The sequence below is a fragment of the Thalassobaculum litoreum DSM 18839 genome, from assembly GCF_900102465.1.
Taxonomy (GTDB): Bacteria; Pseudomonadota; Alphaproteobacteria; order Thalassobaculales; family Thalassobaculaceae; genus Thalassobaculum; species Thalassobaculum litoreum.
This window is the reverse complement of record NZ_FNBW01000014.1, coordinates 57,672-148,818: the sequence shown is the minus strand read 5'-3', so window position 1 is coordinate 148,818 and position 91,147 is coordinate 57,672. Positions and strand designations below refer to the sequence as shown.

75 protein-coding genes and 2 pseudogenes are annotated in these 91,147 nt (G+C 68.0%); 40 read left to right on the top strand and 37 right to left on the bottom strand.

Annotated elements, in window-relative coordinates; translation table 11 throughout:
- The 7 genes from BLS34_RS20190 to BLS34_RS20160 form a co-directional block, all read right to left on the bottom strand.
- The coding region (locus tag BLS34_RS20190) for a helix-turn-helix domain-containing protein (RefSeq protein ID WP_175474317.1) at nucleotides 1-216 on the bottom strand (216 nt) is incomplete at its 3' end.
- 88 nt (nucleotides 217-304) lie between these two features.
- Nucleotides 305-880, bottom strand: a complete 576-nt coding sequence (locus BLS34_RS20185; protein WP_093153261.1) for a gamma-glutamyltransferase — start codon at nucleotides 878-880, stop codon at nucleotides 305-307.
- Between the two features lie 345 nt (nucleotides 881-1,225).
- Nucleotides 1,226-2,332 (bottom strand): mandelate racemase/muconate lactonizing enzyme family protein, encoded by a 1,107-nt coding sequence (locus BLS34_RS20180; protein ID WP_175474316.1) that lies wholly within the window; start codon nucleotides 2,330-2,332, stop codon nucleotides 1,226-1,228.
- A gap of 13 nt (nucleotides 2,333-2,345) precedes the next feature.
- Complete coding sequence (locus BLS34_RS20175) at nucleotides 2,346-3,836, bottom strand: tripartite tricarboxylate transporter permease (RefSeq protein ID WP_093153256.1); 1,491 nt, start codon at nucleotides 3,834-3,836, stop codon at nucleotides 2,346-2,348.
- A 10-nt stretch (nucleotides 3,837-3,846) separates the two neighbouring features.
- Nucleotides 3,847-4,302: a tripartite tricarboxylate transporter TctB family protein gene (locus BLS34_RS20170; RefSeq protein WP_093153282.1), complete on the bottom strand. Its 456-nt coding sequence runs from the start codon at nucleotides 4,300-4,302 to the stop codon at nucleotides 3,847-3,849.
- Between the two features lie 67 nt (nucleotides 4,303-4,369).
- Complete coding sequence (locus BLS34_RS20165; RefSeq protein WP_093153254.1) at nucleotides 4,370-5,347, bottom strand: Bug family tripartite tricarboxylate transporter substrate binding protein; 978 nt, start codon at nucleotides 5,345-5,347, stop codon at nucleotides 4,370-4,372.
- A 129-nt stretch (nucleotides 5,348-5,476) separates the two neighbouring features.
- Nucleotides 5,477-6,199: a GntR family transcriptional regulator gene (locus tag BLS34_RS20160; protein WP_093153251.1), complete on the bottom strand. Its 723-nt coding sequence runs from the start codon at nucleotides 6,197-6,199 to the stop codon at nucleotides 5,477-5,479.
- Between the two features lie 195 nt (nucleotides 6,200-6,394).
- Between BLS34_RS20160 and BLS34_RS20155 the strand changes: the two genes are divergently transcribed.
- The 3 genes and pseudogenes from BLS34_RS20155 to BLS34_RS25585 form a co-directional block, all read left to right on the top strand.
- Nucleotides 6,395-7,573: a CaiB/BaiF CoA transferase family protein gene (locus tag BLS34_RS20155; protein ID WP_093153249.1), complete on the top strand. Its 1,179-nt coding sequence runs from the start codon at nucleotides 6,395-6,397 to the stop codon at nucleotides 7,571-7,573.
- Between the two features lie 15 nt (nucleotides 7,574-7,588).
- Nucleotides 7,589-8,386, top strand: coding sequence for an enoyl-CoA hydratase (locus BLS34_RS20150; protein ID WP_093153246.1), 798 nt, complete (start codon nucleotides 7,589-7,591; stop codon nucleotides 8,384-8,386).
- A gap of 27 nt (nucleotides 8,387-8,413) precedes the next feature.
- Nucleotides 8,414-8,602 (top strand): annotated as a pseudogene (locus tag BLS34_RS25585) (IS66 family transposase); the annotation flags it as partial.
- 350 nt (nucleotides 8,603-8,952) lie between these two features.
- On the opposite strand, the gene BLS34_RS20145 reads toward BLS34_RS25585, so the two are convergent.
- Nucleotides 8,953-11,067 (bottom strand): acetate--CoA ligase family protein, encoded by a 2,115-nt coding sequence (locus BLS34_RS20145; protein ID WP_093153244.1) that lies wholly within the window; start codon nucleotides 11,065-11,067, stop codon nucleotides 8,953-8,955.
- A 50-nt stretch (nucleotides 11,068-11,117) separates the two neighbouring features.
- Nucleotides 11,118-12,032 (bottom strand): amidohydrolase family protein, encoded by a 915-nt coding sequence (locus BLS34_RS20140; RefSeq protein WP_093153241.1) that lies wholly within the window; start codon nucleotides 12,030-12,032, stop codon nucleotides 11,118-11,120.
- Nucleotides 12,033-12,299: 267 nt separating this feature from the next.
- Here BLS34_RS20140 and BLS34_RS20135 point away from each other — a divergent pair, with 267 nt between their 5' ends.
- Nucleotides 12,300-13,670 carry a transposase gene (locus tag BLS34_RS20135; protein ID WP_093153239.1) on the top strand — a complete coding sequence of 457 codons (1,371 nt, stop codon included), beginning with the start codon at nucleotides 12,300-12,302 and terminating at the stop codon, nucleotides 13,668-13,670.
- Nucleotides 13,671-13,813: 143 nt separating this feature from the next.
- Here the strand turns inward: BLS34_RS20135 and BLS34_RS20130 are convergent, their stop codons facing one another.
- Complete coding sequence (locus BLS34_RS20130) at nucleotides 13,814-14,713, bottom strand: SMP-30/gluconolactonase/LRE family protein (protein WP_093153237.1); 900 nt, start codon at nucleotides 14,711-14,713, stop codon at nucleotides 13,814-13,816.
- A gap of 112 nt (nucleotides 14,714-14,825) precedes the next feature.
- On the opposite strand from BLS34_RS20130, the gene BLS34_RS20125 reads away from it, so the two are divergent.
- Nucleotides 14,826-15,608: an SDR family NAD(P)-dependent oxidoreductase gene (locus BLS34_RS20125; protein ID WP_093153234.1), complete on the top strand. Its 783-nt coding sequence runs from the start codon at nucleotides 14,826-14,828 to the stop codon at nucleotides 15,606-15,608.
- 71 nt (nucleotides 15,609-15,679) lie between these two features.
- On the opposite strand, the gene BLS34_RS20120 is transcribed toward BLS34_RS20125, so the two are convergent.
- Nucleotides 15,680-16,585, bottom strand: a complete 906-nt coding sequence (locus BLS34_RS20120) for a LysR family transcriptional regulator (RefSeq protein ID WP_028795834.1) — start codon at nucleotides 16,583-16,585, stop codon at nucleotides 15,680-15,682.
- 236 nt (nucleotides 16,586-16,821) lie between these two features.
- On the opposite strand from BLS34_RS20120, the gene atzF reads away from it, so the two are divergent.
- From atzF to BLS34_RS26540, 7 genes and pseudogenes are all read left to right on the top strand, one after another.
- Entirely contained in the window at nucleotides 16,822-18,654 is a 1,833-nt protein-coding gene (gene atzF / locus BLS34_RS20115; protein WP_245702078.1) for an allophanate hydrolase, read from the top strand.
- A 41-nt stretch (nucleotides 18,655-18,695) separates the two neighbouring features.
- Entirely contained in the window at nucleotides 18,696-20,300 is a 1,605-nt protein-coding gene (locus tag BLS34_RS20110) for an ABC transporter substrate-binding protein (protein WP_093153229.1), read from the top strand.
- 5 nt (nucleotides 20,301-20,305) lie between these two features.
- Nucleotides 20,306-21,325 carry an ABC transporter permease gene (locus BLS34_RS20105; RefSeq protein ID WP_093153226.1) on the top strand — a complete coding sequence of 340 codons (1,020 nt, stop codon included), beginning with the start codon at nucleotides 20,306-20,308 and terminating at the stop codon, nucleotides 21,323-21,325.
- A 3-nt stretch (nucleotides 21,326-21,328) separates the two neighbouring features.
- Nucleotides 21,329-22,201, top strand: a complete 873-nt coding sequence (locus BLS34_RS20100; RefSeq protein WP_093153224.1) for an ABC transporter permease — start codon at nucleotides 21,329-21,331, stop codon at nucleotides 22,199-22,201.
- 3 nt (nucleotides 22,202-22,204) lie between these two features.
- Complete coding sequence (locus tag BLS34_RS20095; protein WP_093153221.1) at nucleotides 22,205-23,848, top strand: dipeptide ABC transporter ATP-binding protein; 1,644 nt, start codon at nucleotides 22,205-22,207, stop codon at nucleotides 23,846-23,848.
- A gap of 10 nt (nucleotides 23,849-23,858) precedes the next feature.
- Nucleotides 23,859-24,464, top strand: coding sequence for an oxalurate catabolism protein HpxZ (gene hpxZ / locus BLS34_RS20090; RefSeq protein WP_093153219.1), 606 nt, complete (start codon nucleotides 23,859-23,861; stop codon nucleotides 24,462-24,464).
- A pseudogene (locus BLS34_RS26540) lies at nucleotides 24,461-25,183 on the top strand (amidase family protein); the annotation flags it as partial. The gene hpxZ and the pseudogene BLS34_RS26540, both read left to right, overlap by 4 nt.
- Nucleotides 25,184-25,385: 202 nt before the next feature.
- Here BLS34_RS26540 and BLS34_RS20080 read toward each other — a convergent pair.
- Entirely contained in the window at nucleotides 25,386-25,991 is a 606-nt protein-coding gene (locus tag BLS34_RS20080) for a TetR/AcrR family transcriptional regulator (protein ID WP_175474315.1), read from the bottom strand.
- A gap of 185 nt (nucleotides 25,992-26,176) precedes the next feature.
- Between BLS34_RS20080 and BLS34_RS20075 the strand changes: the two genes are divergently transcribed.
- The 3 genes from BLS34_RS20075 (at nucleotide 26,177) to BLS34_RS20065 (ending at nucleotide 29,964) form a co-directional block, all read left to right on the top strand.
- Nucleotides 26,177-27,382 (top strand): HlyD family secretion protein, encoded by a 1,206-nt coding sequence (locus BLS34_RS20075; RefSeq protein ID WP_093153213.1) that lies wholly within the window; start codon nucleotides 26,177-26,179, stop codon nucleotides 27,380-27,382.
- Nucleotides 27,379-28,962, top strand: coding sequence for a DHA2 family efflux MFS transporter permease subunit (locus BLS34_RS20070; RefSeq protein WP_028795841.1), 1,584 nt, complete (start codon nucleotides 27,379-27,381; stop codon nucleotides 28,960-28,962). The genes BLS34_RS20075 and BLS34_RS20070 overlap by 4 nt, the downstream gene beginning before the upstream one ends.
- A 102-nt stretch (nucleotides 28,963-29,064) precedes the next feature.
- Nucleotides 29,065-29,964, top strand: a complete 900-nt coding sequence (locus BLS34_RS20065) for a dihydrodipicolinate synthase family protein (RefSeq protein WP_028795842.1) — start codon at nucleotides 29,065-29,067, stop codon at nucleotides 29,962-29,964.
- 35 nt (nucleotides 29,965-29,999) lie between these two features.
- On the opposite strand, the gene BLS34_RS20060 is transcribed toward BLS34_RS20065, so the two are convergent.
- The 5 genes from BLS34_RS20060 to cysE all read right to left on the bottom strand — a co-directional run bounded on the left by BLS34_RS20060 (nucleotide 30,000) and on the right by cysE (nucleotide 34,949).
- Nucleotides 30,000-30,215, bottom strand: a complete 216-nt coding sequence (locus BLS34_RS20060; protein WP_028795843.1) for a DUF2061 domain-containing protein — start codon at nucleotides 30,213-30,215, stop codon at nucleotides 30,000-30,002.
- Entirely contained in the window at nucleotides 30,212-31,009 is a 798-nt protein-coding gene (locus BLS34_RS20055; RefSeq protein WP_093153211.1) for a phosphoadenylyl-sulfate reductase, read from the bottom strand. The genes BLS34_RS20060 and BLS34_RS20055 overlap by 4 nt, the downstream gene beginning before the upstream one ends.
- Before the next feature lie 129 nt (nucleotides 31,010-31,138).
- Entirely contained in the window at nucleotides 31,139-31,912 is a 774-nt protein-coding gene (locus BLS34_RS20050) for a ferredoxin--NADP reductase (RefSeq protein ID WP_028795844.1), read from the bottom strand.
- A gap of 241 nt (nucleotides 31,913-32,153) precedes the next feature.
- Nucleotides 32,154-33,818: a flavin-containing monooxygenase gene (locus BLS34_RS20045; protein ID WP_084619083.1), complete on the bottom strand. Its 1,665-nt coding sequence runs from the start codon at nucleotides 33,816-33,818 to the stop codon at nucleotides 32,154-32,156.
- A gap of 315 nt (nucleotides 33,819-34,133) precedes the next feature.
- Complete coding sequence (gene cysE, locus BLS34_RS20040; protein ID WP_093153208.1) at nucleotides 34,134-34,949, bottom strand: serine O-acetyltransferase; 816 nt, start codon at nucleotides 34,947-34,949, stop codon at nucleotides 34,134-34,136.
- 233 nt (nucleotides 34,950-35,182) lie between these two features.
- Between cysE and BLS34_RS20035 the strand changes: the two genes are divergently transcribed.
- The 6 genes from BLS34_RS20035 (at nucleotide 35,183) to rplT (ending at nucleotide 40,008) form a co-directional block, all read left to right on the top strand.
- Nucleotides 35,183-35,662 carry a MarR family winged helix-turn-helix transcriptional regulator gene (locus BLS34_RS20035; protein ID WP_038015587.1) on the top strand — a complete coding sequence of 160 codons (480 nt, stop codon included), beginning with the start codon at nucleotides 35,183-35,185 and terminating at the stop codon, nucleotides 35,660-35,662.
- Complete coding sequence (locus BLS34_RS20030; protein ID WP_093153206.1) at nucleotides 35,655-36,848, top strand: HlyD family secretion protein; 1,194 nt, start codon at nucleotides 35,655-35,657, stop codon at nucleotides 36,846-36,848. The genes BLS34_RS20035 and BLS34_RS20030 overlap by 8 nt, the downstream gene beginning before the upstream one ends.
- Nucleotides 36,849-36,936: 88 nt before the next feature.
- Nucleotides 36,937-38,397, top strand: a complete 1,461-nt coding sequence (locus tag BLS34_RS20025; RefSeq protein WP_175474314.1) for an alkaline phosphatase family protein — start codon at nucleotides 36,937-36,939, stop codon at nucleotides 38,395-38,397.
- Nucleotides 38,398-38,415: 18 nt separating this feature from the next.
- Nucleotides 38,416-39,291 (top strand): ChaN family lipoprotein, encoded by an 876-nt coding sequence (locus BLS34_RS20020; RefSeq protein WP_093153201.1) that lies wholly within the window; start codon nucleotides 38,416-38,418, stop codon nucleotides 39,289-39,291.
- A 148-nt stretch (nucleotides 39,292-39,439) separates the two neighbouring features.
- On the top strand, nucleotides 39,440-39,637 hold the full coding sequence (gene rpmI, locus BLS34_RS20015; RefSeq protein WP_028795848.1) for a 50S ribosomal protein L35: 198 nt from the start codon (nucleotides 39,440-39,442) through the stop codon (nucleotides 39,635-39,637).
- An 11-nt stretch (nucleotides 39,638-39,648) separates the two neighbouring features.
- Nucleotides 39,649-40,008, top strand: a complete 360-nt coding sequence (gene rplT, locus BLS34_RS20010) for a 50S ribosomal protein L20 (protein ID WP_028795849.1) — start codon at nucleotides 39,649-39,651, stop codon at nucleotides 40,006-40,008.
- Between the two features lie 72 nt (nucleotides 40,009-40,080).
- Here rplT and BLS34_RS20005 read toward each other — a convergent pair whose 3' ends face one another.
- On the bottom strand, nucleotides 40,081-40,710 hold the full coding sequence (locus tag BLS34_RS20005) for an SOUL family heme-binding protein (RefSeq protein ID WP_215906171.1): 630 nt from the start codon (nucleotides 40,708-40,710) through the stop codon (nucleotides 40,081-40,083).
- 180 nt (nucleotides 40,711-40,890) lie between these two features.
- On the opposite strand from BLS34_RS20005, the gene pheS reads away from it, so the two are divergent.
- Complete coding sequence (gene pheS / locus BLS34_RS20000) at nucleotides 40,891-41,961, top strand: phenylalanine--tRNA ligase subunit alpha (protein ID WP_093153197.1); 1,071 nt, start codon at nucleotides 40,891-40,893, stop codon at nucleotides 41,959-41,961.
- A gap of 3 nt (nucleotides 41,962-41,964) precedes the next feature.
- Nucleotides 41,965-44,364: a phenylalanine--tRNA ligase subunit beta gene (pheT, locus tag BLS34_RS19995; RefSeq protein WP_093153194.1), complete on the top strand. Its 2,400-nt coding sequence runs from the start codon at nucleotides 41,965-41,967 to the stop codon at nucleotides 44,362-44,364.
- Between the two features lie 12 nt (nucleotides 44,365-44,376).
- On the opposite strand, the gene BLS34_RS19990 is transcribed toward pheT, so the two are convergent.
- Nucleotides 44,377-45,909 carry a DHA2 family efflux MFS transporter permease subunit gene (locus tag BLS34_RS19990; protein ID WP_051245114.1) on the bottom strand — a complete coding sequence of 511 codons (1,533 nt, stop codon included), beginning with the start codon at nucleotides 45,907-45,909 and terminating at the stop codon, nucleotides 44,377-44,379.
- 192 nt (nucleotides 45,910-46,101) lie between these two features.
- Between BLS34_RS19990 and BLS34_RS19985 the strand changes: the two genes are divergently transcribed.
- The 3 genes from BLS34_RS19985 to BLS34_RS19975 all read left to right on the top strand — a co-directional run bounded on the left by BLS34_RS19985 (nucleotide 46,102) and on the right by BLS34_RS19975 (nucleotide 48,714).
- Nucleotides 46,102-46,638 carry a peptidylprolyl isomerase gene (locus BLS34_RS19985; RefSeq protein WP_028795854.1) on the top strand — a complete coding sequence of 179 codons (537 nt, stop codon included), beginning with the start codon at nucleotides 46,102-46,104 and terminating at the stop codon, nucleotides 46,636-46,638.
- A gap of 179 nt (nucleotides 46,639-46,817) precedes the next feature.
- Nucleotides 46,818-47,828 (top strand): NAD-dependent epimerase/dehydratase family protein, encoded by a 1,011-nt coding sequence (locus BLS34_RS19980; RefSeq protein ID WP_093153192.1) that lies wholly within the window; start codon nucleotides 46,818-46,820, stop codon nucleotides 47,826-47,828.
- Nucleotides 47,803-48,714, top strand: a complete 912-nt coding sequence (locus tag BLS34_RS19975) for a DMT family transporter (protein ID WP_093153189.1) — start codon at nucleotides 47,803-47,805, stop codon at nucleotides 48,712-48,714. The genes BLS34_RS19980 and BLS34_RS19975 overlap by 26 nt, the downstream gene beginning before the upstream one ends.
- 26 nt (nucleotides 48,715-48,740) lie before the next feature.
- On the opposite strand, the gene BLS34_RS19970 is transcribed toward BLS34_RS19975, so the two are convergent.
- Entirely contained in the window at nucleotides 48,741-49,079 is a 339-nt protein-coding gene (locus BLS34_RS19970) for a DUF1491 family protein (RefSeq protein WP_028795857.1), read from the bottom strand.
- Nucleotides 49,080-49,216: 137 nt separating this feature from the next.
- Here BLS34_RS19970 and BLS34_RS19965 point away from each other — a divergent pair, with 137 nt between their 5' ends.
- Genes BLS34_RS19965 through deoC form a run of 8 tightly spaced genes read left to right on the top strand, consistent with a single transcriptional unit; the run spans nucleotide 49,217 to nucleotide 57,394 of the window.
- On the top strand, nucleotides 49,217-50,230 hold the full coding sequence (locus BLS34_RS19965) for a BMP family lipoprotein (protein WP_093153184.1): 1,014 nt from the start codon (nucleotides 49,217-49,219) through the stop codon (nucleotides 50,228-50,230).
- A gap of 34 nt (nucleotides 50,231-50,264) precedes the next feature.
- Nucleotides 50,265-51,869, top strand: coding sequence for an ABC transporter ATP-binding protein (locus tag BLS34_RS19960; RefSeq protein ID WP_245702076.1), 1,605 nt, complete (start codon nucleotides 50,265-50,267; stop codon nucleotides 51,867-51,869).
- The gene (locus tag BLS34_RS19955; protein WP_093153182.1) at nucleotides 51,866-53,170 is read left to right on the top strand and encodes an anti-phage deoxyguanosine triphosphatase; all 1,305 of its coding nucleotides are present in this window, start codon (nucleotides 51,866-51,868) and stop codon (nucleotides 53,168-53,170) included. The genes BLS34_RS19960 and BLS34_RS19955 overlap by 4 nt, the downstream gene beginning before the upstream one ends.
- A gap of 8 nt (nucleotides 53,171-53,178) precedes the next feature.
- Entirely contained in the window at nucleotides 53,179-54,288 is a 1,110-nt protein-coding gene (locus BLS34_RS19950) for an ABC transporter permease (protein WP_028795860.1), read from the top strand.
- Complete coding sequence (locus BLS34_RS19945; RefSeq protein WP_093153179.1) at nucleotides 54,285-55,268, top strand: ABC transporter permease; 984 nt, start codon at nucleotides 54,285-54,287, stop codon at nucleotides 55,266-55,268. Before BLS34_RS19950 ends, BLS34_RS19945 begins: the two co-directional genes overlap by 4 nt.
- A gap of 8 nt (nucleotides 55,269-55,276) precedes the next feature.
- Nucleotides 55,277-55,801 (top strand): GNAT family N-acetyltransferase, encoded by a 525-nt coding sequence (locus BLS34_RS19940; RefSeq protein ID WP_093153177.1) that lies wholly within the window; start codon nucleotides 55,277-55,279, stop codon nucleotides 55,799-55,801.
- On the top strand, nucleotides 55,798-56,634 hold the full coding sequence (locus tag BLS34_RS19935) for a purine-nucleoside phosphorylase (protein WP_093153174.1): 837 nt from the start codon (nucleotides 55,798-55,800) through the stop codon (nucleotides 56,632-56,634). The genes BLS34_RS19940 and BLS34_RS19935 overlap by 4 nt, the downstream gene beginning before the upstream one ends.
- Nucleotides 56,624-57,394 (top strand): deoxyribose-phosphate aldolase, encoded by a 771-nt coding sequence (gene deoC, locus BLS34_RS19930; RefSeq protein WP_093153172.1) that lies wholly within the window; start codon nucleotides 56,624-56,626, stop codon nucleotides 57,392-57,394. The genes BLS34_RS19935 and deoC overlap by 11 nt, the downstream gene beginning before the upstream one ends.
- Nucleotides 57,395-57,431: 37 nt before the next feature.
- Here the strand turns inward: deoC and BLS34_RS19925 are convergent, their stop codons facing one another.
- From BLS34_RS19925 to BLS34_RS19915, 3 genes are all read right to left on the bottom strand, one after another.
- The gene (locus tag BLS34_RS19925; RefSeq protein ID WP_175474313.1) at nucleotides 57,432-59,450 is read right to left on the bottom strand and encodes a methyl-accepting chemotaxis protein; all 2,019 of its coding nucleotides are present in this window, start codon (nucleotides 59,448-59,450) and stop codon (nucleotides 57,432-57,434) included.
- A gap of 212 nt (nucleotides 59,451-59,662) precedes the next feature.
- Nucleotides 59,663-60,604 carry a 2-hydroxyacid dehydrogenase gene (locus BLS34_RS19920; RefSeq protein ID WP_028795866.1) on the bottom strand — a complete coding sequence of 314 codons (942 nt, stop codon included), beginning with the start codon at nucleotides 60,602-60,604 and terminating at the stop codon, nucleotides 59,663-59,665.
- Between the two features lie 47 nt (nucleotides 60,605-60,651).
- Nucleotides 60,652-61,212, bottom strand: coding sequence for a DUF924 family protein (locus tag BLS34_RS19915; protein ID WP_245702075.1), 561 nt, complete (start codon nucleotides 61,210-61,212; stop codon nucleotides 60,652-60,654).
- 140 nt (nucleotides 61,213-61,352) lie between these two features.
- Between BLS34_RS19915 and BLS34_RS19910 the strand changes: the two genes are divergently transcribed.
- Nucleotides 61,353-61,994, top strand: a complete 642-nt coding sequence (locus BLS34_RS19910; RefSeq protein ID WP_093153167.1) for a hypothetical protein — start codon at nucleotides 61,353-61,355, stop codon at nucleotides 61,992-61,994.
- Between the two features lie 91 nt (nucleotides 61,995-62,085).
- Here BLS34_RS19910 and BLS34_RS19905 read toward each other — a convergent pair whose 3' ends face one another.
- The 3 genes from BLS34_RS19905 to BLS34_RS19895 form a co-directional block, all read right to left on the bottom strand.
- Entirely contained in the window at nucleotides 62,086-63,888 is a 1,803-nt protein-coding gene (locus tag BLS34_RS19905) for an acyl-CoA dehydrogenase (protein WP_093153164.1), read from the bottom strand.
- A gap of 170 nt (nucleotides 63,889-64,058) precedes the next feature.
- The gene (locus BLS34_RS19900; protein WP_093153162.1) at nucleotides 64,059-65,501 is read right to left on the bottom strand and encodes an FAD-binding oxidoreductase; all 1,443 of its coding nucleotides are present in this window, start codon (nucleotides 65,499-65,501) and stop codon (nucleotides 64,059-64,061) included.
- Nucleotides 65,502-65,804: 303 nt separating this feature from the next.
- Nucleotides 65,805-66,752 (bottom strand): L-threonylcarbamoyladenylate synthase, encoded by a 948-nt coding sequence (locus BLS34_RS19895; protein WP_093153159.1) that lies wholly within the window; start codon nucleotides 66,750-66,752, stop codon nucleotides 65,805-65,807.
- Between the two features lie 117 nt (nucleotides 66,753-66,869).
- On the opposite strand from BLS34_RS19895, the gene parA reads away from it, so the two are divergent.
- On the top strand, nucleotides 66,870-67,517 hold the full coding sequence (gene parA, locus BLS34_RS19890; protein WP_093153157.1) for a ParA family partition ATPase: 648 nt from the start codon (nucleotides 66,870-66,872) through the stop codon (nucleotides 67,515-67,517).
- A 50-nt stretch (nucleotides 67,518-67,567) separates the two neighbouring features.
- Here parA and BLS34_RS19885 read toward each other — a convergent pair whose 3' ends face one another.
- Together BLS34_RS19885 and BLS34_RS19880 are read right to left on the bottom strand one after the other, a co-directional pair.
- Nucleotides 67,568-69,235: an acyl-CoA synthetase gene (locus BLS34_RS19885; RefSeq protein ID WP_093153270.1), complete on the bottom strand. Its 1,668-nt coding sequence runs from the start codon at nucleotides 69,233-69,235 to the stop codon at nucleotides 67,568-67,570.
- 47 nt (nucleotides 69,236-69,282) lie between these two features.
- Nucleotides 69,283-69,837, bottom strand: coding sequence for a manganese efflux pump MntP (locus BLS34_RS19880; protein ID WP_028795874.1), 555 nt, complete (start codon nucleotides 69,835-69,837; stop codon nucleotides 69,283-69,285).
- 330 nt (nucleotides 69,838-70,167) lie between these two features.
- On the opposite strand from BLS34_RS19880, the gene BLS34_RS19875 reads away from it, so the two are divergent.
- Both BLS34_RS19875 and BLS34_RS19870 read left to right on the top strand, forming a co-directional pair.
- Complete coding sequence (locus tag BLS34_RS19875; protein ID WP_093153154.1) at nucleotides 70,168-72,066, top strand: propionyl-CoA synthetase; 1,899 nt, start codon at nucleotides 70,168-70,170, stop codon at nucleotides 72,064-72,066.
- A 17-nt stretch (nucleotides 72,067-72,083) separates the two neighbouring features.
- Nucleotides 72,084-72,863, top strand: a complete 780-nt coding sequence (locus BLS34_RS19870) for an SDR family NAD(P)-dependent oxidoreductase (protein WP_028795876.1) — start codon at nucleotides 72,084-72,086, stop codon at nucleotides 72,861-72,863.
- Nucleotides 72,864-73,172: 309 nt separating this feature from the next.
- Here the strand turns inward: BLS34_RS19870 and BLS34_RS19865 are convergent, their stop codons facing one another.
- From BLS34_RS19865 to BLS34_RS19840, 6 genes are all read right to left on the bottom strand, one after another.
- Nucleotides 73,173-73,631: an Hsp20/alpha crystallin family protein gene (locus BLS34_RS19865; protein ID WP_093153152.1), complete on the bottom strand. Its 459-nt coding sequence runs from the start codon at nucleotides 73,629-73,631 to the stop codon at nucleotides 73,173-73,175.
- 170 nt (nucleotides 73,632-73,801) lie between these two features.
- Nucleotides 73,802-75,934, bottom strand: coding sequence for a methyl-accepting chemotaxis protein (locus BLS34_RS19860; protein WP_028795877.1), 2,133 nt, complete (start codon nucleotides 75,932-75,934; stop codon nucleotides 73,802-73,804).
- Nucleotides 75,935-75,992: 58 nt separating this feature from the next.
- Nucleotides 75,993-76,853, bottom strand: coding sequence for a UPF0280 family protein (locus BLS34_RS19855; protein ID WP_093153149.1), 861 nt, complete (start codon nucleotides 76,851-76,853; stop codon nucleotides 75,993-75,995).
- A gap of 8 nt (nucleotides 76,854-76,861) precedes the next feature.
- The gene (locus BLS34_RS19850; protein WP_093153147.1) at nucleotides 76,862-78,346 is read right to left on the bottom strand and encodes a 6-hydroxynicotinate reductase; all 1,485 of its coding nucleotides are present in this window, start codon (nucleotides 78,344-78,346) and stop codon (nucleotides 76,862-76,864) included.
- Nucleotides 78,343-81,099, bottom strand: coding sequence for a molybdopterin-dependent oxidoreductase (locus BLS34_RS19845; protein ID WP_093153145.1), 2,757 nt, complete (start codon nucleotides 81,097-81,099; stop codon nucleotides 78,343-78,345). The genes BLS34_RS19850 and BLS34_RS19845 overlap by 4 nt, the downstream gene beginning before the upstream one ends.
- On the bottom strand, nucleotides 81,096-81,935 hold the full coding sequence (locus BLS34_RS19840) for an FAD binding domain-containing protein (RefSeq protein WP_215906170.1): 840 nt from the start codon (nucleotides 81,933-81,935) through the stop codon (nucleotides 81,096-81,098). Before BLS34_RS19840 ends, BLS34_RS19845 begins: the two co-directional genes overlap by 4 nt.
- A gap of 232 nt (nucleotides 81,936-82,167) precedes the next feature.
- Here BLS34_RS19840 and BLS34_RS19835 point away from each other — a divergent pair, with 232 nt between their 5' ends.
- Entirely contained in the window at nucleotides 82,168-82,917 is a 750-nt protein-coding gene (locus BLS34_RS19835; RefSeq protein WP_175474312.1) for a DUF1194 domain-containing protein, read from the top strand.
- Between the two features lie 5 nt (nucleotides 82,918-82,922).
- Nucleotides 82,923-83,633: a DUF1194 domain-containing protein gene (locus tag BLS34_RS19830; protein ID WP_093153138.1), complete on the top strand. Its 711-nt coding sequence runs from the start codon at nucleotides 82,923-82,925 to the stop codon at nucleotides 83,631-83,633.
- A gap of 162 nt (nucleotides 83,634-83,795) precedes the next feature.
- Here BLS34_RS19830 and BLS34_RS19825 read toward each other — a convergent pair whose 3' ends face one another.
- From BLS34_RS19825 to BLS34_RS19815, 3 genes are all read right to left on the bottom strand, one after another.
- On the bottom strand, nucleotides 83,796-84,827 hold the full coding sequence (locus BLS34_RS19825) for a histone deacetylase family protein (RefSeq protein ID WP_093153136.1): 1,032 nt from the start codon (nucleotides 84,825-84,827) through the stop codon (nucleotides 83,796-83,798).
- Between the two features lie 274 nt (nucleotides 84,828-85,101).
- Nucleotides 85,102-89,661, bottom strand: a complete 4,560-nt coding sequence (gltB, locus tag BLS34_RS19820) for a glutamate synthase large subunit (protein WP_093153132.1) — start codon at nucleotides 89,659-89,661, stop codon at nucleotides 85,102-85,104.
- A 42-nt stretch (nucleotides 89,662-89,703) separates the two neighbouring features.
- Nucleotides 89,704-91,140: an NAD(P)-dependent oxidoreductase gene (locus BLS34_RS19815; protein ID WP_093153129.1), complete on the bottom strand. Its 1,437-nt coding sequence runs from the start codon at nucleotides 91,138-91,140 to the stop codon at nucleotides 89,704-89,706.
- Between the last annotated feature and the right edge of the window lie 7 nt (nucleotides 91,141-91,147).

Sequence of the window (91,147 nt, the reverse complement as noted above, 5' to 3'; positions counted from 1 at the left end):
AATCTCGTCGCCAACGGCCTCGATCCGACCAGATCGCCGATCACCGCCCATCGGACGTGCTGACCAGGTCCCCGTCGATCGCCATTTCTGCACCCATTTGATCGCGGTCGACACACCGACGCCAAAGCGCTCTGCCGCCGCACGGCGGGACATCCCGCCCTCGACCGCCTGGATCACACGTTCTCGAAGGTCATCGGAAAAGGCTCGCGTCATCATGGCTGGCCTCCAATCCCCAGCCATGATGGTGAATCAGATTCGTGCCAAAAACGGAATCCCCTACGATTCCCTCAGGTGCGAAAATGCTCTAGGCGGCGACCGCCGATCCGTCGCGCCTTGGATCGGCCGCCCCCACCATCGCACCGGTCTCCCGCGTGAAGGACACCGCCTGCATCCCGCCGCAGTTCATGGTGAGCGGTGGCGCCATTTCGACCGCGTGGCCGCGGCGCTTCAGCTCCTCCACGGTGGATTCCGGCACCCGGCTCTCCAACTCGACCCGGGCGCCGTCCCACAGCCGCGCCCGCGGCGCCTCCATGGCGGCCTGCAGCTCGAGGCCGTAGTTCAGATAATGCACATAGGCCTGGGTCTGCATGATGCCGTAGCTGCCCGGGGTGCCGAGTGCGAGGACACCGGTGCCGTCGACCGTCCCGATGCTGGGTGCCACCACCGAGGCCCATGCCTTGCCCGGCGCCAGGTAGTTCGGCGAGGCCGGCTCCAGGTCGCCCCAGTTCAGGTAGTTGGACATGCACACACCGGTGCCCGGGATCACAACGCCGGAGCCGAAGATGCCGCCCAGGGTCTGGGTGACGCAGATCAGGTTGCCCTCGGCGTCGGCGGCGGAGAACGAGGTGGTGTGCTGCCTGGTCCAGTCGGTCTCGCTCATCGGGCCCGCCCCCCCACTGCTCGGTGCGGCCGATCACCGGCTTGCCGTCGGTCAGGCGCGAACGCAACCGGTCCATGGCATTGGCCTCGAACAGGCCCTCCATCTCGGCGCGCGACCGCTTGTTGTAATGCAGGGGTCACCTCAAGGTTTGTTTTCGCTAAACCTCGCGAACTCGGACAAACCATGAACAGGCCAAGTCAGATCACTCTGGCGCAGATGACCCTGCCTCCTCGATCTGAGCAGCAACTAAGCGAGTTGCAATGACACTGCGTGACCCCCACGTTTGGAACAGTCCCCGGTACTTTGGGAGTGTTCCAAACGTGGGGGAATCCGGTACGAAAGCCTCTAGTCAGTGACGAGCGACCGTTCGGCTACTTCTGCGTCCAACGCCAGTCCCAGACCAGGCGCCGTAGGCGCGACCAGTTGAATGCCGATCTCGTCAACTTCCTCCTTGAACGGCGCACCAGCGAATAGTCGGGTCTGGAATTCCAGGAGCGCGTTGTCGGCCATGAAGTACTCGATCCACCTGACATTTGGCAGTCCCGCGGCCAGATGGATATGGACGTTCTGCAGATCCCAAGGCGAGACCGGAACGTTCATCGAGGTCGCGTAGGCGTGAATGCGCAACCAGTCGGTGATGCCGCCGGTGATCATGACGTTCGGCTGGACCATGTCCACGCCGCCCTGCTCGACCAGGGCGCGGAATTCGGAGAGGCCGACATTCTGCTCGCCGCCGACGATATACGTGCGTCCAGCTCGCGCGCGGACGCGCGCATAGCCGGGGATATCGTGCGGCGGTACGGGTTCCTCGAGCCAGTAGACGTCGTATGGCTCCCAAGCCTTAAGCTGCTGGATCGCTGTGTCGACGTCCCAGCTGCCGTTCACATCGACCATCAGTTTGACGTCAGGCCCGACGGCCTCGCGTACCGCGCGGACCCGCTCGGTGGCCTCGCGCGGGGTGACGTAGCCTCGGGTGCCTCGGATCTTCAGCGCCCTGTGGCCCATGGCGACGTAGGATGCGGCGCGCTCGGCCAGGGCATCGGGTGCCATGTGGTGGGCGCAGTTCGCATATGTCGGCACAAGCCGGCGCTGTCCACCCAGCAGCGCGCTGACCGGCAGGCCCGTGGCTTTGCCGCGAATGTCCCAGCATGCCATGTCGAGAGCGGCGAGCGCATAGCGGGCGATGCCGTCGCCGCCGCGTCGGGGCACCGTCTCGCCCTGCAGGCGCTGCCAGAGGTCGGTGGTGAGCCGCGGGTCAGCGTCGAGCGCGGCGGGCCCGAAAACATGCTCAATGAACTGGGCGATGATCGGACCCATGCGCGGCGGCGCGTTGGCGAAGCCCATCCCGGTCACCCCCGCATCGGTGGCGACCTCGACCACGACCATCTCGGCGGAATAGGGGTTGCCGCCTTCGCCCCGATAGCGCCGTGCCGTCACCTCGGTGATCTTCATCATTCTCTCCAGATTAGTCGCTGGACCACAGGCGGGCGCGCAGCCAGGCGAAGATCGCCGAGCCGAACAACCCGAGGAAGGCGAAGAAGAGGAACATCGCCGCCAACGGCTGAGTGAAGATCAGCCACCAGTCGCCATCGAACATCTTCAACGAGTTCTGCAGGTTGGTCTCGACCATCTCGCCGAGAATCAGGCCGACAGCGATCGGCGCGACGGCGAATCCGTGCCGCCGCGCGAGGAACCCGATCACGCCGAAGACCAGCGCCACCCAGACGTCGAGTAGCGAGGAGTGCAGCGCATAGGCGCCGATCACCGAAAGGGCGAAGACCATCGGCCATAGGATCTTCGACGGTACCAGCGAGATCCGCGCGAACAGCTTGGCGGCGTAAAGCCCCATTGCTAGGAACATCAGGTTGGCGATCAGCATCGCCCCGAAGATCTGATAGACCGTGTCCACCTGCTCGGTGAACAGGTAGGGGCCAGGGCGCAGCCCGTGCACCAGCAGGCCGACGAGGATGACCGCCGTCGTACCGCTGCCAGGAATGCCAAGCACCATCGTCGGAACCATGGCCCCGCCGGTCGCCGCGTTATTGGCGGCTTCGGCGCCGGCGATGCCCTCGACGGAGCCGTTGCCGAACTCTTCCTTGTTCTTCGACCAGCGGCGAGCCTCGGCATAGCCGATCATCGAGGCGACGGTGGCCCCTTCCGCCGGCAGGACGCCGATGAAGGTGCCAATCCCGCAGGACCGCAGCACGGTCTTCCAAATTCGGCGGTAGTCTTCACGACTGGGCAGCATCACCGCCTTGAGGCGGACCGCGACGATGGCCCGGTTCAGGTGTTTGGATTGAACGAGCAGCTCGGAAATGGCGAACAGGCCGATGAAGACCGGGACGAACGACAGGCCCTCGTAGAGTTCGTAGTTACCGAACATGAACCGCTCGATTCCCGTGGTCGGTTCCGCCCCGATAGTCGCCAGCCAAACGCCGAACACGCCGCCGATCACATTCCGCACTGCGCCGCCGGCGCTGATCGAGGCCAGCATGGACAGGCCAAAGAGCGCCAGTGCGAAGTATTCCGGCGGGCGGAATTCATATGCGACGCGTGCGAGCAGAGGGGCGCATATGCAGAGCACGATGATGGAAAACACGCCGCCCACCGTGCTCGAAACCACGGCGATCCCGAGCGCCCGCCCGGCTTCGCCCCGTTTGGCTAGCGGATAGCCGTCGAAGGTCGTGGCGGCTGCGGCCGCCGTTCCCGGCGTATTGATCAGGATCGCGGTGATCGACCCGGCGAAGGTCGCTGAGACGTAGAGGGTCGCCAGCACCGCAATCGCATGGACCGGCGCCATGGTCAGGGTGAACGGAAGCAGCAGCGCCGCGCCCGTGGTCGCCCCGAGACCGGGGAGTACGCCGATGATCACGCCGACGATGGTGGTCAGAAAAATCAGCAGGAGCAGGTAAGGGTCGAAAACGACCGATCCCATGGCCAGCAGGGCATCCAACATCGCGCGCCGCCTATCCGTAGTACCAGTTGGTGAACAGTCCCCGCGGGAACCGGATCTGCAGGACCTTGTCGAACAGGAGAAACACCGTGGTCGGAGTGAGCACCGAGACGGCCAGCGCGACCGGAAGCCGACGCTCGCCCCACAGGAGGCACATCAGAAACACGGTCGCCGCGATGGCGATGATCATGTCGACATAGACCGTCAGCACGAAGAACACGCCGAACAGGGCGATCGTGCCCCAGGTGGACCTCCCCTCGAGACGGATCTGTTTCGGTGGCGCGATGCGGTACTGCAGCGCCAGGGCCACCGCGAGTCCCATATTGATGATCATCAGCACGATCGGGAACACGCGCGGCTGCATGCTTTCGCCGACGATCATGGGCGGCGACAGATCGAGCTGGAGCGAAGCCCAGATGACGACGACGGAAAAGCCGATGATGAGGGCGGGGAGGACGAGAGTACGCATGGCCGGACGGACGGCGCGCCCGCCAGGGCGCACCGTCTTCTCCTAGGTCAGAGCAAGGGGAGGCTTCTTATTGGACCAGGCCCATTTCCTTCAGGGCTGGGCCGAACTCAGCCACCATTGCCTTAATCTGCTTACCCCAGGGTTCGGAAGATTGCGGCGAAGTCGTATCCAAGCCGGAGTTCATCAGATAGGCTTGGTAGAGCGAGTGATCCATTGCCTTGGACAACGCGGTCTCAAGCTCGGCCCGTCGCGCTTCATCGACGCCCGAGTGGGTGACAAAGCCGCGGGTCGTCGACAGGACGAGGTCGATGCCCAGTTCCTTGGAGGACTTGGCCGCCGGGATGGGCTCCATGCCTTCTTCCGCCAGGATCACGAGCGGGCAGATATCGCCCGCTTCAATCGGAGCGCTGGCTTCCGAAAGATTCAGAACGCCTACGTCCACCGCGCCGGCGACAAGCTGGGTAGCGAGCTCCCCGCCGCCCTTGAACGGAATGTAGGTCGGCATCGGCTGGCCGAGCCGCTTAGCCCAGAGATAGACCGTGATGTGGTCGATGGTGCCGGTATGGGTCCCGCCGAACTTGATGTCATCGCCATTATTCATGCCGGCGACGAAATCGTCCGGCGTCTTGTATGGCGAGGTCTTGCAGTTAACCATCAGGATCTGCGGGTCGTTGGTCCCGCGTGCGATCGGCGCCATGTCGTCGACCGTCAGCTTGGTCTTGCCCATCGCCATGGTGATGGCGTGACCGACGGTAAAAGTCAGGATGGTGTTGCCGTCGGCCGGGCGGGTGAGGAAGTAGTTCATCGACGCCGCGCCGCCGCCGCCGCGCTTGTTGACGATCACCATATCCTGCCCGAGTTCGCGCCGGGCCCGGATCATCATCATCCGAGAGTTGACGTCGGTACCGCCGCCGGCGCCGGCATGGGTCACCACCTCGATGGCGGGCTTGTCCTGCGCCATGGCGGGCAGGCCGACCGTCGCCAGACCGAGGCCGGCGGCCATTGCCGCAACGAGGCAACTGCGCGTTCCGATAGAGCGCACCATTTTCGCTTCCTCCCTTTTAGTTCTTTTCTGCGTCGGCTGTCAGATCGCCGCGCACATTCGTTGGTTGTTCAGGAATAGTGGTCGAGCGGCAGGTGGAGCGTCAACGAATTTTGGCATACCAAATGACAATCAAGCTTCGACGGAATTCACCTTTACCCAGGTATGGCCGATGTGATCGCGCATGAGGGTGGTCAAACGTGCCGCGTCGCGCGCCTTGAGGGCGTCGGCGATCTGCTCGTGTTGCGCCACCGCCTCGTGCCAGCGGTCGTCGCGCTGGTTCGAGATGTAGCGGATGCGATAGAGCCTGGCGTTCAGTTGCGCGTGCGTGTCGACCAGGACCCCGTTGCCGCCGGCCGCGACGATGCTCTTGTGGATTGCCTGGTTGAGCTTGAAATAAGCCAGCTTGTCCTTGCGGTAGAAGGCCGAGAGCATCTCATGATGCAGGGCCAGGATCTCCTCGATCCTCTCGTTTGAGGCGAACTCGGCCGCAAGCTGGCCGCCGAGCGCCTCCAGGGTGCCGAGAACCTCAAGGAGTTGCCGGACTTCCTGCATGTTCGGGCTCGCCACGACGGCGCCGCGGTTTGGCAGGCTGTGCACCAGGCGTTCGCTGACCAGGATACGAATCGCCTCGCGCAGAGGCGTGCGCGACACGTTGAGGAGCTCCGAGAGCTGGCGTTCACGGATCCGCGTGCCCGGCTTCAGGTGATCCTGGATGATCATATCCCTCAGCTTCGAGGCCACCTGACTGACCAGCAGCCGGCTGGCCAGATCATTGTCATTGGGCGGCTCCGGTAGATGGCCGCGGATTTCGTTGTCGGCTTGAACCAGTGGCTCCGATCCCGAGTTCGCCATGCATGTCTCTTCCAAAATGCGGCGGCCCGATCCAGGACCCGCCCCTGCGGATCGTCATAGGACGTACAACCCCGGCAGTATAGCGAAGGTGAGTTGACGTCGTTAAAAATTGTATGCCAAACGAGTCGAGGCACGGAGATGTGGTGAAGGCCGCCGGCCGCGAACGGCCCCGACGCCCAGGGAGGAAATTCAACGATGACAACCGAACCCCTCATCGATCTGTTCGTGCTTGATCTGACGCGCGCCAGGGCTGGGCCGACCGCGGTCCGCCAGTTGGCGGACTGGGGGGCCGACGTGGTGAAGATCGAGCTCCCGCCGTCGGTCGGAACGGATTCCCTCGGCGGAGAGCGGGGCGGGTTCGATTTTCAGAATCTGCACCGCAACAAGCGCAGTCTGACCCTGAACCTGAAATCCGATCAGGGCAGAGCAGTGTTTTTTCGGCTGGTCGAGAAGGCCGATGTCGTCGTCGAGAACTTTCGCCCGGACGTGAAACACCGCCTCGGCATCGACTACGACGCGTTGTCAGCGGTCAATCCCCGCCTAGTCTACGGCAGCATTTCGGGCTTCGGCCAGGAGGGTCCCTATAGTGGTCGCCCCGGCCTCGACCAGATCGCCCAGGGAATGGGCGGGCTGATGTCAGTGACCGGGTTGCCGGGACAGGGGCCGGTACGGGTCGGCATCCCGATCGCCGATCTGTCGGCCGGCTTCAATCTTGCCATGGGCATCATGATCGCCCTCTACGAACGCGAACGGTCGGGCAAGGGGCAGTGGGTCCGAACGTCGCTCCTTGAGGCGCAGATCGCCATGATGGATCTCCAGGCCGCGCGCTACCTGATGAAGGGCGAGGTGCCGCAGCAGGCCGGGAATAATCACCCCGTGCATATCCCGACCGGGGTATTCCGGACCGAGGACGGGGCGATCATCATCCAGGCCTCCGCGCAGAACCTGTACCGGCGGATGTGCGACGCGATCGGCGCGCCCGCGCTGTTCGATCATCCCGACTTCGCCGACCCGAAGGACCGATTGGAGAACCGTGACCGTCTGAATGCCGAGATCGAGGCGCGCACCCGAACACGGAGCACGCAGCATTGGATCGACGTGTTGGCCGAGGCGGGGGTGCCGGCGGGGCCGATCTATTCCATCGACCAGACCTTTGCCGATCCGCAGGTCAAGAGCCTGGCCATGGATCCCGAGGTGACCGCGGCCGACGGAAGGACTCTCCGCGTGGTGGGTCAGGCCGTGAAGATGTCCCGCACGCCGAGCCGGATGCGAAGCGGAACGCCAGCGATCGGCGCCCATACGGACGAGATCTTGCGTCAGGCGGGTTATTCCAAAGATGAGATCCAGGCACTACGCGCCTCCGGCACGGTTTAGAGAGAGGAAGACGCCATGGTTGACACCGGTACCGATAAGATTCTGGCCGAGATCCGGGACGCGACCGGCTGGCTGACCATCAACCAGCCGGAGCGCCGCAACGCGATCTCCCTGGAGATGTGGGAGGGCATCGCACGGTCGTTCAGGGTTTTCGCCGACAGCCCCGAGGTGCGCTCGGTGGTGATGACCGGCGCCGGTGACAAGGCATTCACCGCCGGCGCGGACATTTCCCAGTTCGACAAGAACCGCGCCGATGCCGACGCCGCCGACCGTTACGCGAGGATCTCGCGCGACGCCCGTCAGCTTATCCTCGACCTGCGTAAGCCGGTGATCGCGATGATCCAGGGCTTCTGCATGGGCGGCGGGCTGGGAATCGCTATGACCGCAGACATCCGTATCGCCGCCGAGGGCTCGACCTTTGGCATCCCTGCCGCCCGGCTGGGAATCGCCTACGACACCGGCAACCTGCTGCGGCTGGTCGGTCTTGTTGGCCCATCCAAGGCGAAAGAAATCCTGTTCACTGCGCGTCGCTATTCCGCCGGACAGGCGCTGGCGATGGGACTGATCAACGACGTTGTCGCCCCCGAGGCGCTGGAGGACACGGTCCGGGCGATGTGCGCCGAGATCTCCCAGAACGCGCCGTTGTCGATGGAGGCGTCCAAGTTGACCATCGACGAGTTGGTAAAGGTGCCGTCGGATATCGACGCGGCCGCGATCCAGGAGATGGTGGACCGTTGCTTCAACAGCGCCGACTACAAGGAAGGCCGGGCTGCCTTCATGGAGAAGCGCAGGCCGACATTCGCAGGGCACTGAGCAGGCGCTGGTACGGGAATCCCGAGCTTCGCCCGAGAGGGTGTGGCGCTCGACGTCTCCACGCTGGCCAACTGGATCGGCGCGGTCGCGGCGGCACTGAGGCCCCTGGCCGAGGCCATCGAATCCCACGTTCGCGACGCCGAGCGGATCCAGGGGTTTCCGTACCATTTTCCCCGAAAGTATCGGTTAGAGACCTTTGAAATTCCAATGTGTTAGCGGTGGGTGCCGAAATAGATGTTGCGACATTTCAAGACCTTACGGGAGCCGCCTGACAATGTCGCCTCTTGCCCCATCGATATGCGGTCAAGGGCAACGTCGTCTGGAAACTGAGGCAATCGAAGATGCCTCTCGACCGTGAGAGTACCATGCCGCCAGGTTTTGCCCCTGCGGACGATCCGCGCCGGGGCGATGTGGTTTGACGAGGCCGCGAAAACAGGATTCATCTCTAACTCATTAAAAATAATCAAGGTGGGCTCCTGATGCTTCCGCTAACCAGCTGAAATACTTTGGAACCCCTACCGATACTTTCGGGGAAAATGGTACGGAAACCCCAACCTCCACTTGCCTCATTTCAACGTCATGAGCACATCGACAATGGCGACTTCGCCTGAGCCAGCGTGAATCATGACCGGGTTTAGGTCGCAGGAGGTGATCAGGTCACCAAGGTCACGTGCTAAGAGCGACAGGTTGGAGACCAGCTCGGCGAGCGGTCGCGTATCGGTTTGGGCGATGAGGTTCCGATAGCCGTTCATGCGCTTACCGAGTTTTGTCGAGGCGATGAGCGCCTGCGCGTCCGCCACTGTCAGCGGCGCAAGTCCCATGGCCAGATCGTCAATCAGCTCGACAAGCGTCCCGCCGGTCCCGACCATGACCTTGACGCCGAAGGGTGGCGAGGCGACGAAACCCGCCACGGCCTCGAGATCGCCGCGAACTTCCCGCTGCAGCTCGTAGCCGTCGATTTTGGCATTGGGGGCGGCGGCCGCGACGTTCTCCGCAATCCGGGAAAGTGCCGTCGACAGCTCGTCCATGTCACGCACGCCAAGCATGACGCCACCGAGCTCCGAGCGATGAGCGATGTGCCTGGATGCGACCTTAACGGCCAGCGGGAACTCTATATCGGCGATCCGTTCGGCCGCCTCGGCGGCGTTCGCGACCACAAGGGACGAAGACGTCGGAATGCCGTAGGCGGCCAGGATTTCCAGACAGCTCTCCGATGTCAATTGGGACCTGCCGTTCTTCAGTTCCCCGTGGATCAGGCTCAGGATACGGGTCTTCCGCTCCAGCATTTCAGGCGTTTCCGCGGTCTCGGCCCTGGCCCGCGGGCGAGGGCGTGAGATGGTTCCTGCCCCAACGATGCCCTCGCGCAGTCCGCTGACAATGGGAATGCCGTGGCTTTCGAATTTCAGCCGGATGTCGGGGTGGATTTCTTCCGAGGTGGCTGAGATCGCGATGATCGGTTTCGACGCATCGCGGGCGCTCCGGCAATAAGCATCGATAGGTGTGCTGTAGGACTCGAGCGACTTTTCGTGCAGTCCGGCCTGACAATCCTGGATCACGGCCAGCATATCGATGCCGTCGTCATTGAGAATGGCCTTGATTGAACCGGCTATGTCGCGGGCGGCCTCGTCCGTCACAGAGCCGAAATCGATCGGGTTCTGAGCCAGAGTGCCGGGAGAAACCTCACCGATGTGGCGGACCACGGCATCGCTGAAATGTGCGAGTTCGACACCAGCCGTCACAGCGACATCGCAGGCGAGTGCCGTCTGCCCGCCTGAAATACCGACGATCGCGAGCCTGCCCCTGTTTTCTCTTTGGCCATGGCGAGACAGGATCTCGAGGGCTGCGTTCAACTCGTCGTAATCGGCAACGGTGGCGATGCCGTTGGCCTCGAAGAATAGCCGGTACGTGTCCGCGTCGCTGGTCATGGACCCGGTGTGGGCGAGAGTGGCGGCCGATCCGATCGCGGAGTTTCCGACCTTCAGGACGACGAGGGACTTGCCGGTCTCGAATACCCGGCGGGCGGCGCGGGCAAAGGCGTCCGCGTCCTTGATCGCTTCCAGTACGATGCCGATTGCCGCCGTGTCGTCGTCCGTTGCCAGCCAGTTCATGTAGTCGGCGGCGGTAAGCTGGAACTCGCTGCCGACGGTGATGATCTTCGAGATGCCGAACTCAGCGGAATTCATCAGCGTGATAGCGGCCGATCCGGACTGCGCGATGAAGGCAACCCTGCCTGCCCTGATCTTGCTCGACGTCGTCGCCGGATAGAGGAACAGCCCGTCGTTGAGGTTGATCAGGCCCATGCAGTTCGGCCCCTGGATATTCATGGTGCTTTCGGTGGCGAGGGATCGGAACGTGTCCGCGTCTTCTTGCGAGAAACCGGAGGCGAAGAAGATCGCCGATTTCACACCGCGTGACTCAAGCGCCAGCGCCGTTTCAAAGGCGGCAGCGGCAGGGACCGACGCGATGGCCAGGTCAACATTGTCGGGCAGGTCTTCGATGGCCGGGACGGTCACCAGGCCCTGGATGGTTTCGGCGCTGCGATGGACCGGGATGATCCGGCTTTCGCACTCCCGGCTCAGCAGATTGTCGATAACGGCGTTACCCTGAGCTCGCTTCTTGGCAGACGCACCAATAACGGCGATCGTCGCCGGCTTGATGAGTGACGAGACATCCCTGCTCATCGTGACTTTTTCTATGCGGTTATGGCAAGTGGACGGAGGGGACGCCGGGTTCAGTCGCCGTCGAAGAACTGTTTGGCGTTGTGATAGAACCACTTCTCCAGCACCGTCTCCTTCAGTGGAAGCTGGCGGTATTCCTCGACCAGTTCCTCATAGGGACAGTCGAAGAGATAGCGTGACAGTCCGATCATGATCTTGTTCTGCAGGCGGCTGTTTCCGAACTGCATGAACATTTCCCAGCCTGCCCCCGGCTTGGCGAAATAGCGCGGCCGGTGAGCCGAGGTGTCGCAGTAGAGGTTCGGGTGACGGGCTAACAGGCCAACCATGTCCGGGATCCATGGCCATCCCCCCAAACCGGCGAGGATTTTCAGCTCTGGAAAGTCAATGGCGACCTGGTCGAGATGGCGCGGGTGGCCGAGATCGTAGGGCCGGTCGTTGGCGTAGTTCATGCTGCTGTAGATCTTCGCCGGCACGTTCAGCTCGACGCACTTGGCATAGAGCGGATAGTAGCGCCGGTCGCTGGCTGGCAGGCAGTTGGTGAGCGCGGTTACGCGAAAGCCGTTTGCTCCGTCTTCTCTCACCAGCCGCTCGAGTTCTCTTACCCCGCGCATGCCGTCCATTGGGTCGATCAGGGCGAACATCTTGAAGCGGCCAGGGTATTTGCGATGGATGTCGCCGATCTCGCTGTTCAGCATATTGCACATGAAGCCGTATTCGACGTTCGCCTGATCCATGTCGTCGATGATCGAGGTAAACTTCTGGTCGCGTTCCTCCTGTGTGTAGGAGCGAGTCGCCGATCCTTTCGAGCCACCGCCGAACACGGTGCTGTAATTACCGAAGCCGTATCCGTCAGGCCGGTCAAGTGGCTCTCCCATCGGGGTGCCTGGACGGCCCCTGCCAATTTCCTGGGCCTGCAGTGCAGCCTCGGAAAGTGGGGCCTCGATTTCCATGTCGATGATCGGGTGCATGTTCTCTCCCTTCTGAAGTTTCTTGAAGAGGCTGTCCCAGTTAATCTGCATTGGAGGTTAGAGCGGCTTTCTTAGTCAGTGAATCAGAAAGGAAAGAGATGGACCCCATTGTTCGGAAAGTTTGGCGGCTTGATTAAGCTATTCCATGGTGTGGTTCATGCCGCCAGTCTGCTGATCGCCGTAGCAGGGTTGATACTGTTGAAAAAGGCCGTCTTGCCTCGGATCTGAGGTGCTGATTCAGTTCTCCTGTAGTGGGAGGGCGGGCCGATGATGGGCGAGCGGACAGTGATGCATGAGGAGCTGTTCTACGGCTTCAACCTGGAGCGACATGTGCCCGGGGATCACCTGCTACGGGCCATCGACCGGTTCGTCGATCTGTCGGAGGTTCGCCGGCATCTGGCACCGTACTACAGCCCGATCGGCCGCCCCTCGATCGATCCGGAACTTCTGATCCGCATGCTGATCGTGGGCTATTGCTTCGGCATCCGCTCGGAACGGCGGCTGTGCGAGGAGGTCCACCTGAACCTGGCCTACCGGTGGTTCTGCCGGCTTGGCCTGGAGGGTGACGTGCCGGACCACTCGACCTTCTCCAAGACCCGCCACGGCCGGTTCCGGGAGTCCGATCTGCTGCGCGAGTTGTTCGAGACGGTCCTGCGGCGCTGCATGGCAGAAGGCCTTGTCGGCGGCGAGGGCTTCGCCGTGGATGCCAGTCTGATCGTGGCCGATGCCCATCGTCAGCGCGGCGTGGCCAGGACCGAAGACCTGCCGCAAGCCGGGCGTGCGGTCGAGGAGTATCTGGCCGTTCTCGACGATGCGGCGTTCGGCGGGGCGACGCCGGTCCCGCCCAAGTACCTCTCGCCGGCCGATCCGGCCGCGCGTTGGACCGCGTCCTGGGGCGGGCCGGCGGTCTTTGCCTACTGCACCAACTATCTCATCGATGTGGAGAACGCGGTCATCGTCGACGTCGAGGCAACGACCGCGGTACGGCAGGCCGAGGTGGGTGCCGCCCGGACCATGATCGATCGCACGCAGGAGCGCTTCGGTCTCTGGCCGGAGCGCCTGATCGGGGATACCGGTTACGGCTCGGCAGAGATGCTGAACTGGCTGGTCCACGCGCGCGGGATCGAGCCGCATATCCCGGTCTTCGACAAGTCAAAGCGCACCGACGGCACCTTCTCGCGCGAGGACTTCAGCTACGACCACGACAGCGACACCTATCGCTGCCTCGGCGGAAAGCTTCTGCAGAACAGCCGGCGTGCGTTCACCGAGCCGCGCAGCGGCGTGACCAAAGACGACACTCGGATCTATCGGGCCAGCAAGTCCGACTGCGATGCCTGTTCCCTCAAGCAGAACTGCTGTCCCGGCCAGCCGGCGCGCAAGATCCCCCGATCGATCCATGAAGGGGCGCGGGACATGGCCCGCGACATCGCCAAGACCGAGACCTATGCGACCTCCCGCCGACAGCGCAAGAAAGTCGAGATGCTGTTCGCCCATCTCAAACGCATCCTGAAGCTCGGCCGGTTGCGACTGCGCGGCCCCTGCGGCGCCCGCGACGAGTTCCTCCTCGCAGCCACCGCCCAGAACCTCCGAAAGCTCGCAAAGATCTGCGCCCCGCGGGCGCCAGCACCGGCCACATAAGCGCAAAGGGGCCATTGCACCCATGCCAGCCGATCGACGAACCGCTTCGAAGCCGAGCCGACAGCCGACTTCTTCAACAGTATCGGTCGATACTGTTCAGAACAGACTCGATGGGCGCGCGAGCCGGAAACCCCGGGGCGCCGCTAATCGGCGATCGATCCCGTGTATTTCTCCTCCGGCAGCCCTGTCACCCCGAAAGCCGCCCCCACCTCGGCGACGAAGATGCCGCCCGCGGTCGGTTCGGCAGCCGCCTGGGCGTCCGTGAAATTCTCCCGCGCGGTGGTGATGTACAACCGGTCGAGCGCCGGCCCGCCGAAGCAGGCGCAGGTGACCTGGCTGACCGGCAGGTCGACCCGGATGTCGCGGCTGCCGTCGGGCAGGAAGCGCTGGATCCGGGCGCCACCGAACTGGGCGTTCCACAACGCGCCCTCGGCATCGACACAGGAGCCGTCCGGCCCGCCCTCGTCGGCGGCCAGCTTGGCGAAGGTCCACCGGGCGCCCAGCACCCCGTCGGTCTCGTAGGAGATCCGCTCGATCGTCTTGCCGGCGGTGTCGGCGAAGTACATCCGCGCCCCGTCCGGCGAGAACGCGATACTGTTGGCGCAGCCGACCCCGTCGAACAGCCGCAGGGCCCGGACCCCGTTGAACTGATAGACGGCGGAATACGGCTTCAGCCCGTGCTCGTCGACGCCGCCGAACACGAAGCGGCCGGCGCGGTCGACCCGTCCGTCGTTCATGCGGGTTCGCGGTTCGTCGGCCTCGACCGGCGCCAGGGTCTTCAGGGATCCGGTCTCCGGATCGAACAGCGCCAGCTCGTCCTCCAGCGCGAGCAGGATCCGGTCGTCACTGCAGAAGGCGAAGCTGCCGATGCGCTTGTCGAAGCCGCGGGTCTCCACCGACCCGCCCTCGGCGTCGCAGCTCCACAGAGTGCGGCCCAGGATATCCGTCCAGTAGAGCCGACCATGACCCGGATGCCACTGGATGCCCTCGGCCAGCGTGTTGCGGCAGTCGAGCAGCAGGACCGCCTCGATGCGCCGGTTCATCACCCGCCTCTCCCCACGTTCGTCTATTTAATTCATTTCTTTAATTTATCTTGTCGGAGCGAAAACCGACGATCAATACTCAAACGCTCCAGATACCGTTGAGCAGGCTTCCATGCACCGATCCTACGCCGCCTCGCCGGCCCTCTATCGCGACCTGCAGGACCGCGCCGTCTTCGTCTCCGGCGGCGCCACCGGCATCGGCGCGGCCATCGTCGCGTTGTTCGCCCGCCAGGGCGCCCGGGTCAGCTTCGTCGATATCGATCCGCAGGCCGGCACGGCCCTGGCCCAGGCGGTGGAGGCGGAGTGCGGCAACCGGCCGAACTTCGCGACCTGCGACGTGACCGAGACGGCGTCCTTCACCATGGCCATCGAGGCGGCGGCACAGCCGGCCGGCGGGCTGTCGGTGCTGGTGAACAACGCCGCCCGCGACCAGCGGGTGAAGGCCGAGGCCGTCACGCCGGAGGTCTGGGACGACCTGGTGGCGGTCAACCTGAAGCACCAGTTCTTCGCCGCCCAGGCCGCCCGGCCGCTGATGGTGAAGGCGGGGGGCGGATCGATCACCAATTTCGGCTCCATCGCCCCCTGGCTCGCGGTGCCGGACCTGGCGGTCTACAACGCCTGCAAGGCTGCGGCCTTCGGCCTGACCCGGTCGCTGGCGCGGGATTTCGGCGGCGACGGCATCCGGGTCAACTCCATCCTGCCCGGCGCGATCCTGACCGAACGGCAGCGCCGCGACTGGATCAGCGAGGCGGACCGGCAGGCGATCCACGCGCGCCAATGCCTGAAGCGGGACATGGTGGAGGAGGACGTGGCCGAGATGGTGCTGTTCCTGGCCTCCGACGCCTCGCGCGGCTGCACCGGCCAGGAATTCCGGGTGGACGGCGGCAACGTCTAAAGCAGATCGTGCGGTGACGGGATCACTTCGTGATCGCGCCAGCGTGCGTGCATCTGCTCCAACCCCCGCCGCTAATTGCAGTCGTACTGCGCCTCCAGGTCCTTCTGCACCATCTCCGCGAACTTGGCGGCGGCAACGGGCAGGATGCGGCCCCGGAGCTGGCCCATGTAGATCAGGCCGCTGGGCACGTCGCGCGGGTCGAGCTGGCGCGAGACCATGTCCGGCAGCATCCCGCCCGGCGGCAGGCCGATGGGGATCTGGAACGACACGATCCCCTCGGCGATCGCCTGGTGGCCCAGGAACTCGAAACTGTCGGATTCCACCACCGGGTTGAGCGAGATCGCCGAGTCCGCCAGGGCAACCTCCATCAGGTGGCGCACCCCATAGGCCCGGGTCGGCAGGGCGATCGGATAGTCCAGGCACTCCCGCAGCCGCACGGTCTCCCGGGCCGCCAGCGGATGATGGCGCGAGAACATCGCATGCACGTGCTGGCGCACGGTCAGCAGGGTCTGGAACTCGGCCAGCCGTATCGGCTCGAACACCAGCGCGAGGTCGGCGGTGTGGTCGACCAGCGCCTGTTCCGCCGCCTCCCGGTCGCGGCGGAACACCGCGAAGGTCACCCCCGGATGCTCGCGGCGATAGGCGGCGATCTGCCGGGGCAGGTACGGCAGCAGCGCCTGGCTGCAGGCGATGGTGATATGGCCGCGCCGCTCCCCCGCCAGATCGGCGATCTGCGAACGCACCCTGTCCATGTCGGAGATCTGGTTGCGGATATGGTGGATCAGCAGTTCGCCGGCACTGTTCAGCCGCACGCCCCGGGGCAGCCGCTCGAAGATCGGCACGCCCAGATCCTCCTCGATCGCCAGCAGCCGCCGGTTCAGCGCCGTGGAGGTGATCGACAGGGTCTCCGCCGCCTTGCGGATCGAGCCGGCCCGGGCCACCGCGTCGATATAGAGCAGCGTCGTCATGTGGCGCATCGGTCCCTCCCCTGACCGCTGCATTTCCTGCAGCGGCTCGCTGCAATCATAGCAGAAGACAACAGCAGTCATAGCCAGCACGCTTTCTCCTATCGCAGATGCGAGACCGGTGTGGGAGCGCCGGCATCTGCGGAATTCATGGGATTGGACAAGCCAAACCGGCGGCTTGGGCGGGGCGTGTTCGCAGCCGCGAAATGCCGGAGAAGCCTTCAGGAAACAGAGTCACGGAGACCCGAGTGGGACCGAGCGCCGCCATGCAGGATCTGCCCTTCGACATCGCCTCGCTCCACGCGGCCTACGAGTCCGGCACCAAGCCGGGCGACGTGGTGGCCGAGTGCTATCGGCGGATCGCGGCGTCGGGCGATCCCGGGATCTTCATCACCCTGATCGACGCGGAGAAGGCCCATGCCGAGGCGGCCCGGCTCGGCCCGTTCGATCGGGTGGCGAAACCGCTTTGGGGCGTGCCCTTCGCCATCAAGGACAACATCGACGCCGTCGACGAACAGACCACGGCAGGCTGCCCCGCCTTCGCCTATGAGGCCGCGGCCGACGCCTTCACGGTCGCAAAACTGCGGGCGGCGGGCGCGATCCTGATCGGCAAGACCAATCTCGACCAGTTCGCCACCGGCCTGGTGGGCGTGCGCTCGCCCTATCCGATCCCGAAGAACGCCCTGGACCCGGAGATCGTACCGGGCGGCTCCAGCTCCGGCTCGGCCGTCGCCGTGGCGCGCGGCCTGGTCAGCTTCGCGCTCGGCACCGACACGGCGGGCTCTGGCCGGGTGCCGGCGGCGCTGAACAACATCGTCGGGCTGAAGCCGACCGTCGGCGCTCTCTCGGCCAGCGGCCTGGTCCCGGCCTGCCGCACGGTCGACACCATCTCGGTCTTCGCCCTGACCGTGGAGGACGCCTACCGCGCCTTCCAGTCCGCCGCCGGGCATGACCCGGCCGACGCCTTCTCGAAGGCCGTGACGACGCCGGATCTCGGCACCGCCCCGCCGCATCCGACGATCGGCGTGCCGGACACCGCGTCGCTCGAATTCTTCGGCGACGCCGTCCAGGCGGCGTCCTATGCGGCGGCGCTGGACACGCTGAGGTCCGAGGGCGGCGAGATCGTCGAGTTCGACTTCACGCCGTTCTACCGGGTCGCCGAGATGCTCTACGGCGGCGTCTGGGTCGCCGAGCGCCACGCTGTGGTCGGCCCGCTGATGGACACGGCCCCCGAGGCCGTTCACCCGGTGATCCGCCGGATCGTCGGCGCGGCGACCAAGTTCTCCGCGACCGACACCTTCAACAGCCTGTACCGGATGGAGGCCCTGCGCCGGACCTGCGAGGCGGCGATGGCGGGCATCGACCTGCTCTGCGTGCCGACCATCCCGACCTTCTTCACGGTCGCCGACCTCGAGGCCGACCCGATCGGCCCCAATACCAAGCTCGGCACCTATACGAACTTCGTGAACCTGCTCGGCCTCTGCGGCATCGCCGTGCCGACCGGCACCCGCAGCGACGGACGGCCCGCCAGCGTCACCCTGCTGGCCCGCGCGGGGCAGGACAGCCTGACAGCGGCGCTCGCCTCGCGGCTGCACCGGAAGGCCCGCGTGACCCTGGGTGCCACCGGCTGGGCGCTTCCCGAGATCCCGGAACCGGCGCCGACACTCGGCCCGGACGAGATCGTCGTCGCCGCCGTCGGCGCCCACATGTCCGGCCTTCCGCTGAACGGCGAGCTGATCCGGCTGGGCGGCCGTTTCATCGCCACCGCCTCGAGCGCGCCCGGCTACCGGCTCTACCGGCTCACCGGCGGCCCGCCGTTCCGCCCCGGACTGATGCGCGACGCCACCGGCGGCGCCATCGACCTGGAACTCTGGGCGCTTCCGCTCGCCAGCTTCGGCGCCTTCATGGCCGGCATCCCGGCCCCGCTCGGCATCGGCACGGTCACCCTGGCCGACGGCGGCACCGTCAACGGTTTCATCTGCGAGTCCGCCGGGCTGGAGGGCGCCACCGACATCACCGAGTTCGGCGGCTGGCGGGCCTATCTCGCCGCCGCCACAGACCGGCAGGGGGCGGTTCCCTGACCCACCACACGATACGGACGACTGAACAGGAGGAGAGACACATGCGCAGGCGCGATTTTCTGAAGGGTGCGGCCGTTCTCGGCGCCGGCTCCCTTCCCTTCATCCGCTCGCTGCCGGCCGCGGCGGCATCGAACGGCACCGTTGTCGTGGCCATGGGCCAGACCATCAACAGCCTCGACATCCACCGCTCCGGCACCAACCGGCCGAGCTATCAGGTAGCGGTGAACGCCTATGACCGGCTGGTCAGCTTCGGCACCAAGACCCTGCCCGACGGCAGCCTGTCCTACGACTACTCCGTCATCGAGCCGGAGATCGCCGAGAGCTGGGAGACCACCGAGGACGGCAGCGCCATCATCTTCAAGCTGCGCCGGGACGGAAAGTTCTGGGACGGCTCGCCGATCACGGCGGAGGACGTGAAGTGGTCGTTCGACCGCGCCGTCACCCTGGGCGGCTTCCCCACGGTGCAGATGAAGGCCGGCTCCCTGGAGAAGCCGGAGCAGTTCGAGGCGGTCGACGAGTTCACCTTCAAGATCCACACGATCCGTCCGTCCAAGCTGACCGTCCCCGACCTGGCGGTGCCGGTGGCGATCGTCATCAACTCCAAACTCGCCAAGGCGAACGCCACCACCGACGACCCCTGGGCGACCGAATACCTGCACAAGACCCCGGCCGGATCGGGTGCGTTCAAGGTGGCGCGCTGGGAGCCGGGCCAGCAGCTCGTCTACGAGCGCAACGACGCCTGGACCTCGGGTCCGGTGCCGGAGGTGAAGCGGGTGATCGTGCGCGAGGTGCCGAGCCAGGCGACCCGCCGGGCCCTGTTCGAGCGCGGCGACATCCAGGTCTCCTTCGACATCCCGAACAAGGACGCCAAGGAGCTGTCCGGCACCGACGGCATGACGATCCATTCGACACCGATCGAGAACGCGATCTACTGCCTGTGCCCGAACCTCACCTTCGAGCCGTTCAAGGACAAGAAGGTGCGCCAGGCCATCGCCTGGTCGGTGCCCTATGCCGACATCTTCCAGACCGCCGCCTATGAGCGCGGCGTGCCCATGTGGGGCGGGTCGTCCGCAACGCCGGCCGACATCGCCTGGCCGCAGCCGTTCCCCTACAGCACCGACCTCGACAAGGCGAAGGCCCTGCTGGAGGAGGCCGGCTACAAGGACGGGTTCGAGGTGCCGCTGTCGATCGCGCTCGACCAGTCCGACTGGATGGAGCCGACGGCCCTGCTGGTGCAGGAGAACCTGGCCAAGATCAATATCAAGGCGACCATCGAGAAGATCCCCGGCGCCAACTGGCGCACCGCCTCGCTGGTGGAGAAGCGGCTGCCGCTGCATCTGGAGACCTTCGGCGGCTGGCTGAACTACCCCTGCTACTACTTCTTCTGGGCCTATCTGGAAGGGCACCTGTTCAACTCCTCGAACTACCGTAACGAGGAGATCGAGACGCTCACCAACGAGACCCTGCACATCCCGGTCGATCACCCGGACTACGCGCCGAAGATCAAGCGCATGATCGAGATCGTCTGGGACGAGGTGCCGCGGATCGCCCTGTTCCAGCCGGCCCTCAACGTCGGCACCCGCGACATGTCGGGCTACGAGTACTGGTTCCACCGCCAGCTCGACGCCCGCGGCTTCGAGGCGTAACCGCCATGGGCCCGCGAACCAAACTGGTGCTGTACCGCACCCTGCAGGCCCTCCCGGCTCTGGTCGGGGTGGTCATCGTCAGCTTCATCCTGACGCGGATGCTGCCGGGCGACCCGGCAGCCTATTTCGCGGGCCCCGCCGCCACCGAAGCCTCAATCGCCGAGATCCGGGCCACCATGGGTCTGGATCGCTCGCTGCCGGTGCAGTTCCTGCACTATGTCCAGGATCTGGTCGTCGGCGATCTCGGCAACAGCCTGTCGACCGGCCAGCCGGTGGTGGAGGAACTGACCCGCCGGCTGCCCGCCTCCCTGGAACTGACCCTGACGGCGCTGCTGCTGTCCTGCGCCATCGCCCTGCCGCTCGGCATCGCCGCCGCCGTGCATCAGGGAAGCTGGATCGACCACGCCTGCCGCGGCCTGGTCACCGCCGGGGTGTCGCTGCCGACCTTCTTCACCGGCATCGTGCTGGTCTATGTCTTCTACTACCTGCTGGGCTGGGCGCCGTCGCCGCTGGGCCGGCTCGACTTCGTCTACCTGTCGCCGCCGGAGGTGACCGGGTTCTACGTGATCGACGCGCTGCTGGACGGCGACGTCGAGACGGCACGCGGCGCGCTGAGCCAGCTCGTCCTCCCGGCCACCACGCTGGCGCTGTTCACCCTGGCGCCGCTCGCCCGCATGGCGCGGGCCGCCATGCTTCAGGCCCTGTCCTCGGACTATGTCCGCACCGCCCGCGCCGCCGGGCTCGGCGAGGGGCAGGTGGTGCTCGGCTATGCCTTCCAGAACGCCATGCTCCCGGTGGTGACCACGCTCGGCATGGTCTTCTCCTTCATGCTCGGCGCCAACGTGCTGGTGGAGAAGGTGTTCTCCTGGCCCGGCATCGGCTCCTACGCGGTCGAGGCCCTGGTGGTCTCCGACTACGCCGCCGTGCAGGGCTTCGTGCTGGCCATGGCGATCCTGTTCGTCCTGCTGAACCTGGCGATCGACATCATCTACACGCTCGTCGATCCCCGCACCCGGGAGGGCTAGACCGTGAGCGCCACCACGCCGGAAACACGCGAACGCGGCTTTCTCGACCACGTGATCTACGTGCTGAGCGAGAACCCGATCACGGCCATCGCCTTCGCCCTGTTCGCGACGATCGTGCTGGTGGCGGTCTTCGGCCCGATACTGGCGCCCTACGACCCGATGGAATCCAACGCCGCCCGCGCGCTGCAGCCGCCCTCGGCCGATCACTGGTTCGGCACCGACAATCTCGGCCGCGACGTGTTCTCCCGCGTGCTGATCGCAACCCGCCTCGACCTGATGATCTCGGTTGCCGCCGTCGCCCTGTCCTTCGTCGTGGGCGCCGCGATCGGATCGGCCGCCGGCTATTGGGGCGGCTGGATCGACGCGGTGACCGGCCGGTTCGTCGACACGATCATGGCCTTCCCGCTGTTCGTGCTGGCCATGGGCATCGTCGCGGCGATGGGCAACACGGTGGAGAACATCATCTACGCCACCGCCATCATCAACCTGCCGTTCTACGCCCGGGTCGCCCGCGCCGAGGTGCGGATCCGCCGCAACGCCGGCTTCGCCCAGGCCGCCCGGCTGTCCGGCAACACCGACATCCAGGTGCTGGCCTTCCACATCTTCCCCAACGCCCTGCCGCCGATGATGGTGCAGATCTCGCTCAACATGGGCTGGGCGATCCTCAATGCCGCCGGCCTGTCCTTCATCGGCCTGGGCGTGCGACCGCCGACCGCCGAGTGGGGGATCATGGTGGCGGAGGGCGCCAACTTCGTCGTCTCCGGCGAGTGGTGGCTCGCCTTCTTCCCCGGCCTCGCCCTGATGACGGCGGTCTTCGCCTTCAACCTGCTGGGCGACGGTCTGCGCGATATTTTCGATCCCCGGCAAAGGACGTAAGCCATGTTCCTCGATGTCCAGGATCTCAGCGTCAGCTTCTCCACCCGGCGCGGCACCGTGGACGCGGTGCGCGGCGTCAGCTTCTCGCTCGCCAAGGGCGAGACCCTGGGCATCGTCGGCGAGAGCGGGTCGGGCAAGTCGGTCAGCTCCTACGCCGTCATGCGCATCCTGGAGCGCAGCGGCCGGATCGCCGGCGGCCGGATCACCTTCGACGGGATCGACCTCACCGCCATGTCGGACCGCGAGATGCGGGAGCTGCGCGGCCGCGAGATCTCCATGGTGTTCCAGAACCCGCGCGCCGCGCTGAACCCGATCCGCAAGGTCGGCCACCAGATCGAAGACGTGCTGCGCCGTCACAACCGGGCGACCCGTTCCACCGCGAAAGCCAAGGCGATCGAGGCGTTGCGGGCGGTCCGGATCGCCGATCCGGAGGCGCGTTACGACGCCTATCCGTTCGAGCTGTCGGGCGGCATGTGCCAGCGGGTGGTGATCGCCATCGCGCTGGCCTGCGATCCGCGCCTGCTGATCGCCGACGAGCCGACCACCGGCCTGGACGTGACCACCCAGAAGGTGGTGATGGACCTGCTGGCCGAGCTGACCAAGAGCCGGGGAATGAGCTCCATCCTGATCACCCACGACCTCGGGCTGGCGGCGGAGTACTGCGACAAGATTGTCGTCATGAAGGACGGTGCGGTGGTCGAGGCGGGCGACCCCAAGGCGCTGTTCGCCGATCCGCGGCACGCCTATACGCGCCGCCTGATCCGGGCCACGCCGAGACCGGGCGCGGAGGTCGGCGACCTGCTGGAGCCGCCGGCACCCTCTCCCGTCCGACCGGTGCCGGGCGCGCCGCTGCTGCAGGTCCGCAACCTGCGCAAGGTGTTCGGCCGGGGCGCGTCGGAATCCGTCGCGGTGGACGGCATCTCCTTCGTGATCCGCGAGGGCGAGACCCTGGGTCTGGTCGGCGAGAGCGGCTGCGGCAAGTCCACCACCTCCGCCATGATCATGCGCCTGCTCGACCCGACCGGCGGCGAGATCCTGCTGGACGGCAGGCCGCTGACCGACACCCCGGCCGCCAAATTCTCCCGCGATCCGCGGCGCGGCAGCCTGCAGATGGTGTTCCAGGACGCCACCGACAGCATCAACCCGCGCTTCACCGCCCGCCAGGCGATCGCCGATCCGATCCGCCGGTTGACCGACGAGAGGCCGGCCGGGCGGGTGGAGGAACTGGCGGCCCAGGTCGGCCTGCCCCTGACCCTGCTCGACCGGTTCCCGCACCAGCTCTCCGGCGGTCAGAAGGCGCGGGTCGGCATCGCCCGGGCGCTGGCCTCGCGGCCGCGGCTGCTGATCCTGGACGAGCCGACCGCCGCCCTGGACGTTTCGATCCAGGCGATCGTGCTGAACCTGCTGGCGGAGCTGCGCGCCAAGCTGGGCGTCAGCTACCTGTTCGTCAGCCACGACCTGCATGTGGTCCGCCTGCTCTGCGACCGGGTGATCGTGATGCGCGAGGGCAGGGTGGTGGAGGAAGGCACGGCGGAGGCGGTGATGCGCGCGCCGTCCGATCCCTATACCCGCAGCCTGCTCGACGCCACGCCGATGCCGCCGGCCGCGATCGCCGCGACCCCCGCTCTCGCCAAGGCGGCCGAGTAGGAGCCCGCCCGTGGAGATCAACATCCCCGAGGTTCTGGCCGAGGTGACGGAAGCCTTCCGACGCTACGAGGCGGCGCTGATGGCGAACGACGTCGCCGTGCTGAACGAGCTGTTCTGGGAGGCGGACGAGACCATCCGCTACGGGCCGCAGGAGGCCCTGTACGGCTACGCGGAGATCGCCGGCTACCGCAGCGGCCGCGACGTCAGCGACAACGCCCGCGACCTGACCCGCACGGTCGTCACCACCTACGGCCGCGACCACGCCACCGCCTTCACCGAATACCGCCGCGTGTCCAGCGGCCGCAGGGGCCGCCAGAGCCAGACCTGGGTGCGCATGCCCGACGGCTGGCGCGTCGTCGCCGCCCACGTCAGCCTTCTGCCCGTATCCGACCCGCGCCCCAGCGAGGACGCCATGGCCGCATCAGCCTTCGATCCGGACGCCTTTATCCGTGCGGCGGCCCCGGCGCTGGGTCTCGATCTGGACGAGGAGCGGATCGCCGCGGTGGCCCCGTACCTCGCCATCGCCCGGGAGATGGCGGAGCTGCTGGAGGCCGCGCCGGTACCGGAGGGAACCCTCGCCCTGGCGCCGGTCTACGCGCCGGAGGAGACGCGGTGAGCGACCTCGGCGCGTTCTCCCCCGCCTGGAAGATCGCCCGGGCGGTCGCCGCCGGCACCGTCACCGCCGAGGACGTGGCGCGGTCGGCCCTCGGCCGGGTCGCCGACGTGAACCCGGCGGTCAACGCCGTCACCGACGTCACCGCCGAGCGCGCCCTGGCCCAGGCCCGATCGATCGACGCCGACCGGACGGCGGGCAGGCCGCTGCCGCCGCTGGCCGGCGTGCCCTACGCGGTGAAGAACCTGTTCGACATTACGGGACTGCCGACGCGCGCGGGGTCGAAGATCAACCGCGACCTGCCGCCCGCCTCACGCGACGGTGTGTTGATCGAGCGGTTGTCGGCGGCCGGTGCGGTGCTGATCGGCGGGCTGAACATGGGCGAATACGCTTATGACTTCACCGGCGAGAACGCCCATGACGGGGCCTGCCGCAATCCGCACGACCCGAGCCGGATGGCCGGTGGTTCGTCCTCGGGCAGCGGCTCGGCCATGGCCGCCGGCCTCGCCGCGCTGACCCTGGGCTCAGACACCAACGGTTCCATTCGCGTGCCGGCCTCGTTCTGCGGCACCTTCGGGCTGAAGCCGACCTACGGCCGGCTGACCCGCGCGGGCAGCTTTCCGTTCTGCGACAGCCTCGACCATCTCGGTCCCTTCGCCCGTTCGGTGCGCGACCTCGCCCTGGCCTACGATGCGATGCAGGGCCCGGCCGACGGTGACGCCGCCTGCGCCGGCCGGCCGGTGGAGCCGGTGCTCGGATCGCTCGATGCCGGTGCGGGGCAAGGGCTTGCCTATTGGCGTGCAGGTGATCGCCGCCCCCTGGCGGGAGGACCTGTGCCTGCGGGTCGCCGCCTGGCTGGAGCAGGAGGGGATCGCGGGCTTCACCGCCCCTGCGCTCTAGGACCGGCGCTCGTAGTCCGGCGTTCTAGGCCCGGTACGCCTTCAGGAACAGTCGGACCGCGTGGTCGGCGATGGCGTGGATGCGGTTGGCATCGGGCTGGTGCTCCACATCGAGCAGCACGCGAAGCTGGAGATCGCCGCGCAGCAGCCCGATGAAATCTGCGGCCGCCTGCATCGGGTCGTCGATCGCCAGACCCGCCGCGGCGCCATGCTCGACGAGCTGACGGGCCAGCCGTTCCCGCGAGGCTTGCGGCGCGGAGCGGTAGAACGCCCGGCCCAACTCGGGAAAGCGCGGGCTCTCCGCCACCACCATGCGGTAGACCTTGGCCGTCACCGGACTGGTGAAGACCTCCACCATGCCTTCCGCCCAGGCGCGCAGGCGGGCCTCGAAATCCGGGTGGCTGCCGGTCAGGACGTCGTCCAGATGCCGACGCTGGCGCTCGCGCTCCACCACCGCCTCGAACATCGCCTCCTTGGAGGCGAAGCGGGTGTAGACCGTGGCCTTCGACACGCCGGCATTGCGGGCGATCAGGTCCACCGAGGCGGGCCCGAACCCGTGCTCCATGAAGGCGGCCGCGGCGGCGTTCAGAATCTGCCGGGTCTTCGGATCCTGACCGCCGTCCTCCGCCATGCAGGGGCTCTGCAGGGGCTTTCGAGAAGGGGTGCGTGGACCGTCAGCGCGTCTTGTCATGGCCGTCCCTGCGGATGGAGCTTGACGTGGCCTACGTGATCTTCCATGTGTGCGCAATACAAAACTGAACGGTTCAGTTCAGTAGCATCCATCTCGAATTCGCGCGTCAGCTATGGAGTCGCCCGGTGGACGCCCAGTCACCGAAAGAGGCCCGCGGGGACGCGGCCGAGCAGCCCGCCGGCACCAGCTCGAAGAAGCGCCGCCGGGTGATGTTCCTCGCCACCGTCCTGACCGTCGCCGGTGCGGCCGGAACCTTCTGGTGGCTGCACGGGCTGGGCAAGGAGGAGACCGACAACGCCTTCGTCGAGGGCGACACCCAGATGGTCGCCAGCGAGGTCACCGGACGGGTGATCGCGGTGCATTTCGCCGAGGGATCGGCGGTGATGCAGAACGCGGTGCTGGTCGAGATCGAATCCGCCGACGCGGAGGCCCGCGTGGCCGAGGCGGAGGCCGCGCTGGTGCGCGCCCACGCCGATGCCGCCCGGGCCGAAGCCGACCTGTCCTACAGCGAGGCCGATACCGAGGCCCGCTTGGCCGAAGCGCAGGCGGCGAAGGATCTGGCCGAAAGCACCCTGGCCCAACGCCAGGCCGATGTGACCGCCGCCGAGGCGGAGTCCAGCCAGGCCGCCGCCGACGCGGCACGCTACCGCCAGCTCAGCCGCTCCGACTTCGCCTCCAAGCAGCGGCTGGAATCCGCCGAGGCACGGGCGCGCACCACTGGCGCCCAGGTCAAGGCCGCCCGCAGCGCCGTCGCCGCCGCGCTCGCCGAGGTGCGCCGGGCCGAGGCCGCCATCGAGACGGTGCGGGCCGCCCGCCGCGAGATCGTCGCCCGGGAGGCCGAACGCGACGCCGCCAAGGCCGCCGTGCATGAGGCCGAGGCGTCGCTGCGCGCCGCCCGCGTGGCCCTCGACCACACCAGGATCGTCGCCGCCCATGACGGCACCGTCACCAAGAAGTCGGTGGTGGTCGGCCAGCTCGTGCAGACCGGCCAGGCCCTGGCCTCCGTCGTGTTCGGCCAGCCCTGGGTGGTCGCCAATTTCAAGGAGACCCAGCTCACCGACATGCGGGTCGGCCAGAGCGTCGACATCGCGGTCGACGCCTATCCGGACCTGGTCCTGACCGGTCGGGTCGATACGATCGGCCGGGGTACGGGCTCCTATTTCAGCCTGCTGCCGACCGAGAACGCCACCGGCAACTACGTGAAGGTGGTGCAGCGGGTGCCGGTGAAGATCGTCATCATCGACGGGCTCGACCCGCGGCGGCCGCTGTCGCTCGGCATGTCGGTGATTCCGATCGTGCATGTGGACGACGAGGGAAGCGCTCCCGAATGAGCGACGCGGCGCCTCCCGCCCCCGCCGGGCGGCGCAAGGTCAATCCGTGGATCATCGCCCCGGTGGTGGCGATGGCCGCGTTCATGGAGGTGCTCGACCTCTCCATCGCCAATGTCGCCCTGCCGCATATCGCCGGCAGCCTGTCGGCGTCGCGCGACCAGTCGACCTGGATCCTGACCTCCTATCTGGTCACGAACGCGATCATCCTGCCGCTGAGTGGCTGGCTGTCGACGGTGATCGGCCGCAAGAAGTTCTACATGATGTGCATCGCCGGGTTCGGCGTGGCTTCGCTGCTCTGCGGCCTGGCGCCGACCCTGGAGCTGCTGATCCTGGCGCGCACGCTGCAGGGCCTGACCGGCGGCGGGCTGCAGCCGGTCAGCCAGGCGATCCTGGCCGATACCTTCCCGCCGCATCAGCGCGCCATGGCCTTCGCCATGTACGGAATCTCCGTGGTGTTCGCCCCGGCCATCGGCCCGACCCTGGGCGGCTGGATCACCGACAATTTCAGCTGGCACTGGATCTTCCTGGTCAACGTGCCGGTCTCCATCGTGCTCTGGCTGCTGGTCGAGGCGCTGATCGAGGATCCGGAGGCGGCGAAGGAGGAGGTCAAGCGCCGCCGGGCCGCCGGCATCCGCATCGACTATATCGGCTTCGGTCTGCTCGCCCTGGGTCTCGGCTGCCTGCAGATCCTGCTCGACAAAGGCCAGGAGGAGGACTGGTTCACCTCCCATTTCATCGTGATCATGGCGGTCATCGCGGTGGTCGGGCTGGTCGCCTTCGTGTGGTGGGAGCTCAGCAGCGACGACCCGATCGTCGACCTGTCCCTGCTGCGCGACCGCAACTTCGCGCTCGCCAACGCGATGATGTTCATGCTCGGCTTCGTGCTGCTCGGCTCGACCGCCCTGCTGCCGCAGTTCGTCCAGTCGCTCTACGGCTACACGGCGATGCAGGCCGGCATGGTGCTGTCGCCCGGTGGCTTCATGATCATGGCGGCGATGCCGATCGTCGGCCGGCTCGTCGGCGTGGTGGACGCCCGCTACCTGATCGCCTTCGGCCTGATCTGCTCGGCCTCGGGCCTGATCCTGATGAGCGGCTTCACCCTGGACGTGGACTTCTGGACCATCGCCCATGCCCGGATGCTGCAGGCCGCCGGCCTCGGCTTTCTGTTCATCCCGATCTCGTCCATGGCCTATATCGGCCTGCCGCCGGGCAAGAACAATCAGGCCTCCGCCCTGATCAACCTGTCGCGCAACCTCGGCGGCAGCGTCGGCATCGCCCTGCTGTCCACCTGGCTGGCCCGGGGTTCCCAGACCAACCGGGTGGACCTGATCGGCCATGTCTCGGCCCTCGACCCAGGCTATCTGGAGCGCGTGCGGCAGATCGAGCAGGGGCTGATCGCCAACGGCGCGCCGGCCTCCGAGGCGCACCAGATGGCGCTGGCGGTGATCGCCCGCACCGTGAGCCGGCAGGCGGAGCTGCAGTCCTTCCTGCAGGACTTCACGACCCTGGCGATCGTGTTCTTCGCGCTGATCCCCGCCGTACTGTTCCTGCGCCGCCCGAAACGGCCGCCCGGTCCCTGAGCTGTCGGTGGAGGGATGACGCCGGTCCCTCAGGACGGTAGTGATGGCGGCAAGCACGCCCGCGACCGGATCAGGCGGGCGAACGAAACCGGGAGGAAGACCTTGAAACACGATCTCGACCGCGCCCTGGCGGGCATCTCCGGCATCCTGGTCACTCCCTACGACGCCGACGGCGAGGTCGCGCCGCAGAAGCTGGCGCCGATCGTCGACCGGGTGCTGGGCGCCGGCGTGCACATGCCCGTGGTCAACGGCAATACCGGCGAGTTCTACGCGCTGACCACCGACGAGGCCTGCACCATGGTGCGCGAGGTGGCGGGCCTGGTCGGCGACCGCGCGCCGCTGCTGGCCGGGGTCGGGCGCGGCATCCGCGACGCCTGCCGTCTGGCCAAGGTCTCCGCCGAGGCCGGGGCCTCCGCGCTGATGATCCATCAGCCGCCGGATCCCTTCGTCGCCCCGCGCGGGGTGATCGACTATGTCCGCGCCGTCTCCGACGCCGCCGACGGCCTGCCGATCATGCTGTACCTGCGCAACGACGCCATCGGCACCAAGGCGATCGCCGAGCTCTGCGGCCTGCCCGGGGTAAAGGGCGTGAAATGGGCGACGCCGAACCCGATGAAGCTGGCCGAGGCCATGGCCGCCTGCGATCCGTCGATCACCTGGGTCGGCGGCCTCGCGGAGGTCTGGGCCCCGCCGTTCTACGCGGTCGGCGCCCGCGGCTTCACCTCCGGACTGATCAATGTCTGGCCGGAGCGCTCGGTGGCGATCCACGCGGCTCTCGACGGCGGCGACTACGACACGGCGGGCCGGCTGATCCGCGAGATGCGCGCCTTCGAGGACATCCGGGCGGAGGAGCTGAACGGCACCAACGTCACCGGGGTGAAGGCCGCCCTGCAGGCGCTCGGCATGGATTGCGGCCCGACCCGTCCGCCCTCGGCCTGGCCGCTGACCACGGCGCAGCAGGACCGGCTCCACGCGTTCCTGAAATCCAACAGGCTGGTCTGAGGCCCGGCGAGCCGGACCCCATCGGCCACGTCTTCTCAGTCCATGCCCCAGCCGAAGCGCGACCACAGGCGCTCGTGGCCGTAATACAGGAACATCTTGGTCGCCACCTCGATGCTGGCGATGGAGCTCGCCCAGGCGATGCTGCCGGTGATGAACAGGCTTATGAGAAAGGTGTCGAACGTCGCCGTCACCCGCCAGGTGAGCGTCTTGGCAAGCGAGCGCTTGCGGGATGTGCGCGGACCGTCGGTCATGTTCCTTCTCCTCCCGCCGCAACGGCTCCAGAGGCGTCACGCGGCCGGTGGATGCCGCATTCCGTCTTGCCGCGGCCCCGCCAGCGACCGGCGCGCGGATCCTCTCCGGCGCAGATCCGGTCGGTGCAGGGCGCGCAGCCGATCGAAAGATAGCCTTCCGCCAACAGAGGATGGGGCGGAAGGGCGTGCCGGTCCATGTAGGCGTCCATATCCGCCGGCCGCCAGCCGAGCAGCGGGTTGATCTTGATCCGCCCCTCCGCCGCCTCGATCGGCTTCAATCCGGCCCGGTCGGCGCTCTGATAGGCCTTGCGGCCGGTGATCCAGGCCTCGAAGCCGGCGTGTCCTCGATCCAGCGGGGCGACCTTGCGCACGAAACAGCACTGGTCGGGCGCGGTTCGGTGCAGGTCGCCCTCCGGATCGAGGGCGGCGACCTCGTAGGCGGCCGGGGTCAGCGTGCGCACGTCGGTCAGCCCCAGCCGCGCCACCAGCGCGTCGCGATAGGCCAGCGTCTCGTCGAACAGCTTGCCGGTATCGAGGAACAGCACCGGCGTCGCCGGCTCGATCTCCGCCACCATGTGCAGCAGCACCGCCGCCTCCGCCCCGAAGGACGAGGTCAGCGCCGCCCGGCCGCGAAACGCGTGGCGCAGCAGCGGACGCAGCAGGTCGGCGCCCTGCAGGGCGCCATATCGGCTCAGCAGTCGGGCGACCCGGCGGTCGATCCGGTGGCCGACCTGGCGGTCGAGAGGCTCCGGGGCCGGAGCGAGGTCGTATCGGGAGTCCTGGCGCTGACGCATGGGTCACCTCCACAAGCTGGCGGGCCCACGGAGTCTTCCCCGTGGCGCTTTAGCGGTTGGTGACGCGGCCGCAAGCTGCCCTTCAAATCGCCGCGCCGGCCCTGAACCCAGAGCCGGATAGTCAGTGGTTCAGCGTTCGACGAACGCCTTCTCGATCACATAGCTGCCGGGACCGGAATTGTTGCCCATGGCGAAGCCCAGGCCCTCGACCCAGTCGGTCATCTCGTCCAGCATCGCCGGGCTGCCGCACAGCATGAGGCGGTCGCTGTCCGGATGCAGGGGCGACAGCCGCAGGTCCTTGAACAGCTTGCCCTGACGCATCAGGTCGCTGATCCGGCCGCGCGGGTCGTGATCCTCGCGGGTGACCGTGGGGTAGTAGGAGAACTGCTCCTGGACCTGCTCGCCGACCAGCGGATGCTCCTTGAGGTCCTGGCGCAACAGGTCGCCATAGGCCAGCTCCGAGGCGTACCGGCAGCCATGGGCCAGCACCACCCGGTCGAACTTCTCGTAGACCGTCGGATCCTTGATCAGCGACAGGAACGGGGCCAGGCCGGTGCCGGTCGACAGCATGTACAGCACCTTGCCCGGCAACAGGTTCTCGGTCAGCAGCGTGCCGGTGGGCTTGTTGCCGACGAGCACCTTGTCGCCGACGGCCAGGTGCTGGAGGCGCGAGGTCAGCGGTCCGTCCGGCACCTTGATCGAGAAGAACTCCAGGTCCTCCTCGTAATTGGCGCTCGCCATGGAATAGGCGCGCACCAGCGGCTTGCCGTCGATCTCCAGCCCGATCATCGCGAACTGGCCGTTCTCGAAGCGGAAGGCCGGGTCGCGGGTGGTGCGGAAACTGAACAGGGTGTCGGTCCAGTGGCGGACGTCCAGCACGGTCTCGGTGCGAAATGCGCTCATCTGCGGCCTCGTCGATACGGTTCCGGGGAGCAGGGCGGACGCCGGAGCGCGCCGCCCAAATTCATTCGTACACATACGATACTGATGCGCCACGAGATGTCACATAGATAACGGCCGGCGCTGAAAAATCCATTCAAACCGGCGGTTTACCGGCAGAAAGAACGGGCAGGTCACGGCCGCAGGGAGGCCGCGACAGATCCATTCCGCCGCGCCGGAGAGCGGTGACCGTTACGTTCCGGCGTCAGGCGAGTTTGATTTCCCGGTAACCGGCCCTGGCGACCGCGTCGCAGCGCTCGCGGTAGGCGACGGCGCTGCCGCTGTAGCGGGCCAGGATGCGCTCGGTCTTGCCGGCGTTGCGGTTCACGCCGGTCATCCAACTGTCGACCTCGTTGGACAGCAGCCCCTCGCCGGCTTGGCGCACGGTCTCGGTCCAGTCGGCCACCGCCCGGGCCGTGGTGGCGGCGTAGGTGATGTCCTTGTCGCGCATATGCGCCATCAGGCCGGTCACCCAGTCGACGTTGTACTCGATGCTGCGCGGAATGTTGCCGAGCGCGGTATGCGGGCCGACCAGCATGAACATGTTGGGGAAGCCCTCCACCATCACGCCGAGGAAGGTCTTCGGTCCGCCGGCCCAGCGCTCCTTCAGGCTCTGCCCGCCCTCGCCGCGGAAGTCGATGCGGTCGAAGCTGCCGGTGATCGCGTCGAAGCCGGTGGCGTAGATGATCATGTCGAACTCGAACGCCTCCTCACCCGTCTCCAGACCGGTGGGGGTGATCCGTTCGATCGGGGTTGAGAGCGCGTCGACCAGGCGCACGTTCGGCTGGTTGTAGACCTCGTAGTATTTGGTCTCCAGCGGCACGCGGCGGGTGCCGAAGCCGTGATCCTTGGGGATCAGCAGGTCGGCCACGGCCGGGTCGCTCACCCGCTGGCGGATCTTCTTCGCCACGAAGTCGGACAGCATCCTGTTGGCCGTCCGATCGATCATCACGTCGCGGAAATTGCCCTGCCAGATGCCGAAGCCCGGTTCGCTGTAGCGCTGTTCCCAGAACGCCTCGCGCTCTTCGTCGGATACCTCCAGGGCGCTGCGCGGGTCGGGGGTGTGCAGGAAGCAGGCGAAGGTCTCGCGGCAGCGCTGGAAGATCTCCGGATAGCGCGCCTTCAGGGCCGGCTGTTCCTCGGCGGTGATCCTGGCGTTGTGCAGCGGCGCACACCAGTTCGGCCGGCGCTGGAACACGGTCAGGGTCTTGGCGGTCTTGGCCACCTCCTGAATGGTCTGCACGCCGGTCGCGCCGGTGCCGATGACGGCCACCCGCTTGCCCTCGAAGCTGACCGGCTCCTTGGGCCACAGACCGGTATGGAAGTACTCGCCGGTGAACTCCTCGATGCCGGGGATGCGCGGCATGGTCGGCGAGGAGAGCGGGCCGATGGCGGTGACCATGAAGCGCGCCCGGTAGCGATCGCCGCTCTCCAGGGTCACGGCCCAGGACCGGGTGTCATCGTCGTACTGAGCCGACGCCACCCGGGCGGAAAAGCGGATGTCGCGGCGCAGGTCGAGCTTGTCGGCGACGAAGTTCAGGTAGCGCAGGGTCTCAGGTTGGGCGGCGAAATGCTCCGACCAGTCCCAGGCGTCCAGCAGCTCCTGGTCGAAGGAATAGGCGTAGGAATAGCTCTCGCTGTCGAAGCGGGCGCCCGGGTAGCGGTTCCAGTACCAGGTGCCGCCGACGCCGGTGCCGGCCTCCAGCACGACGACCTTCAGGCCGAGCCCGCGCAGCCTATGAAGCTGGTACATGCCGGAGATCCCGGCGCCGATGATGACGACGTCGCAGTCGAGCTCGGCGGCGGACGCGGTTGCGGTGGAGGATACGGGGGCGGGACCGGTACGGTCGGACGGGGCTGTCTGGCTCATGATGGCGAAACCAAAGCAGCCCGCCGGGCGGCCGACAAGATACTGAATGTGCTGCAGCGCGGTAGACGCGGGGTAAAGGGGCGGTACACCGGGGCGGGGGGATGCTCACTCCGGCGCTTCCCCCCCGCACCATCGTCTTCCCGGCCTTGCGCCGGGACCGAGGAAAGGGACCGCCGGAACGCCTCAGGACATAGCTCGAAACGCTGCGGCAGCGGCGCCCTGGGCCCCGGCGTGAAGCGGATATATGAATAAGGGGGGAGAGATCGGCAAGGGTTGTGCGGCGACGCGCGGCTCGAGAAGCAGGCGCCTGGCGCCCTATTCCACGAACCGATGGTCCATCGACAGCGCCGGTTGCTCGCAATTGCTGCCGCGCACGACCTTTGCCGGCACCCCGGCCACCGTGCAGTGGGCCGGCACGTCGCTCAGCACCACGCTGCCGGCGCCGACGCGGGAGCATTCGCCCACCTCGATATTGCCCAGCACCGTCGCCGACGCGCCGAGCAGGGCGCCGCGGCGGATCTTCGGATGCCGGTCGCCGGTCTCCTTGCCGGTGCCGCCGAGGGTGACGTTGTGCAGCATCGACACCTCGTCCTCGATCACCGCGGTCTCGCCGACCACCACGGAGGTGGCGTGGTCGATCATGATGCCGCGGCCGATCAGGGCGGCCGGGTGGATGTCGACCCCATAGACCTCGGAGATCCGGGACTGCAGATAGAAGGCGAGCGCCTGGCGGCCGTGTCCCCACAGCCAGTGGGCCACGCGGTAGGCCTGGATCGCCTGGAAACCCTTGAAGTACAGAAACGGCTCCAGATAGCTGTTGCAGGCGGGGTCGCGTTCGAACACCGCCGACAGGTCGGCGCGCACCGCCGCCCCCACCGTGTCGTCGCCATGCACCGCCCCGTCCACCGTCTGACGCAGCGACAGGGCCGAGATCGCCTCGGATCCCAGCTTCTGCGACAGGTGGAAGGCGAGCGCATGCTCCAGCGTGTCATGGGCCAGGACGGTGGCGTGCAGGAAGCTGGCGAGCGCCGGCTCGTCGCGCGCGGTCTTCTCGGCATCCTGACGCAGGGAGGACCAGATCGGATCCAGATCCGGCTGCGCCTGCCGTGGCGAGAAGGACGTGTCCGGCATCCTCTGATCCTCCTGTATCGGCAGACGCGCCCCGCAAAGGGACCGCCCGCTCATCCATGACGTTGGGCCGCACTATACCTGTTTCAAGCGCCGGAATTAACCGCGCGTTGGAACGAGTGCTTTGCGATGACTCCGCGACTTCTGGCACGCTGTCCAGTCGTCGCCATGCGACTTGTCGCCGACCTCTATGATCTGCTTGGCAACGGTTGTCATGGCAACTATATTTGCCCTCCATGGAACGCACAGACCTGCACCGGAACTTCGGGTTCCTCGTCCACGACGTCGCCCGACTGATGCGGGTGGCGTTCGACCGTCGCGGCAAGGAGCTCGGGCTGACCCGCTCCCAATGGTGGGTGCTGACCGCCCTCTATGCCAAGGAGGGCATGGCCCAATCCGAACTCGCCGCCTTCATGGAGTTGGAGAAGGCCACGCTCGGCCGCCTGCTCGACCGGCTGGAGGACAAGGGCTGGGTCGAACGCCGGCCCGACCCGGTCGACCGGCGCATCAAGCGCGTGGTGCTGACCGAGAAGGTCCAGGGGCTGATGCGCGAGTTGCGCGGCATCGCCGCCGACATCCGTAGCGACGCCATGAAGGGCCTCACCCGCGAGGAGCACGAGGCCTTCATCGATACCCTGCTGAAGATCAAGACCAACCTCTACGCCTTCGACGAACTGGCGGGCCCGGCGGCGCAGGCGGAGGCGGCCGATGACTGACATCGAGAAGAATGACGGCGCCAACCCCGGCGGAAACCAGGGCGGCAACCAGGGCGTCGTGCCCTCCGAGGACGGCCCGATTACCGCCCACAGCGCCCGGCCCAGGCGCCGGCGCGGCCGCTGGGTCAAGCGGCTCGTCCTGCTGGTGGTCATCCCGGTCCTCGCCCTGGTCGGCGCGTCCTATCTCTATGCCGTCACCGGGCGGTTCGTGACCACCGAGAACGCCTATGTGAAGGCGCATATCATCGCCGTCTCCACCGATATCGACGGTCGGGTGACCGAGGTCTTCGTGAGGAACGATCAGCGGGTGAAAGCCGGCGAGCTGCTGTTCCGTCTCGACCCGGACACCAACTGGCTGGAGTTGAAGTCGGCCGAGGCGCGGATGCTGACCGTCCGCCAGGAGGTCGAGGCGACCCGGGCCGAGTTCCATCAGGTTCAGGCCGAGATCGACGAAGCGCGCGAGACCGTCTCCTATTTCGCCCGCGAGGCCGACCGCCAACGCCAGCTCAACAAGCGCGGCGTCACCACCGAGGCGCGGCTGGACGAGGCCGAGTTCGAGGTCGCCTCCGCCCGCCAGCGGGTGCGCGCCCTGCAGGAGAAGGTGCGCACGGTCCTGGCCGAACTCGGCGGCGACCCGGAGCGCGCGGTCGAGCTGCATCCCAAATACATCGAGGCGCAGACCGCCCGCGAAGTCGCCGAACTGCATCTCGGCTATACCGAGGTCCGCGCCCCGGCCGACGGCATCGTCACCCAGGTCCATCTGGAGCCGGGCGAGTGGCTGGAGGAGGGCGACCCCGCCTTCGGCCTGATCGAGGCCGACGACACCTGGGTGGTGGCGAACCTGAAGGAGACCCAGCTCACCCATGTGCGCGAGGGCCAGGTCGTGGAGGTCGGGATCGACGCCTATCCGGACGTGACCTGGAAGGCGCGGATCACCTCGATCGCGCCGGCCACCGGGGCGGAATTTGCGGTGCTGCCGCCGCAGAACGCCTCGGGCAACTGGGTGAAGGTGGTGCAGCGCATCCCGGTGCGGATCGACCTGGAGACGGTCGAGGGCCGCCCGACCCTGCGCGCCGGCATGACCGCGTCGATCTCGATCGACACCGAGCGCGAGCGCGCGCTGCTCACCACCGTGCGCGAGTCGCTGGCCGCCCTGCGCGGGCCGGATGGCGAGGCGGCCCAGTAACCCTGGGCGACGCCGGCTGTCACCGGATGGTCATCTCCTCGGTGTAGTAGGATACTCCCCACGTCCTTCCGATCCCCGGAGTGTTCCCATGCCCGCGCCGAAAGTTCTGGTCGTCGTCTTCGACGGCCTGCGTCCCGATCACGTCACGCCGAACCAGGCCCCGAACATCCACGGCTTCGCCACCGGCGGCGTGTGGATGCGCAACACGGGCTCGGCCTTCCCGAGCGAGACGCGGGTGCAGGTGACCACGTCGATGACCGGGCATCCGCCGGCCGGTCACGGGATCATGGCCAATGCCTTCTACGATCCGGCGCTGGGTTTCTCCTCGGCGATGGACACCTCCGACGACGAGCGCATGCGCGCCGCCGATAAGATTTACGGCAGGCTGATCGCCGCGCATCACCTGAGCGAAATCCTGTGGGGTGCGGGGCGCAAGTTCGCCGCCGTCACCACCGGCAAGGTCGGCAACGCCCGCCTGCTGGCCGGCCGCGCCGCCGAGCTGAACCAGCCCGTGCTGTCGATCTGGGGCGACGCGATCTCCACCCCGGCCGCCAATTTCGCCAAGGTGGTCGACCGCTTCGGACCGGTGCCGGAGCAGGTCTTCCCCAATACCGGCGTGGCCGACTGGGCGGTGAAGGTGCTGCTGGAGCACACGATCCCCGACCACGATCCGGACGCCTGCGTGCTGTGGCTGAACGAGCCGGACCTGTCCTATCACTACCGCGGCCTCGCCAGCGGCGACGGCCAGAGCGCGATCGGCGCGGTCGATGCCGGCTTCGGCCGCATCCTCGACTGGTGGCGCGCGGAGGGCCGCGACGCCGGCTGGAACATCATCGCCATGTCCGACCACGGCCATGTCACCGTGGAAGGCCAGCTCAGCGTCGCCGAGGCGCTGACGGCCGAAGGCCTGAAGGTCGGCAAGGCGCTCGGCCCCGATGTCGACTACGCCCTGAAGCCCGGCTACTCCGCCCATATCGCCGTGCGCGACCGCGACCCCGCGCTGATCGCCCGGCTGGTGGAGACCCTGCAGGCCCAGGACTGGTGCGGCCCGATCATGACCCGGGCCGGCGCCGGCGACGACGGCACCCTGCCGATCTCGGTGGTGAACTGGGACAGCCCGCGCGCCGCCGACGTGGCCTTCACCCTGCGGTCCTGGGACCGGGACAGCGACGGCGGGCTGCCCGGCGTGATCCTGGCCGACAACCCGGACATTCCGCTGGGCGGCGGCATGCATGGCGGCCTGAACCGGCGCGAGCTGAACCACTGTCTGTTCCTCGGCGGCGACAGCTTCCGCAAGGGCGTGGAGATCGAAACGCCCAGCGGCACGATCGACGTCTCGCCGACCATCCTGAAGACCCTCGGCCTGCCCCAGCACCCGCTGATGGCCGGTCGTCCCATCGAGGAGGCCTTCGCCGTCGGCGACCCCGCACCCGACGTTTCGGAGCAGGTGCACGAGGCCGGCCGCGGCGGCTACGCCCAGAAGATCGTGACGGCGACCGTCGGCGGCGCGAAGCGGCCGTATCTGCGCTGGGGTATGCGGACGACCTGACCGGTTTATCTTGAAGGGATGCGGATCCTTTTTCTCGCCCTGCTGCTGGTTTCGACACCGAGCGTTCTCGCGGCGCAGGGATGGCTGCGCGGCGACGGCACCCCGTCCTCCCGGAGCGAGCTGAACCAGGCGGCGGTCCGGGCGGTCTTCGTCCTGATCGGGGAGACCCACGACAACCCGCACCACCACGCCGCCCAGGCGGCCCTGCTGCGGACCATGACCGCGTCCGGCCGGCGCCCGGCGGTGGTCTGGGAGATGGTGCCCCGCGACCGGCAGGACGCCGTGGACGCCTGGGCATCGGGAGCGACGGCGCGGTCGCCCGACGCCTTCGCCGAAGCCGTCGGCTGGGCCGAGAGCGGCTGGCCCGACTTCACCCTCTACCGACCGATCTTGTCGGCCGCCATCGACGCCCGGCTGCCGATGGTCGCCGGCGGGCTGGAGCGCGAGGCGACCCGGGCGGTGGCGCAGGGCGGTCTCGCCGCCCTGACCGCGGAGCGTCTCGCGTCCTGGGGTCTCGACCGGCCGCTCCCGCCTTCGGCGACGCAGGCTCACCTGGACGCGGTGTACGAGGGCCATTGCCGGCTGGTCCCCCGGACGCAGTTGGGATCCATGGTGGATGTCCAGGCCGCCCGCGACGCCTCCATGGCCGCCGCCATGGTCGAGGCGGCAGAGTCTGGAGACGGCGCGGTGCTGATCGCAGGACGCGGCCATGTCCGCACGGATATCGGGGTGCCCCTGTTCCTGCGCCGCCTCGCCCCCGACACACCGGTCGTCGCCGTCGGCCTGAGCGAAGGACATGCGGATGGCGGGTTCGACTATCTGCGCGCCTTTCCGTCGCCGGAGCGGGTCGATCCGTGCGTCGCCCTGCGGAAACGGTTCTCCGGCAGGAAATAGCGGACTCCGCTTGCCCTATCGGGACGTTTCCCGTATATCCCCGCCTTCCCGCTCCGGACCTGTGCCGGGGATGGGCCGTCGCGTCTGGGCGAACAAGGGCTGCCCGGCCGACGAGAAGTCGAGACGTCGAGACCAAAGGAGCGACAAAATGCCCAAGATGAAGACGAAAAGCAGCGTCAAAGGCCGCTTTCGCACGACGGGGTCCGGAAAGATCAAGGGCAACGTCGCGTACAAGCGCCACATGCTGCGCCGCCGTTCCCAGAAGATGAAGCGCCAGGCCCGCGGGACCTTCGTATTGGCCGAGGCCGATCAGAAGATCGTCAAGCGGTTCATGCCCTACGGTTGAGGAGCGGATAGATGGCACGAGTTAAGCGGGGCACCACTGCGCATGCCCGCCACAAGAAGGTCACGGACGCCGCCAAGGGCTACTATGGCCGTCGCAAGAACGTCTTCCGGATCGCCGTCCAGGCGGTCGAGAAGGGCCAGCAGTACGCCTACCGGGATCGCCGGGTCCGCAAGCGCGATTTCCGCGCTCTCTGGATCCAGCGCATCAACGCCGGTGTGCGTCAGTACGGCATGACCTATTCGCGGTTCATGAACGGCCTCAAGCTCGCCGGCATCGAACTGGACCGTAAGGTCCTGTCCGATCTGGCGATCCACGAGCCCGCCGCGTTCAAGAGCATCGTCGATCAGGCCGAGGCCGCGCTGAAGGCGTAACGCCGGACGCAGATCGAGACGAATTGGGAGGGCCGGTCGCAGGATCGGCCCTTTTCCTTTGCCGGCCGGCCCTCACCGGAACCGCAGCAGGACCTCGTTGCGCCGGAGAACGCCCGGCGTCCACGGATCGTCGTAATAGGCCAGCAGCGGCGGCCCCTCGGGCTCCAGCCCCTGCCCGGCCAGCCAGTCGCGCAGCCGTGCCTCGTGCTCCGCGAAGTCCGCGTCGTCGGCCCAGCCGCTGAACCGGATGGCGGCGAGCCGCATCGGCGGCCAGCGGTCGAGCGCCACCTCCCCGCCGGCCGGGCGCGGCAACGCGTCCAGCGCATACTGCGACGGCATCACGAAACGGACCCGCCACGCGCCGCCGCCGTTGCCTTCGGTCGGCTGCTGGATCACCGGCGCGGTCATCGCGATGCGTTCGCCGTCGCGGTCCTTGGCAAAGATGTAGCCGGCCAGCGCCCGGAAGCCCTGGCGCACGCCCTCCTGCCGGTCACCCGCCGTCACCGCCTCCGCCACCACCATCGCCGGGTAATCGCGCAGCTCGATATCGCCGTCGGCCTCGACCACCGTATAGGCCGGCTGTTCCACGCTATGAGTCACCCAGTACCATCCTCCCGCCAGCGAGACGGCCAGCACGCAGATCGCCGCCACCGCGGCGATGGTGGCCTTCTTGCCCCGTCCCATCCGCTTCCCGTTCTCCACGCTTCCTCCTGCCCTGCAGCCCGTGGGCGCGACACAGATGTGGGGCGAAACCGGCCGCCGTCGAACCCGCCCGGGCCTGCCCGACCGGCGCGCGTCCGGGTCATGGCGCCTGAGGGCTCGCAAAACCGTTGGCGACCCGCTAAAACGGCGCCCACCGGACCGGGAAACGGGCACAGACTGATGGCAAATATCGAAGCGTTAGAGGCCGAACTGCTGGCCGAGGTGGAGCGTGCGGGGGATCTCGACGCGCTGGAGCAGGTGCGGGTCGCCGCCCTGGGCAAGAAAGGGCGACTGACCGCCGAGATGAAGACCCTCGGCGGCATGGACCCGGAGACCCGCAAGGAAGCCGGCCAGGCGCTGAACCGGATCAAGGACCGGGTGGCCGGCGCCCTCGATGCGCGCAAAGGCGAGCTGGCGGCCGCCGCGCTGGACACCCGCCTCGTCGCCGAGCGGATCGACGTCTCCCTGCCGGCGCGCCCGGAGATGAAGGGCCGCATCCACCCGATCACCCAGACCATCGACGAGCTGACCGCGATCTTCGCCGAGATGGGCTTCGTGGTCGCCGAAGGGCCGGATATCGAGAGCGACTACTATAACTTCGAGGCGCTCAACTTCCCGCCGGACCATCCGGCGCGCCAGGACCACGACACCTTCTATCTGACGCCGGACGCCAACGGCGAGCGAAAGGTCCTGCGCACCCACACCAGCCCGGTGCAGATCCGCACCATGGAGAAGCAGACCCCGCCGATCCGCATCATCGTGCCGGGCCGCACCTTCCGCTCCGACCACGACGCCACCCACTCGCCCATGTTCCATCAGGTCGAGGGGCTGGTGATCGACAAGATCAGCCATATGGGCCACCTGAAGGGCTGCCTGACCGATTTCTGCCGGGCCTTCTTCGGCATCGACGACCTGCCGCTGCGCTTCCGGCCGAGCTACTTCCCGTTCACCGAACCCTCGGCCGAGGTCGATATCGGCTGCTCGCGCGCCGGCGGCGAGCTGAAGATCGGCAATCACGGCGACTGGCTGGAGATCCTCGGCTCCGGCATGGTGCACCCCAACGTGCTGCGCTATGCCGGGATCGACCCGACCGAGTACCAGGGCTTCGCCTTCGGCATGGGGATCGAGCGGATCGCCATGTTGAAATACGGCATCCCCGACCTGCGCCCATTCTATGACAGCGACCTGCGCTGGATGCGCCATTACGGCTTCGTGCCGCTGGCCCAGCCGACCATCGCCGGAGGCCTCTGAGCCATGAAGTTCACCCTGTCCTGGCTGAAGGATCATCTGGACACCGACGCGTCGCTCCAGGAGATCACCGACCGGCTCACCATGCTCGGCCTCGAGCTTGAGGAAGTGGAAGACCGCGCCGCCGCCTTCGCCGCGTTCCGCGTCGCCCATGTGGTGGAGGCGGTGCAGCACCCGAATGCCGACCGCCTGCGGGTCTGCAAGGTCGATGCCGGCGACGGTATCGTGCAGGTGGTCTGCGGCGCGCCGAACGCCCGCACCGGCATGAAGGGCGTCTTCGCCCCGCCGGGCAGCTACGTGCCGGGCACCGACCTGCTGCTGAAGCCGGGCAAGATCCGCGGCGAGGACAGCAACGGCATGCTGCTGTCGGAGCGCGAGCTCGGCCTGAGCGACAATCACGACGGCATCATCGACCTGCCGGACGACGCGCCGGTCGGCCAGGCCTATGCCGCCTATGCCGGGCTGGACGACCCGATCATCGACATCGCCATCACCCCGGACCGGGCCGACTGCCTCGGCGTGCGCGGCATCGCCCGCGATCTCGCCGCCTCCGGCCTCGGCACCCTGAAGCCGCTGGACACCTCGCCGGTCGAGGGTACGTTCGCCAGCCCGCTGCGCTTCGATATCGACCTGCCGGCCGACCAGGCGCATCTCTGCCCGGCGGTCAGCGGCCGCTATTTCCGCGGCGTGAAGAACGGCCCGTCCCCGGCCTGGATGCAGGACCGTCTGCGCGCCGTCGGCCTGCGCCCGATTTCCGCCCTGGTCGACATCACCAACTACATGATGCTCGATCTCGGCCGGCCGCTGCACGCCTATGACGCCAAGAAGCTGCACGGCAACCCGACGATCCGACTGGCCAGGGACGGCGAGACCTACCGCGCCCTGAACGGCAAGGACTACACCTTCGAGGCCGGCATGCTGGTGATCGGCGACGCGAACGGCGTCGACGATCTCGCCGGCATCATGGGCGGCGAGCGCACCGGCGTGGACGACGACACCACGGACATGTTCCTGGAGGTCGCGATCTTCGACGAAACCTCCGTGGCCGCCACCGGGCGCAAGCTCGGCGTGCTATCCGACGCCCGCTACCGGTTCGAGCGCGGCCTCGATCAGACCGGCCCCTGGTGGGGGGCCGAGGTCGCCGCCCGCATGGTGCTGGATATCTGCGGCGGCGAGGTCAGCGAGACCGTCCTGAACGGCGAGGGGCGCGACTGGCGCCGCAAGCTGCCCCTGCGCCATTCCCGCATCGCCGCCCTGTGCGGCGTCGAGGTGCCGGAGGCCGAAGCCCAGCGCATCCTCACCACCCTCGGCTTCGAGGTGGAAGGGTCGGGCGAGACCATGAGCGTCACCCCGCCGCCGTGGCGCGGCGACGTGGAGGGCGAGGCCGATCTGGTGGAAGAGGTCGTCCGGGTCCACGGCTACGACAGGATCGCGCCGGTCTCCATGGAGCGCACCAGCGTGGTCGGCCAGCCGGCCCTGACCGCCGAGCAGAACCGCCGCCGCCTCGCCAAGCGGGCGCTTGCCGGCCGCGGCATGATGGAGGCGGTGACCTTCTCCTTCCTGCCGGCCAAGCATGCAGAGCTGTTCGGCGGCGGGGCACCGGCCCTGCATCTGGTCAATCCGATCAGCGCCGACCTGGACGTGATGCGCCCGTCGATCCTGCCGAATCTGCTGGCCGCCGCCGCGCGCAACGCCAATGCCGGCTATCCGGACATCGCCATGTTCGAGGTCGGCCCGGAATATGCCGGCGACCGGCCGGAGGATCAGTCCCAGGCCGCCGTCGGGCTGCGGGTCGGCCGCACCGGACCGCGCGACTGGCGCAAGGCCGACCGGGCGGTGGACGCCTTCGACGCCAAGGCCGACGTGCTCGACCTGCTGGAGATGCTGGAGGCGCCGGTGGCCAACCTTCAGGTCTCCACCGACGCGCCGGACTGGTACCACCCGGGCCGCTCCGGCTGCCTGCGTCTCGGGCCGAAGGTCATGGCCCGGTTCGGCGAGCTGCACCCGCGCATCCTGGCGGCCTTCGACGTGAAGGGTCCGGCGGTGGCCTTCGAGGTGCTGCTGGACAACGTGCCGATGCCGAAGCGCAAGGGGCCGCAGCGCCCGCTGCTGGAGCGCATCCCGTTCCAGCCGGTGGCCCGCGACTTCGCCTTCGTGGTGGCGACGGACGTGCCGGCGGACAGGATCGCCCGGGCGGCGGCCGGCGCCGACAAGGCGCTGATCGACGGGGTCCATGTGTTCGACGAATACACCGGGCCGGGCCTTGCCGAGGGTACCAAGTCGATCGCGGTGGAGGTCATCCTGCAGCCACGCGACGCCACCCTGACCGACGAGCAGATCGAGGCGGTCTCCGCCAAGATCGTCGCCAATGTGGAGAAGCAGACCGGCGGCGTGCTGCGGGGCTGACCGGCCCCGCCCTCACCGCTCCGCGCGCCGGTACTTCACCATGAACACGAACGGGATGATGGCGAAGCAGGTGGCGGCGTAGAGGTAGAAGGCGTTGATGTAGCCCAGCATCACCGCCTGCCGCCGCATCTCCGCCCCCAGCCCGGCCAGCGCCCGCTCGCTGTCGGTCGGCCAGTCGCCGCGCAGGCCGAACAGCGTGTTCGCTTCGGCGAAGATCGACACGAAGGGCACGAGCTCCGTGTAGCCGGCCGCCGTGGTACGGATGACCAGCGCGATGGTCACCGAGATGAAGATCGACGAGCCGACATTGCGGATCAGGTGGTAGATCGCCGTCGCCTCGTTCATGAAGGCCTTGTCGAGGGTGCGGAAAGTGATCAGCGTGATCGGCACCCAGATGAACCCGACCCCGAACCCGGCCAGCAGGCTGGTCCAGGCCAGCGCGAAGGGCGACAGGTTGATGTCGAACCCGCCCATATAGGCGGCGGCCACCCCTTGAAGCACAAAGCCGATGGTCAGCAGCAGGCGCGGGTCGAACAGCCGGTTGATGAAGGCCATCACCACCGAGGCGACCAGGGTGCCCAGGCCGCGCAGGGCCATGAACACGCCGATCTCCGCCTCCGGATAGCCCTGGATGTTCGCCATCATCGGCGGGAACAGCACCATCGGCGTCCACAGGATCATGCCGAACAGGAACATGATGGTACAGCCGATGGCGTAGTTCCGGTCGCGGAACATGGCGAGGTTCAGGAACGGCTTCTCCGCCGTCGCCACATGGGCCAGGAACAGATAGAAGGCCAGCGCCGCGACGATCGCCTCGATCATGATCTCCGGCGATTCGAACCAGTCGAGCCGCTGGCCCCGGTCCAGCATGAACTGGAACGAGGCGATGGCCACCGACAGGGTGAGGAAGCCGAACCAGTCCAGCCGCATCGCATTGGATCGCCGGCGGTCCTGGATCACCACCGTGATCGCGGTGATGGCGATCAGCCCGAACGGTACCAGCAGGAAGAACACCCAGCGCCAGCCCAGCTCCTCGGCCAGGAAGCCGCCGACGGTCGGACCGATGATCGGGCCGAACACCACGCCCATGGAGAACACCGCCGTCGCCGTGCCGTGCTGGTGGCGCGGGAAAGTGTCCAGGATCGTCGCCTGGGCCAGCGGCACCAGCGGCGCGCCGAACCCGCCCTGCAGGATGCGGTACAGCACCAGCTCCTCCAGGCTCTGCGCCACCCCGCACAGGAACGACGCGGCAGTGAATCCGACCGCACACCAGAACATCAGCGAGCGCCGGCTGAACCGCGAGGCGAGCCAGCCCGAGGCCGGCGTCATCACCGCCGTGGCGACGATGTTGAAGGTGACGACCAGGGCGATCTGGTCGGTGGTGGCGGCGAAGGTGCCCTGCATCTTCGGCAGCGCCACGTTCGCGATCATCACCGTCATCGTGTAGAGCATCGTCACGAAGGTGAGCGATACCAGGATGACGGCGCGCTGCGCGAAGCTGGTCCCGGCGGCGTCGGGCAATGCGGATGGGACGGCGGTCGCCATGCGCCCGTGCACCCTCCTCCCTTGTTCGGTCTTCTTTTGATCTTTTGACCATCATGGCATGTTCGGCGGCGGCCCGTTACCCGTTGAAAAGCCCTCGTGGCGGCAGCAGCGCTTGCCTGCACGGCACGCTTCGGTAAGGTGCGGGACACGTGGGGGGATGACCCGATCACCCTTAAGCCGAAGGAGACGTCGATGCGCCGACTGGCGTTCGCCGCAAGCATTATCGGAGCGATCATGACGACCGACACCAACGGGGCAGCCGCCGCCGGTCCTGAGAACACGCTGATCATGGAGCTGAAGGACGGGCCCGTGGTCATCGAGCTGCGCCCCGACCTGGCGCCGAACCACGTCGACCGCATCAAGGAGCTCACGCGCGAGGGCTTCTACGACGGCGTCGTGTTCCACCGCGTGATCGAAGGCTTCATGGCCCAGACCGGCGACCCGACCGGCACCGGCCGGGGCGGTTCCGACAAGGACGACCTGCGCGCCGAGTTCACCGACACCAATTTCAGCCGCGGCACCATCGGCATGGCCCGCACCCAGGCGCCGCACAGCGCCAACAGCCAGTTCTTCATCTGCTTCAACGACTGCTCGTTCCTGAACGGCCAGTACACCGTGTGGGGCCAGGTGACCGACGGCATGGAGCATGTGGACGCCATCGCCCGCGGCGAGCCGCCGCGCAACCCGGACAGCATCGTCTCGATGAAGGTCCAGGCGGACACGCAGTAACAGTCGACCGCGTCCTGGGCGGGTTCCTGCTCGGGGCGCGGTCCGTTCGGATGCCCCTCCCCCGTCATCCTGATGCAAATCAGGAACAGCGGCGCACCGCCGCCGGAATCTTGGTCCTGACTTTCGTCAGGACGACGGGATAGGCTGGTTGGACGTGATCCACACATCGGAGACGGACCATGACCACCCTGATCGCCGGCGGATGCGGCTTCATCGGCCTCGCGGTGGCCGAGCGCTACCTGGAGGACGGCCAGCAGGTCGTGCTGTTCGACCGCAACCCGCTGCATCCGGTGGCCAAGGCCCGGCTCGACGCCCTGCCCGGCTCCTACACCCTGATCCAGGGCGACATCCGCCAGGCCGAGCCCATCGCCCAGGCGATCGGCGACCACAGGGTCGACCAGGTGTTCTACGGCGCCGCCGTCACCTCCGGCCCCGACCGGGAGCGCGAGGCGCCGGAGAGCGTGATCGAGGTCAACCTGGTCGGCCTCGCCCATACCCTGAAGGCCGCCGCCAAGACCGGGGCCAGGCGGCTGATCAACATCTCCTCGGGAGCGGCCTACGGCACCGGCGCGTTCGGCGACACCGGCTGGAGCGGCCCGCTGGACGAGTACGGCACCCGCGAGGAGCCGTTCAAGATCTACGGCATGACCAAGTTCGGCTCCGAGCGGCTGGTGCGGCGCTACGCCGAGCTGACCGATCTGGACACCCGCTCGGTGCGGCTGTCGACGATCTACGGCGCCTGGGAGATCGACAGCGGTGCCCGCGACACCCTGTCGGCGCCGATGCAGGCCGCCCTGCTGGCCCGCGCCGGCGGCACCGCGATCTTCGACCGGCGCGACGCGCTGGACTGGACCTATTCCCGGCATGTCGCCGGCGCCCTGCAGGCCTTGATGGCGACGCCGACCGGGTCCCTGAAGAGCGACCTGTTCAACGTCACTTCGGCCCGACAGGTCAGCGTCATGGACATGTGCGCCCCGCTGGCCGAGGCGTTCCCGGGCTTCTCCTACCGCCTGGCCGAACCCGGCGAGACGGCGACGGTCAACCTGTGGTCCGACCAGGACCGCTTCCCCATGAAGCCGGACCGGCTGGCGACCGAGGCCGGCCACCGGCTGCCCGACGACCTTGCCGCGACCATGGCCGACTTCATCGGCTGGATCCGCGACCATGGCACTTTCTGGGACCGAAGCTGACGCCGAGCGTCGGCGCGGGCGTCTCGTCGGCTTCGCACTCGCCCTGGCGGCGACGGTGGGGCTCGGCCTCGCCATCGCCGTCGCCCGGATCGCCTTCGAGGGCGGCACCAACGGCCAGTCCGTCGCCCTGGTGCGGGCCTGGTTCGTAGTCGCCCTGGTGGGCGCGTGGTGCCTCGCCTCGGGCCGCTCCCTGCGGGTCGACCGCACGGCCTGGCTGAACTGCCTGGGGCTCGGGCTGCTGCTGGCCCATATGTTCTTCGGCAATATCGGCGCCGTGCAGTTCATCCCGGTCGGCGTCGCCGCCCTGCTGTTCTTCGTCTACCCGCCGCTGGTCAGCGTCTTCACCGCCCTGCTCGACCGGCGCTGGCCCGGTACCCTGCGGCTCGCCGCCTTCCTGACCGCCTTCGCCGGCCTCGCCGTCATGCTGGGGGAAGGCTTCCACCATCTCGATCCGCGCGGCCTGCTCCTCGGCCTGTCGGCCGGCATCGCCTGCGCGGTCAACGTCACCTGGATCGGCCGGGCGATGGGCGGGCGGGACACCCTGGTGATCATGTTTCACATGGCACTGGTGGCCGCCGTCGCGCTGAGCATCATCGTGCCGGCGACGACCGGGCTGACGGCGCCGGTCACCACCGCCGGCTGGCTCGGCGCGCTCGGCGTGATCCTGCTGCAGGGCTGCTCGATCCCGCTGTATTTCGCCTCGATTCCGCGGATCGGGGCGGAGACCAGCTCCATCGTGAACAACCTGCAGCCGGTGACCTCCATCGTCGCGGCCTATCTGCTGTTCGGCGAGGCGATGACGGCGGCCCAGGGGGTCGGCGCGGCGATGGTGCTCGGCGGCATCGTGGCGCTGCAGCTATCCGGCCGGTTCCGTCCGTCATCCTGACGTCCGTCACTATGACGGCAGCGCCTTCACCCCTCGTCGAACGGGTGCCAGCCGTCGCGCGCCTCGATCTCCAGCACCCAGAGGTCGGGATCGATGCGGCGTTCCTTCTCGATATGGGCGTCGACCTCGTATTCCGGCAGCGGATGCTCGCCCAGGGGGCGGCGCCAGACCATCTTGCCGCTGTCGTAGTCGCGGGTCGGCGCCAGCAGGACGAAGCCGATATCGCGCCCCCGGTTGACCACCACGAAGACCTGTCCGGCATCGTCGTCGCCATGGCGCACCACCGTCGCCGATATGCCGCGCGCGCTGGCCTGACGGATTGCCGCCTGCACGATGATCCCTGCCTTGAGTCGCGGTTCCGTCACACTAACCTCTTCGTTGTGTTCGTCCCGCGAGACGCTGGACCCGAGACGCTGGGCCCGAGACGCTGGGAACACCTTATGATTTCGCATAGATTACACCTCAACCGTCGATTTGACGGACCCAAACAGGGGAGCTCACCATGCACCTTCGTCTTCTCGGCCGGAATCCGTTCCTGGGGGCCGCCGTTGCGCTGACCATGATGGCCGGCCCGGCCCTGGCGGCCGACATTTCCCCCGCCGTCGTTTTCGACATGGGCGGCAAGTTCGACAAGAGCTTCAACGAGGGCGTCTATAACGGCGTCGAGAAGTTCAAGTCGGAGACCGGCATCGACTACCGCGAGTTCGAGGTCACCAACGAGACCCAGCGCGAGCAGGCCATCGCCCGCATGGCACAGCGCGGCGCCAACCCGGTGCTCGGCGTCGGCTTCGCCCAGGCTCCGGCCATGGAGAAGGTCGCCAAGGCCAATCCGGACACCAACTTCGCCATCATCGACAGCGTGGTCGACCTGCCGAACGTGCGCTCCATCGTCTTCAAGGAGCATGAGGGCTCGTTCCTGGTCGGCATGCTCGCCGCCATGGCGTCGAAGAGCGGCAAGATCGGATTCGTCGGCGGCATGGACATTCCGCTGATCCGCCGCTTCGCCTGCGGCTATGTCCAGGGTGCCAAGCACGCCAATCCGGACATCGACGTGTTTCAGAACATGACCGGCACCACGCCGTCGGCCTGGAACGACCCGACCAAGGGCAGCGAGCTCGCCAAGTCGCAGTTCGACCGGGGCGCCGACGTGATCTTCGCCGCCGCCGGCGGCACCGGCCTCGGCGTCTACCAGGCGGCCGCCGACAGCGGCAAGCTGGCGATCGGCGTCGACAGCAACCAGAACCACCTGCATCCGGGCACCATGCTGACCTCGATGCTGAAGCGGGTGGACGTGGCCGCCTACATGGCGTTCTCCGACGCGGCGAACGACAAGTTCACCACCGGCGTGCAGAATCTCGGCCTGGCCGAGGGCGGCGTCGACTGGGCGCTGGACGACAACAACCGGGATCTGATCAGCGGCGAGATGAAGCGCGAGGTGGAGCTGGCCAAGTCGAGCATCAGCCTCGGCAAGATCACGGTGCACGACTACATGTCCGACAACGCCTGCCCGCACTGAGCCGGCGCAGCGCAGCAAACGTGGAGGGGACGGAGTGAGCATCGCCGAAGACACGGCCGACACGCGCTCCGTCCCGTCCTCTTCCCCTGCCATCGAGCTGATCGGCATCGAGAAGCGGTTCGGACCGGTCCAGGCAAACCGCGACGTGTCCCTGTCGGTTACGCCGGGAACGATCCACGGCATCGTCGGCGAGAACGGCGCCGGTAAATCCACATTGATGAGCATCCTCTACGGCTTCTACGAGGCCGATTCGGGGGAGATCCGGATCGACGGCCGGCGGGTGACGATCCGCAACGCCAAGGACGCGATCCGCGCCGGCATCGGCATGGTGCATCAGCACTTCATGCTGGTCCCGCCCTTCACCGTGCTGGAGAACGTCATGCTTGGGGCGGAGGGCGCACCGCTGCTGGCAGCGGGCATCGGCGCCGCCCGAGCGGAGCTGCTGCGCCTGGGCCGCGAGTACGGGCTGGAGATCGACCCGGATGCGATCGTCGGCGAGCTGCCCGTCGGTCTGCAGCAGCGGGTGGAGATCCTGAAGGCGCTGTATCGCGGCGCCCGCATCCTGATCCTGGACGAGCCGACCGGCGTGCTGACGCCGCAGGAGACCGACCAGCTCTTCGAGATCCTGCGTGAACTGAAGCGCGAGGGCGTCACCGTCATCCTGATCACCCACAAGCTGCGCGAGATCCTGGCGGTCACCGACACCGTCTCGGTGATGCGCCGCGGCGAGATGGTCGCCCACCGGCCGACCGCGGAGACCTCGCGCGGGGAACTGGCCGAGCTGATGGTCGGCCGCAAGGTGCTGTTCCGGGTCGACAAGGGTCCCGCCAGTCCCGGGGCGCCGCTGCTCTCGGTCGCCGGTCTCGGCGTGGTCGACAGCGCCGGAGTGACCCGGCTGCACGACGTCTCCTTCACCGTGCGGGCCGGCGAGATCGTCGGCCTGGCCGGGGTGTCCGGCAACGGCCAGAGCGAGCTGCTGGAGGTGCTGGCCGGGCTGCGGGCCCCCACGACGGGCACCGTGCGGCTCGGCGATCTTGAGATCGCGCCCGACCGTCCATCCAACGGGGCGGCGGTGCGGGCAGCCGGAGTCGGCCATGTACCGGAGGACCGCCACGCCATGGGCATGGTGATGGATTTCGACGCCAAGGAGAGCGCGATCCTCGGCCACCACACGGACGACCGCTACAACGCGGGCGTGCTGACCGATCCAGGCGCGATCGAGGAGGCCTGCCGGGCGAAGATGGAGGGCTTCGACGTCCGCCCGCCGGACCCGTCGCTGAAATCCTCCCTGTTCTCCGGCGGCAACCAGCAGAAGCTGGTCCTGGCCCGCGAGCTGGACGGCGATCCGAAGATCCTGCTGGTCGGCCAGCCGACCCGCGGCGTCGATATCGGCGCCATCGAGTTCATCCACCGCCAGCTCGTCGCCATGCGCGATGCCGGCGCCGCCATCCTGCTGGTCTCGGTCGAGCTGGACGAGATCATGGGACTGAGCGACCGCATCCTGGTGATGTGCGGCGGCGCCCTGGTCGGCGAGCTGCCGGCCGACGAGGCCGACGACCGCACGCTCGGCCTGATGATGGCCAACGTGCCCCTGTCCGAAATCCGCGCGCAAGGTCGTACCCAGGGAGATCCGGCATGAAGGACGATCTTGCGGCCCTCACCGAGCGCCGCCATCCGGAGCCGCCGCGCTCGGCCGATGTGCGCGACGCCTACGACCATGACAAGGGACGGGTGATCCATTCCGCGGCCTTCCGCCGGCTGCAGGGCAAGACCCAGGTCATGGCCACCGGCGAGGGCGATTTCCACCGTACCCGTCTGACCCACAGCATCGAATGCGGCCAGATCGGCGAAGGGCTGCTGCTGAAGATCCGCGCCGATCCGTCGGTGCCGGAGACGGTGAAGGCCTGGCTGCCCTCGGCCTCGCTGATGACCGCCTCCTGCCACGCCCACGACCTCGGCCACCCGCCCTACGGCCATAGCGGCGAGGAGACCCTCAACGCCTGCATGGCCGGCAGCGGCGGCTTCGAGGGCAACGGCCAGACCCTGCGCGTGCTGAACCGGCTGGAGAAGTACCGGCGTCCGGGCATCGGCCTGAACCCGACGCGGCGGCTGAACCTGGCGGTGCTGAAATACCCGGCCTCCTACTCCGCCTGCTCCGCCGCCTTCGCCACGCTCGGCAAGGATGCCGACGACCGGCCGCCGAAATGCTACCTGGACAGCGAGCAGGACATCGTCGACTGGGCGCTGGCGCCGTTCTCCAACGCCGACCGCGACACCCTGCCGGCGCTGGACACGACCGGGCGGCCGATCTACCGCACCATGGACTGCGCGCTGATGGAATGCGCCGACGACATCGCCTACGGGGTCCACGACCTGGAGGACGCCATCGCCCGCGGGCTGATCCGCCGCGACACCTTCGAGGCCTATGCCGCCGCCGCCACCGACCTGCCGGATTTCGAGGGGCTGAAGACGGAGGGCCTCGGCCTCGACCGCGACGCCCTGGCCGATGCCCTGTTCTCGCGTTCCAGCTACGATCGCAAACAGGCGATCTCCGCCCTGGTCAACGTGCTGGTCACCCACGTCACCGTGTTCGAGCGCCCGGAATTCGAACATCCGCTGCTGCGCCACACGGTGGACTTCGCCGGGCCGGTGAAGGATCTGGTGCGGTTCCTGAAGACTTTCGTCTACCAGACGGTGATCAACAGCGCCTCGGTCCGCCAGCTCCGCCGCAAGGGGCATCTGGTGGTGAACAGCCTGTTCGACGAGCTGGTGCTGGACCCGACCATGATCCCGGAGGGCGCGCGCGACGACCTGCTGGACAGCGACCCGATCCGGCGGCAGGTCTGCGACTACATCGCCGGGATGACCGATACCTATGCCGAGCGGCTGTACCGGCGCATGTTCGAGCCGGGCTTCGGCACCACCACCGACGAACTCTGAGGACCTGCATGAGCCGGGAGCTGCCCGCCTGGATCGATATCGGCGTCCTGCCGGCGCTGAATATCCTGATGGCCTTCCTGGTCGCCGGCCTGATCGTGCTGCTGGTGGGCGAGAACCCGCTGGAGGCGCTGGACGTGCTGGTGGCGGGCGCCTTCGGCTATCCCGGCTCGCTCGGCTACACGCTGTACTACACCACCAACCTGATCTTCACCGGACTGGCCGTGGCGGTCGCCCACCATGCCGGGCTGTTCAACATCGGCGGCGAGGGCCAGGCCTATATCGGCGGGCTGGGCGTGGGCGTCGTCGCCCTGTCGCTGGACACCGCCCTGCCCGGCTGGCTGCTGATCCCGCTCGCGGGGCTGGCCGGCGGCGTGTTCGGGGCGGCCTGGGCGTTCATTCCGGCCTGGCTGCAGGCCCATCGTGGCAGCCACATCGTCATCACCACCATCATGTTCAACTTCCTGGCCGCCGCCCTGATGGTGCACCTGATGGTGAACGTGGTGATAGAGCCGGGTCAGATGTCGCCGCAGAGCCGGGAGATGGCGGAGAGCGCCTGGCTGCCCTTCATGCACGACATCCTCGCCGGCTTCGGCATCGACGTCACACCCGCGCCGCTGAACCTGTCGATCGTCTGGGCCGGGCTGGCCTGCATCTTCGTCTGGCTGCTGATCTGGCGCACCCGCTGGGGCTACGCGATCCGCACGGTCGGCCATAACGAGAAGGCGGCCGTCTATGCCGGCATCGACCCCAAGCGGGTGATCGTCGTCTCCATGGTGATCTCCGGCGCGCTGGCCGGCTTCGTCGGGCTGAACGAGATCCTGGGCGTGCATCACCGGCTGCTGCTGAACTTCACCGCCGGCTACGGCTTCACCGGCATCGCCGTCGCCCTGATGGGCCGCAGCCACCCGGTCGGGATCGTGCTGGCCAGCCTGCTGTTCGGCGCCCTGTATCAGGGCGGCACCGAGCTCGATTTCGAATTCCAGACCATCACCCGGGATCTGGTCGTTGTGATCCAGGGCCTGGTGATCCTGTTCTCCGGCGCGCTCGCCTTCATGCTGCACCCGACGGCGCTGAAGCTGTGGCGGGCCTGGACGGCCCGGCGGGAGGCGGCGCAATGACCGACCTCGCCGATCTCTGGCTGCTGTCGATCCTGACCCTGGATGCCACCATCCGGGTTGCCGCGCCGCTGATCCTGTGCGCCATGGCCGGGCTGTTCAGCGAGCGCTCCGGGGTGGTGGATATCGGGCTGGAAGGCAAGATGCTGGCCGGCGCCTTTGCCGCCGCCGCCACCGCCTATGTCACCGGCAATGCCTGGCTCGGACTGCTCGCCGCCATGGCGGTGTCGACGGCGCTCGCCATGCTGCACGGCTTCGCCTGCATCACCCATCGCGGCGACCAGGTGGTCAGCGGCGTGGCGATCAACGTGCTGGTGGCCGGGCTGACCATTGTGCTCGGCATCGCCTGGTTCTCCCAGGGCGGGCAGACGCCGCCGCTGGCCTCCGACGGCCGGTTCCGCGCCCTGGTCTGGCCCTTCGCCACCGCGGTCCGCGAGGTCCCGGTGATCGGCCAGCTCTATGCCGAGGTGATCAGCGGCCACAACATCCTGGTCTATGTCGCTCTGCTCTCCGTCCCGTTCAACTGGTGGGTGGTGTACCGCACCCGGTTCGGCCTGCGCCTGCGCGCCGTCGGCGAGAGCCCGAGCGCGGTCGACACCGCCGGCATCTCGGTGACCTTCCTGCGCTACCGGGCGCTGCTGTTCACCGGGGCGCTGTGCGGGATCGCCGGCGCCTATCTCTCCACCGCCCAGTCCGCCGCCTTTGTGCGCGACATGACGGCGGGCAAGGGCTACATCGCGCTGGCCGCCCTGATCTTCGGCAAGTGGCGGCCGGTTCCGGCCCTGATGGCCTGCCTGCTGTTCGGCTTCCTCGACGCCGTCGCCACAAGGCTCCAAGGCGTGGAGATCCCCGGCATCGGCCGGGCGCCGGTGGCGCTGATCCAGGCCCTGCCCTATGCCTTGACGGTGATCCTGCTCGCGGGCTTCATCGGCAAGGCCATCGCCCCCCGGGCGATCGGCGTGCCCTATGTGAAGGAACGGTGAGGCGGGCCATGGACCTGTCGTCCCTGGAGATCGAGACCGAGCGGCTGCGCCTGCGCGCCTATCGCGCGGACGACGCGCGGGACATCTTCGACGCCGTCACGCCGGAGATCTGCGAGTACATGACCTTCAATCCGGCGCAGTCCGTGGACGAGATCCGCGAGCTCGGCCGCAAATGGCTGGTCCTGGCGGCAGAGGGGCGCGAGGTGGCGGTGCCGATCCGGGAAAAGGCGTCGACGCGGTTTCTCGGCATGGGGGGCATTCACTATCGCAAGCACCAGCGACCCGACCTCGGCATCTGGATCCGTGCAGATGCCCAGGGCCAGGGCTACGGACGGGAGGCAATCGTCGGCCTGATCGGCTATGTCCGCGACGTCCTGAGGGAGGCGGACGTGCTCTATGTCGCGGCCGAGGAGAACCACCGCAGCCGCCGGATCTCCGAAAGCCTGGGCGGCGAGCTCTGCGGCAGCGACATCGTCCAGCGGCCCTGCGGCCCGCTCTATCCCGGCGTCATTTATCGGATCGCCCTGTCATGACCGAAATCGACCGTATAGACGCCGCCGTCGCGGCCATCCAGGCTGCCGCCCCCGGGTTCCGGCCGCTTCTCGGTATTGTGCTCGGCTCCGGGCTGGATGCCTGCGCCGAGGCGATCACGGACCCGGTCGACATTTCCTATGCCGATATTCCCGGCTTTCCGAAGCCCGCCGTGGACAGCCATGCCGGACGGCTGCGGCTGGGCTCGCTCGGCGGTGTGCCGGTCGCCATGCTGCGCGGCCGGGCCCATGCCTATGAAGGGCACCCGATGGCCGACGTGGTGCGTCCCGTGCGCACGCTCGTCCGGCTCGGCTGCAATGCGGTGGTGCTGACCAACGCCGCTGGCTCCCTGCGCGAGGAGGTCGGACCCGGCCGGCTGATGGCGATCGCCGACCACATCAACTGGTCCGGCCAGAACCCGCTGACCGGACCGAACCTGGATGCGCTGGGTGCCCGGTTCATCGATATGACCACCGCCTACGATCCGGGCCTGCGCGGCCATCTGGCCGCCGCCGCCGAGGGAATCGGACTCGACCTCGCGGAAGGCGTCTACTTCTGGTACCCGGGCCCGAGCTTCGAGACCCCGGCGGAGATCCGCGCCTTCCGGACCCTGGGCGCCGATGCGGTCGGGATGTCCACCGTGCCGGAATGCATCGCGCTGCGGCATATGGGGGTGAAGGTGGCCGGGATCTCGACCATCACAAACCTGGCCGCCGGGATGGGCGCCGGCGCCGCGCTGGACCATGCCGACGTCATGACCACCGGGGCCGGTATGGCCATGGACCTCGCCCGCCTGCTCACCGCCTTCGCCGGGATCGCCGCCGATGACCTCTGACACCTCCACCGATGCCCTGGCCGAGACCGCCCGCCGGGCGATCGCCTGCCTCGACCTGACCTCGCTGAACGACGGCGACGACGACGCGGCCATCGAGACACTCTGCCGCCGCGCGGTCACCCCCGCAGGCCCGGTCGCCGCCGTCTGCGTGTGGCCGCGCTTCGTGCCGCTCTGCCGCGACCGGCTGGAGGGAAGCGGCGTGACGGTCTGCACCGTGGTCAACTTCCCGCACGGCCGCGACAATGTGGAGCAGGTACGCGACGAGATCCTGCCGGCCATCGCCGACGGCGCCGACGAGATCGACGTGGTGCTGCCCTATACCGCCCTGCTGACCGGCCGGGTCGCGGAGGCCCGGGCGGTGCTCGACATGGCCCGGCTGATGACCGGCGAGGCGACCCTGAAGGTGATCCTGGAGACCGGGCGCCTGCTGACCCCGTCCGCGATCCGAGAGGCGGCGGCGCTGGCGGTGGACGCGGGGGCGGATTTCCTGAAGACCTCCACCGGCAAGGTGGCGATTTCCGCCACGCTGGAGGCCGCCCATGTGCTGCTGGATGTCGCAGCGGCGGCGGGCCGCCCGGTCGGCGTGAAGGTCGCCGGCGGCGTGCGCACCACCGAACAGGCGGCCGCCTATCTGCGGCTGGCGGATGCGATCAACGGGCGGGCCGAGCCAAGCAACTTCCGCTTCGGCGCCAGCGGTCTGCTGGACGCGCTGCTGGCGACGCTGGACGGCAGGCCGGCGACGGTGTCGGCAGGGTATTGAGATACCGAATCCGGCCGCCTCGCAAAGGCTGTTCGGACTAAATATCCTTGAACTTCTTCAGGAAAGCGTCGACCGCCTGCGTCACTTTCCGTTCGGCCTCGTCCACGCTCTGCATCTGCTGCATCACGTCTCTCGCCGCCACGGCCGCCTCGGCCGAGGCCGACTCGACACCGCCGATGGTCTGATCGACGGCGGAGACGCGCTGGGCCGTGTCCGCCATGTTGCCGGTGATGTCCGTCGTCACCGCACCCTGTTCCTCGGCGGCGGTGGACATGGCCGTCGCCTGTTCGCGGACGAGCTCGATGGCCTCGGTGATGGCCCGGATGGCGGCGACGTTCTCCCGCACGGCCTTGGTCACGCTGTCGACTTCCGAGCCGATTTCCTCGGTGGAAGCGGTGGTCTGGGCCGCGAGTTTTCTGACCTCTTCGGCGACGACGGAAAATCCGCGCCCGGCATCTCCCGCCCGGGCCGCCTCGATGGAGGCGTTCAGGGCCAGCAGGTTCGTCTTGTTGGCGATGTCCTTGATCAGGGTGACCACGCCGGTGATGCGCTTCGTTGCGGTTTCCAGGTTCTGCAGCGAGGACGTCGCCGCATTGGCCCTGTCGGACGCGTCATCCGTGAGACCCGAGGTCTTGGTCACCCCTTTGACGATCTCCTGGATCGAGGACGCCATCTGATCCATCGCGACGGCGACGACGGAGACGTTCTCCGCCGCGGCAACCGAGTTTTCCTTCACGACAGAGCCCTGGCGGCTGGTCGAGTCGGCCGTTGCGACCATCGATTCCGCGGCGATCGTGGACTGTCTCGACGCTCGATGCAGGGCGGTCATCGCGCCGACGACGCTTTCGTGAAAATCCCGGCCGAGGGCCTGAATAGGCCGCAGGAGAACCACCCCCAACCCATAGCCGCATGCCAGGATGAGCAGGCTGAACACGCCAAGGGTGACGAGGGCGTTGCGGATCGAGGCATTGGCATCCGCCATCGCCTCTTCTTCCGTCACGGAGAGGATGATCTTCCAGTCGAGCCCGGGAAGACTGACCCGCTCGAACCCGGCGATGACCGGTACACCCTTGTGATCCGTCGCCGCGATGCGCCCTTGCGTACCGCCGAGGGCCCGGGTGACGACCTCGCTGGACAGGGCCGTGCCAATGGCAAGATCGTCGGCGGTCTCCGGGACGGAACGCAGTTGTCCGTTCGACCCGATCAGGAAGGTTTCGGCGGTCTCGAAGCCGGCGATGTCCTTGTTGACGATCGCGTTGATCCGGTCGACCGGCATCTGGAAAGCGATGATGCCGATCAGCTCGCCCTTGTCCTTAAGGGGCGCCAGCAGGAACGACGCATCCTGATTGTAGGAGGGCTCGTAGGGTTCGAAATCGACGAAGACGAGGTCGTCCGACTGGTCGCGAATGATCTGTTGAACGGCCCGTCCGAATGCCGAGCCGCTGTAAGGGCCGTCAACGAAGGACGTGCCGTAATCGAGCTCCTTGAAGACCGAGTAGACGATACGGCCCGCGTCAGGCTCGAACAGAAAGATATCGTAGAACGCGAACTCTTCCAGATATGCCTTAAAGTACGGGTGATAGGCCTCATGCAGGCTTGAGTATCGACTGCCGTCGCCAGCCCTCATGAGGCGGTGTTTCTCACCGATTTCCTGGGGGTTGTCCGAAATGTAAAGGTGTTGAAGCTTCTCCGACACCGGGTCGATCTTCATCCAGCGGGCCAGATCGTCCGGCGTTGCCCCCGTGGTGTTTTCCTGCTGATAGCGATAGCGCGCCTCCAGGCTCTCGGGGTCCACGGCGACGTCTTGCGAGGCGTCCAGTTCGTCGACGGCGGCGGTAAAGGCCCGCGTCGCGTCGGTGACCACCGGATTGATCGCGAGCGTTCGGGCAATGCTCAGAAGTGTTCCGAAATAGGTCTCGACCATCTCCTGTTTCAGGTCGACGACGGAGGCGATTTCCGCACGGGCCGCGTCTTCGGCCATGGTGTACATGCGGGAGAGGTCCAACAGGGAAATCACGATCATCGGCAGGATGCCGGCTGCCAGCAACGCAGCCATGATCTTGTGTTTGAACTTCATCGCCGCTGGATCACATCATGATTTTTCCGCCGAGAGCCTAGACTTAGCAGACTTTCAGACAGCATTCACACACTATGTCGGCGGCCCTGTCCCGGGAAATCGGTCCGTGGTGTATGCGAAAAACCGGGAGGTCTCGGCGCGAGCGTGGTGACGGCCGGCCGTCCTGCGACGGCCGGCCGGACAGCCCTGCCTCAGTTCACCGGCGTGATCAGCGGCTTGCCGGCGAGGCCCGCCAGCGCGTTCTCCATCACCAGCCGCCCCATCGCCAGGCGGGTGTCGTGGGTGGCGCTGGCCTGGTGCGGCTGCAGGACGACGGTCTCCGTCATGTCCTTCAGCGCCTGGGGCACCTTGGGCTCCTGGTCGAACACGTCGAGGCCGGCCGCGCCGAGCCGGCCGTCGCGCAGCGCCTCGATCAGCGCCGCCTCGTCCACCACCGAGCCGCGGGCCACGTTCACCAGCACCCCGTCGGGACCCAGCGCGTCCAGCACCTCGCGGTTGATCATGTGCCTGGTCGACGCCCCGCCCGGCACGATGGCGATGAGGAAATCCACATCCCGCGCCATGGACGGCAGGTCGCCGTAATAGGTGTACGGCACGTCCTTCTGGCTGCGGGTGTGGTAGGCGATGTCCATCTTGAAGCCTTCGCAGCGCCGGGCGATCTCGATGCCGATGCGGCCCAGTCCGAGGATGCCGACCTTGCGGCCGTGGACGCGCTGGGTGAAGGCCATGTTGCCCTCGCTCTCCCATTTGCCGGCGCGCACGTAACGGTCGGCATGGGGGATCTTGCGGCAGGTCGCCAGCAGCAGGCCGAGGGCGAAATCCGCCACCTCGTCGCTCAGCACGTCGGGGGTGTTGGAGACCTTGATGCCGCGCTCGGTCGCCGCCTTCACGTCGACCCCGTCATAGCCGACGCCGTGATGGGCGATCACCTTGGTCCTGGGCAGGGCGTCCATGATGTCGGCGCCGCAGGCGGTCGCTCCGGCGATCGCCACGCAGCTGTCGGCGAGGGAGGCGAGCATGGCCGCCTTGTCCTTGGCCTCCCAGAGCTTGTGGACGGTGAAATGGTCGTCCAGTTCCTCCATGGCGACGTCGTACCAGGGGGAGATGACGAGGAGATCGGGCTTGGTGCTCACGGGTTGGCGTCCTTCTGTCGGGGCGTGATCTTTCAGCGCGTATCGGGTCAGAACGATGAATTGGGTTCCTGCAGGAAGGCGCGTTCCGCGAGCGTGCTCTCGCGGCCCAGCACCTCGTTGCGATGGGGAAAGCGGCCGAACCGGTCGACGATCACCTTGTGGCGGTCGGCATAGTCGGTCAGGCCATCGTCCCCCAGGGCGACGAACAGCGCCAGGCACAGGGCCTGATCCGCCGGGTTCTCGCTATGCTCGAAGGGCAGATAGAGGAACAGGCGCCGCTCGCGCGTCGTCCCCACGTGATCGCCCTCGGCGATGGCGCGGCGGGCCAGTGCGAGGGCGGCGGGATCCTGGGCGAAGGCGCGGGCCGAGCCGCGGAACAGGTTGCGCGACATCTGGTCGAGCAGAAGGATCAGGGCGAGCCGGCCGTCCGCCGTCTCGGCCCAGCCGTCAAGCTGCCCCTGGGCGGCCGCTTCATGGGCGGTCCCGAATCGGTCGCGCAGGGTGGCATCGAAGGCGTCGCTCTTCTTGAACCAGTCCTCCTCGGAACACTCGGTGAACCAGAAGTCCAGGATGTCGGCGGCGGAGATTGTCGGCATTGCACTGCTCATCGGGTTCCTCCCGGCGCGACCTTAACCGAGCCATCGCAAAGGTTGAAGCATGCGGATGGCCGGACCGGCCGACGGGACGTAGCCTTGCCGTCGTTGGATCGGATACGCACATAGAAGGTCTGACGAGGAGGAACAGGAACATGCGGAAAATCGGTCGACGGGTCGGTCTGTTGGGAATAGCGGCCCTGGCGCTCGCCGGCTGCATAACGGCGCAGAACACCATCCAGCCGACGGATTCCGAGGGGCGCCGGGCGTTCCTGCGCTATGCCGGCGGCGAGAGCCCGGTCTATCTGCGCGCCGCCAACCCGCCGGGCGCGCTCGGAAACCATGACGCCGTGGCCTCGGTCATGGCCGAGGCGGCGAGCGGCGCCGTCTTCGGCATGCCGACGACCTTCACGTCGGATGTGGGGGCGGCGACCCACCCGAACTTCCGCATCATCGCCCTGTTCGATCCGGTGGAATCCCTGTCGACGGCGGAGGTGTGCGAGTCCGAGGCCCGGTCGTCGGACGTGCCCGCCGCCCGCTATACCGACCGCACCAACCTGTTCCTCGCCTTCTGCACCCGCGGCGAGGCGATCGGCGGCACCAAGGTGAGCGGCCCGAAAATCGAGTCGCTCGACGACCCGACCCTGCGCGACATGACGCGCAGCGGCATCCGCGAGATGTTCGCCATCGACGACCGCAACCGCGGCCGCGGCGACCCGCCGATCCTGGGGTCGTTCTCGGGCAACCCGAACGATTTCGGCTTCCGCCTGAACCCGCTGGAAGGGGTGGTGAAGTAGGAGCGGCCCCTTCTATCTCATCGCACTCCCCGGATTCAGTCCGGGGAGTGCATTTGGGAAGTAAGGGGAGCCCAGGGAAACCCGCTCCCGCCTAGAACTGGTCTTCCGCCAGGGCCATCACCGTCTCGCCGCCGGCGGTGATCGTGTCCAGCAGCGACGGCGCCTGGGCCAGCACATGGTCGGCGTAGTGCCGCACCGTGACCAGCTTCGCCTCCAGATACCGCGCGTCGACATCGCCGCCTTCCGAGAGCAGACGCCGAGCCGCCAGCCCGGAACGGGCCATCAGCCAGCCGCCGGCCACCAGGCCGAACAGCTTCAGGAACACCGCCGAGGGAGAGGCCGCCGCCGCCGGGTCGCCCGGCATGGTCGCCACCACCCAGTCGGTCGCCTCGGCCAGCGCCTTGCGGCCGGTCGACAGGTGGCGATGCATGGCGTGCAGGGTCGTGTCGCCCGCCGCGTGCTCGGACAGTTCGGACAGGGTCATATCGATATCGGCCAGCAGTTCGCCCATGGCCGCTCCGCCGTCGCGGGCGACCTTGCGGCCGACCAGATCGAGCGCCTGGACGCCGTTCGCGCCCTCGTAGATCGGCAGGATGCGGGCGTCGCGGTGGTGCTGGGCCGCACCCGTCTCCTCGATGAAGCCCATGCCGCCATGCACCTGGATGTTGGTGGAGCAGATCTCCACCGCGGTATCCGTGCACCAGGCCTTGGCCACCGGGATCAGCAGGTCGACCCGGCGCTGGGCGGCGGCGGCGATGTCCTTGTCGCCATGCCGGTCGGCGGTGTCGATGGCGGCGGCCGTGTCGTAGACCAGCCCGCGCATCGCCTCGATCTGCGCCTTCATGGTCATCAGCATCCGGCGCACATCCGGGTGGTTGATGATCGTCACGCCGCCGCTGAAGCCGGAAATCGCCCGACCCTGCACCCGGTTGCGGGCATAGTCGACGGCCTGCTGATAGGCCCGCTCGGCGATCGCCACGCCCTGCAGGCCGACGGCGAGCCGTGCGTTGTTCATCATGATGAACATGTACTCGATGCCGCGGTTTTCCTCGCCGACCAGCCAGCCGACCGCGCCCTCGTCCTCGCCATACGCCATCACGCAGGTCGGGCTCGCATGGATGCCCAGCTTGTGCTCCAGACCGACCGGACGCACGTCGTTGCGCGTCCCCGGATTGCCGTCGGCGTCGGGGATGAACTTCGGCACGATATAGAGCGACAGGCCCTTGGTGCCGGCAACGCCGTCGGGCGAGCGGGCCAGCACCAGATGGATGATGTTGGCGGTGCAGTCGTGATCGCCCCAGGTGATGTAGATCTTCTGGCCGCGCAGGCGGTAGCTGCCGTCGTCCTGCTTCTCCGCCTTGGTGCGGATGGCGCCCAGATCGGTCCCGGCCTGGGGCTCGGTCAGGTTCATGGTGCCGGTCCACTCGCCGGACACCAGCTTGGGCAGATACAGCGCCTTCTGCTCGTCGGAGCCGACCTCGCGCAGAGCGTCGATCGCCGCCTGGGTGAGCAGCGGGCACAGGCCGAAGGCGAGGTTGGCGCCCTGCCACATCTCCTGCAGGGCGGTGGAGACCAGCCAGGGCAGGCCCATGCCGCCGTATTCCTCCTCGAAGGGGGCGCCGTTCCAGCCGCCCTCGGCGAACTGGCGGTAGGCGTCCGGGAATCCGTTGGGCGTGCGCACCACGCCGTTTTCCAGCGTCGGGGGATACTTGTCGCCGACCGAGTTCAGCGGGGCGAGGACGTCGCCGGCCAGCTTGCCGCCTTCCTCCAGGATCTGGGAGACGAGGTCGGGGTCGGTGCCGTCGAGCCCGGGCAGGGCCGTGATGCGGCCGAGACCGACCACGTCGTTCAGCACGAAGCGCATGTCGCGCAGGGGGGCGGCGTAAGGGCTCATGGCGTGCGTCCTCTTCCTCCCGTGCCGGCGGTCCTGGCTGCTGCCGCCGATCACGATCCTCGGGAAATCGCGCGCTTTATATAGGCGGTCTCGCCCCGCGCCAAACCCGAGTGCGACAAATCTGTCGCCTACGGCAAATCAGTGCCCGAAAAATGCCGCCGAAACCGGCGTCAGAGCACCTTGCCCGGGTTGAAGATGCCCGCCGGGTCCAGGGTCGCCTTGATCGACCGCATCAGGTCCAGGGAGACGGCGTCCTTGTAATGGGCGAGTTCCCCGCGCTTCAGCCGGCCGATGCCGTGTTCGGCGCTGATCGAGCCGCCCATCTCCACCACCGTGTCGTGGACCGCCCGGTTGAACTCGTCCCAGCGGGCCAGGAAGGCCTTGCCGTCGCCGCCCTCGGGGACCTGCAGGTTGTAGTGCAGGTTGCCGTCGCCCACATGGCCGAAGCCGACCAGGCGTACGGTCGGGTCGATCTCCGCCACCTTCTTCCAGGCGGCATCGTAGAACTCGGCGATGCGCGAGACCGGAACGGAGACGTCGTGCTTGATCGACGCGCCCTCGATCTTCTGGCTCTCCGAGGCGTTCTCGCGCAGCTTCCAGAACTCCTGGCGCTGGGCCTCGTTCTGGGCGATGGCGGCGTCGAGCACCAACCCGGCCTCGAACGCGCCCTCCAGGATCGCCTCCAGACGCTCCGACAGCCCGCTCTCGCCGGAGGCGGTGGAGACCAGCTCCAGCAGGACGTAGAACTCGTAGCGCTCGGCCAGCGGGTCCTCGCAGTCCGGCATGTGCTTCAGCACCAGATCGATCACCAGCCGCGGCATCAGCTCGAAGGTCTCCACGGCGTCGCCGCTCTCGGCCCGCGCCCGGCCGAGCAGGGTGACTGCGGCGGCCACGTCCGGCACCGCGCAGAAGGCGCTGCGGATATCGGTCGGCTTGGGGAAGATCTTCAGCACGGCGGCGGTGATGATGCCGAGCGTGCCCTCCGCGCCGAGGAAGAGCTGCTTCAGGTCGTAGCCGGTATTGTCCTTGCGCAGGCCCCGCAACCCGTTCCAGATCCGCCCGTCCGGCAGCACCACCTCGAGGCCCAGCACCAGCTCGCGGGCGTTGCCGTATTTCAGCACGTTGGTGCCGCCGGCATTGGTCGAGAGATTGCCGCCGATCATCGCGCTGCCCTCGGCCGCCAGCGACAGCGGGAAGTAGCGGTCGGCGTCGGAGGCGGTCTGCTGCAGGCTCTCCAGAATACAGCCGGCCTCCACGGTCATGGTGTAGTTGTCCGGATCGACCGCCCGCACCTTGTTCATGCGCGCCAGCGACAGGATGATCTCCTCGCCGCCCTCGTCCGGAGTCGAGCCGCCGCACAGGGACGTGTTGCCGCCCTGGGGCACGATGGGAATGCCGGCCTCGGCGCAGACCGCAACCACGCCGGCCACCTCCTCGGTCGTCGCCGGCTTCACCACCATCCGCGCCGAGCCGCCGTACAGCCCGCGCCAGTCGGCCAGATGCGGCGCCATGGCGTCGGCATCGTCGGTCCAGCCTTTCGGCCCGACGATGGTCTTGATGCGCTCCAGGGCTTCGGTGACGTCGTTACGTGTGGCGGCGGCGGGCGCGGCCATGGGCAGTCTCCTCAACGTGAGGGAAATGGCGTGTGGATAACCCGATCATACGGCTCCATCCGCGCACGACAAGATGCGTCCGCGATTGGTCCATTCATAGGGGCGGAAATTTGGCCTCAGGCGGCGGGTCTGCGGCGGGGGCTCGTGGAAGACACGCAGGGTGACCGCACGGCCGCCGCTTTCCCCGTCATCCTGACGGATGTCAGGATCAGCGGGCGCTCATCCACACCCCCGGATTTATTCCGAGGCCCACACATCCTCCACACGAGCGGAGGCCGCGAAATCTTTGACTGCCGAGCGGTATCAACCGCGCGGGGCGGCGGCGCGCCTCAGGCGGTCGTTGATCGCGGCCCCGAGCCCTGCTTCCGGCACCGGCGCGACCGCGATGGCCGCTATCCCCGGCCGGTCCAGCGCCCGCAGCAGCGCGAACAGGTTGGCCGCCGCCTCCACCGGATCGCCGGAGGCGCTGAGATCCGTCGCCGCCCCCAGTTGCCCGGCGAAATCCAGCCCGACCTCCCCGTCCCGCAGGGTAGTGGCATTCAGCCGCACCGGGGCGGCCGGAGCGTAGTGGCTGGCCAGCATGCCGGGCGCGGTGATCGCGTCGCCATGGCCGGCCAGCTCGATCGAACCGACCAGCGCCTCGATCTGTTCGCGGGTCACCGACCCGGGGCGCAGCAGTCGCGGCCGGTCGCCGCTCACGTCCAGCACCGTGCTCTCCAGTCCGACCGCGCAGGCGCCGCCGTCCAGGATAAGGTCCAGGCCCTCGAAGCCTTCCGCCGCCACATGGGCCGCGATGGTCGGGCTGACCCGGCCCGAGCGGTTGGCGCTGGGGGCGGCGACCGGACGGCCGGCCTCGGCCAGCAGGGCGCGGGCATCGGCGCTGCCGGGCACCCGGATCGCCACCGTGTCCAGCCCGGCGGAGGTCAGCCAGGCGATCGGGCAGTCCTCGGTCCGGCGCAGCACCAGGGTCAGCGGGCCGGGCCAGAACGCCTCGGCCACCGTGCGGGCCGCCGCCGTCGCCTGACCCAGCGCGAAGGCGGTCTCCACATCCGGCACATGGCTGATCAGCGGATTGAAGCGCGGCCGGCCCTTGGCGGCGAAGATCCGGGCCACCGCCGTCTCGTCGGTCGCGTCGGCGCCGAGGCCGTAGACCGTCTCGGTGGCGAAGGCGACGAGGCCGCCGGCGCGCAGGATCTTTGCCGCATCGGCGCGGGCGGAGGGGTCGGCGATCGGGCGGATCGGAACGGACATGGCGGCGCTGGTGCCCCAGGATGGCGGTAACGTCAAGTCGCGGTACCGTTTTGCGGTGCAGCATAACCGTCGAACCGCTACACTGGTCCGACAATCTTTAGAGGAGGGAGGGCCTGAATGGCACGCATCCTCACCGTCGCCCAGCAGAAGGGCGGCGCCGGCAAGACCACCCTGGCCGCGCATCTCGCCGTGGCGATCGCCGAGACCGGCAAGACCGTCGCCGTCGTCGATATCGATCCGCAGGCATCGCTCTCCTCCTGGTGGGAGATGCGCGCCGAGCTGGGCCTGCCCGCCCCGTCCAACGGCAGGGGCAAGGGCGGCCTGTCGGTGCACCGGATCACCGGCTGGCGCACCGCCAACGAGGTCGAGAAGCTGGCCCGCGACCACGACGTGGTGGTGGTCGACAGCCCGCCGCATGCCGAGACCGAGGCCAAGATCGCCGTGCGGGTGGCGGATCTGGTGCTGGTGCCGCTGCAACCGAGCCCGATGGATTTCTGGGCGACCCAGGCGACCCTGGACCTGGCGAAGGCGGAGAAGACCGACGCCCTGCTGGTGCTGAACCGGGTGCCGCCCCGCGCCTCGCTGACCGAGGCGATGACCGTGAAGATCGGCGAGATGGGCGCCAAGGTAGCGAAGGCGCAGATCGGCAACCGGGTGGCCCTGGCGGCGTCCCTGCTGGAGGGCAAGGGGGTGACCGAGTACCAGAAGCGCGGCACCGCGGCGGCCGAGATAAAGGCGCTGGCCGCCGAGGTGATGAAGGGATAGCGGGGCCCGGATCCTCGGGATGACGATGAGGGGATGGAGAAGAAAGGCGCCTAAAGGTTCCGCGCCCGCTCCCGCAGGACGAATTTCTGCACCTTGCCGGTGGAGGTCTTCGGCAGTTCGCCGAACACCACCGTCTTCGGCGCCTTGAAATGCGCCATGTTCTCGCGGGCGAAGGCGATCAGTTGGGCCTCCGTCGCCTCCTTACCGGGGCGCAGGGTGACGAAGGCGCAGGGCGTCTCGCCCCATTTCTCGTCGGGACGGGCGACCACCGCCACGTCCATCACCGCCGGGTGCCTGTACAGCACGCCCTCCACCTCGATGGTCGAGATGTTCTCGCCGCCGGAGATGATGACGTCCTTGGAGCGGTCCTTGAGCTCGATATAGCCGTCCTCGTGCATCACGCCGAGGTCGCCGGTGCGGAACCAGCCACCCTGGAACGCCTTGTCAGTGGCCGACGGGTTCTTCAGGTAGCCCTTCATCACCACGTTGCCGCGCATCATGACCTCGCCCATGGTCTCGCCATCGGCGGGGACGGGGTCCAGGGTCTCGGCATCGGCGATGTACAGGCCTTCCAGCGAGGGATAGCGCACGCCCTGGCGCGACTTCAGCGCCGCCTGCTCGTCGACCGGCTTGATCGACCACTCGTCATGCCAGGCGCAGACCACCGCCGGGCCGTAGACCTCGGTCAGGCCGTAGACATGGGTGACATCGATGCCCAGGTTCTGCATCCCCGCCAGGACCGGAGCCGGCGGCGGCGACGCGGCGGTCATCATCTGCACCGATTGCGGAAACGACTGCTTGGTCTGCTCATCGGCGTTCAGCAGCATCGACATGACGATCGGCGCGCCGCAGAGATGGGTCACTCCCTCCTCGGCGACGGCCTTGTAGATCGCCGCGGCCTCGACCTTGCGCAGGCAGACATGGGTGCCGGCCTGCACGGTGATGGTCCAGGGGAAGCACCAGCCGTTGCAGTGGAACATCGGCAGGGTCCACAGATAGACTGGATGCATCTTCATGCCCCAGACCATGATGTTGCCCAGCGCGTTCAGATAGGCGCCCCGGTGGTGGTAGACCACGCCCTTGGGGTCGCCGGTCGTGCCCGAGGTGTAGTTCAGAGCGATGGCGTCCCACTCGTCGCTCGGCCGCAGGCCCTCGAACGCCGGGTCGCCGGTCGTCAGGAACGATTCGTAATCCGTCTCGCCGAGCTTCTCGCCGCCCGGCCCCTCGCTGTCGTCGACATCGACCACAAGCAGCTCGCGGTCGGTCAGGGTCAGCGCTTCCCTGATCACCGGCGCGAACTCGGTGTCGGTCAGCAGGACCTTGGCCTCGCCGTGATCGAGGATGAAGGCGATGGTGGCCGCATCCAGGCGCGTGTTCAGCATGTTCAGCACGCCGCCGGCCATCGGCACGCCATGGGCCGCTTCCACCCCTTCCGGTGTGTTGGTCAGCATGGCCGCGACGGTGTCGTTCCTGCCGACGCCGCGGGCAGCAAGGGCGGAGGCCAGCCGGCGGCAACGCTCGGCCGTCTGCGCCCAGGTATAGCGGCGCTTGCCATGGGCGACCGCCAGCCGGTCCGGGAAGGTCGCGGCGGTGCGCGCCAGGAAGCTGAGTGGGGACAGCGGCACAAAATTGGCCGCGTTCCGGTCCAGATCGGTCTCGTAAGGATTGGCCTGGGCGGGGTTGGCCTGGGCGGGATCAGAAGGGGCGGTTGCAGTCATCGTCATCGCTCTCCGGTGGTCGCGGAGACCCTAGCCGAGAACGAATTCTATGCCCACACCCCGAGATGCTGAACCAGAATCACGCTGCCGATGGCGATCAGGATGACTCCGCCGATCGCCCCGGCGGGCCGGCCCAGCGCGGTGCCTGCCGCGCGGCCGAGCAGCATCCCGAGGCACGCCATCACGAAGGTGACGGCGGCGATGGCGAGCGCGGTCGGCACCAGGGCATCCTCCATCAGCGCCAGCACGGCGCCGACGGCGAAGGTATCGACGCTGGTGCCGATGGCGGTCAGCGCCAGGGTCGGCCAGATCACCGCCGGTCCGCTGTCGGGGTTCGCGACCAGGCTCTCCCAGATCATCTTCGCGCCGACGCCGCCGAGAATCCCGAACGCGATCCAATGATCGACCGCCGCCACATAGGCATTGGCGGCATGCCCCAGCGACCAGCCGAGCAGCAGCGCCACCGTCTCCGCCGCGGCGAAGAGGAAGGCGATCAGCAGCATGTCGACCGTGCGGTGACGGTCCTGCCTCGCGCCGTTCCCGATCGACACGGTGAACGCATCCGCGGAGACGCCGACAGCAAGGGCAAGGGTCGAGATCATTCCGGTTTCCGCCGGTCTGTGGATGGGGTGCCCGGGCACCCCCTTAAGGAAGCCCGTATATAGCCCCGCCCGGACCCGAAGTCAAAAATTAGGCAAAGCTAACTTTATGATATTAAATAGATTTTCTTACATGGACGATGAAATCTCCAACCCCTTGAAGCTTGTTAGTCGCCCCCATCGGAGTGGATGTCCGGACGGCATGCCGGCGCGTCACCATCGGGCCCCGCGACGAAGCGGGCGCTTAACAAGACCGCTGCCTCCCGCATAGAGTTCACCGAAGAACGAAGACACGGACCGATCACGGATCCGGCGACAAGGGAGAGCGCGACGATGGGCCAATTCGACGACGTCTATACGTCCTGGCAGTCAGATCCGCAGGCGTTCTGGGCGCGCGCCGCCGAGGACGTGGTCTGGACCAAGCGCTGGGACACCGTTCTCGACGACAGCAACCCGCCGTTCTACCGGTGGTTCGTCGGCGGCACGACCAACACCTGCTACAACGCCGTCGACCGCCACGTGGACGAAGGCCGCGGCAGCCAGCCGGCGATCATCTACGACAGTCCCGTTACCAACACCGTGGAGACCATCACCTACGCCCAGCTAAAGGAGCGCACGGCAGCCTTCGCCGGCGCCCTGGCGGGCTTGGGCGTGCGCTACGGGGACCGGGTGATCCTCTACATGCCGATGATCCCCGAAGCGGTCGTCGCCATGCTGGCCTGCAGCCGGATCGGCGCCATCCATTCGGTGGTGTTCGGCGGTTTCGCCTCCAAGGAGCTCGCCACCCGGATCGACGACGCCAAGCCGAAGGTCATCGTCGCCGCCTCCTGCGGCCTGGAGGGCCAGCGGGTGGTGCACTACAAGCCGCTGCTGGACCGGGCCATCGAGCTGGCCGAGCACAAGCCCAACGCCTGCATCATCAAGCAGCGCCCCCAGGAGGAGGCCACCCTGGTCATGGGCCGCGACTGGCTGTGGGAAGACGCGGTCGCCCAGGCGGAGCCGGCCAAATGCGTGCCGGTGAAGGCGGAGGATCCCGTCTACATCCTCTACACCTCCGGCACGACCGGGAAGCCGAAGGGTGTGGTGCGCGCCACCGGCGGGCACCTGGTTACCCTGAAATGGTCGATGCCCAACATCTACGGCATGGACACCGGCGACGTGTACTGGGCCGCCTCCGACGTGGGCTGGGTGGTGGGGCACTCCTACATCGTCTACGCGCCGCTGTTCCACGGCTGCACCACGATCCTGTACGAGGGCAAGCCCATCGGCACGCCGGATGCCGGCGCCTTCTGGCGGGTGATCGAGCAGCACAAGGTCAAGGCGATGTTCACCGCCCCGACCGCCCTGCGCGCGATCAAGAAGGAGGATCCCCAGGGCAAGCTGCTGGAGAAATACGACCTGTCCCACTACCGCGCCCAGTTCCTGGCCGGCGAGCGCTGCGACCCGGACACCCTGAAATGGGCCGAGGACCACCTGAAGGTGCCGGTGATCGACAATTGGTGGCAGACCGAGACCGGCTCGCCGATCGCGTCGAACTGCCTCGGCATCGAGCTGCTGCCGTTCAAGCCGGGCTCGCCCACCCGCGCGGTGCCGGGCTACGAGGTCCATGCGCTGTCGCCGGAGGGCGAGGAGATGCCGCCGGGCGAGATCGGCTCGCTGGCGATCAAGCTGCCGATGGCCCCGGCCGCCCTGCCGACCCTGTGGAACAACGACGACCGGTTCATCGAGAGCTACATGGCGGAGTTCCCCGGCTACTACCAGACCGGCGATGCCGGGATCGTCGACGCGGACGGCTATCTCCATGTCATGTCGCGCACCGACGACATCATCAACGTCGCCGGCCACCGCCTCTCCACCGGCGGCATGGAGGAGGTGCTGGCCAGCCACCAGGACGTGGCCGAATGCGCCGTGATCGGCGTCGCCGACGAGGTGAAGGGCCAGGTGCCGCTCGGCTTCCTGGTGCTGAAGGACGGGGTGAACCGGCCGCATGAGGAAATCGTGAAGGAAGTGGTGGCGATGGTGCGCGACCGCATCGGGCCGGTGGCCGCCTTCAAACAGGCGACCGTGGTCCTGCGTCTGCCGAAGACCCGATCGGGCAAGATCCTGCGCGCCACCATGCAGAAGATCGCCGACGGCGAGAGCTTCGCCACCCCCGCCACCATCGACGACCCGGCGATCCTCGAAGAGATCGCCACGTCGCTGCAAACCATCGGATACGCCCGCAAAGGGTAGAACAAGAGGGATAGGACATGCGTCTGGAAGGAAAAGTTGCCGTCGTCACCGGCGCGGCGCGGGGAATCGGTGCGGCCATCGCCAAGCGGTTCGCCCTGGAAGGGGCCAAGGTCGTGGTGTCGGACGCCGACCCCATGGCCGGCGATACCTCGGTCGAGGCGATCAAGCAGGCCGGCGGCGAGGCCCGCTTCATCGCCTGCGACGTGTCCGACCGCGCCCAGGTCGCGTCGCTGATGGACCGCACGATCGAGGCCTATGGCAGCCTGGACATCGCCGTCGCCAATGCCGGGGTGATCCACAATCACCCGTTCCTGGAGCTGGACGACGAAACCTTCGACCGGGTGATCGCGGTCAACCTTAAGGGCGTGTTCCTGACCGGCCAGGAGGCGGCGCGGCGGATGGTGGATCGCGGCATCCAGGGCCGGATCGTCAACACCGCCTCGGTCAACTCGGTGATCGCCCCGACGGGGCTCGCCGCCTACAACGCGTCCAAGGGCGGGGTGGCGCAGCTCACCAAGACCATGGCGATGGATCTGGCGGATTACGGCATCCGGGTGAACGCCATCGGGCCGGGCAGCGTGGCCACCGACCTGTTCCGCGCCGGCATCCTCACCGACAACGAGGCGATGCGCCGGGTCGAGATGCGCACCCCCATGCGCCGGGCGTCGGAGCCGGACGAAATGGCCGGCGTCGCCCTGTTCCTGGCGAGCGACGACAGCTCGTATGTGACCGGGCAGGTGATCTACGCCGATGGCGGGCGACTCGCCCAGGGGCATGTGATCCAGCCGAAGGATTGAGCCTCCGCGCTCCTCCGATCGTCATCCCGGGAGACCCCGGGCTCGCCCCGGGGACTGCCCGGGACCCGGAGGGCGTCAGCCTGGGTCCCGGCCGACCTCCGGGTCAGGCCCGGAGCTCGCCGGGATGACGATGTTTTCTTGAATGTATCCCGCAACCGTTATCCCGGATCGACCCCGGGTCCGCCCGGGGCGAGGCCGGGACCCAGGGGCACCGACCTGCGAGGCCGGCGTGGCGGATCGGCGGCCGGACACGCATCCGTCCGGCGCCGATCCGCCTGCCCAGCCCCCCACGGGCCAACCGGTAAGTCCCTATTCGAAATTCGGCCGCGGATCGCCGGTGACGCCCTTGGGCGCGCGCTGGATCTCGATGCGACGCTTGCCCTGGGCGGTCTCCGCCTTCTTCGGCAGGGTGATGCGCAGGATGCCGTCTTCGCTATGCGCCTCGATTCCGGTCTCGTCCACGTCCGGCGGGAAACGGAAGGTCCGCCGGAACGCGCCGTAGGTGCGCTCGGAAAAGATGTAGCTGTCCGTCTTCTCGTCGCGCGAGGACCGCTTTTCGCCGCTGACCGTCATCTGGTCGCCATGGACCTCCACATGGATGTCCGCCTCGCGCACGCCCGGCAGCTCGATCTCGATGACGTAGGCGGCACTCGACGCCGTCGCATCGGAGGGCGGGCTGAAGAATTCGGCGACGCGGTTGCCGAACCGCCGCAGCGGGTCCATGACCTGCGGCCACCAGTCTGCATGGGATGGAACACCTTCGACCATAGTCACCTCCGTGGCGGGTTCCCTTGTCCGATTTCGGACGACGGAAGCTTGGCGGAGGTGCGGTCAGCCGACATTGACCTGCATCAAATACGGTCGAAAATCCGACTTGGGCGGTGCTTCCTGGGCGGCACTCCCCGGGCGGCTCTCCCCGGGCAGCGTTCTCCGGCCGGTCAGTTCCGGTAGGCCAGCCGCAGGTTACCCCAGATCCGGTCGGCCACCCGGATCGGGCAGTCGATCTCCTTGAGCACCTGCTTGTTGCCGCCGCCCATGTCGCGGACATAGCTCTGGATCTTGTGCTCGTCGGTATTGCGGGCGGCGAGCAGGCCGGCCCGGTCGTCGAAGATCCGTCGGTTGCGGCTGTTGGCGGTGTTCCAGACCGTCTCCCCCGGCTTCTGCGGCTTGGAGAAGGCGGTGTTGTGGGTCGGAAGGTAGGCGTTCCGGTCGACGGCGGCGCAGAACACGATGGCGGAGTTCTTCGCCACCACCGCCTCCTGGACGACAGGGAACTGCTCGTCGGTGAGGGCGAGGAACCGGGTGGAGTACTGCACCGGGTCGGTCCCCTGGATCGGCACGTAGTCGTCGTCGAACAGATCCTCCATATCGAGCCGGCCGGAGGACAGAGCCGAGGACAGGATGCCGGACAGCTTGTCCGCGGCATCCCGGCACAGCGTCACCAGCGGCGCATCATGGGTCTTGGTCGCCTCGATGACCCGCCGTACCCCGGCGATCTCGGTATCGGTCGGCGCCAGGAACTGCAGATGGGTACCCAGCGGGCTGCTGCCGACGACCCGGGCGCGCAAGGTCCCGATCCCGTCGACCTCCACCGTGCCCTCCTGCCCGGTCGCCTCCTCGTCGAGGCCCGGGAAGAACAGACCGCCGGAGAACGACAGATCGACGGTGTGGCCCTTCAGCGAGGCGGTCCCCATGGACAAGGTGCCTGGAATGCCGACGGCCACCCGGTCGCCCTGGCGCCGGTCGCCGACCCCCGAGGAGCGCAGCATGGTGGTTATGCGGCGCTGCAGGTCGCCGACATCCCGTCCGAGCCGCCCGGCGATCTCCGCCAGCCGGTCCGCCGCCCGCAGGGACACCTTGGCCGTGTCCTGGACCGCCCCGATCTGGTCGGCGACCTGTCCGGTCTCCAGGGAGGCGCGTTCGGCGCTGCGGGCGATCTCGGCGATGGCGGCGCGCTGTTCGTCGGCCGAGCTGGAGACCGAACCGGCCCGTTCGGACAGCTCCTCCACCCCGGTCACGATGCTGCCGAGCGCCAGGTTGACCGAGTCGGTCGAGGCCGAGATCTGCTGGGTGCGTTCGGTGACCGACGCGATCGCGTTCTCGGTCTCCGCGGCGAGCGATTTCACCTCGCCCGCGACCACGGCGAAGCCCTTGCCGGCGTCCCCGGCCCGAGCCGCCTCGATGGTGGCGTTCAGCGCCAGCAGGCGGGTCTGCTTGGCGATGCTGCGGACCAGTTCCGTCACGTCGCCGATCGCCGCCGCGCTCTCGGTCAGCGCCGCCATGGCGCGCTTGGCCTCCTCGATATCGGAGAGGGTGGATTCCGCCTTCTGGGCCGCGCCGGTGGTCTGGTCCGAGATCTGCTGGCTCGAGGCCTCCAGTTCCTGGGCGGCGCTGGCGACGATGTTCACGCCATCGCGGGTATTCTGTGCGCTCGCGCCGACGGTGCCGGCCGCCGAGGTGACGTCGCCGGCGATGTTCTCGAGCTGACCCGCCACCTGGCTCAGGGTCTGAACCTGGTGCCGCACCTCGGACAGGGTGGTCGACATCTCGCGCTCAAGACTGTCCGACATGGCCATCAGCCGGCCAGTGGAGTCGATCTCGTTCGAGGTCGAGCCGAACGAGGCTATGCTGGCGGCGATATCGGCGAAGCATCGACGCAGGATCGCACGGATCTCGTGCTCCTGTCGGTCGCCCTTCCTGACGCTCTTCACCACGCCGACGATCAGGTCCTCGGTCAGCTTCTCGTAGCCGGCCAGGTAGGTCGAGGTATCGATCCGCCGCTCCACATGGACACGGCCGATCCGTTCGGAGGTGGCGAGCACCGCGTCCAGGTCGCGCTCGGATCGCGCGGCGAACAGGGCAGTCCAGTGCCGCAGCTGCGCCTGCTTCAACCGGTCGAGGTCGGAACCCTCGAACAGTGGGGCGATGTCCTCGTGGCCGGTGGCCATGCGGTAGAAGTCGTCGATGGCCGACCGCGCCAGCTTCTCTCCCTCGGCGGCGGGGCCGCTCTCTTCCAGCTGGAACAGCTTGCGGATCTGTCCGGCCGTCGACGGCTCGATTCCATGGTTCATCCATTTCCCCCCGGTCGTCGCATCTGTTCGCGCGGCGACGTTCCCGGCCGGAGCTTTCCTACGTACCGTCGGACCATCTGACGCGGGCCGCCGGCACGGTTTCCCCGGCGATGCGCCACCGTCCTGCCAAAAATAGTACCACGGCATTTACGGGCATGCTTTTCGTAATCGTCTCGTATGCGAGCAATCCCGCATCCAGGGCCGCATCGATCTCCCCGGGGGCGAGCGCGCCGACGTCGAGCACCACCGGCCGGTCGCCGAGATCGCTGTCCGGATCCTCCGCCGAGGCCGGGCCGCGGCGGATTGCGGGATGGCCGGGCAGGTCGACCGCGTTGCCGATCAGTGTCGCCGCCACATCCGCGCTGGCCGCATCCCGGGCCAGGACCGTGACCGCATCGGCGATGCCGAAGGAGAAGGAGCGCCCGCCCCGCCCGCTGGTCGCCACGCCGCGCACCGGGTCCGTGTGGCGCAGCGTCGCCGTGCCCGCCAGGGCAGGCGCCTGCAGATCCGCCACCAGCCCGACATCGAAGCTCTGCTCCGGCGCCAGGTGGAAGGCGATGTCGCCGCCGTCATTGACCCAGGCGCGGGACAGATCGGGAGCGGCTTCGAGCATGCACGCCAGGATGTGATCGGCGACCGCGCCGGCGACCGCCGCCATCGGCGTGACGAACCGGTCGGGCCAGGGGGCGACGGCGGCGACCATGCGGCGGGCAACGGGGCCGGACACGGCCGTAGGCGGATCGACGATGGGGCGGCGCAGGATCGGCAGCTCTCCGACCAGTTCCGTCAGCAACCCGTCGAACGCGTCGATCGCCGCCGTCTCAGCCGCGGCGCGGTCGGGGCCTTCCGCCTTCAGGATCAGGTCGATCGGCCCGTCCTGCAGGTGCACGCGGCCATCGTGAAGCCGGACGGCCTGCATGGCCGGCCTCAGGCGCGAGGCGACGCGGACCCCTGGGGCAGGTAGGGCCACGGGTTGTCCGGCGCCTGTCGCTCGCGGCGCAGGTCCGGCCGGCTCTCCAGCACCTCGGCCAGGGGTCGGATGGCATCCGTATAGCCGCCCAACTCCTCGTAGGCCCAGCGCGGCAGGGTGAACTCGATGGGGGCGACCAGCGCCGGGGTCGGCACATAGCCGAACGCGCCCCTGGGCAGTCGCGTGACGTCGACCATCAGGGTGATGCCGCCGCCGGGCCAGACATAGACCGGCGCGCCGCCGCAGGTGACGCGGGTGATCGTCGACTGGACCGAGCGGGTCAGGCGCACCGGATTCTCGGTCACTCCGGCCCGCAGGCTGCCGCCGGCGCCGCCCATGAACAGCACGGTGCACAGGGCCGGCTCGCAGTTCTCGCCGATGCGGTCGACCACCGCCTCCAGCGGCTTGGGCATTGGTTTGGCGACGAAATTCAGCCCGTCATCCAACTCGAAATAGGCACTGTCCTCGCCGGTGGTGGAGACCATCAGCACCCGCTCGCCCGGCCAGGCGGTCTTGGGGTCGACCCGGTCGATGATGTCCAGCGGATCGGTGACGTCGGTGCCGCCCCAGCCGGAGCCCGGCTCCGCCACCTGGAAGTAGCGGCCGGGCGTCGACTTGCGGCCGCGCACCCGGATGCCGCCGGGCTTCATGTCGAGGAACTTGCCGGCCTGATGCTCGCTGAGCACGCCGGTGATGTGGTCGTCCACGACGATGACCTCGTCGGCATGGCCGAGCCATTGGGGCGCGAAGATGCCGATGGTGGCCGAGCCGCAGCCGACCCGCATCCGCGCCTCCTGCTCGCCGTCGACGATCGGCGGCTTGCCGGCCTGAACCGTGACCCGGCTGCCGCCGTCGATCTGCAGCTCCACCGCCTCGCCGTTGCACAGGGCCAGCATCGCGGCACAGGTAGCCGTGCCCTCCTTCTTGCTGCCGCCGGTCAGGTGGCGCACCCCGCCCAGCGACAGCATCTGGCTGCCGTATTCCGCCGTGGTGACATGGCCGACCGGCTCGCCGTCGGCCAGCACCTGGGCCTGTTCCGGGCCGAGATGGCGATCGGTGTCGATCTTCACCTTCACGCCGCAATAGCTGAAGATTCCCTCGGTCACGACGGTGACGGTATCCACCCCGTCCCATTCCGCGCCGACGATGAACGGGGCCGGCTTGTAGTCGGGATAGGTGGTGCCGGAGCCGATGCCGGTGACGAAGACCGGCGGCTCGGCCACGATCCTGCCGTCCCAGTCGGGGGCGCTCTCCAGGAACGGCACCACCGTGCCGTCGCGCTCGGCCACCTGTTCGGTCACCACCAGCGGGTCGAGCCGGACCAGGTCTCCCGCCACGTTCGCGTAGCGGTCGCAGGCCCCCGACTTGCCCTCGCGGATGCGGCACAGCACCGGACAGGCGTCGCAGCGCACGATGCCCTCGGGGAGCGTTTCGGCACTCATTCCGCCGCCTCCCGCGTCTGAGCCGCACGGATCGCCGCGCGCAGGCGGTGCGGCAGGACCGGCACCTTGTCCGGGCACACGCCGACCGCCTGGCGGATGCCGGCGAGAATGGCGGGCGCGGTCGGCACCAGGGCCGGCTCGCCGATGCCCTTGGCGCCGAACGGGCCGAGCGGCTCCGGATCCTCGATCAGAATGCAGTCGATCTGCGGCATGTCGCCGACCGTGGGGATCAGATAGTCGTGCAGGTTCTCCGTGCGACCCGGCACGTATTCCTCCATCAGCGCCAGGCCGAGACCCTGGGCGATGCCGCCATGAATCTGCCCCTCCACCAGGGTCGGGTTCACCGCCCAGCCGACATCGTGGGCTGCGGTCATGTGCAGGACCTTGGTGGTGCCGAGCTCCGGGTCGACCTCCACGAGCGCGATCTGCGCGGCGAAGGCGTAGGTGGCGTAGGGAGTCCCCTGGCCGTCGGCGTCGAGCGGGGCGGTCGGCGGATCGAAGGTGCCCTCGCCCACCAGCAGGTGCCCGTCGCCATCCACCGGCAGGACCGAGAGGTCGAGATCCCGCAGACCGGCGGCATCGCGCACGACGATCCGGCCGCCGTCGAAGGTCAGCTCCGCATCCTCGCCGGCATTGGCCAGCCGCAGGATCCGCGCCCGCAGGTCGCGCCCCGCCAGTTCCGAGGCCCGGCCCGACACGAAGGTCTGGCGCGAGGCGGAGGTCTTGCCGGCGTCGGGGGTCAGATCGGTATCGCCCCAGACCTGATCGACCAGGCTCAACGGCGCACCGAGCGCGTCGGCGGCGATCTGAGCCATGATCGTGTAGCTGCCCTGGCCGATATCGACGGCGCCGTTGAACAGGGTCAGCCGCCCGTCCGGCTTCAGCGCCAGACGCATGATCGACGGGTTCGACATGGAGGTGTTGCCGCAGCCATACCACATGCAGCCGATCCCGGCGCCGAGGCGGGTGCGGCCGGCCTTCGCATTGTGGGCCGCCACCTGCTCGCCGTAACGCGCCCAGGCGGGTTTCAGCGCCTCGATGCAGGCCGCCAGCCCGACCGAGGCTTCGATGACCTGTCCGGTCGCCGTCGGGTCGCCGGCGCGCAGGGCGTTCAGCAGCCGGAACTCCAGCGGGTCCATGCCGATGCGGCCCGCCGCCTCGTCCATCAGCCGCTCGCCGATGATCGCCGCCTGAGGCACACCGAAGCCGCGGAAGGCGCCCGCCGGCGGCCCGTCCGTATAGACCGCGGCACTGGACGCCAGCACCGCCCCCACCCGATAAGGCCCGGGGGCGTGGACCGGCACGCGGCCTGCAACGGTCGGCCCCCAGGACGCGTAGGCGCCGGTGTCGAAATCGCCGTGAAAGCGAAAGCCGGTGATCGCCCCGTCGCGGGTCACGCCGAGGCTCGCGGTCATGCGCGCCGGGTGGCGCTTGGTGGTGGCGGCGAAGCTCTCCGGGCGATGGTAGAGCGTCGCGACCGGCCGGCCGAGCTTCCAGGTGGCCACGGCGAGCGGGAGCTGGATCGACTGGTCGAGCTTGCCGCCGAAGCCGCCCCCAACAACCGAAGGCGTCACCCGCACCGCCTCCTGGGCGATGCCGAGCACATGGGCGACCTCGTCGCGGTCCATATAGGGGGTCTGGGTGGTCACCCGCAGCTCGACCCGGTCGCCGGCCCGCCGCGCCCAGCCCGCTTCGGGCTCGATATAGGAGTGCTCGACGAAACCGGTCTGCATCGCAGCCTCGACGACCGCATCGGCCCCGGCCATCGCGGCGTCGACATCGCCGGAGGCCACCCGACCGCGGATCAGCACGTTGCCCGGCGAGGCCTCATGCAGTCGCAGCGCCCCCTCCTTCAGCGCCGCCTCGACGCCGACCACCGCCTCGCGGGGCGACCAGTCGACCGGAAAGCCGGAGAGGTCCAACGCCTCGAACGCCGCCCGGGTCTCGACGATGACGGCCGCCACCGCCTCGCCGCGGTACCGCACGAAACCTTCGGCGAAGACAGGCTGGTCCTTGAGGGTCGGATAGATGCCGAAACTGTTATGCCCCGGCACGTCCCGCGCGGTCAGCACCGCGACGACGCCCGGCACCGCGGCGGCCCAGGCGTCGACATCGCCGAAAGCGAAATCCGCCAGCGCATGGGGCGAGCGCAGCACCCGCAGCCACAGGGCATCCGCCGGCGTGGTGTCGTCGCCATAGAGGTCGCGTCCGTCGAGCTTGCCGACCCCGTCCAGCCGGGCGACCCGGGCGCCCACCGCCGTGCCGGGCGCCGGCGCCTCGGTATCGGGCGCGTTGGAGGCGACATCCAGCACCGCCTCGACGATCTTCAGATAGCCGGTACAGCGGCACAGCACCCCACCGAGCGCGTCCTCCACCGCCGCCCGGCCCGGCTGCGGGTTTCGGCGCAGCAGATCGTGGGCGGCCATCAGCATGCCGGGCGTGCAGATCCCGCACTGGGCGGCCCCGTGCCGGGCAAAGGCACGCTGCAGGGCGGAATGGGTGCCGTCCCGGTCGGCCAGCCCCTCCACGGTGACGACCTCCCCCCCCTCGGCCTGGCCGGCGGGGACGAGGCAGGCGCAGACCTGCGCACCGTCCAACAGAACGGTACAGGCGCCGCAATCGCCGGCGTCGCAGCCGACCTTGGTGCCGGTCAGCCCGAGATCCTCGCGCAGCACCCTGGACAGGCGGCGCTGGGGGGCGACATCGACGCGGCACTCGCTGCCGTTGACGGTGAAGGTCAGGGTCGCGGTCATGCCGCCTCCGCAAGATCGGCCAGACAGCGCCGCACCAGAGTCCGGGCGGTGTCCATCCGGTAGGGCGCATCGCCCCGTACATCGGCGATCGGCGCCAGGGCGGCGAGGTGACCGTCGTCGAGCCGATCCGCCGCCTCTTTCGGCGACAGTCCGACCAACGCGGTCTCCAGCGCGCCGAGACGCAGAGCAGCCGCGGTGCAGGCGCCGACCGCCAGCCGCGTGCCGGCGATGGTGCCGTCGGCGGCCAGACGCATGGTGCCGGCGACCATGACGATGGAAATCACCAGATAGCGCCGCGCGCCGAGCTTCAGGAACCGGCCGGCCCCGTCGAGGGCCGCCTCGGGGAGGTGCACCGCCGCCAGCAGTTCGCCCGGCTCGAGCGCCGTCTTGCGGTTGCCGAGGACAAAACGGTCGAGCGGCAGCCGGCGGGTTCCGCCGGCCGAGACCAGCTCCACCTCCGCGTCCAGCGACAGCAACGCGGGCACCCCGTCGGCAGCGGGCGAGGCGTTGCAGAGATTGCCGCCGACCGTGCCACGGTTCTGGATCTGCGCGCCACCGATCTCCCGCGCCGCCGCCTTCAGCCCGTCGCAGGCCGCCGGCAACTCGGCGTCGATCACCGACCGCCAGGTCGCCGCCGCGCCGATCCGCAGTCCGGCGCCGGTCCGCCCGATCCCCTGCAGGGCATCGAGCGCGGTGACGTCCAGGATGTCCTCGCCGGTGTCGTGGGTGACCCGGGCCGGATAGTGGTCGGTCCCGCCGGCGAGCACCGTCCAGCCGCCGTCCGCAAGCGTGCGCAACGCCTCGTCCAGATCGCGCGGACGCAGATATCGGCTCACGGCACCCCCGATCCATCCCTGTGGAATTTCATTCGTGTACCAATGAAGTGTGCCACGAGTTTGTGAGCGGTCAAGAGGTGGTGCCGACCTTGCGACACTGGATTTGGCCACAATCGGATGCAACTCTTTCCGCATGAGCGCATCCGCCGCCCCGCCATGGCCCGCACGCCGCCTCCAACCGACCGCCGCGGCACCGTGGGGGCCGACACTTTGGGCATCGCTGCTGTGTGGCGTGGCCCTGCTCCTGGCCGCTCCCGACGTCCGCGCGCAGACCCCGGTCGACCTGGCCCTGGTGCTGGCGGTGGACAGTTCCGCCAGCGTCGACGAGTCGGAATTCGCGCTTCAGCGCGGCGGCATGGCGCAGGCCTTCCGCGATCCGGAGGTGATCAAGGCGATCGAGAGCGGCCCGTTCAAGCGCATCGCCGTCACCGTCGTCGAGTGGGCCGGCCATGCGGACCAGGCGATCGACATCCCCTGGACGGTTGTCGACGGCGCCGCCGGGGCGCTGGACCTGGCCGACCGGATCGACGGCCTGGAGCGGCAGATCCTTACCGGCGCGACGTCCATCGCCGGCGCGCTCAGCTTCGCCAATTCCCTGCTGCTCTCCCACCCTTTCGAGGCCGACCGGCTGGTGATCGACCTGTCCGGCGACGGCCGCAACAACCAGGGACCGCCGGTGGAGACGATCCGCAAGGGCGTGGTCGCCCAGGGGGTGACGATAAACGGGCTGGCCATCGTCAACGAGCATCCCACCCTGAACTACTACTTCGAGGACCGGGTCATCGGCGGCACCGCCGCCTTCGTCGAGGTGGCGAACGACTACGGGGACTATCCGCGCGCCATCCGCCGCAAGCTCATCCGCGAGATCCGCACCATGAACATCAGCGCGCCCAGCGTGCCCACCTCTCAGGAGACAGCCCGCGCGTGGCGCCCCCATGCGACCGAGCTGGCCACCCTGCCGGCCGCCTCCGAGCGGTGGTAGCGCCGATGCGTGCAGCCTTCCTGACGGTGCTCGCGGCGGCCGGTCTTCTCGCCGCGACGTTTCTGGCATCCGGCATCCCGGCACCGGCCCGGGCGGCGGAGCCGGTCGACCTGGAACTGGTGCTCGCCGTCGACAGCTCGGCCAGCGTCGACTACACCGAGTTCAATCTGCAGCTCCAGGGCCTCACCCTGGCGTTCGAGGATCCCGAGCTGGCCGACGCGATCGCCGCCGGGCCGCTCGGCGCGATCGCCGTCACCCTGATCGAATGGTCGAGCGCCGAGCGCCACGAGATCTCGATCCCCTGGACGGTGATCCGCAGTGGCGACGAGGCCCGCGCCTTCGCCGACGAGATCAGCCGCGCCCCGCGCCGAGTGGTCACCGGCGCCACGTCGATCTCCTCCTCGATCCTGTTTGCCGCCGGGATGTTCGACACCAACGGCTACGAAGGCACGCGCCGGGTGATCGACCTGTCCGGCGACGGCTACAACAACCAGGGGGCGGCCCTGTCCGTCGCCCGCGCGCTGGTGCTGGACCGGGCGATCACGATCAACGCGGTGGCCATCGAGAACCAGGTTAAGGGGCTCGGCGACTATTTCGAGGAGAGCCTGATCGGCGGCTTCGGCGCTTTCGTGATCCGGGCGTCCGACTACGAGGACTATATCGGCCAGATCCGCCGCAAGCTGCTGCGCGAGATCATGCCTGCGCCGATCTCGTAGTCCTGGCTTTTACTCTTCTCACACTCCCCGGATTTATTCCGGGGCAAGCCCTCGGGGATCACCGGGCGGGTCGGGGCGCACACGAGCGTCCGTTCAAGCCCTGGCGTTGCCCCGGAATAAATCCGGGGAGTGAATGAAGATGGGTGGGGGTATCCCTCCTCCCTATCCCCGCGCCGCGTCGAACCCCGCCAGCACCGCCGCCAGGTTGTCGCCCAGGATGTCGGAGATGTAGCCGCCCTCCTGCACGAGCACCGTCGGCCGGTTGCCGCGACCCAGCCGGTCGCCGATCGCCCGGAATCCCTCGGTGGTGACGCCGAGGAAGGCGAGCGGATCCTTCTCCGAGGCGTCGAGCCCCAGCGCGATCACCAGGGCGTCGGCGCCGAAGGCATCGATTGCCGCCATGGCCTTGTCCAGGGTCTCCAGGTACTCCGCGTCCCCGGTTCCGCGCGGCAGCGGCAGGTTCAGGTTCGCCCCGCGCCCCGGCCCGGCGCCGATCTCGTCGGCATAGCCGGTGAAGAACGGGTAGTAGCCGTGCGGGTCGCCATGGATCGACACGGTCAGCACGTCGTCCCGGCGGTAGAAGATGCCCTGGGTGCCGTTGCCGTGGTGCACGTCCACGTCGAGGATCGCCACCCTGGCGGCACCCTGGTCGCGCAGGTGCTGGGCGGCGATGGCCGAATTGTTCAGGAAGCAGAAGCCACCGGCCTGGTCGCCATAGGCGTGGTGTCCCGGCGGCCGGCAGAGCGCGTAGGTCGGCTTGCCGTCGCGCCACATCGCATCCGCCGCGGTCAGCGCCACCTGGGCCGAGGCCAGCGCCCCCCGCCAGGTGCCGGGACCGATCGGGCAGGCGGTGTCGGCCTGGTAGTGGCCGGCCAGCCCGACGATATGGGTCGGGTGGATGTCCATGTTCCGGCCGGGATGCACGTTCGGCAGGATCTCCGGCGCGTGGTCCGGCAGGGCCGACCACTTGTCCCAGGCCGTGGTCAGGAACTCCAGATAGTCGGCGGCATGGACCGCCTGGACCGGGGCGAGGCCGAAATCCTTCGGCGCGATCACCGCGTGGGAGCCGGCCTCCACCGCCCGGCGCAGGATCGCCGCGCGCTCCGGCACTTCGGGATTGGCCGCCCGGTTGCCCCGGCTGATGAAGCCGCTCGGCGCGTGCACGCTGTAGTCATCGGCCAGAACGACCCGCATCTCATTCCTCCTGCTCGATCCGCCACGCAGATGTAGCGGGCGGGGGTGAGGCGGCGCAAGCCGTGGCCGGGCAAATCACATTCTCATCGTCACCCTGGACTACCCCGCACCTGGTCCGATAGCGGGACGCGAGACAGCCGTCCCGACGTCGGCGGCTTGATCCTGACATGCGTCAGGACCATGCCGCGAACGTGTCCGCTCGGTCCCGATCGGCCCCCGGATCAAGTCCGGGGAGCCACCGGGATGACGGACAGAGAGGAGCGAGGCGGGCCGCTTACGCCCGCCGCTCCCGGGTGGTGTTGCTGATCGGCTGGGACAGGCGGCTGACCATTTCCTTGGGCACCACCTGCCAGAAATTGTCGCGCTCGTGGCGCCAGTCGATCAGCAGCCGCTCGGCGAAGCGGGACTGGGTCTCGCGCACATGCTCCGACACCATGCGGCGCAGCAGCATCTCCCAGTAGTCGGTTTCGATCCGCTGGTAGACCACCGTCTCCGGGTTCACGACCTGCTCGAAATTGCCCGCCGCGTCGTAGATGAAGGCCATTCCGCCGGTCATGCCGGCCGCGAAGTTGTGGCCGACCTCGCCGAGGATCACCGCGGTGCCGCCGGTCATATACTCGCAGCCGTTCGAGCCGCAGCCCTCCACCACCGCATCGGCGCCCGAGTTGCGCACGCAGAACCGCTCGCCGGCCTGGCCGGCGGCGAACAGCTTGCCCGCCGTCGCCCCGTACAGCACGGTGTTGCCGATGATGGTGTTCTCGTTCGGCGTAAAGGACGCCGCCGTCATCGGCCGCACCGAGATGATGCCGCCGGACAGGCCCTTGCCCACATAGTCGTTGGCGTCGCCGAACACCTCCAGCTTCAGCCCCTGCACCGCGAAGGCGCCGAGCGACTGGCCGGCGGTGCCGCGCAGGCGCACGGTGATGTGGCCCGGCTGCAGGCCCGACATGCCGTACTTGCGGACCAGGACCGAGCTCAACTTGGTGCCGATGGCGCGCTGGGTATTGGCGATGTTGTAGGTGAGCTGCAGCTTCTCGCCGCCCTCGATCGCCGGCTTCACGTCCTTGATCATGATGGCGTCGAGGGTCTCTGGCACCTCGTTGCGGAACTCGACCGTGTTGTAGGCCGGCAGCCCACCGGTATCGGCGCGCACCAGGATCGGGTTCAGGTCGAGATCGTCCAGGGACGGATCGCCCCGGCTGACCTGGGCCAGCAGGTCGGAGCGGCCGACAACCTCGCGCAGGTGGCGCATGCCCAGGCTCGCCAGGATCTCGCGCACCTCCTCGGCGACGAAGGAGAACAGGTTCACCACCTTCTCCGGCGTGCCCTCGAACTTGGCGCGCAGCCCCTCGTCCTGGGTGCACACGCCCACCGGGCAGGTGTTGGAGTGGCACTGGCGCACCATGATGCAGCCCATGGCGACCAGCGAGGCGGTGCCGATGCCGAATTCCTCGGCGCCGAGCATGGCGGCGATCACCACGTCGCGGCCGGTCTTGATTCCGCCGTCGGTGCGCAGGGTCACTTTGTGCCGCAGCCGGTTCAGGGTGAGCACCTGGTGGACCTCCGACAACCCCATCTCCCACGGGATACCGGCATACTTGATCGAGGTCTGCGGGCTGGCGCCGGTGCCGCCGCCATGGCCGGAGATCAGGATCGTGTCGGCATGGGCCTTGGCCACGCCGGCGGCGATCGTGCCGATGCCGGTGGAGGCGACCAGCTTCACGCAGACCCGGGCTTCCGGATTGATCTGCTTCAGGTCGTAGATGAGCTGGGCCAGATCCTCGATCGAGTAGATGTCGTGGTGCGGCGGCGGCGAGATCAGGGTCACGCCGGGGGTGGAGTGGCGCAGCCGGGCGATCAGGCTGTTCACCTTCATGCCTGGAAGCTGGCCGCCCTCGCCGGGCTTCGCGCCCTGGGCCACCTTGATCTCGATCTCGCGGCAGTTGTTCAGGTACTCCGCGGTCACGCCGAAGCGGCCGGAGGCCACCTGCTTGATCGCCGAACTCGGGTTGTCGCCGTTCGGACGCGGCCGGAACCGGGCCGGGTCCTCGCCGCCCTCGCCGCTGTCGGACTTGGAGCCGATGCGGTTCATGGCGATGGACAGGGTCTCGTGCGCCTCCGGGCTCAGGGCGCCGAGCGAGATGCCCGGGGCGATCAGCCGCTTGCGGATGTCGGTGATCGACTCGACCTCGTCGAGCGGCACGGTCTGCTTGACCTGCTTGAAGCCGAGCAGATCGCGCAGGTTGATCGGCGCCTCTTCATAGACCGAGTTCGCGTAGCGCTTGTACAGATGGTAGCTGTCGGTCTCCACCGCGCGCTGCAGGGCATGCATCATGTCGCCGTTGAAGGCGTGACGCTCGCCGGTGCGCCGGTAGCGATACAGCCCGCCTACGGGCAGCGGCACGACGCTCTCGTCGAAGGCCTTCTTGTGCATCGCCAGGACCTTGGCCTGGATGCCGTTCAGGCCGAGGCCGGAGATCCGCGAGGACATGCCCGGGAAATACTGCTCCACCAGGGAGCGGGACAGGCCGACCGCCTCGAAGTTGTAGCCGCCGCGATAGGACGACAGGACCGAGATGCCCATCTTGGACATGACCTTCAGCAGGCCGTCCTGGATCGCCTTCTTGTAGTTGGCGAGGCAGTCCTCCAGCGTCCGGTCGCCGAACAGACCGCGCGTCAGCCGGTCGGCGATCGCCTCCTGCACCAGATACGGGTTGATGGTGGTGCCGCCGACGCCGATCAGCACGGCGAAGTAATGCACGTCCAGCACCTCGCCGCAGCGCACGTTGATCGAGGTGAAGGTGCGCAGCTGCTGGCGGACCAGATGGCTGTGCACGGCACCCGTCGCCAGGATCATCGGCATGCCGGCCCGGCTCGGCGTGGTCTCCATATCCGACAGGATCACGTGGGTGCAGCCGCCGCGCACGGCGTCCTCGGCCTCCTGGCGGATCCGGTTCAGCGCCGTCTCAAGCGCATGCGGGCCGCCCTCGGCATCGAAGGTGCAGTCGATCTCGGCCGCCGTCTCCGCCATGTAGTCGCGCATGGCGTGGAACTCGGCATTGGTCAGCACCGGGCTTTCCAGCAGCAGGTGGTCGCACTGCTCGCTGTCCTCGTCGAGGATGTTGCCCAGGTTGCCGAGGCGGGTGCGCAGGGTCATGACCCGGCGCTCGCGCAGGCTGTCGATCGGCGGGTTGGTGACCTGGCTGAAGTTCTGCCGGAAGAAGTGGTGCAGGCCGCGGTACTTGTCGGACAGCACGGCGAGCGGCGTGTCGTCGCCCATGGAGCCGACGGCCTCCTTGCCGCCCTCGGCCATCGGCTGCAGCAGCAGCTCCATATCCTCCAGCGTCCAGCCGGCAACCACCTGGCGGCGGCGCAGCGCGTCGCGCTGGAAGGCCGGCTTCTCCTCGTGCTCGGCGCGGATCAGCTTGTCGATCTTGGTGCTCTCGGTGATCCACGCGCCGAACGGCCGGCTGGTGGCCAGCAGGTCCTTCAGCTCGGCATCGTGGTAGAGCTTGCCCTCGACCAGATCGACCGCGATCATCTCGCCCGGATCGAGCCGGCCCTTCTCGATGAGCTTGGCCTCGTCGATGCGCACCATCCCGGTCTCCGAGCCGCCGATCAGCAGGCCGTCATCGGTGACCGAATAGCGCAGCGGCCGAAGCCCGTTGCGGTCCATGCCGCCGAGCACCCAGCGCCCGCCATAGGCGGCGATCGCCGCCGGGCCGTCCCACGGCTCCATCACCGCGTTGGCGTAGGCGTAGAGGTCGCGCCAGGACTGCGGCAGGTCGTCCTCCTCGGTCCAGGCCTCCGGAATGCACATGCTCTTCACCATGGGCAGTTCGCGGCCGGAGCGGACCATCAGCTCGAAGGTGGCGTCCAGCGCGGCACTGTCGGAGGAGCCGGACTGGACCACCGGCTTGATGTCCTCGATCAGGTCGCCGAAGGTCGGGTGCGCCATCCGGGTCTCGTGGCTCGCCATCCAGTTGACGTTGCCCTTGACCGTGTTGATCTCGCCGTTATGGGCCAGCACGCGGAACGGCTGGGCCAGCTTCCAGGTCGGGAAGGTGTTTGTCGAATAGCGCTGGTGATAGACGGCGAAGTTCGACACGAACCGCTCGTCGGTCAGGTCGGGATAGAACTGGTCGACCTGCTCGGCCAGGAACATGCCCTTGTAGATGATCGACCGGCAGGACATCGAGCAGATGTAGAAATCGGTGATGTGCTCGGCCAGCGCCGCCTTCTCGATGCGGCGGCGGATGATGTAGAGGTCGCGCTCGACCTGCTCGGCGTCATGCTCCAGCGGGGCGGAGAACATGATCTGCTCGATCTCCGGACGGGTGGCGTTCGCCTTCTCGCCGATGACCGAGATGTCGACCGGCACCTGGCGCCAGCCGTAGATGAAGCAGCCGGTCTTCAGGATCTCGGACTCGACGATGATCCGGCAGCGCTCCTGGGCGGCGAGGTCGGTGCGCGGCAGGAACACCATGCCGACGCCGATCCGCTCGTCGAGCAGCTTGTGGCCGGTATTGGCCACCTCCTCGCGGAAGAAGTCGGCCGGGATCTCGATATGGATGCCGGCCCCGTCGCCGGTCTTGCCGTCGGCATCGACCGCGCCGCGGTGCCAGACCGCCTTCAGCGCCTGGATCGCCGAGGTGACCACCTCGCGCCGCGGCTGGCCGTCGATCGCCGCGACGAAGCCGACGCCGCAGGACTCGTGCTCATGCGCCGGGTCGTAGGCATGGCCGGCCTGCAGCTTGGCCGCGTTCTCCCGCCACTCGCGCACGAAAGTCTCGCCGCTCGGGGTCTCGCCGTTCAGGGTGGGCGTGTCCGACATGTCTGGCCTCCTCGGGTCAGCAAACGGTGTCTGCGGGATGGGTCAGGCGGCCGACAGGGCCGTTTCGGCCTCGGCGGTCAGGTAGTCGTGGATGCGGTCGGCGGCGTCGCGGCCGTCGCGCACCGCCCAGACCACCAGCGAGGCGCCGCGCACGATGTCGCCGGCGGCGAACACCCCGTCGAGGCTCGTCATCATGGTCCTGAAGTCGATCGCCACGGTGCCCCAGCGCGAGACCTTGAGCTCCTCGGCGCCGAACAGCCCCGGCAGGTCTTCCGGATCGAAGCCCAGCGCCTTGATCGCCATGTCGCACTCGATGGTGAAGCTGGAGCCGTCGATCGGCTGCGGGGTCTGGCGGCCGGTGGCGTCGGGCACGCCCAGATGGATGCGCTGGCAACGCACGCCGTCGACCGTGGCATCGCCGACAAAGGCCTCCGGGGCGGCAAGCCACTCGAAGGTCACGCCCTCTTCCTCGGCGTTGGCGACCTCGCGCTGGGAACCGGGCATGTTGGTCCGGTCGCGGCGATAGACGCAGGTCACCGCAGCCGCCCCCTGGCGGATCGCGGTGCGCACGCAGTCCATGGCGGTGTCGCCGCCGCCGATGACCACGACCTTCTTGCCCTTGGCGTCCAGGGTGCCGTTGTCGAGCTCCGGCACGTCGTCGCCCAGGCCCTTGCGGTTGGAGGCGGTCAGGTAGTCCAGCGCCGGATAGATGCCGTCCAGGCCGACGCCCGGGCACTGCATGTCGCGCGCCTTATACACCCCGGTGGCGATCAGCACGGCGCTGTGGCGCGCGCGCAGTTCCTCCAGGGTGACGTCGCGGCCGATCTCGGTATTGGCGTGGTAGTGCACGCCGCCCTCGGCCAGCAGCGCCGAGCGCCGCTCCACGACCTCCTTCTCCAGCTTGAAGTTGGGGATGCCGTAGATCATCAGGCCGCCCATGCGGTCGTAGCGGTCGTAGACATGGACCTGGTAGCCGCGCTTGCGCAGCTGCTCGGCCGCCGCCAAGCCGCCCGGTCCGCCGCCGATGATGCCGACGGACTCCTCGCGCTCGCGCACCGGCTTGACCGGCTTGACCCAGCCGTTCTCGAAGGCGGTCTCGGTGATGTACTTCTCCACCGAGCCGATGGTCACGGACTCGAAGCCCTTCTCGATGACGCAGTTGCCTTCGCACAGCCGGTCCTGCGGGCAGATGCGGCCGCAGATCTCCGGGAAGTTGTTGGTCGCCGAGGAGATCTCGTAGGCCTCCTCCAGGCGCCCCTCGGCCGTCAGCATCAGCCAGTCCGGGATGTTGTTCTGCAGCGGGCAGTGGACCTGGCAATAGGGCACGCCGCACTGGGAGCAGCGACCGGCCTGCTCCTGAGCCCGGGCCGGGTCGAACTCGGCATAGATCTCGCCGAAATCGGTGCGACGGTCCTCGGCGGCGCGCTTCTGCGGCATCCGCTTTTCGGTTCCGACAAACTTCAGCATCCGGTCGGTCATGGCATCG

Excerpts from the sequence above, each read along its gene's own strand:
- BLS34_RS20185 (WP_093153261.1), bottom strand. The coding sequence starts at position 880 with ATGAGCGAGACCGACTGGACCAGGCAGCACACCACCTCGTTCTCCGCC.
- BLS34_RS20180 (WP_175474316.1), bottom strand. The coding sequence starts at position 2,332 with ATGAAGATCACCGAGGTGACGGCACGGCGCTATCGGGGCGAAGGCGGC.
- BLS34_RS20175 (WP_093153256.1), bottom strand. The coding sequence starts at position 3,836 with ATGTTGGATGCCCTGCTGGCCATGGGATCGGTCGTTTTCGACCCTTAC.
- BLS34_RS20170 (WP_093153282.1), bottom strand. The coding sequence starts at position 4,302 with ATGCGTACTCTCGTCCTCCCCGCCCTCATCATCGGCTTTTCCGTCGTC.
- BLS34_RS20165 (WP_093153254.1), bottom strand. The coding sequence starts at position 5,347 with ATGGTGCGCTCTATCGGAACGCGCAGTTGCCTCGTTGCGGCAATGGCC.
- BLS34_RS20160 (WP_093153251.1), bottom strand. The coding sequence starts at position 6,199 with ATGGCGAACTCGGGATCGGAGCCACTGGTTCAAGCCGACAACGAAATC.
- BLS34_RS20155 (WP_093153249.1), top strand. The coding sequence starts at position 6,395 with ATGACAACCGAACCCCTCATCGATCTGTTCGTGCTTGATCTGACGCGC.
- BLS34_RS20150 (WP_093153246.1), top strand. The coding sequence starts at position 7,589 with ATGGTTGACACCGGTACCGATAAGATTCTGGCCGAGATCCGGGACGCG.
- BLS34_RS20145 (WP_093153244.1), bottom strand. The coding sequence starts at position 11,067 with ATGAGCAGGGATGTCTCGTCACTCATCAAGCCGGCGACGATCGCCGTT.
- BLS34_RS20140 (WP_093153241.1), bottom strand. The coding sequence starts at position 12,032 with ATGCACCCGATCATCGACATGGAAATCGAGGCCCCACTTTCCGAGGCT.
- BLS34_RS20135 (WP_093153239.1), top strand. The coding sequence starts at position 12,300 with ATGATGGGCGAGCGGACAGTGATGCATGAGGAGCTGTTCTACGGCTTC.
- BLS34_RS20130 (WP_093153237.1), bottom strand. The coding sequence starts at position 14,713 with ATGAACCGGCGCATCGAGGCGGTCCTGCTGCTCGACTGCCGCAACACG.
- BLS34_RS20125 (WP_093153234.1), top strand. The coding sequence starts at position 14,826 with ATGCACCGATCCTACGCCGCCTCGCCGGCCCTCTATCGCGACCTGCAG.
- BLS34_RS20120 (WP_028795834.1), bottom strand. The coding sequence starts at position 16,585 with ATGCGCCACATGACGACGCTGCTCTATATCGACGCGGTGGCCCGGGCC.
- BLS34_RS20110 (WP_093153229.1), top strand. The coding sequence starts at position 18,696 with ATGCGCAGGCGCGATTTTCTGAAGGGTGCGGCCGTTCTCGGCGCCGGC.
- BLS34_RS20105 (WP_093153226.1), top strand. The coding sequence starts at position 20,306 with ATGGGCCCGCGAACCAAACTGGTGCTGTACCGCACCCTGCAGGCCCTC.
- BLS34_RS20095 (WP_093153221.1), top strand. The coding sequence starts at position 22,205 with ATGTTCCTCGATGTCCAGGATCTCAGCGTCAGCTTCTCCACCCGGCGC.
- BLS34_RS20080 (WP_175474315.1), bottom strand. The coding sequence starts at position 25,991 with ATGGCGGAGGACGGCGGTCAGGATCCGAAGACCCGGCAGATTCTGAAC.
- BLS34_RS20070 (WP_028795841.1), top strand. The coding sequence starts at position 27,379 with ATGAGCGACGCGGCGCCTCCCGCCCCCGCCGGGCGGCGCAAGGTCAAT.
- BLS34_RS20060 (WP_028795843.1), bottom strand. The coding sequence starts at position 30,215 with ATGACCGACGGTCCGCGCACATCCCGCAAGCGCTCGCTTGCCAAGACG.
- BLS34_RS20055 (WP_093153211.1), bottom strand. The coding sequence starts at position 31,009 with ATGCGTCAGCGCCAGGACTCCCGATACGACCTCGCTCCGGCCCCGGAG.
- BLS34_RS20050 (WP_028795844.1), bottom strand. The coding sequence starts at position 31,912 with ATGAGCGCATTTCGCACCGAGACCGTGCTGGACGTCCGCCACTGGACC.
- BLS34_RS20045 (WP_084619083.1), bottom strand. The coding sequence starts at position 33,818 with ATGAGCCAGACAGCCCCGTCCGACCGTACCGGTCCCGCCCCCGTATCC.
- cysE (WP_093153208.1), bottom strand. The coding sequence starts at position 34,949 with ATGCCGGACACGTCCTTCTCGCCACGGCAGGCGCAGCCGGATCTGGAT.
- BLS34_RS20035 (WP_038015587.1), top strand. The coding sequence starts at position 35,183 with ATGGAACGCACAGACCTGCACCGGAACTTCGGGTTCCTCGTCCACGAC.
- BLS34_RS20030 (WP_093153206.1), top strand. The coding sequence starts at position 35,655 with ATGACTGACATCGAGAAGAATGACGGCGCCAACCCCGGCGGAAACCAG.
- BLS34_RS20025 (WP_175474314.1), top strand. The coding sequence starts at position 36,937 with ATGCCCGCGCCGAAAGTTCTGGTCGTCGTCTTCGACGGCCTGCGTCCC.
- BLS34_RS20020 (WP_093153201.1), top strand. The coding sequence starts at position 38,416 with ATGCGGATCCTTTTTCTCGCCCTGCTGCTGGTTTCGACACCGAGCGTT.
- rpmI (WP_028795848.1), top strand. The coding sequence starts at position 39,440 with ATGCCCAAGATGAAGACGAAAAGCAGCGTCAAAGGCCGCTTTCGCACG.
- rplT (WP_028795849.1), top strand. The coding sequence starts at position 39,649 with ATGGCACGAGTTAAGCGGGGCACCACTGCGCATGCCCGCCACAAGAAG.
- pheS (WP_093153197.1), top strand. The coding sequence starts at position 40,891 with ATGGCAAATATCGAAGCGTTAGAGGCCGAACTGCTGGCCGAGGTGGAG.
- pheT (WP_093153194.1), top strand. The coding sequence starts at position 41,965 with ATGAAGTTCACCCTGTCCTGGCTGAAGGATCATCTGGACACCGACGCG.
- BLS34_RS19990 (WP_051245114.1), bottom strand. The coding sequence starts at position 45,909 with ATGGCGACCGCCGTCCCATCCGCATTGCCCGACGCCGCCGGGACCAGC.
- BLS34_RS19985 (WP_028795854.1), top strand. The coding sequence starts at position 46,102 with ATGCGCCGACTGGCGTTCGCCGCAAGCATTATCGGAGCGATCATGACG.
- BLS34_RS19980 (WP_093153192.1), top strand. The coding sequence starts at position 46,818 with ATGACCACCCTGATCGCCGGCGGATGCGGCTTCATCGGCCTCGCGGTG.
- BLS34_RS19975 (WP_093153189.1), top strand. The coding sequence starts at position 47,803 with ATGGCACTTTCTGGGACCGAAGCTGACGCCGAGCGTCGGCGCGGGCGT.
- BLS34_RS19965 (WP_093153184.1), top strand. The coding sequence starts at position 49,217 with ATGCACCTTCGTCTTCTCGGCCGGAATCCGTTCCTGGGGGCCGCCGTT.
- BLS34_RS19955 (WP_093153182.1), top strand. The coding sequence starts at position 51,866 with ATGAAGGACGATCTTGCGGCCCTCACCGAGCGCCGCCATCCGGAGCCG.
- BLS34_RS19950 (WP_028795860.1), top strand. The coding sequence starts at position 53,179 with ATGAGCCGGGAGCTGCCCGCCTGGATCGATATCGGCGTCCTGCCGGCG.
- BLS34_RS19945 (WP_093153179.1), top strand. The coding sequence starts at position 54,285 with ATGACCGACCTCGCCGATCTCTGGCTGCTGTCGATCCTGACCCTGGAT.
- BLS34_RS19940 (WP_093153177.1), top strand. The coding sequence starts at position 55,277 with ATGGACCTGTCGTCCCTGGAGATCGAGACCGAGCGGCTGCGCCTGCGC.
- BLS34_RS19935 (WP_093153174.1), top strand. The coding sequence starts at position 55,798 with ATGACCGAAATCGACCGTATAGACGCCGCCGTCGCGGCCATCCAGGCT.
- deoC (WP_093153172.1), top strand. The coding sequence starts at position 56,624 with ATGACCTCTGACACCTCCACCGATGCCCTGGCCGAGACCGCCCGCCGG.
- BLS34_RS19925 (WP_175474313.1), bottom strand. The coding sequence starts at position 59,450 with ATGGCTGCGTTGCTGGCAGCCGGCATCCTGCCGATGATCGTGATTTCC.
- BLS34_RS19915 (WP_245702075.1), bottom strand. The coding sequence starts at position 61,212 with ATGAGCAGTGCAATGCCGACAATCTCCGCCGCCGACATCCTGGACTTC.
- BLS34_RS19910 (WP_093153167.1), top strand. The coding sequence starts at position 61,353 with ATGCGGAAAATCGGTCGACGGGTCGGTCTGTTGGGAATAGCGGCCCTG.
- BLS34_RS19905 (WP_093153164.1), bottom strand. The coding sequence starts at position 63,888 with ATGAGCCCTTACGCCGCCCCCCTGCGCGACATGCGCTTCGTGCTGAAC.
- BLS34_RS19900 (WP_093153162.1), bottom strand. The coding sequence starts at position 65,501 with ATGGCCGCGCCCGCCGCCGCCACACGTAACGACGTCACCGAAGCCCTG.
- BLS34_RS19895 (WP_093153159.1), bottom strand. The coding sequence starts at position 66,752 with ATGTCCGTTCCGATCCGCCCGATCGCCGACCCCTCCGCCCGCGCCGAT.
- parA (WP_093153157.1), top strand. The coding sequence starts at position 66,870 with ATGGCACGCATCCTCACCGTCGCCCAGCAGAAGGGCGGCGCCGGCAAG.
- BLS34_RS19885 (WP_093153270.1), bottom strand. The coding sequence starts at position 69,235 with ATGACTGCAACCGCCCCTTCTGATCCCGCCCAGGCCAACCCCGCCCAG.
- BLS34_RS19880 (WP_028795874.1), bottom strand. The coding sequence starts at position 69,837 with ATGATCTCGACCCTTGCCCTTGCTGTCGGCGTCTCCGCGGATGCGTTC.
- BLS34_RS19875 (WP_093153154.1), top strand. The coding sequence starts at position 70,168 with ATGGGCCAATTCGACGACGTCTATACGTCCTGGCAGTCAGATCCGCAG.
- BLS34_RS19870 (WP_028795876.1), top strand. The coding sequence starts at position 72,084 with ATGCGTCTGGAAGGAAAAGTTGCCGTCGTCACCGGCGCGGCGCGGGGA.
- BLS34_RS19865 (WP_093153152.1), bottom strand. The coding sequence starts at position 73,631 with ATGGTCGAAGGTGTTCCATCCCATGCAGACTGGTGGCCGCAGGTCATG.
- BLS34_RS19860 (WP_028795877.1), bottom strand. The coding sequence starts at position 75,934 with ATGAACCATGGAATCGAGCCGTCGACGGCCGGACAGATCCGCAAGCTG.
- BLS34_RS19855 (WP_093153149.1), bottom strand. The coding sequence starts at position 76,853 with ATGCAGGCCGTCCGGCTTCACGATGGCCGCGTGCACCTGCAGGACGGG.
- BLS34_RS19850 (WP_093153147.1), bottom strand. The coding sequence starts at position 78,346 with ATGAGTGCCGAAACGCTCCCCGAGGGCATCGTGCGCTGCGACGCCTGT.
- BLS34_RS19845 (WP_093153145.1), bottom strand. The coding sequence starts at position 81,099 with ATGACCGCGACCCTGACCTTCACCGTCAACGGCAGCGAGTGCCGCGTC.
- BLS34_RS19830 (WP_093153138.1), top strand. The coding sequence starts at position 82,923 with ATGCGTGCAGCCTTCCTGACGGTGCTCGCGGCGGCCGGTCTTCTCGCC.
- BLS34_RS19825 (WP_093153136.1), bottom strand. The coding sequence starts at position 84,827 with ATGCGGGTCGTTCTGGCCGATGACTACAGCGTGCACGCGCCGAGCGGC.
- gltB (WP_093153132.1), bottom strand. The coding sequence starts at position 89,661 with ATGTCGGACACGCCCACCCTGAACGGCGAGACCCCGAGCGGCGAGACT.
- BLS34_RS19815 (WP_093153129.1), bottom strand. The coding sequence starts at position 91,140 with ATGACCGACCGGATGCTGAAGTTTGTCGGAACCGAAAAGCGGATGCCG.